At 68.9% G+C, this 114,803-nt stretch carries 100 protein-coding genes and 22 pseudogenes (1 of these 122 only partly in view); 64 read left to right on the top strand and 58 right to left on the bottom strand.

Annotated features, from left to right (window positions below; all coding sequences use genetic code 11):
* The 4 genes from QF035_RS54185 to QF035_RS54175 form a co-directional block, all read left to right on the top strand.
* On the top strand, positions 1-73 hold the 3' end of the coding sequence (locus QF035_RS54185) for an HAD domain-containing protein (RefSeq protein WP_307530520.1). The gene continues 425 nt to the left of window position 1, outside the view; the window shows 73 of its 498 coding nt (coding positions 426-498); its start codon lies beyond the left edge, outside the window; its stop codon occupies positions 71-73.
* Positions 74-132: 59 nt separating this feature from the next.
* On the top strand, positions 133-513 hold the full coding sequence (locus tag QF035_RS54180) for an HNH endonuclease family protein (protein WP_307530518.1): 381 nt from the start codon (positions 133-135) through the stop codon (positions 511-513).
* 334 nt (positions 514-847) lie between these two features.
* Positions 848-1,708, top strand: a complete 861-nt coding sequence (locus QF035_RS56150; protein ID WP_373466906.1) for a hypothetical protein — start codon at positions 848-850, stop codon at positions 1,706-1,708.
* A complete protein-coding gene (locus QF035_RS54175) occupies positions 1,590-2,498 on the top strand; it encodes an alpha/beta hydrolase (RefSeq protein WP_373467041.1) in 909 nt (302 codons plus the stop codon). The genes QF035_RS56150 and QF035_RS54175 overlap by 119 nt, the downstream gene beginning before the upstream one ends.
* 8 nt (positions 2,499-2,506) lie before the next feature.
* Here the strand turns inward: QF035_RS54175 and QF035_RS54170 are convergent, their stop codons facing one another.
* Positions 2,507-6,538: a WD40 repeat domain-containing protein gene (locus tag QF035_RS54170; RefSeq protein WP_307530514.1), complete on the bottom strand. Its 4,032-nt coding sequence runs from the start codon at positions 6,536-6,538 to the stop codon at positions 2,507-2,509.
* Positions 6,539-6,868: 330 nt separating this feature from the next.
* Between QF035_RS54170 and QF035_RS54165 the strand changes: the two genes are divergently transcribed.
* A complete protein-coding gene (locus QF035_RS54165; protein WP_307530512.1) occupies positions 6,869-11,086 on the top strand; it encodes a LamG domain-containing protein in 4,218 nt (1,405 codons plus the stop codon).
* 19 nt (positions 11,087-11,105) lie between these two features.
* Positions 11,106-17,255, top strand: a complete 6,150-nt coding sequence (locus tag QF035_RS54160) for an RHS repeat-associated core domain-containing protein (protein ID WP_307530510.1) — start codon at positions 11,106-11,108, stop codon at positions 17,253-17,255.
* 11 nt (positions 17,256-17,266) lie between these two features.
* Here the strand turns inward: QF035_RS54160 and QF035_RS54155 are convergent, their stop codons facing one another.
* Together QF035_RS54155 and QF035_RS54150 are read right to left on the bottom strand one after the other, a co-directional pair.
* Positions 17,267-17,962: a hypothetical protein gene (locus QF035_RS54155; protein WP_307530508.1), complete on the bottom strand. Its 696-nt coding sequence runs from the start codon at positions 17,960-17,962 to the stop codon at positions 17,267-17,269.
* Positions 17,899-18,246, bottom strand: coding sequence for a hypothetical protein (locus tag QF035_RS54150; RefSeq protein ID WP_212670973.1), 348 nt, complete (start codon positions 18,244-18,246; stop codon positions 17,899-17,901). Before QF035_RS54150 ends, QF035_RS54155 begins: the two co-directional genes overlap by 64 nt.
* A gap of 307 nt (positions 18,247-18,553) precedes the next feature.
* Between QF035_RS54150 and QF035_RS54145 the strand changes: the two are divergent.
* A pseudogene (locus QF035_RS54145) lies at positions 18,554-19,761 on the top strand (IS256 family transposase).
* Between the two features lie 446 nt (positions 19,762-20,207).
* On the top strand, positions 20,208-20,882 hold the full coding sequence (phoU, locus tag QF035_RS54140) for a phosphate signaling complex protein PhoU (protein ID WP_307530504.1): 675 nt from the start codon (positions 20,208-20,210) through the stop codon (positions 20,880-20,882).
* Positions 20,883-20,959: 77 nt separating this feature from the next.
* On the opposite strand, the gene QF035_RS54135 is transcribed toward phoU, so the two are convergent.
* From QF035_RS54135 to QF035_RS54120, 4 genes are all read right to left on the bottom strand, one after another.
* Positions 20,960-21,154 carry a hypothetical protein gene (locus tag QF035_RS54135; RefSeq protein ID WP_307530502.1) on the bottom strand — a complete coding sequence of 65 codons (195 nt, stop codon included), beginning with the start codon at positions 21,152-21,154 and terminating at the stop codon, positions 20,960-20,962.
* 198 nt (positions 21,155-21,352) lie between these two features.
* On the bottom strand, positions 21,353-21,763 hold the full coding sequence (locus QF035_RS54130; protein ID WP_307529724.1) for an STAS domain-containing protein: 411 nt from the start codon (positions 21,761-21,763) through the stop codon (positions 21,353-21,355).
* Positions 21,764-22,005: 242 nt separating this feature from the next.
* Positions 22,006-22,218, bottom strand: coding sequence for a hypothetical protein (locus tag QF035_RS54125; protein WP_307529722.1), 213 nt, complete (start codon positions 22,216-22,218; stop codon positions 22,006-22,008).
* A 229-nt stretch (positions 22,219-22,447) separates the two neighbouring features.
* Positions 22,448-23,317 carry a transposase gene (locus QF035_RS54120; RefSeq protein WP_307530500.1) on the bottom strand — a complete coding sequence of 290 codons (870 nt, stop codon included), beginning with the start codon at positions 23,315-23,317 and terminating at the stop codon, positions 22,448-22,450.
* Positions 23,318-23,581: 264 nt separating this feature from the next.
* On the opposite strand from QF035_RS54120, the pseudogene QF035_RS54115 reads away from it, so the two are divergent.
* Positions 23,582-24,528 (top strand): annotated as a pseudogene (locus QF035_RS54115) (HNH endonuclease); the annotation flags it as partial.
* Between the two features lie 94 nt (positions 24,529-24,622).
* Here QF035_RS54115 and QF035_RS54110 read toward each other — a convergent pair.
* Positions 24,623-24,844: a hypothetical protein gene (locus QF035_RS54110; protein WP_307530498.1), complete on the bottom strand. Its 222-nt coding sequence runs from the start codon at positions 24,842-24,844 to the stop codon at positions 24,623-24,625.
* Between QF035_RS54110 and QF035_RS54105 the strand changes: the two genes are divergently transcribed.
* Positions 24,830-25,519: a transposase gene (locus QF035_RS54105; RefSeq protein ID WP_307530496.1), complete on the top strand. Its 690-nt coding sequence runs from the start codon at positions 24,830-24,832 to the stop codon at positions 25,517-25,519. The two genes, QF035_RS54110 and QF035_RS54105, sit on opposite strands and share 15 nt — an antisense overlap.
* Before the next feature lie 26 nt (positions 25,520-25,545).
* On the opposite strand, the gene pyrE is transcribed toward QF035_RS54105, so the two are convergent.
* Positions 25,546-26,070: an orotate phosphoribosyltransferase gene (gene pyrE / locus QF035_RS54100; RefSeq protein WP_307530494.1), complete on the bottom strand. Its 525-nt coding sequence runs from the start codon at positions 26,068-26,070 to the stop codon at positions 25,546-25,548.
* A gap of 346 nt (positions 26,071-26,416) precedes the next feature.
* Between pyrE and QF035_RS54095 the strand changes: the two are divergent.
* From QF035_RS54095 to QF035_RS54085, 3 genes and pseudogenes are all read left to right on the top strand, one after another.
* A pseudogene (locus QF035_RS54095) lies at positions 26,417-27,515 on the top strand (IS30 family transposase); the annotation flags it as partial.
* A gap of 251 nt (positions 27,516-27,766) precedes the next feature.
* Positions 27,767-28,933, top strand: coding sequence for an IS110 family transposase (locus QF035_RS54090; protein ID WP_307530492.1), 1,167 nt, complete (start codon positions 27,767-27,769; stop codon positions 28,931-28,933).
* Between the two features lie 14 nt (positions 28,934-28,947).
* A pseudogene (locus tag QF035_RS54085) lies at positions 28,948-29,082 on the top strand (IS30 family transposase); the annotation flags it as partial.
* Between the two features lie 510 nt (positions 29,083-29,592).
* Here QF035_RS54085 and QF035_RS54080 read toward each other — a convergent pair.
* Complete coding sequence (locus tag QF035_RS54080) at positions 29,593-30,483, bottom strand: alpha/beta fold hydrolase (protein ID WP_307530490.1); 891 nt, start codon at positions 30,481-30,483, stop codon at positions 29,593-29,595.
* A gap of 87 nt (positions 30,484-30,570) precedes the next feature.
* Here QF035_RS54080 and QF035_RS54075 point away from each other — a divergent pair, with 87 nt between their 5' ends.
* Complete coding sequence (locus QF035_RS54075) at positions 30,571-31,047, top strand: MarR family winged helix-turn-helix transcriptional regulator (RefSeq protein ID WP_033532175.1); 477 nt, start codon at positions 30,571-30,573, stop codon at positions 31,045-31,047.
* A gap of 278 nt (positions 31,048-31,325) precedes the next feature.
* On the opposite strand, the gene QF035_RS54070 is transcribed toward QF035_RS54075, so the two are convergent.
* Positions 31,326-31,457 (bottom strand): hypothetical protein, encoded by a 132-nt coding sequence (locus tag QF035_RS54070; RefSeq protein ID WP_307530486.1) that lies wholly within the window; start codon positions 31,455-31,457, stop codon positions 31,326-31,328.
* Between the two features lie 273 nt (positions 31,458-31,730).
* Entirely contained in the window at positions 31,731-33,020 is a 1,290-nt protein-coding gene (locus tag QF035_RS54065; protein ID WP_307530484.1) for a vanadium-dependent haloperoxidase, read from the bottom strand.
* A gap of 221 nt (positions 33,021-33,241) precedes the next feature.
* Here QF035_RS54065 and QF035_RS54060 point away from each other — a divergent pair.
* The 6 genes and pseudogenes from QF035_RS54060 to QF035_RS54035 form a co-directional block, all read left to right on the top strand.
* Positions 33,242-33,448: pseudogene (locus tag QF035_RS54060) on the top strand (IS1380 family transposase); the annotation flags it as partial.
* A 254-nt stretch (positions 33,449-33,702) separates the two neighbouring features.
* Positions 33,703-34,188: pseudogene (locus tag QF035_RS54055) on the top strand (transposase); the annotation flags it as partial.
* Positions 34,133-35,488 (top strand): annotated as a pseudogene (locus QF035_RS54050) (ISAzo13 family transposase); the annotation flags it as partial. The pseudogenes QF035_RS54055 and QF035_RS54050, both read left to right, overlap by 56 nt.
* Before the next feature lie 114 nt (positions 35,489-35,602).
* Positions 35,603-35,893, top strand: a complete 291-nt coding sequence (locus tag QF035_RS54045; RefSeq protein ID WP_373467048.1) for a hypothetical protein — start codon at positions 35,603-35,605, stop codon at positions 35,891-35,893.
* Between the two features lie 47 nt (positions 35,894-35,940).
* Positions 35,941-36,285, top strand: a pseudogene (locus QF035_RS54040) (ISAzo13 family transposase); the annotation flags it as partial.
* Positions 36,286-37,122, top strand: a pseudogene (locus tag QF035_RS54035) (IS701 family transposase); the annotation flags it as partial.
* 210 nt (positions 37,123-37,332) lie between these two features.
* On the opposite strand, the pseudogene QF035_RS54030 reads toward QF035_RS54035, so the two are convergent.
* A pseudogene (locus QF035_RS54030) lies at positions 37,333-37,629 on the bottom strand (SDR family NAD(P)-dependent oxidoreductase); the annotation flags it as partial.
* Positions 37,630-37,670: 41 nt separating this feature from the next.
* On the opposite strand from QF035_RS54030, the gene QF035_RS54025 reads away from it, so the two are divergent.
* The gene (locus QF035_RS54025) at positions 37,671-38,441 is read left to right on the top strand and encodes a transposase (RefSeq protein WP_307517388.1); all 771 of its coding nucleotides are present in this window, start codon (positions 37,671-37,673) and stop codon (positions 38,439-38,441) included.
* Positions 38,442-38,497: 56 nt separating this feature from the next.
* Here the strand turns inward: QF035_RS54025 and QF035_RS54020 are convergent.
* The 3 genes and pseudogenes from QF035_RS54020 to QF035_RS54010 form a co-directional block, all read right to left on the bottom strand.
* Positions 38,498-38,980: pseudogene (locus QF035_RS54020) on the bottom strand (SDR family NAD(P)-dependent oxidoreductase); the annotation flags it as partial.
* A gap of 149 nt (positions 38,981-39,129) precedes the next feature.
* Positions 39,130-39,888, bottom strand: coding sequence for an SDR family NAD(P)-dependent oxidoreductase (locus QF035_RS54015; RefSeq protein WP_307530481.1), 759 nt, complete (start codon positions 39,886-39,888; stop codon positions 39,130-39,132).
* Between the two features lie 113 nt (positions 39,889-40,001).
* Entirely contained in the window at positions 40,002-40,268 is a 267-nt protein-coding gene (locus QF035_RS54010) for an Atu4866 domain-containing protein (RefSeq protein WP_307530479.1), read from the bottom strand.
* A 139-nt stretch (positions 40,269-40,407) separates the two neighbouring features.
* Between QF035_RS54010 and QF035_RS54005 the strand changes: the two genes are divergently transcribed.
* Positions 40,408-41,256 carry a helix-turn-helix transcriptional regulator gene (locus QF035_RS54005; protein ID WP_307530477.1) on the top strand — a complete coding sequence of 283 codons (849 nt, stop codon included), beginning with the start codon at positions 40,408-40,410 and terminating at the stop codon, positions 41,254-41,256.
* A 322-nt stretch (positions 41,257-41,578) separates the two neighbouring features.
* On the opposite strand, the gene QF035_RS54000 is transcribed toward QF035_RS54005, so the two are convergent.
* Positions 41,579-42,307, bottom strand: a complete 729-nt coding sequence (locus tag QF035_RS54000) for a TetR/AcrR family transcriptional regulator (protein ID WP_307530475.1) — start codon at positions 42,305-42,307, stop codon at positions 41,579-41,581.
* A 240-nt stretch (positions 42,308-42,547) separates the two neighbouring features.
* On the opposite strand from QF035_RS54000, the gene QF035_RS53995 reads away from it, so the two are divergent.
* From QF035_RS53995 to QF035_RS53985, 3 genes are all read left to right on the top strand, one after another.
* Positions 42,548-43,135: a flavodoxin family protein gene (locus QF035_RS53995; RefSeq protein ID WP_307530473.1), complete on the top strand. Its 588-nt coding sequence runs from the start codon at positions 42,548-42,550 to the stop codon at positions 43,133-43,135.
* Positions 43,136-43,184: 49 nt separating this feature from the next.
* Entirely contained in the window at positions 43,185-44,174 is a 990-nt protein-coding gene (locus QF035_RS53990) for an aldo/keto reductase (protein WP_307530471.1), read from the top strand.
* Positions 44,175-44,537: 363 nt separating this feature from the next.
* Positions 44,538-45,371 (top strand): alpha/beta fold hydrolase, encoded by an 834-nt coding sequence (locus QF035_RS53985; RefSeq protein WP_307530469.1) that lies wholly within the window; start codon positions 44,538-44,540, stop codon positions 45,369-45,371.
* Positions 45,372-45,606: 235 nt separating this feature from the next.
* On the opposite strand, the pseudogene QF035_RS53980 reads toward QF035_RS53985, so the two are convergent.
* Positions 45,607-46,163: pseudogene (locus tag QF035_RS53980) on the bottom strand (HNH endonuclease family protein); the annotation flags it as partial.
* Positions 46,164-46,178: 15 nt separating this feature from the next.
* Between QF035_RS53980 and QF035_RS53975 the strand changes: the two are divergent.
* From QF035_RS53975 to QF035_RS53945, 7 genes and pseudogenes are all read left to right on the top strand, one after another.
* Positions 46,179-46,580, top strand: a complete 402-nt coding sequence (locus tag QF035_RS53975) for a dioxygenase family protein (protein ID WP_307532019.1) — start codon at positions 46,179-46,181, stop codon at positions 46,578-46,580.
* Positions 46,577-47,095, top strand: a complete 519-nt coding sequence (locus tag QF035_RS53970) for a DoxX family protein (protein ID WP_307530467.1) — start codon at positions 46,577-46,579, stop codon at positions 47,093-47,095. The genes QF035_RS53975 and QF035_RS53970 overlap by 4 nt, the downstream gene beginning before the upstream one ends.
* A 4-nt stretch (positions 47,096-47,099) precedes the next feature.
* On the top strand, positions 47,100-47,621 hold the full coding sequence (locus QF035_RS53965; RefSeq protein ID WP_307530465.1) for a hypothetical protein: 522 nt from the start codon (positions 47,100-47,102) through the stop codon (positions 47,619-47,621).
* A 57-nt stretch (positions 47,622-47,678) separates the two neighbouring features.
* Positions 47,679-48,221: an amidohydrolase family protein gene (locus QF035_RS53960; protein ID WP_307530463.1), complete on the top strand. Its 543-nt coding sequence runs from the start codon at positions 47,679-47,681 to the stop codon at positions 48,219-48,221.
* On the top strand, positions 48,218-48,574 hold the full coding sequence (locus tag QF035_RS53955) for a hypothetical protein (protein WP_307530460.1): 357 nt from the start codon (positions 48,218-48,220) through the stop codon (positions 48,572-48,574). The genes QF035_RS53960 and QF035_RS53955 overlap by 4 nt, the downstream gene beginning before the upstream one ends.
* Before the next feature lie 3 nt (positions 48,575-48,577).
* Positions 48,578-49,756, top strand: coding sequence for a CaiB/BaiF CoA transferase family protein (locus QF035_RS53950; RefSeq protein ID WP_307530458.1), 1,179 nt, complete (start codon positions 48,578-48,580; stop codon positions 49,754-49,756).
* Positions 49,749-50,467, top strand: a pseudogene (locus QF035_RS53945) (citryl-CoA lyase). The gene QF035_RS53950 and the pseudogene QF035_RS53945 overlap by 8 nt, the downstream one beginning before the upstream one ends.
* On the opposite strand, the gene QF035_RS53935 reads toward QF035_RS53945, so the two are convergent.
* Complete coding sequence (locus QF035_RS53935; RefSeq protein ID WP_307530452.1) at positions 50,468-51,406, bottom strand: AraC family transcriptional regulator; 939 nt, start codon at positions 51,404-51,406, stop codon at positions 50,468-50,470. It lies immediately after the preceding pseudogene.
* 185 nt (positions 51,407-51,591) lie between these two features.
* Here QF035_RS53935 and QF035_RS53930 point away from each other — a divergent pair, with 185 nt between their 5' ends.
* Entirely contained in the window at positions 51,592-52,437 is an 846-nt protein-coding gene (locus QF035_RS53930) for an LLM class F420-dependent oxidoreductase (RefSeq protein WP_307530450.1), read from the top strand.
* Positions 52,438-52,478: 41 nt separating this feature from the next.
* Positions 52,479-53,306 (top strand): SDR family NAD(P)-dependent oxidoreductase, encoded by an 828-nt coding sequence (locus tag QF035_RS53925; RefSeq protein WP_307530448.1) that lies wholly within the window; start codon positions 52,479-52,481, stop codon positions 53,304-53,306.
* A gap of 99 nt (positions 53,307-53,405) precedes the next feature.
* Here QF035_RS53925 and QF035_RS53920 read toward each other — a convergent pair.
* From QF035_RS53920 to QF035_RS53895, 6 genes and pseudogenes are all read right to left on the bottom strand, one after another.
* Positions 53,406-53,603: pseudogene (locus tag QF035_RS53920) on the bottom strand (IS110 family transposase); the annotation flags it as partial.
* A 176-nt stretch (positions 53,604-53,779) separates the two neighbouring features.
* Positions 53,780-55,384, bottom strand: coding sequence for a tripartite tricarboxylate transporter permease (locus tag QF035_RS53915; protein ID WP_307530447.1), 1,605 nt, complete (start codon positions 55,382-55,384; stop codon positions 53,780-53,782).
* A gap of 24 nt (positions 55,385-55,408) precedes the next feature.
* Positions 55,409-55,846: a tripartite tricarboxylate transporter TctB family protein gene (locus QF035_RS53910; RefSeq protein ID WP_266818017.1), complete on the bottom strand. Its 438-nt coding sequence runs from the start codon at positions 55,844-55,846 to the stop codon at positions 55,409-55,411.
* 3 nt (positions 55,847-55,849) lie between these two features.
* Positions 55,850-56,869: a tripartite tricarboxylate transporter substrate binding protein gene (locus QF035_RS53905; protein WP_307530443.1), complete on the bottom strand. Its 1,020-nt coding sequence runs from the start codon at positions 56,867-56,869 to the stop codon at positions 55,850-55,852.
* A gap of 219 nt (positions 56,870-57,088) precedes the next feature.
* A pseudogene (locus tag QF035_RS53900) lies at positions 57,089-57,232 on the bottom strand (glucarate dehydratase); the annotation flags it as partial.
* Between the two features lie 38 nt (positions 57,233-57,270).
* On the bottom strand, positions 57,271-58,224 hold the full coding sequence (locus QF035_RS53895) for a 5-dehydro-4-deoxyglucarate dehydratase (protein WP_307530441.1): 954 nt from the start codon (positions 58,222-58,224) through the stop codon (positions 57,271-57,273).
* 115 nt (positions 58,225-58,339) lie between these two features.
* Here QF035_RS53895 and QF035_RS53890 point away from each other — a divergent pair, with 115 nt between their 5' ends.
* Together QF035_RS53890 and QF035_RS56360 are read left to right on the top strand one after the other, a co-directional pair.
* Positions 58,340-59,131: an IclR family transcriptional regulator gene (locus tag QF035_RS53890; RefSeq protein WP_307530439.1), complete on the top strand. Its 792-nt coding sequence runs from the start codon at positions 58,340-58,342 to the stop codon at positions 59,129-59,131.
* A 271-nt stretch (positions 59,132-59,402) separates the two neighbouring features.
* Positions 59,403-59,805: pseudogene (locus tag QF035_RS56360) on the top strand (ISAzo13 family transposase); the annotation flags it as partial.
* A gap of 329 nt (positions 59,806-60,134) precedes the next feature.
* Here QF035_RS56360 and QF035_RS53880 read toward each other — a convergent pair.
* From QF035_RS53880 to QF035_RS53870, 3 genes are all read right to left on the bottom strand, one after another.
* Entirely contained in the window at positions 60,135-61,811 is a 1,677-nt protein-coding gene (locus tag QF035_RS53880) for a CocE/NonD family hydrolase (protein ID WP_307530436.1), read from the bottom strand.
* A 104-nt stretch (positions 61,812-61,915) separates the two neighbouring features.
* Positions 61,916-62,794, bottom strand: coding sequence for an alpha/beta fold hydrolase (locus QF035_RS53875; RefSeq protein WP_307530434.1), 879 nt, complete (start codon positions 62,792-62,794; stop codon positions 61,916-61,918).
* Positions 62,795-63,220: 426 nt separating this feature from the next.
* Positions 63,221-63,790, bottom strand: a complete 570-nt coding sequence (locus tag QF035_RS53870; RefSeq protein ID WP_307530432.1) for a TetR/AcrR family transcriptional regulator — start codon at positions 63,788-63,790, stop codon at positions 63,221-63,223.
* Positions 63,791-64,282: 492 nt separating this feature from the next.
* Here QF035_RS53870 and QF035_RS53865 point away from each other — a divergent pair, with 492 nt between their 5' ends.
* The 4 genes and pseudogenes from QF035_RS53865 (at position 64,283) to QF035_RS56355 (ending at position 67,244) form a co-directional block, all read left to right on the top strand.
* Positions 64,283-64,852 (top strand): RNA polymerase sigma factor, encoded by a 570-nt coding sequence (locus tag QF035_RS53865; RefSeq protein WP_307532017.1) that lies wholly within the window; start codon positions 64,283-64,285, stop codon positions 64,850-64,852.
* Between the two features lie 255 nt (positions 64,853-65,107).
* Positions 65,108-65,533: an IS5 family transposase gene (locus QF035_RS56145; protein ID WP_373466902.1), complete on the top strand. Its 426-nt coding sequence runs from the start codon at positions 65,108-65,110 to the stop codon at positions 65,531-65,533.
* Positions 65,458-65,958 carry an IS5 family transposase gene (locus QF035_RS56140; protein WP_373467039.1) on the top strand — a complete coding sequence of 167 codons (501 nt, stop codon included), beginning with the start codon at positions 65,458-65,460 and terminating at the stop codon, positions 65,956-65,958. The genes QF035_RS56145 and QF035_RS56140 overlap by 76 nt, the downstream gene beginning before the upstream one ends.
* A gap of 186 nt (positions 65,959-66,144) precedes the next feature.
* Positions 66,145-67,244 (top strand): annotated as a pseudogene (locus QF035_RS56355) (IS110 family transposase).
* Between the two features lie 97 nt (positions 67,245-67,341).
* On the opposite strand, the gene QF035_RS53845 reads toward QF035_RS56355, so the two are convergent.
* Positions 67,342-68,307, bottom strand: a complete 966-nt coding sequence (locus QF035_RS53845; RefSeq protein WP_307530426.1) for an NAD(P)-dependent alcohol dehydrogenase — start codon at positions 68,305-68,307, stop codon at positions 67,342-67,344.
* 108 nt (positions 68,308-68,415) lie between these two features.
* On the opposite strand from QF035_RS53845, the gene QF035_RS53840 reads away from it, so the two are divergent.
* Positions 68,416-69,096 carry a TetR/AcrR family transcriptional regulator gene (locus QF035_RS53840; protein WP_307530424.1) on the top strand — a complete coding sequence of 227 codons (681 nt, stop codon included), beginning with the start codon at positions 68,416-68,418 and terminating at the stop codon, positions 69,094-69,096.
* Between the two features lie 79 nt (positions 69,097-69,175).
* Here the strand turns inward: QF035_RS53840 and QF035_RS53835 are convergent.
* Positions 69,176-70,538: pseudogene (locus tag QF035_RS53835) on the bottom strand (NF041680 family putative transposase).
* Positions 70,539-71,057: 519 nt separating this feature from the next.
* Entirely contained in the window at positions 71,058-71,711 is a 654-nt protein-coding gene (locus QF035_RS53830; protein WP_307021336.1) for a TetR/AcrR family transcriptional regulator, read from the bottom strand.
* 114 nt (positions 71,712-71,825) lie between these two features.
* Here QF035_RS53830 and QF035_RS53825 point away from each other — a divergent pair, with 114 nt between their 5' ends.
* Together QF035_RS53825 and QF035_RS53820 are read left to right on the top strand one after the other, a co-directional pair.
* The gene (locus QF035_RS53825) at positions 71,826-72,281 is read left to right on the top strand and encodes a YybH family protein (RefSeq protein WP_307532015.1); all 456 of its coding nucleotides are present in this window, start codon (positions 71,826-71,828) and stop codon (positions 72,279-72,281) included.
* A gap of 106 nt (positions 72,282-72,387) precedes the next feature.
* Complete coding sequence (locus tag QF035_RS53820) at positions 72,388-74,388, top strand: alpha/beta hydrolase (protein ID WP_307530422.1); 2,001 nt, start codon at positions 72,388-72,390, stop codon at positions 74,386-74,388.
* 577 nt (positions 74,389-74,965) lie between these two features.
* On the opposite strand, the pseudogene QF035_RS53815 reads toward QF035_RS53820, so the two are convergent.
* The 10 genes and pseudogenes from QF035_RS53815 to QF035_RS53770 form a co-directional block, all read right to left on the bottom strand.
* Positions 74,966-75,307: pseudogene (locus QF035_RS53815) on the bottom strand (helix-turn-helix domain-containing protein); the annotation flags it as partial.
* A gap of 65 nt (positions 75,308-75,372) precedes the next feature.
* Positions 75,373-75,956: pseudogene (locus tag QF035_RS53810) on the bottom strand (IS6 family transposase); the annotation flags it as partial.
* A gap of 10 nt (positions 75,957-75,966) precedes the next feature.
* A complete protein-coding gene (locus QF035_RS53805; RefSeq protein WP_307530420.1) occupies positions 75,967-76,521 on the bottom strand; it encodes a transposase in 555 nt (184 codons plus the stop codon).
* Complete coding sequence (locus QF035_RS53800; protein ID WP_307530419.1) at positions 76,518-76,868, bottom strand: helix-turn-helix domain-containing protein; 351 nt, start codon at positions 76,866-76,868, stop codon at positions 76,518-76,520. Before QF035_RS53800 ends, QF035_RS53805 begins: the two co-directional genes overlap by 4 nt.
* A 619-nt stretch (positions 76,869-77,487) precedes the next feature.
* Positions 77,488-77,931 carry a DUF2267 domain-containing protein gene (locus QF035_RS53795; RefSeq protein WP_307530417.1) on the bottom strand — a complete coding sequence of 148 codons (444 nt, stop codon included), beginning with the start codon at positions 77,929-77,931 and terminating at the stop codon, positions 77,488-77,490.
* A 58-nt stretch (positions 77,932-77,989) separates the two neighbouring features.
* Entirely contained in the window at positions 77,990-78,310 is a 321-nt protein-coding gene (locus tag QF035_RS53790; RefSeq protein WP_307530415.1) for a DUF2267 domain-containing protein, read from the bottom strand.
* A 308-nt stretch (positions 78,311-78,618) separates the two neighbouring features.
* The gene (locus QF035_RS53785; protein ID WP_307530413.1) at positions 78,619-79,536 is read right to left on the bottom strand and encodes an AraC family transcriptional regulator; all 918 of its coding nucleotides are present in this window, start codon (positions 79,534-79,536) and stop codon (positions 78,619-78,621) included.
* 70 nt (positions 79,537-79,606) lie between these two features.
* Positions 79,607-80,515: a zinc-binding dehydrogenase gene (locus QF035_RS53780; RefSeq protein ID WP_307530411.1), complete on the bottom strand. Its 909-nt coding sequence runs from the start codon at positions 80,513-80,515 to the stop codon at positions 79,607-79,609.
* A gap of 804 nt (positions 80,516-81,319) precedes the next feature.
* Positions 81,320-81,757 carry a hypothetical protein gene (locus QF035_RS53775; protein WP_307530409.1) on the bottom strand — a complete coding sequence of 146 codons (438 nt, stop codon included), beginning with the start codon at positions 81,755-81,757 and terminating at the stop codon, positions 81,320-81,322.
* Positions 81,754-82,158: a hypothetical protein gene (locus tag QF035_RS53770; RefSeq protein WP_307530407.1), complete on the bottom strand. Its 405-nt coding sequence runs from the start codon at positions 82,156-82,158 to the stop codon at positions 81,754-81,756. The genes QF035_RS53775 and QF035_RS53770 overlap by 4 nt, the downstream gene beginning before the upstream one ends.
* Positions 82,159-82,281: 123 nt before the next feature.
* Here QF035_RS53770 and QF035_RS53765 point away from each other — a divergent pair, with 123 nt between their 5' ends.
* Complete coding sequence (locus QF035_RS53765) at positions 82,282-83,037, top strand: transposase family protein (RefSeq protein WP_307521419.1); 756 nt, start codon at positions 82,282-82,284, stop codon at positions 83,035-83,037.
* Between the two features lie 72 nt (positions 83,038-83,109).
* On the opposite strand, the gene QF035_RS53760 is transcribed toward QF035_RS53765, so the two are convergent.
* Together QF035_RS53760 and QF035_RS53755 are read right to left on the bottom strand one after the other, a co-directional pair.
* Positions 83,110-83,436, bottom strand: a complete 327-nt coding sequence (locus tag QF035_RS53760) for a plasmid stabilization protein (protein WP_307517538.1) — start codon at positions 83,434-83,436, stop codon at positions 83,110-83,112.
* A 107-nt stretch (positions 83,437-83,543) separates the two neighbouring features.
* Entirely contained in the window at positions 83,544-83,897 is a 354-nt protein-coding gene (locus tag QF035_RS53755) for a hypothetical protein (RefSeq protein WP_307530405.1), read from the bottom strand.
* Between the two features lie 341 nt (positions 83,898-84,238).
* Here QF035_RS53755 and QF035_RS53750 point away from each other — a divergent pair, with 341 nt between their 5' ends.
* The 7 genes and pseudogenes from QF035_RS53750 (at position 84,239) to QF035_RS53725 (ending at position 89,641) form a co-directional block, all read left to right on the top strand.
* The gene (locus tag QF035_RS53750) at positions 84,239-84,871 is read left to right on the top strand and encodes a diguanylate cyclase (RefSeq protein ID WP_307517541.1); all 633 of its coding nucleotides are present in this window, start codon (positions 84,239-84,241) and stop codon (positions 84,869-84,871) included.
* Positions 84,868-85,503, top strand: coding sequence for a hypothetical protein (locus tag QF035_RS53745; RefSeq protein ID WP_307530403.1), 636 nt, complete (start codon positions 84,868-84,870; stop codon positions 85,501-85,503). Before QF035_RS53750 ends, QF035_RS53745 begins: the two co-directional genes overlap by 4 nt.
* Before the next feature lie 241 nt (positions 85,504-85,744).
* Entirely contained in the window at positions 85,745-86,605 is an 861-nt protein-coding gene (locus QF035_RS53740) for a DUF72 domain-containing protein (protein WP_307530402.1), read from the top strand.
* Positions 86,606-86,983: 378 nt separating this feature from the next.
* Positions 86,984-87,679 (top strand): HemK2/MTQ2 family protein methyltransferase, encoded by a 696-nt coding sequence (locus QF035_RS53735; RefSeq protein ID WP_307530400.1) that lies wholly within the window; start codon positions 86,984-86,986, stop codon positions 87,677-87,679.
* Positions 87,663-87,833: pseudogene (locus tag QF035_RS56135) on the top strand (CDGSH iron-sulfur domain-containing protein); the annotation flags it as partial. The gene QF035_RS53735 and the pseudogene QF035_RS56135, both read left to right, overlap by 17 nt.
* Positions 87,834-87,902: 69 nt before the next feature.
* Entirely contained in the window at positions 87,903-88,979 is a 1,077-nt protein-coding gene (locus tag QF035_RS53730) for an iron-containing redox enzyme family protein (RefSeq protein ID WP_307532013.1), read from the top strand.
* Positions 88,976-89,641: an HAD family hydrolase gene (locus QF035_RS53725; RefSeq protein WP_307530398.1), complete on the top strand. Its 666-nt coding sequence runs from the start codon at positions 88,976-88,978 to the stop codon at positions 89,639-89,641. The genes QF035_RS53730 and QF035_RS53725 overlap by 4 nt, the downstream gene beginning before the upstream one ends.
* A 148-nt stretch (positions 89,642-89,789) precedes the next feature.
* Here the strand turns inward: QF035_RS53725 and QF035_RS53720 are convergent, their stop codons facing one another.
* The 7 genes from QF035_RS53720 to QF035_RS53690 form a co-directional block, all read right to left on the bottom strand.
* Positions 89,790-89,960: a hypothetical protein gene (locus QF035_RS53720; RefSeq protein ID WP_307530396.1), complete on the bottom strand. Its 171-nt coding sequence runs from the start codon at positions 89,958-89,960 to the stop codon at positions 89,790-89,792.
* Between the two features lie 96 nt (positions 89,961-90,056).
* Complete coding sequence (locus tag QF035_RS53715) at positions 90,057-90,623, bottom strand: type 1 glutamine amidotransferase domain-containing protein (protein ID WP_307530394.1); 567 nt, start codon at positions 90,621-90,623, stop codon at positions 90,057-90,059.
* 70 nt (positions 90,624-90,693) lie between these two features.
* Positions 90,694-91,293, bottom strand: coding sequence for a flavodoxin family protein (locus QF035_RS53710; RefSeq protein WP_307530391.1), 600 nt, complete (start codon positions 91,291-91,293; stop codon positions 90,694-90,696).
* Between the two features lie 186 nt (positions 91,294-91,479).
* Positions 91,480-92,439 (bottom strand): LLM class F420-dependent oxidoreductase, encoded by a 960-nt coding sequence (locus QF035_RS53705; RefSeq protein WP_307530389.1) that lies wholly within the window; start codon positions 92,437-92,439, stop codon positions 91,480-91,482.
* 250 nt (positions 92,440-92,689) lie between these two features.
* Entirely contained in the window at positions 92,690-93,415 is a 726-nt protein-coding gene (locus QF035_RS53700) for a GAF and ANTAR domain-containing protein (RefSeq protein WP_307530387.1), read from the bottom strand.
* Between the two features lie 539 nt (positions 93,416-93,954).
* A complete protein-coding gene (locus QF035_RS53695) occupies positions 93,955-94,692 on the bottom strand; it encodes a phosphotransferase family protein (protein ID WP_307530385.1) in 738 nt (245 codons plus the stop codon).
* Between the two features lie 395 nt (positions 94,693-95,087).
* A complete protein-coding gene (locus tag QF035_RS53690; RefSeq protein WP_307530382.1) occupies positions 95,088-95,798 on the bottom strand; it encodes a tyrosine-protein phosphatase in 711 nt (236 codons plus the stop codon).
* Positions 95,799-96,186: 388 nt separating this feature from the next.
* Between QF035_RS53690 and QF035_RS53685 the strand changes: the two genes are divergently transcribed.
* The 3 genes from QF035_RS53685 to QF035_RS53675 all read left to right on the top strand — a co-directional run bounded on the left by QF035_RS53685 (position 96,187) and on the right by QF035_RS53675 (position 99,313).
* Entirely contained in the window at positions 96,187-97,368 is a 1,182-nt protein-coding gene (locus QF035_RS53685) for an ISAs1 family transposase (protein ID WP_307530380.1), read from the top strand.
* A 660-nt stretch (positions 97,369-98,028) separates the two neighbouring features.
* Positions 98,029-98,322, top strand: a complete 294-nt coding sequence (locus QF035_RS53680; protein ID WP_307530378.1) for a hypothetical protein — start codon at positions 98,029-98,031, stop codon at positions 98,320-98,322.
* Positions 98,323-98,818: 496 nt separating this feature from the next.
* The gene (locus tag QF035_RS53675; RefSeq protein WP_307530376.1) at positions 98,819-99,313 is read left to right on the top strand and encodes a GNAT family N-acetyltransferase; all 495 of its coding nucleotides are present in this window, start codon (positions 98,819-98,821) and stop codon (positions 99,311-99,313) included.
* Positions 99,314-99,360: 47 nt separating this feature from the next.
* Here the strand turns inward: QF035_RS53675 and QF035_RS53670 are convergent, their stop codons facing one another.
* The 6 genes from QF035_RS53670 to QF035_RS53645 form a co-directional block, all read right to left on the bottom strand.
* A complete protein-coding gene (locus tag QF035_RS53670; protein WP_307530374.1) occupies positions 99,361-100,290 on the bottom strand; it encodes an aminoglycoside phosphotransferase family protein in 930 nt (309 codons plus the stop codon).
* Positions 100,291-100,387: 97 nt separating this feature from the next.
* Positions 100,388-101,173 carry an NUDIX domain-containing protein gene (locus QF035_RS53665; RefSeq protein ID WP_307532011.1) on the bottom strand — a complete coding sequence of 262 codons (786 nt, stop codon included), beginning with the start codon at positions 101,171-101,173 and terminating at the stop codon, positions 100,388-100,390.
* A 66-nt stretch (positions 101,174-101,239) separates the two neighbouring features.
* Positions 101,240-101,554 carry a hypothetical protein gene (locus tag QF035_RS53660; protein WP_307530372.1) on the bottom strand — a complete coding sequence of 105 codons (315 nt, stop codon included), beginning with the start codon at positions 101,552-101,554 and terminating at the stop codon, positions 101,240-101,242.
* An 84-nt stretch (positions 101,555-101,638) separates the two neighbouring features.
* Positions 101,639-102,262: a TetR/AcrR family transcriptional regulator gene (locus tag QF035_RS53655; protein WP_151483326.1), complete on the bottom strand. Its 624-nt coding sequence runs from the start codon at positions 102,260-102,262 to the stop codon at positions 101,639-101,641.
* A gap of 4 nt (positions 102,263-102,266) precedes the next feature.
* Positions 102,267-103,394: a hypothetical protein gene (locus QF035_RS53650; protein ID WP_307530369.1), complete on the bottom strand. Its 1,128-nt coding sequence runs from the start codon at positions 103,392-103,394 to the stop codon at positions 102,267-102,269.
* Between the two features lie 15 nt (positions 103,395-103,409).
* On the bottom strand, positions 103,410-104,918 hold the full coding sequence (locus QF035_RS53645) for an FAD-dependent oxidoreductase (protein ID WP_307530367.1): 1,509 nt from the start codon (positions 104,916-104,918) through the stop codon (positions 103,410-103,412).
* 314 nt (positions 104,919-105,232) lie between these two features.
* On the opposite strand from QF035_RS53645, the gene QF035_RS56350 reads away from it, so the two are divergent.
* The 3 genes and pseudogenes from QF035_RS56350 to QF035_RS53625 all read left to right on the top strand — a co-directional run.
* Positions 105,233-106,009, top strand: coding sequence for a transposase (locus QF035_RS56350; protein WP_444968445.1), 777 nt, complete (start codon positions 105,233-105,235; stop codon positions 106,007-106,009).
* A 106-nt stretch (positions 106,010-106,115) separates the two neighbouring features.
* Positions 106,116-106,403: a transposase gene (locus QF035_RS53630; RefSeq protein WP_123471932.1), complete on the top strand. Its 288-nt coding sequence runs from the start codon at positions 106,116-106,118 to the stop codon at positions 106,401-106,403.
* Positions 106,404-106,417: 14 nt separating this feature from the next.
* Positions 106,418-107,317: pseudogene (locus tag QF035_RS53625) on the top strand (IS3 family transposase); the annotation flags it as partial.
* A 170-nt stretch (positions 107,318-107,487) separates the two neighbouring features.
* Here the strand turns inward: QF035_RS53625 and QF035_RS53620 are convergent.
* A complete protein-coding gene (locus QF035_RS53620) occupies positions 107,488-108,084 on the bottom strand; it encodes an NUDIX hydrolase (protein ID WP_307530365.1) in 597 nt (198 codons plus the stop codon).
* Between the two features lie 912 nt (positions 108,085-108,996).
* Between QF035_RS53620 and QF035_RS53615 the strand changes: the two genes are divergently transcribed.
* Genes QF035_RS53615 through QF035_RS53585 form a run of 7 tightly spaced genes read left to right on the top strand, consistent with a single transcriptional unit; the run spans position 108,997 to position 114,247 of the window.
* Positions 108,997-109,890, top strand: a complete 894-nt coding sequence (locus QF035_RS53615; protein ID WP_307530364.1) for a phosphotransferase — start codon at positions 108,997-108,999, stop codon at positions 109,888-109,890.
* On the top strand, positions 109,887-110,150 hold the full coding sequence (locus QF035_RS53610) for an NUDIX hydrolase (protein ID WP_307530362.1): 264 nt from the start codon (positions 109,887-109,889) through the stop codon (positions 110,148-110,150). Before QF035_RS53615 ends, QF035_RS53610 begins: the two co-directional genes overlap by 4 nt.
* Positions 110,147-110,356 (top strand): hypothetical protein, encoded by a 210-nt coding sequence (locus QF035_RS53605; protein WP_307530361.1) that lies wholly within the window; start codon positions 110,147-110,149, stop codon positions 110,354-110,356. Before QF035_RS53610 ends, QF035_RS53605 begins: the two co-directional genes overlap by 4 nt.
* Positions 110,353-111,648 carry an MFS transporter gene (locus QF035_RS53600; protein ID WP_307530359.1) on the top strand — a complete coding sequence of 432 codons (1,296 nt, stop codon included), beginning with the start codon at positions 110,353-110,355 and terminating at the stop codon, positions 111,646-111,648. The genes QF035_RS53605 and QF035_RS53600 overlap by 4 nt, the downstream gene beginning before the upstream one ends.
* Complete coding sequence (locus tag QF035_RS53595; RefSeq protein ID WP_307530357.1) at positions 111,645-112,223, top strand: class I SAM-dependent methyltransferase; 579 nt, start codon at positions 111,645-111,647, stop codon at positions 112,221-112,223. Before QF035_RS53600 ends, QF035_RS53595 begins: the two co-directional genes overlap by 4 nt.
* Positions 112,224-112,255: 32 nt before the next feature.
* Positions 112,256-113,413, top strand: a complete 1,158-nt coding sequence (locus QF035_RS53590; RefSeq protein WP_307530355.1) for a bifunctional class I SAM-dependent methyltransferase/NUDIX hydrolase — start codon at positions 112,256-112,258, stop codon at positions 113,411-113,413.
* Between the two features lie 48 nt (positions 113,414-113,461).
* Positions 113,462-114,247: a PIG-L deacetylase family protein gene (locus QF035_RS53585; protein ID WP_307530353.1), complete on the top strand. Its 786-nt coding sequence runs from the start codon at positions 113,462-113,464 to the stop codon at positions 114,245-114,247.
* On the opposite strand, the gene QF035_RS53580 is transcribed toward QF035_RS53585, so the two are convergent.
* Complete coding sequence (locus QF035_RS53580; protein ID WP_307530351.1) at positions 114,236-114,775, bottom strand: GNAT family N-acetyltransferase; 540 nt, start codon at positions 114,773-114,775, stop codon at positions 114,236-114,238. The genes QF035_RS53585 and QF035_RS53580 overlap by 12 nt on opposite strands.
* Positions 114,776-114,803: the final 28 nt, after the last annotated feature.

Here is a 114,803-nt window from a genome sequence, read left to right as displayed (position 1 = left end):
TCGCGTCGCGTCGTCCCGAGGCCTCACCGACCAGGACTTCGTAGTCCTCGATGAATGGCTACAGCTGGCTTGAGGTTCTCCGCGCTGATCCACAGGATTTGACAGTTACTCCTGCAAAAAACCACCGGAGGAGTGTGGCACTCCTACTACGACGACACCCTCATCGAGGGCTCCGGCCCCGGCAGGATTGACATCGATCACCTGGTCCCGCTCGCCGAGGCCCACGACTCCGGCGCCTACGGCTGGACGACGGAGAAACGCCGCCGCTACGCCAACGATCTCGGAGCCGAAGTCAGCCTGATCGCCGTCAGCGCCCGCTCTAACCGGCAGAAATCGGACCAGGATCCCACCACATGGATGCCGATTCCGTCCGTGCACTGCCGGTACCTCGGCGAGTGGGTGGCGACGAAGAAGCGGTGGGGTCTGGCGGTCGACCCGGCTGAGCGTGAGGCTCTGCTGCGCTTCGCCGCCGACTGCCCGGACACCACCCTCGCCTACGAGCCGGCGCCGTAGCCCGCACACGACTCGCTCGGTCGCTCAGCCGTCCCCGCGATCCTTCTTCGAGACCCGGTTTCCCGGGATGCGGGACTGCTGTGGCTTTCCCCATTCATTCGCTGCTCTGCTGCCTGCCGGTGTATCACCGGCGGGCAGCAGCCGTCTGGCCCCCGGGGCGTGCGGCAAACGGCGCCCAGTGAGCTGCCGCCGGGTTGTCAGCTCAGGCAGAAGGGCTGGCTGATCTTGTCGGCGTCATCCGACTGGATAAGCGTGAGGACGACGGTTACTGCCTTTGAAGGAGGAGTGACCAAAGACGCCTCTTGATGTTCGACGGGCCCCTACAGTCGCGCGGGTGAGTTACGTGAGCCTGCTGCGGCAACGTCCCGTCCTGGTCCTGTGGCTTGCTGAGACGCTGTCCGTCTTCGGCGACCGCTTCTTCACCCTTGCTCTGGCATGGACGGCCTGGCAGCGATCCGGCGCGGTCGCCATGGGCCTGGTCGTGGTGGTCGAGTCGGTGCCTCACCTGCTGATCGGCGTCTTCGGCCGGAAGCTGGTCGCGCGCTTCGCCTCCTTCCGCGCGCTTGCCGCAGTGGAGGCCGTGCAGGTCGTCATCGTGGGCGCGACGGGCACCGCCCTGGACCGGGCCGGGGCCCATTGCACGCGGATCACCGTCCCGCTGGACTACAGCCGCCCGACCGGCCCGACCACCCGGATCGCCCTCTCCCGGCTCCCGGCGTCCGACCGGGCGCACCGGATCGGCACCCTGGTCCTCAACCACGGCGGTCCGGCCGAGCCGACGCTCGGTATGCCACTGGAGACGCGGGCGTACATGGGCAAGGTGGCTGCCCGGTACGACCTGGTCGGGATCGATCCGCGGTTCGTGGGGCGCAGTACGCCGATCGACTGCGGCTGGCCGACCGGTATCTGGATCCGTTCCGCCGGGACCGGCCGGGCCGCGTTCGACCGCCAGGTCGCCTTCCAGCGGGAGCTGGCCGCAGGGTGCGTACGCCGCCACGGTGATGTACTGCCGTACTGCCGTACTGCCGTACGTGACGACCCGCAACACCGCCCGGGACATGGACGTCGTCCGCGCGGTGCTGGGCGAGCGCCGGATCTCCTACCTCGGGTACTCCTACGGCGCGTATCTCGGCGCCGTGTACACGCAGTTGTTCCCGGGGCGCACCGACCGGGTGGTCCTCGACAGCGCCGGTGATCCGCGCCGCTGGAATCCGAGGCCGTGGGTGGGCAACGAGCCTGTGGTGGAGCGGGCGTTGGGCGCATGGGCGTCCTGGACGGCGGCCCGGGACCGGGAGTACGGGCTCGGGGCGAGCCGGGACGCCGTGCTCGCGACCGTCCACCGGATCGTCGGGGCGGCGTCGGAGCGGGCGTTGCGCGTCGGCTCGTACGACATCGACGAGCATCTGGTGTCGTATCTCTTCTGGAACGGTGTCGGCACCGACCGCGCCGCGGGCCGGGCCGCGTTCGCGCGCTCGGTGGCGGTGCTGGAGAAGGCGGCGCGGCGGATCGCCGTCGCGCCGACTCCGGAATTGGAGGGGAGCCTGCGGTTCGTGCTGGACGCCGCCAGTTCACACTACGGCAGCCCGGCCGCCGCGATCCTGTGCGGCGACGCGGCGGCCCCGCGCGACCCGGAGGCGTACTGGCGCGACATCGAACGCGGCCGCGCCCGCCACCCCCTCTTCGGCCCGCTGACGAACAACATCTCCCCGTGCGCCTTCTGGCCCGATCCCCCGCGCGAGTCCCCGACCCGGATCGCCAACGCCTCGTCCGCGCTGATCGTCTCCGCGACCGGCGACACGGCGACCACATACCGGGGCAGCCGCGCGATGCACCGCCTGCTGACGGGTTCCCGGCTGCTCACCCTGGACGGGGTGATCGCCCATGGGGTGTACGGCGAGTACGGCGACGCCTGCGTGGACGGCACGGTGAACGCGTACCTGGCCTCGGGCAGGCTCCCGGCCGGGGACCCGACGTGCCGCAAATGAGGGTGTCGTCAACTGCCGCATGGGGGCCGGTACTTCCACTGCGGGAAGTACTGGCGCCATTCGGCGCGGGTGATCGTCGGGTGGGCGGTGGCGCAGATCCGTTCGGCGACGCGGTCGATGTCGGGGTCCCAGAGGAGGGCGGTCCAGTCCTCGCTGCCGGTGGCGAGGGTGCGGCCGTCGGGGCTGAAGGCGACGGTGTCGACCGGTTTGGTGTGGCCGGTCAGCAGCACCGGCTCCCGGGCCTCACCGCCGCCTGTCAGCCCGTACAGCCGCACCTTCCTGTCGGCGCTCGCAGCGGCCAGGGTACGGCCGTCGGGGGCGAAGGCGACGGACATGACGCCGTCGGTGTAGCCGGTGAGGCGGTCGCGGGCGAGGGGGTGGCGGAGGTCGGTGAGGTTCCAGAGGCGTACGGTGCGGTCCTCGCTGCCGGTGGCCAGGGTGCGGCCGTCGGGCGCGAAGTCGACGGACTTCACGGCGCCGGTGTGCCCGGTGAGGACGGACAGCCGGACGGGGTGGCGCGGGCCGGTGACGTCCCAGAGCGTGGCCTTGCGGTTCCGGCTGGCCACGGCGAGGGTACGGCCGTCGGGCGCGAACGTGACGGAGTCCACGGCACTGCTCCCCGGCAGGGCGGACAGCAGGCGTGGCTCGCTGACATCGGTCGTGCTCCAGAGGCGTACGGCGCCCTGCTCGCCGCCGGTGACGAGGATGCGCCCGTCGGGGCTGAACGCGAGCGTGTTGACGTGCCCGATGCGTGCGGGAACGGTACGCAGCAACCGGGGCCCCTTCCCCACGTCCCACAGCCGCAGCGTGCCGTCGGCGCTGGCGCTGGCCAGGGTGCGGCCGTCGGGGCTGAAGGCGACGGAGTTTACGGGCCCGGTGTGGCCGGTGAGCGGCGGGAGTTGGCGCGGCCGGTCCCGGTCGGCGAGGTCCCACAGGCGCACGGTGCTGTCGTAGCTGGCGGTGGCGAGGGTACGGCCGTCGGGGCTGAAGGCGACGGAGTAGAGCGAGCTGGTGTGGCCGGCGAGGGCTGGCCCGGGGAGATCCCAGAGCCGGGTGCTCTGGTCCTCGCTGCCGCTGGCCAGCGTGCGCCCCCGGGGCCCGAAGGCCAGCGCCCGCACACTGCCGGTGTGCCCGGTGAGCACGGCCGCCTCCCGCACGGAACCGTCACCGTCCACGTCCCACCGGCGTACGGTGCCGTCGGTACCCCCGGTGGCGAGCCGACGCCCGTCCGCGCTGAAGGCGACGGCGTTGACGGCATCGGTGTGCGTGGCGAGCGTCTGCGTCCGACGGGGCCGGTCGGGCCGACCCACGTCCCAGAGCCGCACGGTGAAGTCGGCTCCGCCGGTGGCGAGTTGGCGCCCACCGGGGGCGAACGCCATGGCGTTGACCTGGCCGGAGTGGGCGGTGGGGGTGGCGGGGGCGGTGGGGTCTGTAGCCCCGGTGGGGTCTGGCCGGCTGACCTGGTCGACCAAGCCCGCCTGCCCCGCCTGGTCTACCTGCCCCGCCTGGTCTACCTGCCCCGCCTGCCCCGGCACCGTCGACAGTCGGCGCAGTCGCTCGCCCGACTCCGTCAGTTCCCAGAGCCGTATCGCCCCGTCGCCGTGCCCCGTGGCCAGCGTGCGGCCGTTGCCGTGGAACGCGGTCGCCGTGATGTCCGTGCCCGCGTCCAGCGTGGCGAGGCCGCGGGGGCTGCGGGGGTTCGTCAGCTGCCACACCCGGATGCCCGCGCGGGCGACGATCGCGAGGGTACGTGCGGCAGGGCCGACTCCGAAGCCGAATCCCACGCCGGCCACCGGACCGTCGCCGCCCGGCAGCCGTGCCGCGAGCCGGGGGCGGCGGGCGTCGCCGATGTCCCACACGCCCACCGTTCCGTCCTCGCCCCCGGCGGCCAGCAGCCGCGCGTCGGGGCTGACGGCGACCGTGCGTACGGAGCCGCCGAGGCGGCCCAGCGTGACCGGCCCGTCCGGGCGGTGCGGGTCCGGTACCCGGCGCAATCGCACCGTGCGGTCGGCGTCGCCGGTGACCAGGACGCGGCCGTCGGCTCCGAACGCCACCGCCGTGATGGCGCCAGACTGGCCGGTCAGCTGGGTGGCGTACGGCGTGGCGAAGGTGCTGAGGACGCTGCCGCGCGCCTCCGGGGTGGGTGACAACTTGTACGCGGCCAGGCTGAGTTGGGCGGCCAGGGCCGGGTTGACGCCGCGCAGTGCCGCCGCCCGTTCCGCCGCGCGCTGGGAGCCGACGACGTCGCGCTGCTGGTCGGCCGCCCGCTGGGCCCGTACGGCGAGGGCCGCCGTGGTCGTGGTCAGCACGAGCAGGACGCTCAGCAGCCCCACGCCGAGGCGCCGGAACCGGGCCCGGCGCCGCACCGCCGCGTGTTCCGCCGCCCGGGCGGCCAGACCGGCGTCCAGGAACTCTCGCTCCGGTACGGACATCGTCGTACGGTCGAGCCCGGCGGCGAGGGAGAGAGCGGTGCCCCGGTACAGGGCTCCGGGTTCGCGGCCCAGCGCCTCCCAGGCCTGGGCTGCGTCGGTGAGGCGGTGTGCGGTGCGGGTGGCCTCGCGGTCCTCTGTCAGCCAGCGGTGCAGTCGGGGCCAGCATCGGATCAGCGCCTCATGGGCGAGTTCGACGCGCTCGCGGTCGAGGGTGAGGAGGCGGGCGCCGGCGGCGAGGTCGAGTACGGCACGGATCTCGCCGTTGAGGTCACCGCCGGCACCGACCCCCTCCCCCGTCCCCTCCCCCGTCCCCGGCCCCGTCCCCGGCCCCTTCCCCGGCCCCTTCCCCGCCAGCCCGTCCAGTTCCTCCAGGCGGGCCGGGCGCCGGGTGTCCTCCGTGCCGTCGCCGAGGGCGGTCAGCCGTACGAACACCTGCCGGGCCAGCTGTTGCCGGCCCGGGTCCAGACCCTGGTAGAACTCCTCGGCGGTGCGTGCGAGGGCGCCCTCCAGACCGCCCGCCGCCTCGAAGGCGTCCCGGGTGAGCGCGTTGCCCCGGCGCCGCCGCCAGGTCTGCAGCAGGGCGTGCGACAGCAGCGGGAGTACGCCTGCCTGGCCGTGGGCCTGGGCGATGAGCGTGGCGAGCAGGGCGCCCTCGATGGTGAGTCCGGCGCGCTGGGCGGGCTGTACGACGGCTCGGCGCAGTTCGTCGAGGCTCATCGGCCCGACGGGCACCTGGGCGTCGCGCATGGCCTCGACGAGGGGCGCGTGGTGGGTGCAGTGGGCGTAGAAGTCGGCGCGTGCGCCCAGGGCTACGCGGCATCGGCCGCCGGGGTCCGAGGCGGCGAGGACGAGGGCCTCGATGAAACGGTCGCGTTCGGCGGGGTCCCGGCAGAGCGTGAAGACCTCCTCGAACTGGTCGACCACCAGCACGAGTTCACGGTCACCGGTGTCGTCGTCCCGGGCGTTGATCTGCCGTACGACGCGCCCCAGGTTCTCGGGGTCGTCCCGCAGTTCCCCGTACAGGGCGCCCGGCGCGAGCCCCGCCATCGCCCCGAGCCGCACGGCGCACTCCTCCAACGGCCGGGCCCCGGGCGTCAGTACGAGCACGGTCGCCCCCTCCGCCTCCCGCAGCCGCGGCACCAGCCCGGCCCGTAGGAGCGAGGACTTCCCCGACCCCGAAGCCCCGATCACCACCACGAACCGCTGCCGTTCCAGCCGCCCGGCCAGCTCCTCCAGGAGCCGCTCACGCCCGAAGAACCACTCGGAGTCCTGCTCCCGGAAGGACCGCAGCCCGGCGTACGGCGCAGCCGGCCCGCCGCCCTCGGGCTCCGCCCTCACCTCCCCGAGAGCCCCGGCGACCTCCCGCCACCGCTGCCCCCACTCCTCGGTGTCCCCGTCGCAGGCCCGTACGTACGCCAGCGTCACCGCGAGCGTCGGCAGCCGCTGCCCGGCGGCGGCCGAGGACAGGGTCGAGATCGAATAGTGCGCCTGCTCCGCGAGTCTCCGGTACGGCGGATTCCCCGCCTTCCGCCTCAACTGCCGCAACCCAGCGGCGAATTCGACTAACGGACCGTCCCCCGCGTCCAGCGGTCGCTCCCTGCGCGGCATGGCCGCACCTCCCCGATGGTCCCCGCAGCTCCCCGCGACTCCCCGTTCCCCCGTGTCACAGCTCGCACGGCGGGTCGCATTTTTCAGGAGTTGTTTGTTCGACACCAGGCTTCGAACACGAACAATCACCAACGGGCTACATCTGGGCAGATCCGATCCACAACCCGGGGGAAACAGATGCGGCGCACCGAGATCAGGACATTCCGCCCACACATGGGTGGGCAGTCGCGATCCGCCGATGCCATCCTTCTCCCGATCAGGGGTGCCGGTGGGGCGGGGCGAGGGCGGTGGGTGTTGGCAAGATCGCGGTACCGGGGTGTCGTTGCTGTCATGGTGGGGCTTTCGGTCCTGCTCACGGGGCTGGGCGCGGGTGGCCTGACCAGGGAGAGGACTGCTGACGCGGCAGCGCCGCCGCCCGTCTCGCCCACCAGCTCGGCGCCGACTCCGGCCGAACGCACTGCCCTGACCCGGGCCCGGGAGTCCGGGAAGCGGGTCGAGGTGGTGGCGAAGCGGACCGAGACGATGGAGGTCTACGCCGACCCCAAGGGCCACTTCACCGCAGTGCTGCACCCTGGCCCGGTCCGGGCGCGCCAAGACGGCAAGTGGGTGGCGATCGACACCACCCTGGTGCGGCGGCCGGACGGTTCGGTCGCCCCGCGTGCCGCGGCGGTGTCGCTGGCCTTCTCCAAGGGTGGTCAGGAGCCTTTGGTACGGCTCGGCCAGGGCGGGAAGCAGGTGGCGCTGGGCTGGCCGGACCCGTTGCCGACACCGGTGCTCAAGGGCGACACCGCCACGTATCCGGAAGTGATGCCGGGCGTCGACCTCAAGCTCACCGCGGGGTCGGCGGGCTTCAGCGAGGTGCTGGTCGTCAAGACGCGCGCGGCCGCGAAGAACCCGGAGCTGCGCAAGGTGCGGTTCGGCGTGCAGACGAGCGGGCTCACCCTGAAGGCGGGCAAGGGCGGTGGATCCGAGCTCGTCGACGCCAAGGGGAAGACCGTCTTTTCCTCGCCGGCTCCCGCGATGTGGGACGCGGCCTCGAACGAGGCGGTCGGCCGTTTCGAGATGGCCAAGAACGCGATCACCGTCATCCCGGACCGGAAACTGCTCACGGCCCCGGACACCAAGTTCCCAATGTCGATCGACCCGGACTGGTGGGTCCCCTTCGGCGGATGGGCCAAGGTCTTCTCGGGAAAGCTGGACTCCTCGTTCTGGCACGGCGGCGGGGACGTCGAGCCGCCCGGCAGATTCGGCGGGCAGAACCTCGGCAAGGTCGGCAAATGCTGGCTCGCCAGCGGTACGTGCAACGGCATCGGCGCGGCTCGTACGTTTGTGCAGTTCGACATCAGAGGCCTGCACGGCGCGCAGGTCGTGACCCCGAACGGGTTGTCCGGTGCGGAGTTCAACGCGCACGAGGTGTACGCCCCGGCCTGTGGCGGGGGCAGCAGGAGATTCGGGGTGAGCCTGGTCCATGCCAACCCGTTCGGCTCCGACCTCACCTGGCGTAACTCGCAGAAGGAATTTCCGGCTCCCATCGGCGGGACCCGCAGGGAGATGCACGGCTACGAGCCGGGCGGAGCATGCGGGCCGGCGAATATCGGCTGGGGCGTCGGCGACCAGGTGCGGTATTCCAACGACCAGCGCGCGACCCACGTCGCGTTCGCGCTGATCGCCGAGGATGAGACCGAGGACTACAGCTGGAAGAAGTTCGACGCGTACTCGCTGCTGGTGCACTACAACTGGCCGCCCGACGTGCCGAAGAATTTCAGCTGGTCGGCGGGAACCACGACGCGCCCGTGCAGTACGGACGTGAACAACCCGGACTATGCCAGCAACGCGGCAGCTCCGATCACGCTGCGGGCGACCGGGACCGACCGGGACGGCGACAACCTGTGGATGCGGTTCGAGCGGTGGACCCGGCATGGATCCATGCACGAGCCGCCGAACGCTCCCGGGCCGCTGGTCAACGGTTCGGAGTTCACCGACGTCATCCCGCAGGGGACCTTCCAGCACGGATTCCAGCTCTCATGGCGGGCACGGGCCGGCGACTACTGGGGTCCCAGCCCGTTCGGGCCGCAGACAGGCACCGGGATGTGCCAGCTCGACATCGACAACGAAAAGCCCGGGAGGCCGTCGGCCACGCCGCCCTCCGAGTCGACCGTGGGTGCGCCGGCCGAGTTCACGGTCAAGGCCAATGACCCCGATGTGGTCGAGTTCCGGTACGGCCTGGCACAGGGCGGCAGCCAATGCCGTACGACCCGCAGCGTGCCCGCGGAGGAACTGGGTGGTGAGGCCTCGTTCAAGGTGACGCCGATGAAGGCGGCGGACTGGGACGTCTGGGTGACGGCCGTCGACCGGGCCGGCAATGTGAGCTCGGACTGCGAGCTCCATACGCTGAAAGTGGCGAAGGGCGCGAGCCCGGTGGCGCAGTGGGCGCTGGACGGTCGCTGGACCGATGCCGGCGTGACCGACCCGACGGGTGGTCACAACGGCACGGTCGCCCTCGGGCCCACACGCTGGACCAAGGGCCGGGCTGGGGACGCGCTGCACTTCACCGGCACCAGCGACTCCTATGTCGCGCCCGGCGGTGGTCCCGCGGTGTCCACGAACGGGAGCTTCTCGGTGTCGGCATGGGTGAAGCTGGACCAGGCGAACGGTGTCACCCGTACCGCGGTCTCGCAGGTGGGCGACCGGATGTCCGCGTTCTCGCTGGGGTACATCGGCGAGGTCAACCGCTTCGGCTTCCGGATGGCGACCAAGGCCACCGACGACGCCGAGCTGATCACCGTGACATCGCTCAAGGCCGCCCAAGCCGGAGTGTGGACCCATCTCGCGGGCGTCTACGACGTCCCCACCCAAGCGATGACCCTGTACGTCAACGGTCTACGCCAATACAACGTCACCGCCGTGGTGACTACACCGTGGGAATCCAGCTCGGTCCAGATCGGCCGCGGCAAATCGCGGGGGACCTTCGGGGACAACTGGGCCGGCGACATCGACGAGGTGCAGATCTATGACCGGGCGCTCAGCGACCTGACCTACCTCGATCCGGGGGAGGACACGCCGCGCAGCGAGGTCGATCGCCTGGCCGGGACACCGGTCGAGGAGGCGTACTACCCGCTGGACGAAGGCTCGGGCGGCAGCGCGGGCGACGCCTCGGGGAACTACCGCACCGTCGGCCTGAGCAACGCGAGCTGGGTCACGGGCAAGGTCGGCAGCGGTGCGGTGCGGTTCGCGGACGGGACCGGCGCCGGGCTGACCTCCCAGCCGCTGGTGGCGCGCACCGACACCAGCTTCACGGTCGCCGCGCGGGTCAGACCCGATGTGCTGGACGACACGGCGCGCACCGTGGTGAGCCAGGACGGCGGCCAGCACAGCGGGTTCTTCCTCCAGCGCCGCAAGGTCGGCAGCGACCACAAGTGGTCCTTCCACCTGGTCACCGCACCGGACCAGACCAACCCGACCCCGCTGTCGGTGGACGCTGCCGGGTCCGGGACGGTGCCGGTCCAGGGGGAGTGGGTGGCGATCGCCGCCGTTCATGACGCGCAGACGGGCGAGATCCGCATCTACGTCAACGGGCACCTGGCCGGGACCAAGGCGGTCGGCACGCAGAACTCGAACGTGACGGGCCCGCTGGTCATCGGCCGGGGGAGGTGGAACGGCCAGCCGGCGGGGAACTGGATGGGATCGATCGACGAGGTCCACGTCTATAACGGCGTGCTGGCGGACCGGGAGATCGCCGAGCTCAGCGCCCAGACGGAGCCGCAGCCCCCGTCGGCCTTCGTGGGCGCCTTCGGGCAGTTCGCCGGGCATGACGGCAGGCGCTACACCGGCCCTGGTCCGGTGCCGCCGGGGTACTACTTCGAGGGCACGCGCGGGTTCAGCGCACCGGAGGGCGCGCCGGACACCCGGCCGGTCTACTCCTGCCGCTATGGCGGAGGGTTCTTCCTCGACCACGCGGCCAACTGCGCAGGATATGAGGTTCTCGGCACCGCAGGACGGGTTTACATAAACCCGCCCGAGGGCGTTCCCACATTGCCGGTCTACCGGTGCGTGGTGATTGCAAGCGGGGACCACTACCTGTCCCATAGCGACGCCTGTGAGAGCACGCCGGACAAGGTGCGTACCGAGTTCCTTTTCGGATACGTACGAACGCTCACGCCGCTCATCCGCTATCGCGGGCCGGACGGGGAGCGCTGGACCAGCACGCACGCGCAATTCCTGCCATCCGGCTATAAGACCGAGAAGGTGCTGGGCTACGTGTCGCTACGGAGCATCGAAGGCGGCCCACCGCAGCTGAAGCTGTGTGAGGACAGCCGCTCCGACGTGTTCGACGAGTTCGTGTCCACGGACGTCGCATGCGAAGGCCAGAACGACATGGGTGCCTGGCCCAGCGGCCACCTGTGGTCTGAGCCACCCGACGGCATGGAGAGCCAACAGCTGTACGCATGCCGCAGCGAGGGCGCCGAGTGGTTCGAGTCCCTCGACCCGTTCTGCGAGGGGAGCGCCGACTTCGGCCGCCCGCTCGGCTACGTGATCACCCGCCCCTGACGGACCTGAGGAAGTCGCCATGATCATGCGTCGTTTCATAGCTTCGGGTACCGCAGTGACCCTGGTGGTCGGGCTGGTCGCGGGCATCCAGTCGCCTGCGGGCGCGGACGAGAGCTGGCCGCCGATCAAGCCGGACCGCGCGCACCTGGTGGACACCGCCAAGGTGCCCGTCAAGGCACCGCCGCCCGACAAGGTGGCCGAGGCCGTGGCCAAGTGGAAGCCGACTGCGTCGTGGCCCGCCGCGGGGAAGGCGGAGGTGACGCCACCGGCGGCGGCGACCCAATTCGGGGCGCGGCGGGTCCGGGCCAAGGCGCTACCGGTATGGGTCGGTGCCGCCAGCGAATCGGTCTTGCTGGGCGGTGCCGGGAAGTCGGCCACACCACCCACGGTCCAGGTGGAGATGATCGATCACCCAAGCGCGAAGAGGCGGAGCGTCGACGGGCTCATGCTGAAGCTGAGCCGTACCGACGGGAAGACCGAACCCGGCAAGGTGTCCCTGACCGTCGACTACTCGTCCTTCCGGCACGCCTACGGCGGTGACTGGGCGGCCCGGCTGCGCCTGGTCGAGGTCCCCAACAACGGCTCGGCGGGGAAGGTCCTGACGACGACCAACGACGTCGAGGCCGGGACGGCGACCGCGGACGTGACGGTGGCCAGGGCGGGTTCGACCTTCGCGCTCACCGCCGCCCCGAACGGGGAGACGGGCGACTACAAGGCGACGTCGCTGTCGCCCTCGGGTTCGTGGGCGGTGTCGACGCAGTCCGGCGACTTCACCTACTCGTATCCGCTGAAGGTGCCCGCCGCCCCCGGCGGCCTGGAGCCGGACCTGTCGCTGTCGTACTCCTCCGGGTCCGTGGACGGCCAGACGGCCGCGACGAACAACCAGGCCTCGGCGATGGGCCTGGGCTGGGACATGTGGCCGGGCTCGATCGAGCGCTCCTACATGGGCTGCGCCGACGACATCACCGACCCGCTCAAGAAGACCGGGGACCTGTGCTGGGAGACCGACAACGCGTCGCTGAGCCTTGACGGGCGCTCCTCGCGGCTCGTGTACGCAGGCGGCAACAGGTGGCGGCCGGAGAAGGACGACGGGAGCCGGATCGAGCGGCTGACCGGGGTGGACAACGGCGACAAGGGCGGCAGCGAGGGAGTCGGCGAGCACTGGAAGCTCACCACGACCGATGGCACCCAGTATTTCTTCGGCCAGACCAAGACGTCGGCGTGGACGGTGCCGGTGTTCGGCAACGAGGACGGCGAGCCGTGTAAGCAGGCCACGTTCGACGCGTCGTGGTGCGACCAGGCCTACCGGTGGAACCTGGACAAGGTCATCGACACCCACGGCAACACGATCACGTACTCGTACACGCCGGAGACGAACAACTACGGTCGCAACCTCAGCGGGGCGAAGACGACCCGGTACGTCCGCGGCGGGATCCTGGACCGCATCGAGTACGGCGGAAGGAACGGGGAGCATCCGGCCGCCCAGGTGGTCCTGGACCACGCCGAGCGCGGCGGCCCGGACGTTCCGTCCGACCAGGCGTGCGCAGACGGGCAGAACTGCGGGACGAAGTTCTCCCCGACGTTCTGGTCGACCAAGCGGCTTTCCACCATCACCACGCAGGTGTGGAACGGCAGCGCCTACAAGGACGTCGACCGGTGGACGTTCGAGCACAGCTACCCGCCCAACACCGACAACACCACGCCGTCGCTGTGGCTGCACGGCATCACCCACACCGGGCTCGCGTCCGGGGACAACATCGTCGGCCAGGCCATCGAGCTGCCGAAGGTCACCTTCAGCGGGACTCAGCTGCCGAACCGGCTGAACTCCGACACCGACGGCCTGCTGCCGATGAACAAGTGGCGGATCAACCAGATCAACAACGAGTCCGGCGGCACCGTCTCGGTCTACTACGACGGCACCGACTGCTCGCCGACCTCGCCCCCGGCCGCGCAGGGCAACACCAAGCGCTGCTTCCCCGCGATCTGGACACCGGACGGCGACATCCAGCGCAACGACTGGATGAACAAGTACCGCGTCCAGTCGGTCGCGCTCCAGGACCGGGTCGGCGGGCAGCAGACCGAGACGACCAGCTACGAGTACGTCGGCGGTACCGCCTGGAAGTACGACGACAACCCGCTGGTCCCGGCCGCGCGCCGGACGTGGAGCCAATACCGCGGCTACGAGAAGGTGCGCGTCCTGAGCGGAGACCCGACGAAGGTCACGCAGTCGTCGACGCTGCACCAGTACTTCCGCGGAATGGGCGGCGACCCGATCACCGACTCCCAGGGTGCGACCTGGCCCGACGATGACCAGCTGTCCGGCTTCCAGCGCGAGCAGATCACCTACGAGGGGGCTGGGGGGCCGGTGGTCTCCAGCGTGATCAACGATCCGTTGAAGCGCGATCCGACGGCCATCCACGGCACGCTGAAGTCCCATGTCGTCGAGGTCGAGAAGACGACCACCCGGACGACCCTGAAGCCCGGAGGCCTGCGCACCACCGAGGTCACCACCAAGTACAACGCCGAGCACCTGCCTATCGAGGTGAACGACCTCGGCGATGTCGACGTGGCGACCGACAATCGGTGCGTCACCACCCGCTACGCCCGCAACGAGACGTCGTGGCAGCTCGAGCTGGTGTCGGAGGAGTGGACCGACGCCGTCGCCTGCGGCACCACGCCTTCGTACCCCCGCGACGCCGTTTCCCATAACCGTACGTACTATGACGGCGGCGCCCTCGGAGCGGCACCGACGGCCGGTGACGCGACGAAGGTCGAGGAGCTCAAGGCGTACGTCGACGGCGAGGCCACTTACATCCCCAAGACCAGGTCCACCTTCGACGGCTACGGCCGGGTTCTGGAAGCCGTCGACCCGCTGAACCGCAAGACGACCACCAGCTACTCGCCGCAGACCGGTCTGCCGACGTCCACGACGGCGACCAACCCGATGGACGTGGCCAACCTGTCGGACGACCATGTCACGACGACCACGCTCGACCCTGTGCTGGGCCGGCCGGTGAAGGTCGCCGATCCCAATGGCCGGCGCACGGATCTGACGTACGACGCGCTGGGCCGGCTGGTGGGAGTGTGGAAGCCCGGCCGCAGCAAGGACAGCGGCGACAGCCCGAACACCCGCTACGCCTACGGAGTCCGCCCCGACGGGCCGAGCTGGGTGTCCACGGAGGTCCTCAAGCCGAACGGCAACACCCAGACGGGCTACGAGTTGTTCGACGGCTTCCTGCGCTCTCGCCAGAAGCAGGCGGTGGGACCCGGGCCAGCCGGTCAGGGGCCGTTGCGAGTGCTCACCGACACGCTGTACGACTCCCGCGGGCTGGCTGTCCAGGCCAACGGACCCTACGCCGACACCGGAACACCTGGCACCACGCTCGCAGGCGTTGATGACACCAAGGTGCCCGCTATGACCCGTACGACCTTCGACGGGGCAGAGCGACCCACCGTGACGGCCGTGCACTCCCTCGGCACCGAGCTCCACAAGACGACGACGGCGTACTTCGGCGACCGCACCGAGACGACTCCGCCTGAGGGCGGCACGCCGGTCACCACCTACACCGATGCCAGAGGCCAGCTCAGCGAGCAGCGCCAGTTCTATGCCGCGGCCACTCCGACCGGCGACCACAACAAGACCCGCTACACCTACACCAACACTGGCGAGATCGAAACGATCACGGATGCCGCGGGCAGCACGTGGCGCTACACCTATGACCTGCTCGGCCGGCAGGTGGGCATCTCCGACCCGGACAAGGGCCAGAGCACCAAGACCTACGATGACGCCGGGCAGCTCACCTCGACGAAGGACGCACGTGGCAAAACCCTCGGCTACCGGCACGACGCTCTCGGCCGCAAGATCGAGGAACGCCTTGAGACGGCCAACGGCCCGAAGGTGCTGGCGAACTGGACATACGACACCCTCTTCAAGGGACAGCTCACCTCGTCGACTCGCTATGTCGGCACCGAGAAATACACAACGGCGATCACCGGATATGACGCCGCCTACCGACCCACCGGCAAGACGCTCACCTTGCCCTCCAGCCTGTCCCCGCTGAACATCAGCCTTACCACCAAGTCGACGTACAAGGTCGACGGCAGCCCGGCTACTGTCACCCTGCCCGCATTGCCCGGTGTCGCAGAGGAGACCCTCACCTACGGCTACGACAGCCTTGGCCTTCCCTTCGAGATGAAGGCCAACAGCGGCTTCAAGTACGTGTACGACACCGCCTACTCGGAATTCGGCGAACTGTCCCAGATCCAGTTCGGTGACCTACCGGCATCAGGCCAGACAGCCCAGCAGGTCGCACAGACCTTCTACTACAAGCAGGGCACCCGGTGGCTCGACCGGGCTGTCGTCCAGCGTCAGGGCGGCCAGCCGGGCAGCGTGCAGGATCTGAACTACAGCTACGACAAGGCGGGCAACGTCACCTCGGTCGCCGACCGGCCGGAGATCGGCACCGCCGACGTGCAGTGCTTCACCTACGACGGGCTCCGGCGCCTCAGCGACGCCTGGACCACCACCGCCGCCACCTGTGGCTCGCCGGGCAACAGCGGCGGCGGACCGGCGCCGTACTGGACGAGCTACACCTACGACGCCGTCGGCAACCGGCTCTCCGCGACCCAGCACGGCGTTGGCTCGGGAGCCGCCGCGACGGCCACCACCAGCCGCTACAACTACCCGGACGACGACGAGGAACAGCCCAACACGGTTTCCTCGATCACCGCAGGCGGGACCGCGGTGACCGCCGCGGGCGCCTACGACTACGACGAGACCGGCAACATGACCACCCGGCCCGGGCCATCGGGGACCCAGACCCTGACCTGGAGCCCGCAAGGCAAGCTCGAGACCATCACCTCGGGCTCGGTCACGACCACGAACAGCTACGACGCCGATCAGGGCCTGATCGCCAGCACGGACACCGGCGCCACCACCGTCTATTTCGGCGGCGACGAGATCCGCTACGACAAGACCACCCGCCGATCCGCCAGCACCCGCCACTACACGTTCTCGGGTCGCACGATCGCCGTCCGCGATGCCGGCGGGCTCAAGTGGCTCAGCCCCGACCACCACGGCACGGACGGGGTCATCGTCAACGCCGCCGACTCCGCGACGGCCCTGCGCCGCAGCGACCCCTTCGGCAACCCTCGCGGCACCCAGCCCGCCTGGACGGGCTCCCGCGGCTTCGTCGGCGGCACCGAACTGCCCTCGGGCCTCACCCAGCTCGGCGTCCGCCAATACGACCCGAACCTCGGCCGCTTCCTCTCCGTCGACCCCGTTCTGGATCCCAAGGATCCGCAGCAGCTCAACGCGTACGCCTACGCCATCAACAACCCCACCACCATGACCGACCCGGATGGTCTGAAGTACTTCATCGATCTCGATGGCAGCGATGCCGCACCGAGCCGTTCGGCCGCCAAGACCATGGGCTACTACAACTGGAAGATGGCCATCTACAAGGCCTCGATGAGGGTATGGAAACGACGGTGCCCGCCTTTCGGCAGCTTTGGCTGTATTCTCAACAAGCCCAGGAAGCCGAACCTCTTTGATCCGAGGGACATCAACCCGCGCTACGTCAAGCCCAAGGCGAAGCCCACGTCCAAGCCAGAGTCCAAGTCCAAGCCCGCCGAGCCCGTACAATTCGATCGGCCTATCGTCACGGAGGATTTGAACAACTCCGACGCCAAGGGCTCGACGTCCATCTGTCCATCGGTGGCGATTGCCGCCGGTTACGGTGCCGGGGCCAACGCCTGCCTCTCGATGGACTCCAACGGCTTCACCTTCAACGCCGGTGTGAAGCAATTCGGCACGGAAGGCGCCTTCGCCGCCGCGGACATCGGTCTCATGTACAACAGTGGCTCCGCGGACCAGATCAACGGTGGAAGCGGCACATACGCCCAGGCGTCCCTCGGCGGCCACCTCGGCGGCGGGGGCACCCTGGCGGCAGGTGTGGAGCGCAGCTTCGACGGCGAGCTCGCCTCGTACGCACAGGCTTCCCTAGGTATTGGTCTCGGTGCCGCGGTGGGAGAAGCCGGCGTGACACACGGCGTGAACTCCGGCTATTTCAAGTGGCCGTGGGTCGACCACGTCAACGTCCGCGTCGTCGACCTCCCCTATCGGAACCCGCTCGCCCCGAAGACTTCGGGCTGGGATCGATTCTCGTAGCCGAGCCGCCGTCAGCGGGTCTTGCGGTAGAGGACGGCGTGGGAGATGCCGAAGACGGGGCGGATGGAGGCGGCGATCGTGCCGTGGTCGTTGATGTCGACGACCTCGCCTTCGGTGGTGATGCCCTTGGCGGCGAGGTCGGTCCAGCGGCCTCGCTGCCACAGGGCCGGGTGGACCTGGCCGTTGGCGAGCTGTGACTCGGCCAGGATCTGGTTCCGGTCGTTGATCGCCACGAGCCGGGTGGTCGACCCGCCCAGGGTGCCCAGGTCGGTCAGTTTGCGCTTGCGCCAGAGCGTGCCGCGTTCGGAGCGGTCGGCGGAGAGCGTCCAGCCGAGGGTCCAGCCCCGGTTGTTGATGCCGTAGGTGTTGCTGCGGTCGAACGCCCGGGCGCCCAGGTCGGTGACCTTGCCCTTGTGCCACCGGGCCGCGTGGAACCCGGTGGCGCCGTGCAGCCTGCCGCCGGCGACCTGGCCGCGGTTGTTGATGCCCGAGGCGTCGTCCAGCGGGAGCTTGCGCATGCGTCCCTTGGACCACAGGAAGGCCTTCCTGCGGCCGTCCTTGGTCGTGCTCAGGCCGACGACCTGGCCCCGGTCGTTCATCGCGGTGGGGAAGCTGGACGGGCCGCCCAGTGTGCGGAGGTTGATCAGCTTGCCGGCCCGCCAGAGGTAGGCGGTGTTCTCGCCGTCGACCCTGCCTGCTGGTACCACTCGTTGCCCTCGCGCCGTAGCCGCCGCTCCGTCCGGGTGAGCGACGGGTCCGCCGACGCGGAGTTGATGGTCTCCTGCTCGCGCAGCCCGCCGATCAGGAGCGACCACAGGTTCTCCACCACGTTCTCGGAGAACCCCGCGTCCGTCATCAGCGCGCGGTACACGGACCACTCCGGGTGCGCGGTCGGGTCGTCGGTGTGAGGCCGGTCGGCCGCGTTCGGTCCAGGGAACTTCCGCTGTACGACCGTCCCCCGCGCCCTCGTCCGGCCGATCACTCGGGCCATCGCGGCGTTCCCGGCGGCCCCCTGCAGACTCCGCGCCCATGCCACGGGGGACCCGGACCGGTCGCTCACCTGGGGTTTCGTCACGTGGGCGGTGCCGGTGCGGCCCTCGTCCTCTGTCCGGTGCGGCAGCTCGGGGAGCAATGCTCAGGACTTGTGGATCAGCTCCTCTGGAGGACGCGCGAAGGGCGTACCTTCCCGAGTGAGTGATCGTCAAGTCACCGAGTAGGCCCGCGCTGCGAACGCGGGTCGGGAAGGCACGCCCGTCCTCAGCGTAGTCAATGAAGACGGCACCACCGAGTCCGGTTCTGTGATCGACGAGATCGTCCGCGAGGGTGCTCGGCGGATGCCGGCCGCCGCTCTGGAGGCGGAGGTGGACCAGTACATAGCCGAGCTCGCCGGGCAGCGTGACGAGGCCGGTCGCCGACTGGTGGTCCGCAACGGCCGGCACCGGCCGCGGACCGTGACCACGGCTGCTGGGCCGGTTGAGGTGGCCGCCCCGCGCGTGAACGACAAGCGGGTCGACGAGACGACGGGTGAACGTCAGCGGTTCTCCTCGAAGATCCTGGCGCCGTGGTGCCGGAAGTCCCCGAAGATCAGCGAGGTGCTGCCGCTGCTCTATCTCCACGGCCTGTCGTCGGGCGACTTCGTGCCCGCGATGGAACAGTTCCTGGGCTCCTCGGCCGGGCTGTCGCCGGCCACGGTGACCCGGCTGACGCAGCAGTGGGCCGCCGACCACGCCGAGTTCCAGCGCCGTGACCTGGCCGAATCCGACTACATCTACGTCTGGGCCGACGGCGTCCACCCCAAGGTTCGCCTCGGCCAGGCCCACTCCTGCGTCCTGGTCCTGATGGGCGTGCGCCTGGACGGCACCAAGGAGCTGATCGCGCTGGCCGAGGGCCTGCGGGAGTCGACGGAGTCGTGGGCCGACCTGCTGCGGGACTGCCGCCGCCGGGGCATGCGCGATCCGGCCCTCGTCGTGGGCGACGGTGCGATGGGCCTGTGGAGGGCGCTGGCGGAGGTGTTTCCGCAGGCCAGGCACCAGAGGTGTTGGGTTCACAAAACAAGGAACGTCTCGAACGCGCTGCCGAAGTCCGCGCAGCCCGGCGCGAAGAAGGCTCTGCAGGAGATCTACAACGCCGAGGACCGTGCGCACGCCGAGAAGGCGGTCACCGCGTTCGAGAAGGCGTACGGGGCGAAGTTCCCCAAGGCCGTCAAGAAGATCACCGGCGAGGTCGACGAGCTGCTGGCGTTCTACGACTTCCCCGCCGAGCACTGGGTCCATCTGAGGACGACGAATCCGATCGAGTCGACCTTCTCCACCGTGAAGCTTCGGACCAAGGTCACCCGCGGCGCCGGCAGCCCGGCCGCAGCCCTCGCGATGGCTTCAAACTCGTTGAGTCCGCCCAGGCCCGCTGGCGAGCGGTCACCGCACCGCACCTCGTCGCCCTCGTTCGAGCCGGCGCCCGCTTCGAGAACGGCCTCCTCGTCGAACGAGACGAGACCCTCGCAGCGTGATCCACCTCAACTGATCCACAGGTATTGACAATTACTCGAATCCAACACCACATAGCGGGGGTACGACGTCTCTACTTCAATGACACACCCCACCCGAGGGATGTCGACCCGTCCCTCGATCAGGGCGTGGTGAAATTTCTGCAACAGACTCTCCTCAGGGGATCTCGTCCCCTCGCTCAACGAGTCAGAGAAGGTGCAGTTAACAGGTCGCAAGACCCACAGGTACGGCAGCGGTGGCTCCCCTCTGTGCCAGTGGTGCACGGCGCCGGTGATGTGGCGGTGGGGTCCGACTGCGCGCTACGTCAGCACGCGCGCTTAACGGAGCGCGGCCGCCTGCCGGGTTCCTGTGGCTGAGGACGCTGGTCGGCCGCTGGCCACGTGCGTGAGGTGTGCGAGCCTGGCAACCAGCGGAGGCTGGGGACGGACTCGACACAGGGAGGCGCGCAGTGCGGACTGCGTATCACGAAGAGCTGGAATCGATCACTGACAGCCTGGTGGACATGGCCCACCTGGTCGGCTCGGCCATCGGTCGGGCCACCACTGCTCTCCTCGATGCCGACCTGCAGCTCGCCGAGAGCGTGATCGCAGCCGACGAGAAGGTCGATGATCTGCAACGCGACCTGGAGAACCGGGCGATCGCGCTGCTGGCGCGGCAGCAGCCGGTCGCCACGGACCTGCGGATCGTGGTCACCTCACTGCGGATGAGCGCGGACCTGGAACGCTCGGGAGACCTGGCCCAGCATGTGGCCAAGCTGGCCCGGCGGCGCTACCCCGAGCGGGCAGTACCGCGCGACCTGCGCCGCACCATCCTGGAAATGGGCCAGCTGGCGCAGCGCCTGATGGCGCAGGCCGCCGAGGTACTCATCACCCACGATGTCGAAGCGGCACTCCAGCTGGAACAGGACGACGACCGCATGGACGAACTCCACCGCCTGATCTTCCAGCATCTGCTGGACGACCAGTGGCACCACGGCGTGGAAACGGCCGTGGACACCACGCTGGCCGGCCGCTACTACGAGCGGTTCGCCGACCATGCCGTGTCCGTGGCCCGGCACGTGGTCTACCTCGCCACAGGCGAGCACGCCGACGAGCTGACCACCGACTCACCCGCAACCGTCTGACTTCGACCCGGCGGCCAACGTGACGCTCGGAGGGGCCAACAGCCCGCTCAGCCGCACTTGCCGCCAGTGTCGCCGGGCTACCGCACCGACTGCCGGAACGCCTCGATCGCGGTGCGCACCTCGCGGGCTTGGTCCCACTCCGCGCCGTACTCGCCGGCGGGCGTACGCCAGGACCGCACCAAGCTCTCCGCCATCTCCGCTACCACCTCCGGCACCGCGAACACCCGGCGCAGCGGGACCAGGGGACGGCGCGGAAGCGTGCCGTCGCCCAAGAGGCGGACCAGGGCGCACGACCAGCCGACATCCTCACCCAGCTGCCCCGGGACACGCGGGCCCGTTCGGGTGCACGGATCCGGGCTGAAGGTGCCGGCGTCGTGACCGGAGCCCCACACCACTCGTGCCAGGGCTCCCCGCTGACCTCCGTGCGTTGCCGCGGTGAAGGTGCAGGCGGCTGTGGTAACTCCCGGAGATCACGACGGCCCGTCACTGTGCGGCGGGGGAGGCCAGGCAGGGCGATGCTCAGCGGGCAGCTCCCTGAGCGCTTGGCCGACCGTTGGCCAATCGGGCAATAGCTCAATGCTGCCTGTTTGCACCAGCAGCTCCGTCAAGCGACGCCCCGCCCCGGCCAGAAGGATCTTGCCGTTCCTGCGTTCCAGCAGCCAGCGGACCGCGAGCAGGCAGTTGAGCCCCCGCGAATCACAGAACACGAGAGCCGTCACGTCCAGCACCAGGGAGCGATGCCCGGCGTCGACGCTGGCACCGAGGGTGCGCAGGAAGAACTCCTCGCAGGTGTGGTCGAGTTCGCCACTGACCCGCAGGACCGCGATGTCGTCGCTGCTGGCAAGCTCGGTGATGGTCAGGCGATGGGTCTGCGTGGACATCGCACCTCCATCCGGCCAACGTACGAAAGAGCGTCACGATCGGCCCCTGCGCCTCGGCGCCCCATGCGGACCGACGAGCGCCCGCAGCAGTACTGCTCAAGCCAGCGGCTCCATGCGGCTGCCGTGTGCTCCGGGCACCGTCTGGCCCGATACCCGTATGGGTGCGTGTGCCCCGCGTTCCGCAGGGCAGCGGAACCAGATGAGATTCCTTCTCGGCCTGGAACACACCCTGAAGAGAAGACTCAACGGCCCGACTCGGTAATGCCATCCGCGAGCTGCCCGACCACATCGGCGACTCCCTGCCCGAAGGCCGTCGGAGCAACCAACACGCCGAACACCAACACGATGACAACGGTCAGCTGTTCGTCGGATCGCTTCCGCGCCTCAGTACGGCGACGAAGCCGGACAATGATGATGACCGCCAGGAGAACCGCCACATTGATCGACAGAACCATGAGCCCCCTCCTCCGCACGCGCGCCCTTGGTTCAGGAGTAACGAGCGCGGACAGCAGGGGCAGCTCAGATACGTGCGGATGGCAACAAAGGGCGTACAAACGGCCGGAACCGCGGGGTTGCGACGATGCGGCGAACCATCGCCGGGGCGTCGGTGGAGTCGTTGCCTCAGGGGGTTTGTGGCAACTTCAATTGGGGTCTGGCACAAGTTCCGGATGCTGTTGGTGATCTTCACCGAGCTCGTGAGGTGCTGAACATCAGTTTTCGGCAGAGGAGTTGGAATGGACTGGCGGGTCGAGATGGTCGTGACGGCGCAGCGCCGGGTGGGAAGCAGCCGCTGAGCCTGATGATGTTGGTTCCGGCGGCGGTCAGGACGTGTTGGACATGTGTCTTGGCGATTCCCCGGTAGCGGCAGTTGCGCAGGCCGTGAGCGTGGACGGTCTCGGAGACCGTGGCTTCGCAGCCGGCCCGCATCGCGTATCGCTCACGCCAGGCGCTGGTCTCCTGCTCCTGGCGCGCCTGATTCTGGATCTCCTCCAGGGGGCGGGGAAGGAGCATGACGTGTCGGCCTCTGTTGACCGTGTTGCCGGTGCAGAGTGCGCGGTCGGCGCAGGCCCGGCAGACAGCCGTCGGGAAGCGCACCGAGTACTGCGGACGGCCGTCCAGAAAGGTCTCATTCCAGGGAAAGCTGGTTTCGCCGCGCGGGCAGGTGAGGGTGTGCTGCTCCCAGTTGGGCCGGAAGTGGCGTTTGTCGAAGCCGGGATGCTCTCGATTGCTGGACACCGTGCGAATGGGACCGGTGAGCCTGATTCCGTACCCGGTGATCGCCGTGTGAATGGTGGAGGGGCTGATGTAGCCTCCGTCGACCAGATGCTCCACGGGGCGGAACCCCCGGACCGCCAGGCCCTGATGGATCCGTGGGAGAGCATCGATGTCCTGTTCCGGCGCGGGGGCCGTGACAACCTGGACGATCACGTTCGGGCCGGTGCCGTCGCACGTCTCCGTCTGGTGATCGCGGTAGCCGATCCAAGATCGGGCCCCGGATGAGACGACCTTCCGGCTGAAGCGGGCCTCGGCATCGTGCGGGGTAATGATCTCCACGCTGGCCCATGGCACCCGCGCGACCGCGGGATCCGGCCGGCCCTGGGCCTCCGCGACGCTGGACCGACGTGGAGTCTCCCGCCTGGATCGCCGATCCTGAGTGGACTTCGGCTCGCGCCAGCGCAGTTGCCCCTCTTCATCGAACCAGTACTGCTGTAACCACACCTGCCTCAGGACCTGCACTCCCGGCAGGTTCCGCAGCCGGTGCGGTGCATCATCGCCGTACACGGCACTCAACAGCCGGACGCCGTCTGCACCGACCTCGACCCCGGATACCGGCGACTGAGGTATGTGCGCTATGCCGACGACACGCTACTCGGGTTTGCCGGACCGAAGGCAGAAGCAGAGGAAATCAAACAGCGGCTGGCGCACTTCCTGCGTGAGGAACTCAAGCTGGAAATGTCGCCGGAGAAGACGCTGATCACGCACGCCCGTACCCGGGCAGCGAAGTTCCTCGGCTACGACATCACCGTGCTGCACAACGACCGGAAGGTCTCCGGCAGACGCCGCTCTGTCAATGGGACCATCCGTCTGCGTGTCCCTCGTTCGGTGGTATCTGCCAAGCAGGCCCAGTACATGAAGCGCGGCAAACCCGCGCGTCGGCCCGAGCTGCTGAACCAGGACGACCACGTCATCGTCAGCACCTACGGGTCGGAGTACCGCAGCACCGTCCAGTACTACCTGCTGGCCGGCGACGTCTTCCGGCTCGCCCGGCTGCAATGGGTCATGGAGACCTCGATGCTGATGACGCTCGCCAACAAGCACCGCTCGTCGGTGTCGAAGATGGCCCGCAAGTACGCGGCCACCATCGAGACACCACACGGGCTACGCAAGTGCTTCGAGGCCCGCGTCGAACGCACCGGCAGGAAGCCTCTGGTCGGACGTTTCGGAGGAATCCCGCTGCGACAGGACAAGAAGACGGCCCTCAACGACCGTCAGTTGGCCCCGGTCAACACCAAACGCAAGGAGCTGGTCACCCGGCTCCTTGCCGGGCGTGGGAGTCCTGCGGACGCGTCGATGAGGTGGAAGTTCACCACGTCGCCAAGCTCGCTGATCTCGGACGATCGGGAAACCGGCCACCGTGGGCAGATCTCATGGCCGCGCGGAAGCGCAAGGCCCTTGTGGTCTGCGGTAGTTGTCACGCGGACATCCACGACAGGAGTCCTGTCCCAGCACGCACGGAGCAGTCACTGGAGAGCCGGGTGCGGTGACAAGCCGCATGCCCGGTTCGGGCTGGGGGCCGTTGGAAAAGGACCTGCTCAACAGGTACCTCGCCGACGGCCCACCAGTACCCTCTGGCAGAACCTAGCCACCGCAGTCGAGAAGACCGTCGCTGCCCACCGCACCTGCCTGCACGATATTCCACCGGCCGGCCCAGAACCCGAGCCGGAGTGGGAGACGCCCATCGAAGCAACTTCCGACCAGGACGACGAAGAGGAGGATCCGACCGGCAGGTTCGCCGAGCGAGCCCGCGCCCACCACGCCCTCGTCCATGAACTCCTCGACCAGGACATGGGAATCCGCCACATCGCCCGCCACCTGGGCTGGGGACGCCACACCGTCCAGCGATACGCCCGCGCCGCCCGCTGGCAGGACATGGTAAAAGGCCGCAAGCGCCAACTCCCCAGCAAACTCGACCCGTTCAAGCCCTACCTGACACAACGCTGGGCCGAAACCGACGGAAAAGTGACCATCCTCGACCTCCACCGCGAGATCACCGCCCGCGGCTTCCGCGGCCACGACTCCACCGTCCGCGACTGGGCCCGGCGCGACCTGCCCCGGCAGGAAGGCTTCACACCCGCCCCGCCACCGCCGTCAGTGCGGAAGGTGACCGGCTGGCTCACCCGGCACCCGGCCACCCTCACCGAGGAGGAGAAACTGCACCGCAAGGCCGTACTCCACCACTGCCCCGAGCTGGCGTCCGCAGCCGAGCTGACCGGCTCGTTCGCGGAGATGCTCACGACACTCAGCGGCTCCCGCCTACCCGCATGGATCACCGAGGCCACGGAGGCCAACCTGCCCGGCATCAGCAGCTTCGCTACCGACCTGCACAGCGGCTTCGACGCCGTGACCGCCGGGCTGACCACCGACTGGAACTCCGGCCCGGTCGAAGGAGCAGTCAACCGGATCAAGATGCTCAAGCGCCAGATGTTCGGCCGGGCAGGTTTTGCCCTGCTCCGGAAGCGAGTCCTCCTCGCCTGACGGGCCCTGACGGGCCCACCTCTGCCTCAGGCAGCAGCTCTCAGATCATCCGCAGTCAGGAGTGACAGCAGGTGGATTTGTTCGGCCGCAAGCGCCTCGGTCCCGCCCTGCAGACGGTCGATGACGCAGAGCGCCTCGCGAACGTCCGCACCCAGGGCACGCAACTCGGCGGTAGACAACACGATCTGACCACCGCTAGTGACTACATCCTCTACGACAAGCACTCGGCGCCCGGCGATGTCCGCGCCTTCAGCCAGGCGGCGCGTTCCATACGACTTGGCCTGCTTGCGAACAAAGGCGCAGGGAAGGCCGGTGTGTCGGCCGAGCGCGGTGACGACCGGGATACCACCCATCTCGAGGCCAGCCAGCACCTCCGTGCCCTTCGGCACGAGCGTGGCCATCGCCTGCGCGATGGCATCAAGGAGAACAGGGTCGCCTTCGAAGCGGTACTTGTCGAAGTACTCCGAGGCCCTACGTCCCGAGCGGAGTACGAAATCACCGGTCAGATGGGACGCAGCATGGATCTGTTGAGCAAGGTCTGAAGAAGTCACAGGACCGGAGTATCTCAGCCAACCGAACCTCTGGCCGGTCGGTGAGTCCCTCAGCAAGCGGGAGATCGGCGATCACCGAGCATAGTCAGCTCACGGAACTTGTGTCAGACCCTAGTTCTGGCCCCACTCGGGCAACGTGATTTGGCCCCAGGGCGGGGTGGGTCGGGGACGGTTGTTCCAGGTTCTTTTGGCCCCACCTGGCCGTCGGACCGTCCGTAGCTTTCAGCGAAAAATCAACGCTAGGCAGTTGATCTAGACGGCGTGGGCCGCCTGGGTACGGAGAAGGCCCCGCCCTTCGGATCTTGGGTTCTAGGAGTCGTCGCAACACCCCAGTTCAAGGGGTGCGATGGAGTTCGAGATCCGCAAGGTGCGGACGGTGGCCCAAGGCCGCAAGAAGCTGGTCCGTGAGCGGGAGGAATACTTCCGGCTCATGGATCAGGGCCTGACCAGCTACGAAGCGTGCCGGATCGTCGGGATCAACTACCGCACCGGCAAGCGGTGGCGGAACGGCCGCAACCCGACCAGCAGGACCAAGGGGGCGCCCCCGGCTCAGCGGCCGATGGCGCCCCCGTCGGATCGGTCCCGGTATCTGCGTGAGACCGAACGGATCCACCTAGCCGACCGGCTGCGGGAGAAAGCCACGATCCGTGCGATAGCCGCCGAGCTGGGCCGCAGCCCGTCGACGATCAGCCGGGAAATCCGCCGCAACTGCACGGTCGACCCGCGCGGCCAGAGGCACTACCGCCCGCACGCCGCGCAGGCCCGCGCCGATGCCCGCCGGCCCCGCCCCAAGACCGGGAAGATCCGCCAGAACCCGCAGCTGCGCGACTTCATCCAGCACCACCTGGACCTACGGTGGAGCCCGGAACAAATCTGCCAGGCCCTGCAGGCCCGGTTCCCCGACCGGCCGGAGACGCACGTGGCCCACGAGACGGTTTACCAGGCCCTCTACATCCAGGGCCGAGGTGAACTGCGCCGCGAGCTGGCCAAGGCGCTGCGGACCGGCCGCGTCCGGCGCAAGCCCCGCCGCCAGGCCCAACAGCGCCAGCCGCGCTTCCGCGAGCCGATGGCCATAATCAGCGAACGGCCTGCCGAGGCCGCCGACCGCGCGGTTCCCGGCCACTGGGAAGGTGACCTCATCATCGGTAAGGACGGCGCCTCCGCCATCGGCACCCTCGTCGAACGCTCCACCCGCTACGTGATGCTCCTGCACCTGCCAAACGGCCGGAACACAGAGCTGGTCCGTGACGCCCCCCGTGGAGACCGTCAAGACCCTGCCAGGGCACCTGAAACGCTCCCTGACCTGGGACCAAGGCGTTGAAATGGGCCGCCACCACGAGTTCACCATCACCACCGACATCCCCGTCTACTTCTGTGACCCGGCCAGCCCCTGGCAGCGCGGCTCGAACGAGAACACCAACGGCCTGCTGCGGCAGTACTTCCCGACTTGTATTGGGGGCAGCGGTGTTCGTGATCGGGTTGGCCGCCCGTAACGTGCCGCAGGACGCCGGGCAGGCTGACTCGAGTACTTCCTGCCGCCCGTAAGGGCTGGCTCTCTTTGGGTGTGTCGACCTGCCCGGTATCCGTTCGCGGCTTGACTCAACAGAGGCATGAGCACCGGCCACCCCACGTTTCTCGAAGTCGGGATGTCAGCTGCGGATTCCACCGACCCGACGTTCGAGGAAGAGGACCGCCGATGATGCTGATCGGTATCGATCCGCACAAGTCGACCCACACAGCCACGGCCGTGGATCCAGGCACCAACCGTGATCAGGCATCGATCCGCATCGACGGGACTCTCCAGGAATACCAGCGCATGCTGGACTGGGCCTGCCAGTGGCACCAGCGGCAATGGGCCGTCGAGAACGCCAGGGGCCTGGGACACCACCTGACGTCATGGCTCCTCGCCCGGGGAGAACGGGTCGTCGACGTCCCGCCCACTGCCACTGCCCGTGTCCGTCAACTCTCCCGCGGCGCAGGCCGCAAGACCGACCGCATCGATGCCGCCGCGGCGGCCTGCGTCGCCGCTGTCCAGGGCGACGCGCGACCGGTGCAGCCCGAGAACTCAACGGATGCGCTGGCGCTGCTGGACGAACGACGTAGCAACCTCGCGCAGGCCAGGGTCCGCGCGGTCAACCAGCTCCACGCGCTGCTGCGAGCCCTCCTGCCCGGAGGGGCGCCACGTGATCTGTCCGCGGCCAAAGCCGAGCAGCTGCTGCAGACGGTCGTCCCCGTCGGTCCCGCCGAAACCACCCGCCAGGCCCTCGCCGCCGACCTGATCACCGAGGTCCGCACATGGGACGTGAAGCTGAAAGACAACGCTAAAGCCATGGCGGCACTGGTCGCAGAGTCCGGAAGCCGACTGACCGACACTCCGGGCATCGCAGCCATAACCGCCGCCCGCCTCTTGGGCCGGACCGGAAACCCCACTCGCTTCCCAACTGCCAGTGCCTTCGCCCAGTACGCCGGCACCGCCCCCATCGAGATAGCCAGCGCCGGCCGCGCACACCATCGCCTGTCCAGGCGCGGCGATCGTCAGCTCAACGCGGCACTCCACACTGTGGCCATCACGCAGATCCGCATGCCCGGCACTCGGGGTCACGCCTACTTCCAGGCCAAAGTCGCAGAAGGCAAGACACCCAGGGAAGCACAGCGCTGTCTGAAGCGCCGCCTGGCTGATCACGTCTGGCGCACGATGGTCGGCGACGAACGCCGCCGCACCCGAACGACGGGCCCAGGAGGACAGCCGGGGGCGACTACAGCATCCAGCGCGGTCGGCCCAACCCCGACGGCCGACTCTTCGGACAAGTCACTTCCCGGACCCGCCGAAACCGAGCCTACGCGACTGCACCAGACACCTTGACAAACACAGAGGCACCCAAGGGCACCGACCTTGCGGTCCACAGCCGCGAGCACCTCGACGCCGTCGCTGCCGAACTCAACGGCCGCCCACGCAAAACGCTCGACTGGGAAACCCCAGCCGAGCGCCTGCATAAACTGCTCGCGGCCTGATCAACACGACCACGTGTTGCGACGACCCCTAGAAAGCGCCGGTAGCCGAGGAGCGGGGCCTTCTGTCTTGCTACTTGTCGGAGGGCTCGTCGTCCCCCGAACCGCGCAGGTCATGCCACTCGTCGATGGTGCGGCCGATCTGCCGCATCAGCTCACGTAGCTGCGCGAGAAGTAGAACGAGCAGGCCGAAGAGCGGGTCCGACCGGAGTACGCCGGAAACCTGCCGTAGGGCAGTGATGCATCGCGCTGAGCTGGGGATTTTCCTGTCGCATTGATGTTCGTTGGAGTCGTCGCCGCGCGGGGGCCTTTGTCCGGTTGATGGTCGGGGGGTGGTTTCGTGGCGTCGATCGAGCGGACGGCGTATCCGCGGTTGAAACACGCGGTGTCGGCGCGGGAGTTGCCCACCTCGGCAGCACGAATCCGGGAGGCAACGGCGCTGCCCCGGCTCGAGGCCGCGTCAGCGGCAGGCCGGAGAGGGCACGGAGGGTGGCGGTGCAGGGACTCGGCCGTTCAGCGGCTCCGGTCGACGCGGTCGACGAAGTCGCCGACCGCGGTGGCGAAGGCGGCGGGCGCCTCCTGCGCGACGAAATGCCCGACGTCCGGGATCGTGACCGCGGTGACGTCGCCAGCGACCTGGCGCATCGTCCGCTCGGTGAAGGGGGCGTTGATGCCGTCGACGGCGAGCACGGGAACGGTCAGCGGCCGCGACTCGGCCAGTGCCCGCATCCGGCCGCCGCCGGTCAGGGAGGAACGGTAGAGCCCCTCGGTGCCGCGCCAGCCGCCCGGCCGCGCGTAGGTGCGGGCGAACTCGTCGAGGTCGGCCTCGGTGACCCCGCCCGGCACCATCGTCATCACCGAGACGGCCCAGTCGAGCATCACTCGCTCGCGGCCGGCCAGGAACAGCTCCGGAATTCCCGGGGCGGCCAGGAATCCCACGTGCCAGGAGCCGCCGTTCCTCACGTCGGCCAGCATCTCCCAGCCGTACCCCGGAAGGGTGGTCTCGACGCCGGTGAAGCTGAGGACGTCGCCGGGGTGCGTGGCCGCGAACGCGAAGACCGGCCCGCCGCTGATGTCCTGGCAGGTCACGTGCACGGGCCCGACGCCGAGGTGGGCGACCAGCCGGTGCAGGTCCTCCGCCATGGTGGCCAAGTCGTGGTCGCCGTCGGCGATGCCGGAGTCGCCGAAGCCGCGCAGGTCGACGGCGAACACCCGGTGGGTGGCGGCGAGCAGCGGGATGACGTCGCGGAAGGCCCACCAGGACTCCGGCCACCCGTGCACCAGCAGGATCGGGGAGCCGGTGTCGCCCGCCGAGACGTAGTGCAACGTGGTGCCGTTGACCTCGGCGGTGTGGTGCGTGACGCCCGCCACGGCGGGCGAGGCGGTCACGAAAGAGCTGGTCATGCGATGACTCCCAAGATAGACAACCAGGTTGACTCCAGTGTTGGTCAACCTGGTTGTCCAGGTCAAGGGAAGATCTAGACTGTGGTCATGTCCTCACGATCCGGCGCCGATCTCGCCCTGCTGCTCCTGGGCAGCTATCGCAATCTGGTGGACGAAGTGGTCCGGGAGCTGGCGACCCGGGGATACCCCGACGCCCGGCCGTCGCACGAGTACGCGATCCGGGCCATCCGAGCCGGCGCCGACAGCGCCTCGGACTTGGCCCGCAGACTCGCCATCACCAAGCAGGCCGCGGCGAAGACGATCGCCGCGCTCGTCGAACGCGGGTACGTCACCACCGAGACCGACCCCGCCGACATCCGCCGCAAGAACATCCGGATCACCGATCACGGGATCGGGCTGATCACCGAGAGCACGGCGATCTTCGACGAGGTGCGGGCCCGCTGGGAAGTGCGTCTGGGCGCCGCCGAACTCGCCGAGCTGGAAACGCAGCTCGCCCAGTTCGTCGGCGACTCGCCCATCAACCTCGACGCTCCGGGCTGGGCGGCGGGACAGGAACTGCGCTAGCGGTCAGCCGAGGGTCGTGGTCGGCCGGTCGGTGGCACATCTGTCGCGGAGCCCCGCGAAACGCCCGCCGTCCGCCCGTCCCCGTCGACGGGTTGGACGGTGGCCTCGGACGGCGGCTGCGGCACCTCGCCGACGCCCGGCGCCACTCGACCGACGACGGACCCTGCCCCCGGCCCGCGCAGCAGGACGTACCCGTTGCGCGCTGAGGAGTGGGAGCGTCTGGCAGGGAGCTGTCCGAGGTCAGGGTTCCTGCCCCAACAGCGGCACATCACCGGGAGTCAGATCGCTCCTGACGCGCTCCAGCCGCACGGGGTGGCGCCAGCGGCTGGCCGGTCCAGGGCCGCGTCGACCGCGACCTCCGCGATGACAACCGGCTCGACCAGCCGTACGGCGAGTCGGAGGGAAGCCACACCTGCGCCTTCAACTCATCCCGGGCGTCCTGCCGCTCCCTCTGCAATGCGGCACGTCGGGTGAGGACGCCCTCGCGCTGTGCGTCGCGTTCCCGCGCCCACGTACTGCCCTGCACGTCCTGCTCCACCCTGCCCGCAACAACCACCATGTCCTGGCCGGAAACCAGTCATCCTCTCCGCGGCACGTCCCCGCTGAGCTGCGCTTCGGTCGCCGTCCCGGTGTCGGTGCTGTCCCGAGCTGTCCTCCCGGCGGTGGTGGAAGGGACGGCCGCGTCAGCGCCGCTGGAAGGCGCGGTTCAGGACGTCGAGGGTGACCGCCAGCCCGAGCCGGTGCCCGTGCTCGGAGGCGAAGCGGTAATGCACGCCGGCCCAGATTCGCGCCTCCAGGAGTTCGGCTGTCGCCGCCTGAAGGCTGTCGTAGCGGCGGGTCGTGCCGGAGGCGGGGCTGTACGCGGCGAACGTGAGGTCGTCACGGCCGAAGAACGACCCCAGGGCCGTCATGACCGCCGTGGTGAAACAGGCGTGACCCGACGGGTACTCCGGCGACGGGGCGGTGACCCGCAGCGGCGTCCAGTCCGGGTCGGGATCGGTGGCCGCGTTGCCGTCGGTGCCGGCGAGCGCAATGGCCGTCACCGGGCGCCAGAAGTTCCAGTGCGCCTTGGCCTTGTAGCAGGCGATCAGGGTGTCGGCGGAGGCCACGTACACCATGGCGAGCAGCCGGGCCGTCCGGAGGCTGCTGAGGCGGTGCGCGCCGGCGAGTTGCCGGGTGATCGACCATTCGACCATCCGGGAGTCGTCCCACCAGATCGCCGCCTCGGTCTGGTCCTCGGTGCGGACGGTGCTGGTGGCCGCGCCGAGGCTCTTGACCTCGTTCAGGTCGCGGGCCCAGGCGGCGCCGGTCAGGGCCGGCGGGGGCTTGACCCGGTAGGCGCCGGCGTCGGGGACGACGAACGGCTTCAGGTTCGGCACCCAGGCGCCGACGTTGACGTAGCCGGGCGGGGTGAGCCGGTATTCGCCCGGCTCGGTGCCGACGGTCCACGGCGCGGTGGGGTCGAAGCCGTCGTCACGGCGGCTCTCGGTCATCGCCGCGGCGGCGGCCCGGCCGACGGCCACCCCGCCGTCCTCGGCGCGGCCGTCGGGGATCGCGGCCAGCGCCTCGGCGTACCGGGCGTTCAGCGACTCGGCCTGCCCGGGGAAGAGCCACAGCAGCGTGTCGTGGGCGGCCGCGGCCACCGCCGCGGCGGTGGAGTCCCCGGGGCGGCTGCGGGGCGCGCTGACCAGGGGCTCGTACGGACGGCCGGCGACGGCGTTGACCGCGTCGTACACAGCACCCTGCACGATGGCGAAGCTGCGGGTGCTGGTGGTGGGCGACTGCTTGGCGGTGTCGTAGATGGCGGCCTGGGCGTGGATGTTCCAAGCGATGACGGGATTGCCCGGGGCGGCCTCCACGCCGCTGTGTGCCTCGGCCGTGGTAGCCGTCAGTGGGACGGTCAGGGCGAGTACGGTGAGGACCGCGATACGGCGTAACCCTCTGAATGATCCGGCAAGCGGACGTTGTGTCACGAGACCCCCAGGGGCTTGTCGGTGACAGATTCTCCGAGCCTATCGGCGGGGGTCAGTTTTGTCGTTACATCGACAATCATCGACAATCCGACGGGGTTCACACCCGGATGTCCGTCACCCCGGCGACGAATGCGCGGGCTCCGGCCGGGAGCACTCGGCCGGAGCGCCCTCCGGGCAGGCCGGTCGGCCGTGGTGGCGAGGTCGGTCGCCGGGACGGAGGTGACGGGGCCTGGGTCGCCGAGCTCACCGGCAAGCTCCTGGATGGCTGGCCCAAAAGCATGCGACTGATCGTCCGAAAGGAACGCCCCCATCCCGGCGCTCAGTTGAGGATCACGGACGCGGACGGCATGCGGATCACGTGCTTCGCGACCAACACCCCAGACCGGCCGATCGCCGAGCTCGAGCACCGTCACCGGCTGCGGGCCAAAGCCCTGAAAAATCCCCAGTCTCGCGCTCGTCGCCACTTGGTTGCGGGCTCAACCAGGGAGCGGGCCCGAGTGATCAAGGCCCCGAACTCCCGCCTTGTCCCCAGGGGCAAAGTAGCTGTCAGGGATGCTTAGTACTCCAGTTGCGGTTCTCCATATGCCCTGGTCAGGTGGCTCTTTGGGAGTGTAATTGGCTGACGCCTCGTCAGGGCGGCGGTGGTTCGTGACTCACCCGATCGGGGTGCGTTGAACCGGTTATGGAGCCGGAGATCGATGTCGAAGTAGGCCTGTGGGATGCCGAGTTGAAGTCGCTGCTGCTCCGGGTGGGAGAGCGGTTCGGCCGCGTCGAGCCGCGGCGGCGGATGCGGGACTACGTCCGCGGCCTGTTGGGACCGGTAGGTCGGAAGAACAGCTGGCAGTTGGCCGAGCACGCAGGCAACGCCACTCCCTACGGGTTGCAGCGGCTGCTGTCGTGGTGCCAGTGGGAACCCGACGAGATCCGTGATGACCTGCAGAATTACGTTGCTGAGCGGCTCGGGCAGCCGGACGGTGTGCTGATCGTCGACGACACCGGCTTCCTCAAGAAGGGCACCATCTCCGCCGGAGTACAACGCCAATATTCCGGCACCGCAGGGGCCCGTATTTCAATAAGTGCTCGGCAGAGGGGTGTTGGTGGGAGTCTGAGATATGACCCGGTGTCTGTCAGGCCGCGTTGCCGCTCGTGCTCTGCGAGCCAAGTTCGATCAGATCCTGCCGCACTTCGATGAGCGCCGCCGTCGGTTGTACCTGGCCAGTGAGGCGACGGCCCTCGGTCGCGGCGGGATCGTCCGGGTCGCCGCCGCCTCCGGCACCAGCACTGCCACCATCGCGCGAGGCATGGCCGAGTTGGCCGGTTGCTCCTCACCGACCCTGCGGGTCCGGGCTTCAGGTGCGGGCCGCAAGCGGCTGACAGATACCGACCCTGGTCTACTGCCCGCGCTGGAGTCGTTGATCGAGCCGCACACCCGAGGCGACCCCGTCTCCCCGTTGCGGTGGACCACATTGTCGTTGCGAGCTCTGGCCTCGGTCCTCACCGCACAAAACCACCCGATCAGCGCTTCAACCGTCGGAATCCTGCTGCACACTCTGGGCTACAGCCTGCAGGGAACCGCGAAGACGACGGAGGGCATCAGCCATCCGGACCGCGATGCCCAGTTCGCCCACCTGAATGCCACCGCCGCCGCCTTCCTCAACGACGCCCAGCCGGTGATCAGCGTCGACACCAAGGCCAAGGAATGGCTCGGCAACCGGGACCGGCCCGGCCGCACCTGGCGGCAGGGCAAGAACGCGATCAAGGTGGACTGCCACACGTTCACCACCAACGACCAGCCCATGGCCATCCCCTACGGGATCTACGACATCGCCAACAACAGCGGATGGGTCAACGTCGGCACCGACCACGACACCGCCCAGTTTGCGGTGGAGTCCATCCGACGCTGGTGGCAACACCGCGGACGGGCGGACCACCCGCACGCCACCCGGCTCCTGATCACCGCCGACTCCGGCGGCTCCAACGACCCCCGCCGCTGGACCTGGAAAAGCAACCTGGCCGCCTTCGCACGAGAGAGCGGCCTGGAGATCACGGTCTGTCACCTACCGCCGGGAACTTCGAAGTGGAACAAGATAGAGCACCGGATGTTCTGCCACATCACCGCGAACTGGCGAGGGCGGCCGCTGACCAGCTACCAGGTCGTCCTCGAGACCATCGCCGCCACAACAACCAAGACCGGCCTGACCATCGGGGCCGAACTGGACACAGGCAGTTACGACCTCGGCATCAGCGTCACACCCGCCGAGTTCCACGCCCTTCCGATCACACCCAACACCTTCCACGGTGACTGGAACTACACGCTGTCTCCCGTTCCACCCCGAGCGCCAGACGCGCCGGCAACGACACGCCGGACCGACCCGGCCCTGAGCGCGATGCTCACAGATCCGGCCCTGACCGGCATGTCACGAACCGCCTTCGAGTATTTGGTGACGGCCTCGGAGCCTTTTGTCGGCGTACACAGTTACGTCCCCACCTTCGTACGGATGAATAGGGACAGATGTTGATGCGGTGAACCGTGCGGCTCGGCACTCTGCTGCTGTCGGTATGACGGTGGAGGGTGGCTGACGATGGTCTTGGACCCGCATCGCTGGTTGGAACTGCGGCGCTTCCGTGGGCTGTTGGAGTCCGGGGCATTGAGCCTGTCGGAGATCGCCCGGGAGACGGGGCTGGACCGCAAGACGGTCCGGAAGTACCTCTCGTCGCCGGGCCCGACGACGCCGCCGCGGCGGGCGCCGAACGGGCGGCCCCGGGCGAGGGTGATCGACGAGTTTGCGCCGCTGGTCGTCCCGATCAACGGCCCCAGCTACCGGCTCAAGAACCGCCTCCAGGCCATCGAGCGCGAGACGGACGTGGCCTGACAGTTGGGGACGAAGAAACGTACAGGGCTGGGGACTTAAGTCCGTACGCCGACACCTTTCTGGGATGCCTTGGCCGAGGCAGCATTCCAGCGACGCTTCCACCGCCCGCGCAGCTACCGCCACCCACAGACCAGCAGCGTGGACCACACCCACCGGCTCCTGGCAGCCATCCTCCGCCGCCGCAGAGCGGTGACCATGACGTTCCTGGCGCAACTACTGGGCGTCAACCGCACCAACCTGTCCATCCAGTACCAGGACGCAAAACGGCTCCTGGACCTGCACCGGATCCTCGTCACGCCGATACCCGGATCGCCCGCCCGCACATTGGAACAGCTACACGCCCGAACAACCCCCGCGGAAACCCGTCGCTGACAGTTATTGAAATACGGGCCGCAGGCCGCACGGAAAACTGCCAGATCAGGGTGTTCGCCGCCTGCGCCTCCGCCAAGGGCAGGGCCCTGGTGGACCGCGAGCTCTACCTGCCCAAGTCCTGGACCGGAGATCCGGACCGGTGCCGCGCCGCCCGAATCCCGGAGGGCAGGTCCTTCGCGACCAAGCCGGAACTCGCACGCGCCATGGTCCGGCGGGCGCTGGACTCTGCCCTGCCGATCGCCTGGGTGACCGCCGATGCGGCCTACGGACAGGAGTGGCACTTCCGGCAGATCCTGGAGGAGGCCCGCGTCGGATACGTCCTGGCGGTGCCCAAGTCCCAGCAGGTCAAGACGCCTGCGGGCAGTTGGCGCATCGACCATGTCCTGGCCGGCGCCCCGGCCGAGGCGTGGGAGCGGATCTCCTGCGGGGACGGGGCGAAGGGGCCGCGGGTCTACGACTGGGCCGCGGCCAAGCTGCCCACCATCGACGGTTGCGATCCCACCCACTACCGCTGGGTTCTGGCCCGCCGCAGCCTGGCGCGTCCCGAGGAGATCGCCTACTACCTCGCCTTCGCCCAGGCAGACGTCACGGTAGCCGAACTCGTCCGGGTCGCCGGCGCCCGGTGGGCCATCGAGGAGTGCTTCCAGGCCGCGAAGAACGAATGCGGCCTGGATCAGTACGAAGTCCGCCGCTACGTCGGCTGGTACCGCCACATCACCCTGGCCATGCTCGCGCACGCCTTCCTGGCGGCGATGACCGCCCATGCCCTCGAAAAGGGGGCCGGAGAAACGGTTCGAGCAGCCTCGTTCCCCTCACCGTGGCAGAAATCCGAAGGCTGTTGGACCTTGCCCATTCCTCCGCAGCCCGGCACCACTCACCTCGGCGCCGTCTCCACTGGTCCCGATGGCGACGCCGCCACCAGGCCGTCGCCCGCCACTGCCACTATCAGCACCGCGCGCACCCCGATCGGGTGAGTCACGAACCACCGCCGCCCTGACGAGGCGTCAGCCAATTACACTCCAAAAGAGCCACCTGACCAGGGCATATGGAGAACCGCAACTGGAGTACTAGATCGCGGTGAAACCGCCGTCAGCGGCGACCACGGCTCCCGTGACGAAACTGGAGCGGGGCGAGACGAGGAAGCACAGGACCTCGGCGATCTCCTCGGGCTGCGCCACGCGTCCCAGTGGCTGCGCGGCGGCGAAGGACGTCAGGTAGGCGCGGCTGTCGGGGCGGAGTGTGTCGAGGAAGTCCGTCTCGATGACGCCTGCGGCCACGAGGTTGGCGCGGATGCCCAGCGGGCCGCCCTCGACGGCGAGCACCTTGGTCAGTTGGGCCAGAGCGCCCTTCGACGCACTGTAAGACTTGTCCCGTAACTGCTGGTCATAGGTGAGATGATCTTGGTGTGGCTGGTGTAATCACGGCGTCGGAGCCGTCCTGGATAGCCCCGTTCACCGGGCTGAGCCCGCGTCAGTTCGGCAAGCTGATCACAGCGTTGCGGCGCGAGGGCGCCGACCCGGTGCGCAAGGGCAGGCCGTGGAGCCTGCCGCTGGAGGACCGGGTGCTGCTGGTCGCCGCCTACTGGCGGACCAACCTCACACTGCGCCAACTGGCGCCACTGTTCGGGGTGTCGAAGTCGGCCGCCGACCGCATCATCGACCACCTCGGACCTGCGCTCGCCCTCCAGCCGCGAAGACGGTTCCGCAAGGACGCCGTGCTGATCGTGGACGGCACCCTGATCCCCACCCGCGACCACACCGTCGCCGAGCAGTCGAAGAACTACCGCTACTCCACCAACCACCAGGTCGTCATCGACGCCGACACCCGGCTCGTCGTCGCCGTCGGCCGCCCGTTGCCCGGCAACCGCAACGACTGCAAGGCGTGGGAATTGTCCGGCGTGAAGGCCGCCGTCGGCAAGACAATGGTCATCGCGGACGGCGGCTACCGCGGCACCGGCCTGGTCATCCCGCACCGCCGAGAACGCGGCAAGGCCGAACTCCCCGACTGGAAAGAGGAACACAACGCCTCCCACCGCAAAGTCCGCGCCCGTGTCGAGCACGCCTTCGCCCGCATGAAGACCTGGAAGATCCTCCGCGACTGCCGCCTCAAAGGCGACGGCGTCCACCACGCCATGCTCGGCATCGCCCGCTTGCACAACCTCACCCTCGCCGGGTGACGAAGAAACCCGCAGGCCAGTTGGCATGCCGTAGATCATTTACGGGACAACGCTTAGGCGACGCCTTCGGGCAGGGCGACGGTAGAGGCGTACGAGCCGGTGCTCACGATGGCGCCGCCGGCACGGCTCTTCATGGCCCGGAATGCCTCGCGGGCGCAGAAGAAGGAGCCGCGGGCGTTGACCGCCATCACGGTGTCCCAGTCCTCGGCCGTGGTTTCGGTGACGGGCTTGTTCTGGGTACGCCCGGCATTGTTCACGAGGATGTCCAGCCCGCCGAAGGCGTCCAGGGCCCTTGCCACCGCACGGTGGGCGGTCTCCTCTTGGGTGATGTCACCGTTTGTCGTGACGACGCCGGGAAATTCCTCCGCCAGGTTCGTGACGTCGGGGCGGAGGTCGAGGGCGACGACCCGGGCGCCGCGGGCGTGGAGGAGCGCCACGGTCTCCCGGCCCACCCCTCGCGCGGCTCCAGTGACGAGGGCGATCTTCCCAGCGAACTCGGTGGATTCGGATGTTGCGGCGGATGCAGTTGCAGGTGTCATGGTGCGGTCCCTGGAGAAGGTGACTGTGAGTGCAGGCGTCGGTGCAGGACACCTGAGGTGCTGTGCAGCGGTGCGGTGCGCGGACCGGGTGGGCCGCGCCGTTGACGCATTCACGGCAGGCCCACGTGGACGTCGTACGGCTGGGTTGTTCAGTGCGCGGTGAGCCCGCCGTCGACCACCAGCTCCGCGCCGGTGACGAACGAGGAGTCGTCGCAGGCCAGGAAAAGGATCGCGGGGGCGACCTCGTCGGCGCGGCCGGCTCGGCGCATGGGGGTGCGTTGGATGTCCGGCTGCTGGTCGCCTTGGTCGTCCAGGAGGTCCTGGATCATTGGCGTGGCGATCACCCCAGGATGCACCGAGTTGATCCGTACTCCCTGCCGGGCGTACTCGACCGCGGCGGTCTTGCTCAACAGGCGCACGGCCCCCTTGGACGCCTGGTAGGCCGCAGCCGCACCGCTTCCCACCAGGCCGAGTACTGACGACGTATTGATCACCGACGCGTTGCCGCTCGCACGCAGGAGAGGCATCGCCGCCTTCATGCCGAGCCATGTGCCTTTCTGGTTCACGTCAATGACGCGGTCCCACGCCTCTTCCCGCGTGTCCTCGATACCTGGCCAGTCCAGGATGCCGGCGAGGTTCACGAGCACGTCCAGCGTTCCGAACCGGTCGCGTACGACGGTGATCACTTCGTTCCACTCCCGCGCGGAGGAAACATCGAGGCGGGCAGCGACGACCTCCGCACCGCGTGCCTCGATCCGGTGGGACAGCTCCCGCAGGGGGCCTTCGGCGACATCGGTGATCACCAGCCGGGCGCCTTCGCTGGCGAAGAGCTCGGCGGTCGCTGTGCCGAGGCCGCCAGTCGCGCCTGTGATCAGCGCGACCTTGCCGTCAAGTCGTTGTCCTGTCATGGATGTGGTCCTTGATTCTCGTTGATGTTGACTGACTGCTGTGTCGGGACTTCCTGGTCCGCCGACGGCGGAGTCGCACGGTGGTACCAGGGCGGTCACGGGCCCGGCCTTCTCTATGACTGCCTCTGCTCCCGGTAGAGCACGAGGTGCTCGTGACAGGGCACTCCGTCCCGGATGTCGCCCGTGGCGGCAAAGCCGGTGTCGTCGGCGTAGTCCAGGTGGCTGCCGGCCACCGAGTACCGGCCGGTGTACGCGCTGGCCCGCTCACCGCGGGTTTCGTCGTACCGGCCGTCCGGCAGCAGCTCCTGCCGGATGTGACCACCCGCGGTCACGCACGCCCCGACCACGTCGACCTGGTCGCCCTCAACGGTCCCGGTCATGGCGGACTCCTCTCCTCGCACGATGTGGTCCTTCCCGCTCCACCGAGTCTGGGCAGGCCACAGGCCATCAACCAGGACGTGTGCTGCCTGGGCATGGCACACCCAGGCAGCACACCGAGCCCTCGCCTAGCCTGAACACATGGACGACAACCACCTGGGAGACTTCCTGCGCGCACGCCGCGCCGACCTGCGGCCGGAGGCCGTCGGCATGGCGAGTTACGGGCCCCGCAGAGTCGCCGGACTGCGCCGCGAGGAGGTCGCCGTCCTGGCCGGAATCAACGCCGACTACTACACCCGCCTGGAACAAGGCCGCGAGCGCAACCCCTCACCCCAGGTGATCGACGCACTCAGCCGCGCACTGCACCTCGACACGGAGGCCCGCGTGCACTTGTACCGGCTGGCCGGGGCCACGCCGAACGACCGGCCCTCTGCCCATGCCACCGAGCAGGTGAGCCCAGCGCTGCGACAGCTGATGGACGGCTACCCGAACACTCCAGCGTTCGTCATGAACCGGACCCTGGACCTCCTCGCCGCCAACGCCCTGGCCGATGCCCTCTACGCCCCGTTCGATCCGGCGGACAACCTGGCCCGCATGACCTTCCTCGACCCCGCAGGCCGCAGCTTCTACATGGACTGGGACCGGGCAGCACAGGCCACCGTCGCCAACCTCCGCGAGGCAACCGGATTCGACCCGGACAACCCACGGCTGCGCGAACTCGTCCGCACCCTCACCGAGGACAACGCGGACTTCAACCGTCTCTGGGACGCCCACACCGTGCGTGGCAAGACCCAGGACGCCAAACACTTCCTCCACCCGGACGTCGGCCCCCTCACCCTCACCTACCAGGCATTCGACGTACGCGACGCCCCCGGCCAGCAGCTCGTCATCTACCACGCCGAACCAGGCAGCCCCAGTGCCCAGTCCCTCAATCTGCTCGGCTCCATCAACGCCACCCGCCGCCGGCCCGCCCCTCGGTCCCGCCGCTGATCAGCCGACGGAACATGGAGATCGGTCGGCAATAGTGCCCGGTCGATTTCGCCTCCGCGTGTTTCATAGGTGGTGATCTGTGACGTTCTGTAGCGGACGGAGAGGCAAGGTGGCCCACCGGCGGGCGCGGCCATGATCAGGGCCACGGACGCTGAGTCAGTATTTTGAACTCTGGCCGTGAGGCGCGTACGGCTGGGTGATCTGTTTCGTGGCGAATGGCGGCCAACTGCTGAAGGACCCTGCAGCCGGCCCCTGGGCCGAACGCCCTCCGCGCGGCCGGCGTAACCGACTGAACCCACCGCCCGCGGATCAGGCGGCCGGCTCAGCCTGCCAGCTGCTGCAGCCATTCACGCAGCAGAGCCGTCTCCGTGTCGCGCAGAGGTACCGCGGCGCCCGCTGCCGGTGGCCCGGTGGTGAGCGCGGTTTCCAGTGCGGCATCGAGGGCGAGTGCGCGCGAGGCCAGGTCCGACCCGGATGAGGCGGGCGGGTCCGTGGTGACCGAGGCGATGACGGTGTCCCGCAATCGTGCCGAAATGGTCAGGTCCCGCTCCGAGGGCTCTTCGCCGATCAGCGCCAGCGTGGTACCCGTGGTCGCCGCATGGATGACGCGGGTCGCCTGCGCCACCGGAACCCGAAGACGCCCGGCGTCGGCCGCCCGGCTCAGCAGTCCCACCAGCAGGGCGTGCGCCTCGTCCGCGGCCGGGGGCCGCCGCCCGGGCTGCACCGTGCCGTACATGAGCATGTAGAACGCGGGGTGCTGCACTCCGAAGTCGACGTGCAGGTCCCAGCCGCGGTAGAGGTCGGCCACCGGGTCGTCGGGGGTCAGCGCCAGCGCCTCCCGTTTCTCGGCCAGGTACATCTCGAACCCGTAGGCGGCCAGCTCGGCCAGGAGTCCGTCCTTGTCGTCGAACATCCGGTACAGCGCGGGGCCCGTGATGCCCGCGGCTGCGGCGACAGCGCGCGTGGAGACCGCCTCGCTGCCGCCCTCCTCCAAAAGCTTGGCGGCCACCTGCAGCACCTGGCGCCGCACGGCGCGTCGTCCCTCGTTCATGGAACAACGATATCGCGATTTGCGGATCGTCGCCTTTCCGGTGTTACGGTTTGAAGCGGAACGGCGATCCACGCTGGTGGTGGTCGGCACCGGCCCGCGACACCTGGCATGCGCCGCACCCCGGCCGGGCCCATTGGCCCCTCACGTGGAGCACGCGGCGGGCAGCTCATCGTCCGCCCGCACCACCACCGCACGCGCCGCCACCGAACACGCCCCCATCGCGGCAGGAGAGGAACACCCATGTCCGACATCTCGATCGTCATCGCGTCGCATTCCGGCTACGGCCACACCGCGCAGATCGCCACGGCCGTGGCCGACGGCGCAACCTCCGTCACCGGGACGCACGTCCACCGCCTGGACGTCGCCTCCCTCAGCGACGCCGACTGGGAACTGCTGGACTCCGCGGACGCCATCATCTTCGGCACCCCCACCTACATGGGCACCGCGTCCGGGGCGTTCCACGCCTTCGCCGAGGCCAGCAGCAAGCGGTGGATGACCCGCGCCTGGAGCGACAAGCTCGCGGCGGGATTCACCAACTCCGGCTCCATGAGCGGCGACAAGATGCACACCCTGCAGTACCTGGCGCTCCTGGCGGCCCAGCACGGGATGCTCTGGGTGAGCCTGGGCCTCCTGCCGGGCTGGAACACCACCACATCCAGCCCCCAGGACGACAACCGCCTCGGCTTCTACCTCGGCGCCGGCGCACAGAGCTTCAACGACACGCCCGCGGTCCACGACGCAGACCTGAACACGGCCCGCCACCTCGGCCGGCGCGTCGCCGAGCACACCCGCATCCACCGCGCCGGACTGACCGCCGCAGCGCACTGACACGACGGTCCGCAAAAAACTTTCCAGATTTCTTTCAGAGGAGTGCGTCATGCAGCACCGGACACTCGGAAGCCAAGGCCTTGAGGTCTCGGCGATCGGCTACGGCGCGATGGGCCTGACGATGGCCTACGGAGCCACCGACGAGGAGGCCGGCGTCGCCGCCCTCCACCGCGCCCACGACCTGGGCGTCACCTTCTTCGACACCGCCGAAATGTACGGCTGGGGCACCGGATCCAACGAGATCCTGGTCGGCAAGGCGGTCAGGGACTTCCGCAACGACGTGGTCCTGGCCACCAAGTTCGGTGTCGACATGTCCGTGCCTCCAGAGCAGATCGGCGGCGCCCTCAACAGCCGGCCCGACAACATCCGCAAGGTCGCCGACAACAGCCTGCGCTACCTCGACGTGGATCACATCGACGTCTTCTACCAACACCGCGTCGACCCCCAGGTGCCCATCGAGGAGGTCGCGGGCACCGTCAAGGAGCTGATCGACGCGGGCAAGGTGAAGTACTTCGGCCTCAGTGAGGCCGGACCCGAGACGATCCGCACGGCGCACGCCGTGCAGCCGGTCTCCGTCCTGCAGACCGAGTACTCCCTGTTCGAACGCGACGTCGAGCACATCTTCCCCACCCTGGACGAACTCGGCATCGGCTTCGTCGCCTACTCCCCCCTCGGCCGCGGGTTCATCACCGGCACCGCCAAGCCCGCCGGCCAGTACGAAGCCACCGACATACGCACCGTCGACCCGCGCTGGCAGCCAGGCAACTTCGAGAAAAACGTCGACGCCGTCGACCGGCTCGCCGAGCTCGCGGCGGCCAAGGGTGCCACCGTCTCCCAGCTCGCCCTGGCCTGGCTCCTGACCCGCGGCGAGCACATCGTGCCGATCCCCGGCACCCGCAGCCCGAAGCGCATCGAGGAAAACGCCGGCGCCGCCCACCTCACCCTCACCGACGCCGACCTCAAGGCCATCGACGAGATCCTGCCCCACGGCGGCTTCGGCGCCCGCTACACCGAGGGACACGTGCCCACCTGGACCTGATGATCCACCCCGGGACAGATACCACTCAGGTCGACTCCGGTGAGATCAGCGCGGGGCGCCGGTGAGCTTGCTGTGAAGATTGGGGCGCCGAGCAGGCCGCAAGGCTGCGGTTCAACTCGCCCGCGGGGGGAATGCGCCGCCACACTGAGCGCCCACCTGGAGCAGGCCGCGTCCGGCCTCCAACTGAACCCGGGATCGCCCTCCCCTTGTGTTCGCTTGCCCGATAGCGCTACGGAGCGCCTTACCCGGGGAAAGCGCTCCCCTCTTCGAGGCAAGGGTGATGCCAATGAGCCCGGGACCGCAGGCGCGGGAGCTTCTTGCTGATGAGGCATCGAGGCATGCTCAAAGTGGAAGGTGTTGTTCATGAGGCAGGAGAGGAGGCCAGGTTTGGACTGGACACTTGACGAGGAGTTTGAGACGCCTGAAGGGGTGGTGCGGTGGGGGGCCTTGGGTAGCGGAGACCCGATCGTGCTGGTGCACGGCACGCCGTATTCTTCCTTTCTTTGGCGGGACATCGCTCCGGCGCTCGCCCGTACCCGCAAGGTCTTCTTTTTCGACCATCTCGGCTTCGGCCAGTCGGACCAGCGCGAGGGCCAGGACCTCAGCCTGGCGGCTCACGCGAGGAACTTCGCCCGGCTCCTCGACCACTGGGAGCTGTCCGGGCCCAGCGTGATCGCCCACGACATCGGCGGGGCAGTGGCGCTTCGGACATTGCTCTTGGAGGAGAGGAGCTACCGGGATCTGACCCTCTTCGACGCGGTGAGCGGCGGCGAGTGGGAGCGAGGGCTCTTCCAGCTCTTCCTGGAGCACAGGGAGGTTTTCCAGAAGCTTCCGGGCTACGCGCACGAAGCGCTGGTCGCCAGTCACCTGCGGCACGCCACGCAGGTCGGTTTCCGGCCGGGAGTTCTCGATGCGTTCCTCGCGCCGTGGCGAGGGGACGAAGGGCAGGCCGCGTTCTATCGTCAGTACAGCCAGATCAGGCAGGCGGACACCGTCGCGTACGAGCACCTGCTGGGCGGTATGTCGCTTCCTGTACGGCTCGTCTGGGGCCGTGAGGACCGCATTCTTCCTCCGAAGTACGCCGAGTGGTTGCACGAGCGCGTTCCGCATGCCGAGCTGCACTGGATCGAGGGCGCCGGCCACCTCCTGCAGGAAGACGCCCCGGCCCAGCTGCTGGCCTGCCTGACAGCGGGATAAGCAGATCGACGAACTCCTCTGTCCGCTCGATCCTCCGGACCGAGGCGACCGCCCTCCGCACGCCACCACCTCGTGGCCCCGGCTGGTCTCTCCCGTCCAGCCGGGATCATGCTCTGCCCGCGCCCGGGCGCTACGCTCGTCGGGGTGCCCTATGGGGCTTCAGCCGAACGATCGTCCCCATGGGCTTCTTTGGTGATGCCCGGGTACCTGCCCTCGGTACTGCCCGGCTTGTGGCGGCGGGCTCGTAGGTGACCGTTTCGAACGGACAGCCGGCGGCAACGTCCCGCAGGGCCGCCAGTTCGGCGTCGTCGGCAGTCAGGCCCCAGCGCAGTTTCGTGCCTGCCCATTCCGCGGCGTACTGGCAGCGCACCTCCGTGGAGGCGGGTGGCAGGCAGTCGGCCGGGTCCTTGTCGGACTTGCTGCGGTTGGAGCGGGCCGTGACGGCGACCAGGGACGTCGCTGCACCCTGGTCGTTGGCGTAGGTCTCGCGGCGCTGCGGCGTCCAGGCGGAGGCGCCGCTGTCCCAGGCTTCCGCGAAGGGAACCATGTGGTCGATGTCCAGGCCGGACGCGGAGGTCACCCAGGTCGCGTCGTAGTACGACCACCAGCGGCCGCCCTCCAGCTGGCAGCCCGGGTGGTTCTCCGGCGCTTCGACGGCCTCCCAGATCAGCACCTCCGCACGGGTGTTGCAGCCGTCGGTGGGGTTGATGCCGGCGTTCCAGTGATTGAAGGAGGTGCGTGGTAGCCCTCCCGCGACTCGGTACCCAGGGGCAGGCGGTCGACGCAGACGGCGTCTACGAGGCGCAACTGCAGGAGATCGACGAGGCCCGGCTGCGCGCGCTGTACCGGACGCGAGCGGACGGCACGTACTGCGTGCGCACCATCGCGCCACGCGGCTACGCGATCCCGATGGACGGTCCGGTCGGTGACCTGATCGGCAGGACCGACATCAGTCACTTCCGTCCCGCGCACATCCACTTCCTGATCGACCACCCCGGCCACGAGAAGCTCATCACCCACCTGTTCCGGCAGGGTTCCGAATTCCTCGACACCGATGTCGTGTTCGGCACCAAGGACGAGCTGATCGTGCGCTTCACCGAGGAACCGGCCGGCTCCTCCCCCGACGGCGGCACCATCGACGAGCCGTACCTGCGCGCCGAGTTCGATTTCGTGCTGCAGCCCCGGACGACGGACGAGCCGCAGCCGTGAATCTCGGGCTGCTCCTGCTGCGGCTGCTGCTCGCCGCGCTGCTGTTCGGCCACGGCACCCAGAAACTGTTCGGCTGGTTCGGCGGTGCCGGGCGGGCCGGGACCGCCGCCGTCTTCGACCGGTGGGGCTTCGTGCCCGGCCGGCGGATGGTGCTCGTCGCCGGGGCGGCCGAACTCGCCGGAGCGGTCTCGGTCGCGGCCGGGCTGCTGACTCCCGGCGGCTGCGCGGTGATCGTCGGCACCATGGCGGTCGCGGCGGCGGCGACCGCGCCGAACGGCTTCTGGGCCCAGAAGGGCGGCTGCGAAGTGCCCTTCTCCTACGGCGCGGTGGCCGCGGTCCTCGCCTTCACCGGCCCCGGCGCCTGGTCACTCGACCACGCCCTCGGGCTGACGGAACTCGACGGCTACGCATGGGGATGCGCGGCACTGGCCCTCGGCCTGGCCACCGCGGCCGTACCACTGACCGCCCGCTCCCGTGTTCTGCGGGCCCGGACCACAGACTCCACAACGAGGTGACCACATGACGATCGAACAACCACGCCGGGAAGACTTCACCCCCGGACGCCCCGTCCTGTTCCGCAACGCGACCGTCCTGTCCATGGACCCCGCGATCGGCCTGCTCGACCGCGGCGACGTGCTGGTCCGCGGTGAACGGATCGAACAGGTCGGAAGGGACCTTCAGGCACCCGACGACGCCGTGGTGGTGGACTGCGCCGGCGGCATCCTCATGCCCGGCATGGTCGACACCCACCGGCACATGTGGCAGACCGCGCTGCGCGGCCTCGGAGCCGACTGGCCCCTCTCGCAGTACTTCGTCTTCTACTACCTCAACTGGGGCAAGATCTTCCGCCCCGAGGACATCCACGCCGGCAACCTGCTGTCCGGCATCGAGGCGCTCGACGCGGGTGTGACCACCACGGTGGACTGGTCGCACGGGCTGCAGACGCCCGAGCACGGGGACGCGGCCGTCGAATCGCTGCGCGCGGTGCCGGGCCGCTTCGTGCTGGCCTACGGCAACCTGCTCGGCGCCCCCTGGGAGTGAACCCACTCGAAGGAATTCCGGTCCTTCGTCGACCGCCACTTCTCCGGGCGGGACGACATGCTGGGCCTGCAGCTCGCCTTCGACGTCACCGGCGACGAGGCCTTCCCCGAGAAGGCGGCGTTCGAGGCGGCCCGCGAGCTCGGGCTGCCGGTCACCACCCACGCGGGCGTCTGGGGCGCGACGAACGACAACGGCATACGTCTGATGTGGGACCACGGGTTCATGACGCCCGACGTCACCTATGTCCACGCGGCGACGCTCAGCGAGGACTCGTACCACCGGATCGCCGCCTCGGGCGGCACGGTCTCGGTGTCGGCGGAGAGCGAGCACAACGCCGGCCAGGGTTACCCTCCCACCTGGCGGCTGAGGCGCCATGGCATCCCCGTGTCACTGTCGATGGACACCAGTGTGTGGTTCAGCGCCGATCTGTTCTCGGCGATGCGCGCCACGCTGTCGGCCGACCGGACGCGGGAGCACATGGCAGCCCACGCGGCCGGGGAGACGGTGGTGCACCACAGCCTGCGGGCCCGGGACGTCGTGGAGTGGGCCACGATCGGCGGCGCCGGAGGCACGGGCTCGCCGACAACATCGGCTCGTTGACGCCGGGCAAGAAGGCCGACCTCGTCCTGCTCAAGAACGACCGGTCCCCGGCGATGTACCCGATCCTGCACCCCTACGGGCACGTGGTCTACCAGGCCACCCGCGCCGACGTGCACACCGTGCTGGTCAACGGAACCGTGGTGAAGTACGCGCACGAACTGGTCGGCGTCGACCTGGAACGGGCCCGCACCGCCGTCGCCGCGACCGTGGACTACGCGCGGACCACCATGGGCGAGGACGCGTGGCGCGAGGCCGTGGAGCCGCAGATCCCGACAACCGAGGTGATCTCGAACCCGTACACCTACAGCGAGTACCGCGGCGAGGGCGTCGCCGTGCAGAACGAGGGGGCGTAGCCCATGAGCGGCGGTTCAGGCGGCTCACGCGGACCGCTCGACGGGCTGCTGGTGGCGGACTTCTCCCGCATCCTCGCCGGTCCGTACGCGACGATGCTGCTCGCCGATCTCGGGGCCGACGTGGTGAAGGTCGAGGGCCCCCAGGGGGACGACACCCGCACGTGGACGCCGCCGGTGCGCGACGGTGTGTCGACCTACTACCTCGGGATCAACCGCGGGAAGCGGTCGATCGCGCTCGACTTCCGCGACGAGGCGGACGCGCGGCTGGCCAGGGAGCTCGCTCGGCGCGCGGACGTGGTGATCGAGAACTTCAAGCCGGGCGGACTGGCCCGGTACGGCCTCGACCACGCGTCGGTGAGCACCCAAAACCCGGGCGTGGTCTACGCGTCGATCAGTGGTTTCGGAGCCGGACCCGGCCGAAACGTACCCGGCTACGACCTGATGGTCCAGGCGATCTCCGGGCTGATGAGCCTCACCGGTGATCCGGACGGGCCGCCGTACCGGGCGGGGATCTCCGTCTTCGACGTGATGGCGGGCAACCACGCCGCCCTCGGCATCCTCGCCGCGCTGCGGCACCGCGACGCCACCGGCCGGGGCCAGCTCGTCGAGGTGAACCTGCTCTCGTCGGCACTGACCGGGCTGGTCAACCACAGCTCCTCCTACGTGGCCGGCGACACCGTGCCCTACCGGATGGGCAACGCGCACCCCAGCGTCTTCCCCTACGAACCGCTGCCGACGGCCGACCAGGACCTGATCGTCACCGCGGCCAACGACGGGCAGTTCCGCAAGCTGTGCGAAGTACTCGGGATCCCCGAGACCGCCGACGATCCCCGCTTCCGGCACAACGCCGACCGTACCGAGCGACGGGAGGAACTCCGGCCCCTCCTGCTCGAACGGCTCAAGACGAGGACCGCCCTGGAGTGGTTCGATCTGCTCGTCGACGCCGGGGTCCCCTGCGGACCGATCAACACCATCGACGGCGGCTTCGCGATGGCCGAAAGCTTCGGACTCGACCCGGTCGTCGAGGTCGGCGAGGGAGACCGGGCCGTACCCACGACACGGCACCCGATCCGCTTCTCCGAGACGCCCGCCGCCTACCGCCTGCCCCCGCCCGAACTGGACGAGCACGGGGCCGAACTGCGCAAGTGGCTGCAGGACTTGCTGGAGGACGACGATGCCTGAGTACCCGACCGCGCTCGGCGCGTCCTCCCTGGACAAGATCACCCTGCTCGGCCAGGACCTCGCGGCCGATGTGATGGGCGAGGTGGGCTTCGGCGAGCCGGCGTTCTGGCTCGCCACACAGCGCCGACCCACCCCCGGGGAGACACGGGTGTTCGAGGCCGTGCTCGCCGCCCTGGCCGACCACGGCTTCACCCCGACCGCGATCACGACCAGGCTGACGTACCTGTCGGCGCCCGACTCGGTCCAGGGCGCCCTCGCCGCCGGGCTCCTGGGCGGCGGCTCACGCTTCCTCGGCGTGACCGAGGACTGCGGCAGGTTCCTCCACGACGCCCTGTCGACAGCGCGGGGTGGCCCCCCGACCGACGAGACCCCCGCACACCGAGGCTGTTCCACATCGCCGCCGAGGAAGAGCTGGTCGGTCCGCACCTGTTGCTCTTCGCGGCCATCGGCCGAATCCACCCTCAAGTTCTGGGCAGAACACTGCCGTTGAACGGCGCCGGCGTCCGCGGCGCCGCGCTCGCCGACCTCGGCCTCCCGCTGGAACTGCTGCGTGCCTTCGCCCTGCTCGCCCGCACGGCCGGACTCATCGGCCAGCTCGCCGAGGAGATCCGCAACCCCGTCGCGAACGACATCTTCCTCTCGGTGGACCGGGGCAACCGCGCCGTACCGCCGCACCCTGCCGACGGAGGCGAAGCTTCAGCAAGCGGTTGATCAGGACGGCACTGATGCCGTACGACGGTAGCGGCCGGGCGCGATGCCCTGTTCCCGGGAGAACGCCCGCGAGAAGGCGAACTCGGAGCGGTATCCGACGGCTTGCGCGATGTCGCCGACCGGATTGTCGGTGTCGCGCAGCAGGCGGGCGGCCCGGTCGATCCGCACGCGCGCGAGGTAGGCCAGTGGGGTGTGGCCCACCACCTCCTTGAACTGGCGGGCGAAGGCCGGGCGGGACATCGTGACGGTGCGGGCCAGGCTCTCCACCGTCCAGTCTCGGTGCGGCTCTTCGTGCATCAGTGACAGGGCGGTCCCGATGCGCGGGTCGCGCAGGGCGGTCAGCCAGGACGGTCCCGTCTCGGTGGCGGTATCGGCCCGTTCGATCCAGGCGCGGATCGCGAGCACGAAGAGCACCTCGGTCAGACGGGTGGCCACTGCCCGGGAGCCGGGCTGCCCGCCCGCCGTCTCGGTGGCGAGGATCCGGACGACATCCTGCAGGTGGGGGTCGGCGCTCATGCCGGGCACATGGATGACCTCCGGCAGCGCCGACAGCAGCGGATGCCCGTCGGTATTGCCGGCGTAGTGGAACTTGCCGCACACCACCCGCACGACGGGCCCGGCCCCGCCCAGGTCGACCACGCCCTCCCCGCCCGGCGGGTGAGCGGCCTCCAACTCCGCGTACGGGAGGGCCTCTTCGTCGGGGGCCCCCAGCAGCCGGTGCGGCGTGCCGCGCGGCAACAGCACCACGTCCCCGGACACCAGCTGCACCGGTGGCGCCTCGCCGGTCCGCAGCCAGCAGACGCCCTCGGCGATGACATGGAACCCCGCGGTGCCGAGCCGGTCCACGGCACAGCCCCACCCGGATCCGGACGACCGCAACTGGGCGAGCAGCACGCCCCTGAAGCCCGTGGCGGCGAGTACGTCGGCGAGCACGTCCATGCCCCACACCCTAACGCCGGAATGATGCAGAGGATCGGCGAGTGAGACTCTGAGGCAAATTATTGAGGGCATCCGTCATGGATGCTCTCGGCGCCGATGCCTAGGGTTGCCGACGAAGACGGCGCAGGACGGCCCCGCGCGACCTCCGGAAGAGCGCGCGCCGCCTGCTACCGAGGACGGAAAGCATGAAACTAGGCATTGCCATGTTCCCCGCGGACTTCGCCGTCCGCCCCGACGAACTCGCGCGTGCGGTCGAGGACCGCGGCTTCGAGTCGCTGTTCCTTCCCGAACACACCCACATGCCCGCCACCGAGCGCACGCGCGCCGAGGTGGGGGAGCTGCCCGCGCACTTCTCCCGCACCCACGATCTGTTCGTCGCTCTCACCTATGCCGCGGCCGCCACCCGGTCCCTGCGGGTGGGCGCCGGCATCTGTCTGGTGCCCCAGCGCGACCCGATCGTCACCGCCAAAGCGGTGGCCAGCCTGGACGCCCTGTCGGGCGGACGTGTGCTGTTCGGGGTGGGCGCCGGATGGATCAGCGAGGAGATCGCCCATCACGGCACCGATCCGGGGCGTCGTTGGAGTGTCATGGCCGAGCGGGTGAAGGCGATGCGCCGGATCTGGGAGGACGACGTCGCCGAGTTCCACGGCGAGCACGTGCGCTTCGGACCCCTGTGGTCCTGGCCCAAGCCCCACCGGCCGTCCGGCCCGCCGGTTCTGGTGGGCGGTTCCGGGCCCCTCGTGGCGAGCCGGGTGCTCGACTTCGGCGACGAGTGGATGCCGCACGCCGGCATGCCGGTGGCCGAACTGGCCGAGCGCGTCGCGAAGTTGCGTGCCGCGGGACGTGCGGCCGGACGCGCCGATGACGTGCCGGTGACCGTCTTCGGGGCCGAGCCGGAGCCCGCGCACCTGGCGGAGCTGCGGGACATCGGCGTGAACCGGGCGGTGCTGTACGCGCCCCCGGCCGACGCCGAGGCCGTACACCGCTTCCTGGACCAGGTGGCTCCGCTGACCGCCGCGTTCTCCAACTGACCGAACACCACGAGACACTGAAACCGAAGAGGAAATACCCCATGAGCAAGGTCTGGTTCGTCACCGGCGCCTCCCGCGGCTTCGGCCGCCGCTTCGTCGAAGCCGCTCTGTCCCGCGGCGACAAAGTGGCCGCCACCGCACGCGACACCACCACGCTGACCGACCTCGTCACGGCCCACGGGGAGGCAATCCTTCTCCTGAAGCTGGACGTGACCGACAAGGCCGCGGTCTTCACGAGTGTCGAGCGGGCCCACGATCACTTCGGCCGCCTCGACGTGATCGTCAACAACGCGGGCTACGGCCTGTTCGGCGCCGTCGAGGAACTGCCCGAACGGCAACTGCGCGACCAGATGGAAACGAACTTCTTCGGCGCACTGTGGGTCACCCAGGCGGCGCTGCCCCACCTGCGCGAGCAGGGCTCCGGCCACGTCGTGCAGATCTCCTCCACCGGCGGTGTGGCGGCCTGGCCGCTGCTCGGTGGATACCACGCCTCCAAGTGGGCCCTGGAGGGCCTGACCGAATCGCTCGCCCAGGAGGTCTCCGGCCTCGGCATCAAGGTGACACTGGTCGAGCCCGGCGCCTATGCCACCGACTGGGGCGGTCCCTCCGCCGTTCACGTCTCCGCCCACCCCGCCTACGACGGCGTTCGTGAACAACTCGACGCGTTCGTCCAGGGGCTCGACTTCGGCGACCCCACCGCCGCAAGCGAGGCGCTGCTGGAGATCGTCGACTCCGACAACCCGCCGCTGCGCGTCTTCTTCGGCACCCAGGGCAACCACATGCTCCCGCAGGTCTACGCCGACCGGCTCAAGACCTGGGCCGACTGGGGCGACCTGTCGATCCGGGCGCAGGGCGGACAGGCCGCGTGACCGAGCCGGACCTCTCCGGTCCTCCTTCCCGCACACCAAAAGAATCGGATGCAGCTCCGCTGAGGGAAGATCGCCGTACAGGTCGTGAGGTCGTGGTTGTGCTGGTCGGGAGTTGATCACGAGCACGGTGCCGTGCTCGGCCTGCAGCTTCTCGAAGAGTTCCCGCAGCTGGGGTTCGCTGTTGGGCAGCCGCTTGTCGAAGGCTTTCTTCCCCGCCGGGGTGACGGCGGTGGCGTGGTGTTCGCCCTTGCCGACGTCCAGGCCGGGGAAGACGCCGATGTCACTGGTGTCGATCACGTGGGTACTCCGGTCGTGCGTCCCGGCCTCACCTGCGGCACCAGCTGCCGGCATCCACATGACGAAGAGCCTTCCCGGCCTCCCAAGGGAACGGGGGGCCAGTCATGCCGGGCCCGGAGGCCGGGTATCCCATTGCGGGGCCCGGTGCCCTACAGCAGCCTGGCCCGGTCCAGGGCTCAGCCCGGATGCTGTGGCTCCTCGCTGTGGCCGCCGGGTTCGGCCGCCGTGCGGGGGTGGTCCGGGGTGGTCGTGGTGTCGGGGCGGGGGACGGTCGCGGGGGTGTCGGGAGGTGCGGGCTGCCGGAGCTTCTTGCGGAGGCTGAGGAGGGGTACGGCGACCGTGAAGACGACGACGAAGGCGAGCAGCGTGGCGGAGACGGGGCGGCCCAGGAAGCCGGTCACGTCGCCGTCGAACATCCGCATCGAGCGCCGGAAGTCGGTCTCCAGCAGACTGCCGAGCACGAAGGCGAGGACGAGCGGGCCAGGCGGCAGACCGACCTTCTTCATCAGGTAGCCGACGACGCCCAGTACGACCACGGCGAGCATGTCGAACATGCTGGAGCGGATCGTGTAGACGCCGATCATGGTGATGAGCACGGTCAGCGGCGCCAGGATGCTGGCCCGGACGCGCAGCACGCGGACGAACAGCCCGATCAGCGGCATGCTGAGGATGATCAGGAACAGGTTCCCGATGTACATGGAGTCGATGACGCCCCAGAACACCTCGGGATGTTCGTCGATCATCTGCGGGCCCGGGGTCACGCCCGCCAGCAGCAGGGCGCCGAACATGACGGCCATGGTCGCGTTGGCCGGGATGCCGAGGGTGAGCAGCGGGATGAACGAGGAGGTGGCGGCGGTGTTGTTGGCCGCCTCTGGGCCCGCGACCCCCTCGATCGCGCCCTTGCCGAACTGCTCGGGCGTCCTGGAGGAGCGTTTCTCGACCGTGTACGCGACCATCGAGGCCATCGTGGCGCCGCCGCCGGGAAGGATGCCGAGGAAGAAGCCCACCACTGTCCCCCGGGCGATCGCCCACCTGGACTGCAGGAACTCCGCCCGGCTGGGCCGGGCCCGGCCGACGCGGGGCTTCGGCGGGGCGCCTTGGCGGAGGCGTTCGAGGCTGTGCAGGATCTCGCCGATGCCGAACAGGCCCATGGCGAGGATGACGAAGTCGAGCCCGTCGGCGAGTTGGTCGCTGCCGAAGGTGTAGCGAGCGCTGCCCAGGAGCGGGTCGCGGCCCACGGTGGCGAGCAGCAGCCCGATGCTGCCGGCAAGGAGGCTGCGGCGCAGGGATCCGGTGCTCAGGGTGGAGATCATCAGGATGCCGAGCAGCGCGAGCGCGGCGTACTCCGGCGGGCCGAAGGCCAGAGCCCAGCCCGCCACCAACGGGGCCGCCACGGTCAGTGCGACGATGCCTACGGTGCCGCCGATGAAGGAGGCGATCGCGGCGATGCCGAGCGCGGCTCCGGCCCGGCCCTTTCGGGCCATCTCGTAGCCGTCGATGGCGGTCACCACCGTCGAGGCCTCTCCGGGCAGGCGGAGCAGCACCGAGGTGACCGTACCGCCGTACTGGGCGCCGTAGAAGATGCCGGCGAGCAGGATGATCGCCGAGGCCGGTTCGAGGGTGTACGTGACCGGCAGCAGGATGGCGATGGTGGCGGCCGGGCCGAGGCCGGGCAGCACGCCGACCAGCATGCCGAGGGTCACCCCGATCAGGCAGTACAGCAGGTTCTGCGGCTCGAAGACCACGCCGAAGCCGTCCAGGGCGGGAGCGAGGAAGTCCATCGGGTTCTCACAGGTGTCGAGGGATCAGAACGCGACGAGATGAGGCAGCGAGACGCCCAGTGCGACGATGAAGAGCAGATAGGACGCCGCACACGCGGCCAGCGCCACGGCCAGGCTGAGCCGCCAGCTGTCCCGGCCGAAGCCGCGCATCCACAGCACCAGCAGGAGCACCGTCATGACCTCGAAGCCCACCTGCTCGATGAGCAGGGTGTACGCGACCAGCGACAGGGCTCCCAGGGCCACCACGGCGGTTTGCCGGCTGAACGGTTCCTGCTCGGTGTCCGCGCCGGGATTGAGGAGCAGCGAGGCGGACAGCGTCACCATGGCGAGGCTCACGATCAGGGGCCACAGCCCGGGGCCGGGGTCGGCGGGCGATCCCAGTCCCATAGATACGGCCGCCAGGGCGGCGAGGGCGCCGATACCGAGCGGCACCAGCGCCCCCAGTCGTGCCTGGGTCCTCATGCCTCAGCCCTCGCTCTTCAGGTCCAGATCGAACCTGTCGATGAGCTCGCCGTAGCGCACCTTGGCGGCCTCGACCTGCTTGACGACGGCATCCGGCGAGGCCTCCCAGCGGCCGATGTAGTTGTTCTCCAGGAACTTGCCGTACTCCGGATCCTTGAAGGCCTTCTTCAGCGCCGCTCGCAGCTCGGAGACGACGTTGTCCGGCAGTCCTGCCGGGCCGGCGACCCAGCGGCGCTGGTCCACGACGACGTCGTGGCCGGACTCGACAGCGGTGGGCACGTCGGGCAGGAAGTCGATGCGCTCCTTGGCGAAGACCGCCAGTGGACGCAGCTTTTCGGACGTCAGATGGGGAGCGGCCTCGGCCACATGGACGGCCCCGACGTCCACCTGGCTGCCCAGCAGCGCGGTCACTGTGGGCGCGCCGCCGTCGAACGGGATGCCGCTGGCTTTGACGCCGGCGTCGCCGAAGAGGAGGGCCTGTGCCAGCTCACTGCCGGTGCCGGCACCGGTGGTGCCGTACTTGACCGACTTCTTCGCGAGCAGGTCGTCGAGGGTCTCGACGTCCGACTGCGCCGGGACGACCAGGACGTAGTCCTCCACGGTCAGCCCGGAGATGACGTCCATGTCGGACATCTTGATCGGGTCATCGTCGACGACGGTGTGCGGGCCGATCGACATGAGCGACTGGAAGAGCATGACCAGGCTGTAGCCGTCTGGCTCGCGGCCCAGGATCTCCTTGCCGCCCACGGCGCCGTTGGCGCCGGCCTTGTTCTCCACCACAACGGACCGCCCCAGCGGGTCCTCCAACGCCTTGGCGGCGGCGCGCGATATCAGGTCGGTGCTGCCACCCGGGTCGGAAGGCGCGGTCCACTCCACGGTCTTGGTGGGATAGTTCTCGGCGTCTTCGCCGCTGCCCCCGCCGCCCTGGACCCCTCCGCACGAGGTCAGGGTGAGAAGCGCAGCGGCGCAGACAGCCGCGCCGGCGAGGTGCCGGCCCTGGCGCAGTCGGGCCTGGAACATCATTGTTCTCCTTCATGGGTGGGGTTCTGGCCGGCCGGGGTCACCACCGCGGGAGCGGTGGCTGCGTCCAGTCGGGGTGCTTGCGCCGCATGGCCGCGACGTCGTCGCAGTCGTGGCACTGCGGCGTCCGGTTGAACCGTTCGTGCAGGCGGGCTGGTCGTGCAGGCGGGCTGGCACCAGGGCGTGGACGGCCGCGATCTCCTCGTCGGGGTGGTCGCGGCTGCCGTAGGTCTCACCGATGCCGACGACGCCGTCGGAGGTCTCTGTCTTGACGATGCTGCCGGGTGTGTACGGCTGATGCGCACCAAGGAAGTTGAACAGCGGCGGGTCACTGATGAGGATGGGGGTGACGGTCACCTTGACGATGCGAGGCGCGCTGCTGAGCACGACGTTCCCTCACTTCCTCACCTGTCCGTTGCGAGCGCCAGGCCGGTGTGCAGGAGGGCCTCGAGCTGCCCCAGGTGGTCAGGGGCCGGTTCCATAAGGGGCGCGCGGACCGGGCCGACCGGGGCTCCGCGGAGCCGGGCCGCCGCCTTGACCAGGGACACCGCATAACCCGTGCCCTGGTCGCGCAGTTCGACGAGGGGCAGGTAGAACTCCCTCAGCAGGTGTTCCATTCTTGGGTGGTCTTCGGCCCGGTGCGCCGCGTAGAAGGCGCCCGCGATCTCGGGTGCGAAGGCGTGGACCGCCGAGGAGTAGGCGGGGATGCCGATGCTCGCGTACGCCCGTGCCTGCATCTCGGCGGTGGCCACGCCGTTGAAGAACAGCCAGTCGCCGGGCGCCACCAGCCGCAGCCGCTGCATCTGGTCGAGGTCGCCGTGCCCGTCCTTGAGGCCGATGACGCCGTCGACCGTGGCGAGTTCCCTGGCCGCGGCGGTGCTCAGCTTGACCTGCCCGCGCTGGTAGACGATCAGGGGAAGGGGCGAGCCGCCCGCCACCGCGCGGACATGGTCCACATATCCGCGCTGCGGGGCGGAGATGAGGTAGTGCGGCATGAGCAGCCCGGCGTCCGCGCCGGCCCCCTCCGCGAGCCGGGCGAACTGCAGCCCGAGCGACCAGCCGTACCCGACGCCGGCCACCACCGGGACCTGTCCCGCCGCGACCTCGACGGCGGTGCGTACGACGGCGTGGTACTCCTCGGCGGACAGCGAGAAGAACTCACCGGTTCCGCAGGCGACGAAGACGGCACCCGGTCCGGCGGCGAGCTGCGCAGCCAGGTGGGTGCGGAAGCCGTCGAGGTCGAGGCCGCCTTCGGCGTCGAAGGACGTCAGCGGGAAGGACAGGACACCCTGCGCCATCCCTTTGCGCAGCCGATCCGCCGTCTCGCGGTCACGCTCGATATCCCGACTCGTCTCCATGCGCGCCTGTCTCCGTATGTAGACAGTTGTCTTGTGATGGAGAGCATGGCTACATGGCTGATAACCGTCAAGCATCGGTGCAAGAATTCTTCGAGTGCGTTCGGAAGGGATGGCGATGAGTGAGCCTGAGGCGGTCAGTGGCGTACGGGGCGTGAAGTCGGCAGCCCGTACGGTCGAGTTGCTCGAGCTCCTGGCCGCGCGGCAGAACCGGCCCGCCCGGCTGCGAGAACTCAGCGAGGCCCTCGGCGCCCCGCGCAGCAGCGTCTACGCTCTGCTGCGGACCCTGACGGAGCACGGCTGGGTCCGCACCGATCCCTCCGGCACGCTCTACAGCGTCGGCATCCGCGCCCTCCTCGCGGGGACGACCTACCTGGACGCGGACCCTTATCTGCGCATCGTCCAGCCGCTGATCAACGACCTGAGCGCCAGGCTCGACGAGACCATCCACTACGGGCGACTGGACCGCACGGACATCGTCTATCTCGCGACGCACGAATCCAGCCAGTACCTCCGCCCCTTCAGCCGGGTCGGCCGCCGGCTCCCGGCATTCAGCACGGCACTGGGCAAGGCGCTGCTCGCCGAGCGGCTGGACACCGACCTGGCCGACCATGTCCCCGACACGCTGAAGCCCCTCACACCGAACACCCACGCCGACCACGACGCTCTGATCAAGGACCTACGGGCCACCGCCGAGCGCGGATACGCCATCGACAACGAGGAGAACTTCGTCGGCGTCGTCTGCTACGGATTCTCACTCCGGTTCACCACACCCCCGATCGACGCGATCAGCTGCTCGATCCCCATCGACCGGCTCAACCCCGCGAGGACCGAGGAACTCATCGAGGCCATGCGACTCACCCGGCTGTCGATCGAGCGGATGGCGCCGATCGACCACACGATGCCGTAGGGCGTTCGCCGGACGGGACAGCCACGAGTCGCCCCGATCGACATCGCCGTCACCCCCAGCTCGAAAAGGGGCCGCTTCGATCCATCCGGACCGCCCGTGACCAGCAGGATCGTCCCTCTGGATGACCATCGGGAGGGTGATCAATTGAAAATCCGCCGAATTGGGCAACGTAGTCATCGAGACCTGCTACAACCGCCGGCAGCTGCGGAAGCACCCGACCTGGGACTACCCCACCCCGCTGGAGATCCGGCAGCGCCACGACCAAGTCCGACTGCGAGTACGAGCCGAGCCAGACACCCGCCGCTACCTCACCGGGCAGAACCCGGCCCCCTTGCAGGTCGCCGTTCTTGCGCTGGCCCGCGACAACTTCCACGGCGACTGGAACCACACACTCCACCCGGCCCCGGCCCCGGCCCCGGAGCCACCGCCTGGCCGCCGGATCCGGCCTGACCGGCGTGCCCCGCCGGGAATTGGACTCCCTGATCGACCAGATCGCCGACGACTGGCAGATGGTTGCCGACCGTGACCTGACCCGGCACACCGGACATCCCCGCCTGCGCCCATCAGCTAGCGGAATCGGTCAACTCGAGTACCACCACCGCGTGCCGACCGCATTGCTGCGAGCCCGGCGTGCGGCCACGACGGTCCTGATCACCGAGATCCTCGACTATCACCACAGGCGAGGGATGCGGCCGGGCTGATGCCGATGTCGATCGATCAGCCCTCAGCCCCGCCGCCGGCGTCGCCTGCGGCGGCAGGAAAGAGACGCTGAACGGCAGCGACGACGGCGGCGGCGCGGCGGGCTGCCGGGGAGGGGTCGCGGACCTGGTCGGTCTGCTGACCGAGGAATCTTCACCGCGGCGTTTGCCGAGGGGCAGGCGCCCGTGGGAGGTCATCGCCTCCGCCGCAGGATGCCTGCCGCCCTTCGACCGAGCCGACATGGCTACTTCGGCGCCCTTGCCCACCGGAGCAACGGATCGGCGGGCTCTCCCATCGCTCCCGGTCAGGCTGGAGGCACCACGGGCAGGATGATGCGGGACGGCCGGGCGGGATCGTGGAAGACCTGCTGCCGGGCCACTCGGGCCGTGGTCGCGCTCTCCTCGGGCTCACCCGTGTTGAGGTTGCGGTCCCAGCGGGGGAAGTTGCTGGAGGTGACCTGAACCCGTATCCGGTGACCCGTCCGGAAGACGATGCTGGTCGACCACAGGTCCACGACGTGTTCGGTCGCCTCGCCCGGTGTCGCCGCACGCACCCGCACGATGCCGTCGGCCACATTGCGGGAGACACCGTTCTCGTCGACGTCGCACAGGCGTGCCACCCAGTCGGTCGAGGGTCCGTCCGTGGCGGCGAAGAGCACCGCCCGGACGCGGCCGGTCACCTCGACGTCCTCGGTGAGCGGTTCGGTGGTGAAGACCAGGACGTCCTCGCGTCCCTCCACGGCCGTCTGGTCGAGCGGCCCGGGACGGAACTCGTCGGACATCAGGAGCGCGCCGCCGGTCGTGGGCACCGGGTCCATCGGGTCGTAGGTGAACTCCTCGGCCCGCTCGGCCGCGGACGGCGGCTCCTGCGTCAGGCGTCCGTCGGCGCGTAGGTGGAAGTCCGTGTCCACCGCCCGCGACAGGGGCCATTCCGTCTCCTCGCGCCACTGGTTGGTCCCCATCACGAACAGCAACACCGTGCCCGTGTCCGGCTCCAGCGCCGCCCCCTCGCCGAGCGTGCGCGCGAACCAGTCGAACTGCAGGTCGTGCACGCGTCCCCGCATGCCCATGAACTCGGAGTGCGCAGCGAATCCGAAGTTGACGTCACCCACGACGTGCTGCCAGTTGGTGTGGCTCCACGGGCCCATGATCAGCGTGGCGGAGCGGCCGGCCCGGCGCATGGCGGTGAAGTTGTCGAGCGTGCCCTGGGTGAAGATGTCGTACCAGCCGCCGAGTTGGAAGGTGGGCAGGTCGACCTCGTCGTGGCGGCCCGCGACAGTACAGGACCGCGCCCACTCGGGCTCCCGCCGGGAACGCTCGTAGCCCAGCTCGGGCAGATCGTGCCGGGCGAACGCGGGAAACCGCCCGGCGGGCAGCTCCCCGTAACCGCCGCGCGCCAGACCGTCCAGATCCCGTACGAGTCCGGTGACGCCGCTCACGAGTCCGTCGAGGTCGGTGCGGTGACGGCGCATCAGCGTGTCGGCGCCCTGCAGCAGGGTCCAGGGCGCGGTGATGCCGAGCTCGATCGCGCCGCCGCGCGTCCACAGACCGTCCTCCGGATCGGACCAGGTGATCATCGGCGCGATGGCCTTCAGCTCCGGCGGCTTCGACAGCGCCGCCATCCACTGGGTGTTGCCGAAGTAGCTGCCGCCGATCATGCCGACGGAACCGTTCGAGCCGGGCAGCGCGGCGGCCCACCGCACGGTGTCGTAGCCGTCGCTCCCCTCGTACGTCCACGGCTCCCACTCGCCCTCGGAGGCGAACCGACCCCGGGTGTCCTGGATGACCACCATGAAGCCACGCCTGGCCGCGGCCAGCGGATCGAGTACGACGCCCATCATCGGGGTCTGCTTGCCATACGGCAGCCGGGCCAGCAACGCCGGCCACGGCCCCGTACCTCCGGGCCGGTAGACATCCGCGCGCAGCACCGTGCCGTCACGCATCTCCGCCGGAACATCGAACTCGATCCGTATCTCCGCCACGCGCTGCTCCTTTGCATGCCACGACGCTGTCAGACACATGGTCGAGCGTGGTCCCCGTCCCGCACTACACCCGAACGGGGGTGACTACAGCGCTTTCGGGGCGGTCACGCCACCGCGTTCAGCAGGTCGGCCAGCAGGTCGGGCCGTTCCAATGCGATGAAGTGGCCTGCTCCCGGCACCTGCGTGAAATCGGCGGCCGGCAGCAGCTCCTTGTCGGCTTGCCGGTCCGAGGGCCGCGACCAGTCCTTCTCCCCGTAGACGAGGTGGACGGGTGCCTTGACCTCCGGGTAGCGCGAGCGGGCGGCGATGAGGCTGGGCATGCTCTGGTACACGGCCCGGGCGACGCTCGGGTAGCCGGGGCGGCTGCCCACCTGGAGGAGTTCGTCGAGGTAGTCCTCCCGCAGCGCGGTTTTGTCGACCACGCCGCCCTGCAGGATCCTGCGGACGACGGGCTTGGGCTCCACCCCGGCGACCACCGCGCCCACCCCCGGAGCGAGGACACCGCTGACCACCACACGGGCGAGAAGACTGGACCGGGCGATACCGCCGCGGAAGTCGTACGCGTTCACCGCGACGACGCGCCGGACCCGCTCGGGCAGGTCGGCCGCGGTGGTCAGGGCGAGCACCGCCCCCATGGACTCCCCGACCAGGGTCACGTCGTGGAGGTCGAGTTCGGTCAGGAGCCGCTTGACGCCCGCACGCATGGCCGGCTCGTCGTACGACGCCCCGGGCACGATCTCGGAGTAGCCCATCCCCGGCAGGTCGAGGGCATACACGGTGTACTGGTCCGCGATCAGCGGGATGAGGGAGCGGAAGTGCTCAGCCTGGGTGCGCACGGTGTGCAGCAGGACCACGGGAGCGCCGGTGCCCGCTCTGAGGTAACGCAGGGTCCCCTCGTCGCTGCCGTGTCCTGCGCGCGGGGCGATGGTGTGGCTGGTGGTTCCCGGGATGTGAATCGTGGGACGTGGCTCTGGGCTGGGCATCTCGCTGGCTTCCCTTTGTGTGAACTGCTGCGGACAGGTGATTCGGATAGGGCCCGCCCGAAGGGGGCGTGACCACGGACCAGCCCTTGGACTCATTGAGAAACCGACCGGTTTCCATCACGGTAAACCGATCGGTTTCCGAGCGCAAGGATGAGGTTGCCATCCGCAGCAATAGGGTCGGGAGCGATACGCCGCCGAGGCCAAGGGCGATGCGGCCAAGTGGTCCGGGCTGACTGGATGAGGCCCTGGGGAACCGCGCACCTGCTGTTGGGCGCTGATATCGACGAGACGACGCCCTTCCTGGCGCGCGGCACGCCCGTCAACACCCTTACGGCCACCGGGTTCCCCTCGATTGCGGGGAATCAGGGGCGGGAGCCATGGGCCTGGGGAGGGCACGGTCTCGGCGCCTGCTCGAAAGGGGATGCGTCAGTGCAGGCCTGCCGCATCGAGCAGGGTGGTCACGGTGGGCGTGACGAGCCCTGTCAGATTATCGGCTCCGATGCCCGCGCGGGCGCTGGCGCCGTCGAAGACCAGGCTGAGCTGCCGGGCCAGCAGGTCGGGATGGCTTGCCCCGCCCCGTTCGGCCTCGACACGGAAGAAGGCGGTCAGATTCTCTTTGACCCGGTGGGCCACCTGGCTTGCAGGGTGGCTCTGGTCTTTGAGCTCGATCTGAGCAGCCAGGTACCGACAGCCTTGGAAGTCGGGCGCACCCGCCTGCCCCTCCAACAGGTCGAAGACGTGCAGGATCCGCTCGCGGGGTGACCGGCCGTCGTCCGCCGTCGGCAGGAGCCCGGCCACGAAGGCAGAGGCGCGCTCCCCCAGGCTCGCCGCCAGCAGTTCGTCCTTGCTCTCGAACAGCTGGTACAGGGAACGCTTCGACACCCCCGCCGCCTTGCACAGCGCCTCGACGCCGATGCCGACACCGCCTCGGTAGGTGAGCGTGGCCGCCGCCTCCAGCAGCCGCTCTCTGGTACTTGACTTCACTACGGTGGTCATACCGCGAGGTCAACTCGATGTGGACAAAACGAAAACCGATCGGTTTACGACGCTTTACCGGGGCGCTCTTCGCGCCGCCCACGGGCCGGGCGGGCATGTGAGTACGGTTCCGCTACGCCGGGGCGACGGTCTTCTGAGGCTTCGTCCGGGCGGGGAAGCGGTGCAGCCCCTGGCGGCCGCCCGTCACCCCCGAAGCCGGAGAGTGCGGCCGCGATGAGGCCGACGGTCATCCTCACCCAGCCCCTGGCCAGGCCCGCGCCCACTGGGCGCCGTTGTAGAGGATCTCTGCCGCAGCGGCTTCGAACTCTGGGAGGACGCGCGCGAAGGGTCGTGGCCGACCTGCCCGCGCCGGACCTGGCAGGCCGGGACAGCCGGGATGGGGCCGTCGCCTCGGCCGACGCGACGGACATCCCTCGGGCTCGGGGTAAGTACAGTGCCCGTGGCGATGCAAGGAACAGCCCCCGGCCGGACAGGTGTGGGGGTGTGGAATCCATGCTGGAGCAGGAATTTGCCCGGGCCCGAGAAGCCCGCTTCGAATCGCTGGCGCGCGCGGTGGCAAAGCCGCTGCACCGATATCTGCTGCGCCGGGCGGACGCCGACGCGGTAGATGACATCCTCGCGGAGCCGATGCTCGTGCTCTGGGGCCGCCTCGAGGACGTGCCCGGGCTCGGGAAGGGCCCCGTGACCGACCCCGACAGCGTGCTGCCCTGGTGTTACGGCGTCGCACGCGGCTGCCTGTCCAACGCCCGACGGGCAAACGGGCGCCGGCTCCGGCTCGTGGAACGGCTGACCCGTACCGCACCGCCGCCAAAGTTCGAGGAAGACGAGCACCCCGAACTGCACGCCGCTCTCGGCACACTGGGCGCCCTGGACCGTGAGGTGGTGCTGCTCTGGGCATGGGAGGGGCTGACCCCGCGCGGGATTGCGGAAGTGACCGGACTGACCCCCAATGCCGTCAGCATCCGCCTGCACAGGGCAAAGAAGAAACTCGCCGCTCTGCTTGACCGAAAGAATGGCGACAAGGCCGGACATGAGATGGGTGAAGGAAGGAGCAACCGGTGAACAGTGTTGTCCAGTGCCTGGCCGTCGAAGAAGCGCCGCCACTGTTTGCGCGCAACCTCGCTGCCTGCCTTGATCCCCGCAGCCACCGACGGCAGGGCGACCGCGCGGGCCTGCGGGAAACACTCCAGCAGCCGCTCCAGGCCGAAGTAGTGGTCAGCGTGGGCACGGTATGGATCTCTGCGCTTGCCGGGACCGACGGGCTACGCCCTAGGGCCTGTTGCGAAATTGGATCTTGGTCGTGGATGATCACGCCCCGTGGGGCGTGGTGATCTGACGAATGGACAGTGGGCCCGGCTTGAGCCGTTGTTGCCGCAGGGCATCAAGCCGGGCCGTCCGCCGGTGTGGACGCGACGGCAGCTGATAGACGGCATCCGGTGGCGGACCCGTACCGGTGCTCCCTGGCGTGATGTGCCGGAACGCTACGGGCCCTGGGAACGGGTCTACGACCTGTTCCGGCGCTGGCAGCGCGATGGCACCTGGGCCAGGATCGTCACTCAGCTCCAAGCTCAGGCGGACGCGAAGTGCCTGATCACCTGGGACGTGAATATCGACTCCACCGTCTGCCGGGCCGACCAGCACACCGCCGGGGCCTCGAAAAAGGGGATCTGCAAAAGGAACCGCCCGGCGGCATTGCCGTTGAGCCGGCCGAGCATGGTCTCGGACGTTCCCGAGGCGGCCTGACCACCAAGATCCACCTTGCCGTCGAGCAGGGGCAGAAGCCGCTGAGCGTCGTGATCACAGCCGGCCAGCGGGGTGACTCGCCGCAATTCGAGCCGGTCCTGGAAGCGATCCGGGTACCTCGCCTTGGTCCGGGCAGGCCCCGCAGGCGGCCGGACCGGGTGCGGGCCGACAAAGCGTACGACTCTCGCCGCAACCGGGCCTACCTGCGCAGACGCGGGATCAAGGCGACCATCCCGGTCCCCGCCGACCGCGTCCGCAACCGCCAGAAGCTCGGTGCCCGAGGCGGTCGGCCGCCGAAGTTCGACAAAACCGACTACCGCGAGCGGCATGCCGTCGAGTGCGGGATCAACCGCCTCAAGCGCCACCGGGCCGTGGCCACGAGATATGACTGTGAGGATGGCGGTGCCGTCTCGGCGGTGGCCTGACCCGCGATACGACTGACTGTCTTGTCCTGAGTCTTGATCTGTCGGCCACTGTCCGGGACGGCGCTCGCTGCCGCCAGGCCGGCGGGTGTGTCCCGATAGGGGCCTTCGCGACAGGCACCGTCACAGTCCTGACCACCCTGCCAGCCCGGCGACGGCCACCAGCTCCGGTTCAATGGCAGGAGACCGATGACCAGTGCCAGCATGGCCCAGCCGATCCGTATTCACCATGACTGCCATCGTGAGGTAATCCTGGGTGTTGACACTCACAAGGATGCCCACGTGGCAGCCGTGATCTCGACCACCGGCAAGCTGATCGATTGCCGGAGCTTTCCCACCACGACCGATGGCTACCAGCAGCTGCTGGACTGGGCCCGTTCATCAGGCATGGCCAGCCGCGCTGGAGTCGAGTGCACTGGCTCCTACGGAGCCGCGCTGAGCCGCTTTCTGCGCACCAACGAGCTGACCGTCATCGAGGTGAACCAGCCGGACAAGGCAACACGCCGCCGTCGTGGCAAGACCGACACCATCGACGCCGAGGCAGCAGCCCATGCCGTGCTGTCCGGCCGAGCCACCGCGACGGCCAAGCTCGCTGACGGCCCCGTTGAAGCTCTCCGGCTCTTCAAGTGGCCAAGGTCTCCGCGGTCAAAGCTCGTACCCAGGCCATCAACCAGCTCAGGGCGGTACTCGTGACGGCCAGTCCCGAGCTGCGAGAGTCCCTTGACGGGCTGACCATCCCCAAACTGGTCCGAGCCTGCATGGCACTGCACAGGTCTACGGCCGGCACGGCGACAGCGGCCGCGGTCTTCACCCTGCGGCTGCTCGCCCGTCGAGTCGAAGAACCCGATCATGAGATCGCCGCTCTCAAGCAGCAGATCACCGACGTGATCAGGCAGCACATCCCGCAGCTGCTTGACTGCTACGGCGTGGGTCCGGACACCGCCGCGGCGCTACTCATCGCCACAGGCGACAATCCCGAACGGCTCCACAGCGAGGCTTCGTTTGCCGCGCTCTGCGGAGTGAGCCCGGTCGAAGCATCCTCGGGCAAGACGCAGCGCAGAAGGCTCAACCGGGGCGGTGACCGTCAGGCCAACTCGGCTCTCTACACAATCGTCCTTGCTCGACTCCGCTGGGAGACACGCAGCCGCAGCTACGTCGAGCAACGCATCACCGAAGGCAAGACCCGACGCGAAGCCATCCGCTGCCTGAAACGCTACGTCGCCCGAGAGCTCTACACGATCATCATCCGAGCCCATGCTCGGCCCCGCGAACAGGCCCTGGCAGCTTGACATCCATAGGGGCATCAAACTTGCCGTCCGGTACGAGGCGACCGTGCTGGTCGCAGTCCTCAACGAGTGGCTGTGACCAGCACCTTCCCAACAAACCCTAGTCGACCCTGACCACGTACTTGCCCCGCACCCCGCCCGCCTCCAGCGCCCGGTGTGCGGCCGCTGTCTCTTCCAGCGGGAAGACCGTGTCCACCGCCGGCCGCAGCTTCACCTCTGTCACCTGGCGGGCGAGGTCGTCGAAGAGCGCACGTTCGGGGTTGCCGCTGAAGAAGCGCACCCGGCCGCGTCCGTGGACGGCGCTGGCCGCGATGTAGCCCAGCGAGGCGGCGGGCCGCGTCAGGTCGAAGGCGATGGTGACCATGCGTCCGCCCGGCTTCAGCATCCGCCGTACGGTACGCAGGTCGGTGCCCGCAGTGTCGAGGACCACGTCGAACAGTCCCAGTTCCGCAGGGGACACGGTCCGGTGGTCGACGGCGTGGTGGGCACCGAGCGTACGGACGAAGTCGAGGTTGGCAGCGCGGGCCAGGGCCGTGACCTCGGCACCGTACGCCTGTCCCAGCTGGACGGCGGCGTTGCCGACGCCGCCCGCCGCGCCCCGTACAAGCAGCCGTTCGCCGGGGCGCAGTGCGGCCTTGTCGCGGAGGGCCGTGACGGCCGTGGTGGCCACCGGCAGCGCGGCAGCGGCCACGAGGTCCAGTCCGTCCGGGACCCGGCCGAGCCGCTCGGGCCGTACCGTCACGTACTCGGCGGCGCTGCCGAATCCGGAGCTGCGGCCCAGGACGCCCCACACCTGGTCGCCGACCGCTACGCCGGTCGCGCCGGTGCCGAGTGCGGCGATCTCGCCAGTGAAGTCCAGCCCTATGCGCTGCGGGAACTTCCGGCCGGTGATGAGGCGGGCCCGACCGGAACGGGCCGCCAGTTCGCCGCCGTTCACGCTGAACGCGCGCACGCGCACGAGGACCTCGCCGGGTGCCGGTCCGGGACGTGGCACCTGGCCCACATACAGCACCTCGGGGCCGCCGAAGCGGTCGAACAGTACGGCTTTCATCGTGCGGTCGTCCATCGTTGCGTTCTCACCTTCGCCACCAGTGGCCGTGCGGGGGATCGTGGCGCCGAGCGTAGGCTGGCAAACGGACGAGATCGTCCATTTGACCGGAGGTGGGAGACAGCGGTGGGGGAATCCTCTCGGATCGCGGGGCAGGACAGTCTGCGGGCGGACGCCCGGCGCAACCGGCGGCGCATCCTTTCGGCTGCCCGCGTGGTCTTCGCCGAGCACGGCATCGACGCGCCCATGGCGACCGTGGCCCGGCGGGCGGGGGTCGGCGTGGCGACGCTGTACCGGCGTTTCCCGACGCGGGACGCCCTGGTGCGGGCCGCGTTCGCGCACCAGATGGACACCTGTGCTCGGGCGCTCACCGAGGCGCTGGCGGACCCCGATCCGTGGCAGGGCTTCCAGCGACTGGTCGAGACGGTCTGCGAACTACAACGGGAGGAACGGGGCTTCCCGGCCGCGTTCGTCGCGGCCTTTCCAGACAGCACGCGAGAACACGCGCGGGTACGGGAACAGGCCGAGCGGGACTTCATGACCCTGGTCCGCAGGGCTCAGGCGGCGGGCGTGCTGCGGGCCGACTTCCACCCCTCCGACTTTGCCGTGGTCCTGTTGTCCCACTGCGGTCTGGTCACCGCATTGCCGGGTGACCGTGCGGCGTCCCGGCGTCTGGTGGCGTACTTGCTCCAGTCGTTCCGCGCCGAGGCGGCCCACGGAGCGCTGCCAGCGCCGAGCGCACTGTCGCTGCGCAGTCTTCCGCTCGCGGCCCACGACTCTCAGGGACAGCGGTCCTCCGGAGCCTGATACGAAGCGGCGCCTGCCGCGTGGCCGCCCTTCGGGCGACCGCGCCACTTTCGCAACAGGCCCTTGGCTTGTCTTTTATCTACCAGGATCTGCCAGGTCTGCCGATGGCCTTGAGGGTCTCGAGGCGTTTGACGGTCTTGCCGACGTCGTAGCGGGGTGCCCGGTGTTTGTTCTTGGCGCCGGGTGGCCGTCCGGGGCCGGTGCCTCGGGGTTTGGGAACACGGGTCGGGCAGGCGAGGTGAGCGCGGATGTTCCTGAATCCGCGGCGGACCCGGGTCGGGGTAAGCCGGCCGGGTGCGGCGGGTTTCTCCCAGGGCCGACGGAGGTCCGCGGCGAGCGGCCGGGCCAGTCGGAGTTGGGTGTGGGCGACGATCAGGATCCAGGTCCAGCGGTCCGCCGCCTCGGGGGTACGGAGTTTCGGGGTGGTCCAGCCGAGAGTCTGCTTCGCGAAGCGGAAGGTGTGTTCCAGATCGAAGCGGCGGAGAAATGCCTGCCGGAAGCGGTCCACGTCGTCCGGGGTAGTGCTGGTTTTCGAGGATCACAACCACACCGGCGGGCGTCCCGGTCCTTTGACAGGTGCTCGACCTTCAGCCGATCAACGTGCCCTCGATCAGGGGTAGTTCACCGTCGTGGTGGAGCCAGGAGGAGCGGTGGGTGAGTCGGGGGTGGACCTGGTCCCATGCCTGGGTTTCGGCCTTGCCGTAGTTGGTGGTGTCCGTGACGGTAGTGATCATGGGTTCGGGCCAGGTCTCCGGCTTGGTGAAGCGGAATTCCGGGCCGTGCTTGGGTGGCCGTCCGTTGACGCCGTGCATCCTCGGTGGTTTCGGCAGACGCATCACGCGGTCGGAGCGGACCCGGCCGACCAGCTCGACGGGCAGGTCACGCAGAACCCAGGCCAGGCGGGTGACGTCATAGCCGGCGTCGCTGACGATCACGATATGCGGGTCCCCGGCCTGCCACTGGCCGGCTGTGATGAGTCGCTCGACGACACCCCTCAACTGGGCGGCGGTGACCGCGGTGGCGTCGTCCACCGGTCCCAGCCGCACTGCGTCCAGGACCGCGGTCCAGGACGTGGCGCCCGGCTCCAGCACGGCGACGAAGGAGTAGGGCCAGCCCGGGATGAACTGCGAGGCGGTCTTCGCGCGGCCGTAGACGTGGCAGAACAGCCGATCGGCCGAGCACGGCGCGTCCGAACGAAGCCACGGCGAGACATCAACCGCCAGCACCAGGCGTCCGCCATCGAAACGCGGAAGCGACAACCCGGCCAGGATGGTCCGCAGCCGATCCATGTCGATCCGGCCGTGGTTGAGACCGCCGTACAACGCTCCGTGCCCACGACGATGTTCGGGCAGCAGCGTCAGGTCCACCGGGGACTTCACCGCACCGTCCGCACACAGCACCGCGTCCACCAGCTCGAACAACTCATCGCGCCGAGCGGTCAGACACTCATAGAAGTCACCCCGGGAGCGTGACGCTTACGCGAACGCTTCCCTCCGGACAGCATCAGGCAGCAGACTCACTCTCACGGCCTTCGTCTTGGTCACGTGCACCTTGGTCGGAGCACAGGATCAGGCGAAGGCCGCCTCCACGTCCGGCGAATCCCCGGGCGAGCGACCCAGTTCGAGACGCCATTCGAAGCCGGAAGATAAAAGACAAGCTAAGTGAGTGCGTCGAAACCCGTATGTGCGGGGTGCGGGGCCGCGTCACGGCCGGGCGAATAGACGAACATGCGACGCCCGCGGTGGGGACGGTCCACTCAGCCGAAAAGCTCGTCTACTTGATGCTTCACCACACTGCCGTCCCAACTTCCAGGCTCTCACCCATCAGGTTGGTGTGCTGGGCCTGTTCGAAGGGAGGGGCAGGATCCTCTTGCGCAGCCAGCTGCCGTCGCGGTCCCGGCTCGCGGACCTCACAGCCGCAACCGGATCTCATCCCCCGCCCGTTGACACCCTTTCAGTCGTCTACTGTCGCACCAGGGGCAGGCCGGCTGCAGTGGCCGCCACCATGCGTTTCAGTGTCGGGCGGAACGGCGGGAACGCCCCCGCGATCTCCGGCTCGCGCGCGTACAGTTCACGCAGCGCCTCAGGCGGACGGGTGATGGGAAACAGCTTCGCGACGAAAGCGCTGGCTGTCATCACGAGTGCGGCGCCATCGGCGGGGGTCAGTTCCGGGCAGGCGGCGGAGATGCGCTGGCCGATCGCCCAGTAGGTGTCGATGGCCCACCTCTTGAAGACCTTTAGCACCTCCACGGACACATTGTGCTCGAGCATCGTCTCCGCGTGCGTGGTCAAATCACAGTAGAGCGGCCGGTCCACGAAGGCATCCGCGAGAACGCCGGCGGTTGCCTCGGTCCCACTCACTTCCTGCAACCGGGCACTGACCACGCTCGCCCACTCAGAACCCGCGCTCATCAGCAGATGCAGGTAGATCTCCTCACGCGTGCCGAAGTAGCGCAGCACGTTGGACTTGGCGAGTCCGACCGCGGTGGCGATGTCCTGCAGGCTGACCCTGGCCACGCCGGAGCGCTCGGCGAGCTCCCGAGCGGCGGTGAGGATGGCCTCGCGGCGCTGGTCCTTCTGATCAGGGCGTCGAGCCCGCTGGAATGGCGCTGACATGACCGTTCATCCTAGTCCAGATCTAACAGAACACCCATCTCTTGTTAAGGGACGGGTGTTCTGTTAATGTCCCGGCATCCGACAACCCCATCGCGCTCCCGGGAGTGAAAGACCATCTCCGCCACCTCGACCAACCTCAGTCAGACCATTGACGACTTCGTTGCGGCCTTCAACGAGCCGAGCCCCGATCTCGACAAGGTCATGTCCTTCTTCGCCGACGACGCCGTGTACCTGCCCGGCCACCTTCCGGAGCGACGTGGCATCGCGGCGATCCGCAAAGAGTTCGAGCCGCACTTCGCCGGGCGCTACGGCGCCATGCACTTCGCCGTGTACGACAAGATCGTCGACGAGCCGAACCGGCGCGCCACGATCCGCTGGGCCTGCCGGCTCGACATGAGCGGAGAGTCCGGCCGTCATGTGCCGTTGCCACTGCGCCTGTTCGCCCGTGCGCGCTACGGCGGCCGCATGCAGTGGCACGGTGTGGACGTGTTCCACTTCGACACCGCAGGACGTATCAGCGGCAAGTTCACCTACGCCATGTTCCGGTTGCCGCTGTGGGAGCGAGGCTGACAGGGCTCCCCGACGGTCCGAACCACCCGAGACGACCCCACACGCCAATGCGCGTCGTACCTCCCCTGGGAAAGCTCGGGCCCGCGCGCACTTATACGGAAACGAAATGACACTTCTCAAGTCATGGCGGCCCCTGCTCGCCTTCGTGGTAACCGGCGGACTCCTGGTGTCGCTCTGCTACTTGGCGCTGCGGCCAGAACATCTCCTGTCCGTACCCGAGGGGGCCGCCTCCGGGTCGCTCACCATGCGCCCCTGCGACTACGACACCGAAGCCGGAACCGTCCCCGCCGACTGCGGCACACTCGCCGTCCCGGAGAACCGGCGCGACCCCAAGTCCGAGCTGATAGCACTTCCCGTCACTCGCGTCCGGGCCACTTCCGCAGACCCCGCGGAACCGATCTTCCGACTGGGCGGCGGCCCGGGAAGAACGAACATGGACTTCCCGCAGGCAAGCCGGCTCACCGGCCGACACGATGTGGTCCTGGTCGGTTACCGGGGCATCGATGGATCGCGCCGTCTGGACTGCCCCGAGGTCACCGCGGTCATGCAGTCCGCCGACGGAATCGCGGGATCGAAGACACTGCCAGCTACGACCAAAGCGTTCGAACTGTGTGCGGACCGTCTCACCGACGACGGGATCGACCTCACCGGCTACTCCGCTCTCCAGCGGGTGGGGGACCTGGAAGCGGCCCGTACCGCCCTGGGCTACTCACAGATCAACCTCCTCAGCTCCAGTGCTGGAACACGCACCGCCATGATCTACTCCTGGCGGCACCCGGCGGTGCTGCACCGCTCCGCGATGGTGTCGGTCAATCCGCCCGGGCACTTCTTCTGGGACCCGCGCATCACCGATGCGCAGTTCGCCCAGTACACACGGCTGTGCGACGACGACGACGCCTGCGCCGCGCGTACATCCGACCTCGCCGAATCGATCCGGAAGACCGCGGGCGAGATCCCTGAACGCTGGGGGCCCTTCCGCATCAAGGACACCAACGTCCGGGTTCTGAGCCAGTACGCCATGCATCACAACGGTCCGGCCTCGGCACCGAACAACGCTCCGACCGTCATCGACGCCTATCTCAGCCGGGACACCGGCGCCTTGTGGGCCATGTCTGTCCTCGGTGACCTCACACTGCCGGATTCCATCGTCTGGGGCGAGTTCGCTTCCTTCGCCATGATCGATGGACCAGCAGCTCAGCGCTACTACGACAGCGGTGGCGATCCGGGCTCGACCCTGGGCAACGCCTCAACCGACTTCCTGTGGGCCGGCGAGTCCGGTCTGTCCACGGTATGGCCGGACAGCCCCGACAACGCCAAGTATCGCCAGATGCGGCCCAGTGACGTCGAAACCCTCCTCGTCAGCGGTGAGGTCGACTTCTCCACCCCCGCGCAACTGGCCACCGACGAACTGCTGCCCGCCCTGTCCCGGGGACAGCAGGTGATCCTTCCCGGGCTGGGCCACACCGCCGACTTCTGGGAGCACCGTCCCGAAGCCGGAAAACGTCTACTGACCACCTTCTTCGACACCGGCAAGGCGGACAGGTCCCAGTTCGACAGGAGGCCCGTCAACTTCGAGGCCGTTCCGTGGAGCATGTCCACGGTGGCCAAGATACTGATCGCAGTCACCCTCGCAGGCGCAACCCTCGGCCTCGCTCTGCTTGCCGTGATCGCACGCTGGTCGCGCAGGCGCGGTGGCTTCGGTCCCCGCGCGAGTGTCTGGGTACGAACCGGGACCGTGATCCCGCTCGGCCTTGGCGGATGGCTGCTGGGGGTTCTGCTGATCTGGACAGTAGGTCCCGATGACTTCGTGGCCAGCGCGAGCGTGATCGTGCCCGGGACGGGCCTGATGGTAGGCCTCGGCGCCTATCTGGCCTGGACCCGTAATGAGCGCTCATCCCAGATGCGGCGCGCAGGGTTGGTGGCCGCGGTCTGCGGGGCGTTCCTCGGGGCATGGATCGGCTGTTACGCGCTTTCCGGTCTCCTGGCGCCTGCTGCAGCCATAGTCGGTGCAGGTGCGGCAGCGAATCTTGGGCTGCTGTGCGTCGAGCACTTCCGCAGGTGGCCGGACCGCATTTGGCGCACACCAACGATGCGCAAGAGCTCTTGAGTCCGTAGGAGGAGATTATGGGATGGGCGGGCGCCGCAGGGACCTGCGGCGCCCGCCCACCAAACTGTTTTCTGCGGACCGGCTCCTTGCTCTCACCGCGCCGTCGTCGGCATCGGGACGCCGCGCAACAAACGAGCCACGCCCCGCGCGTGATCGTCCAGACACAGCGCCTGCTGTGAGGTGGCCGGGGACAGCTCTGGATGCGTGCCACGTCACCGCGGAGACGTGGCACGCATCCAGAGCTGTCCCCTGTACAGGCGTCAGGCCAGGTGTGCTCCCAGTCCGGTCAGCCCCGGTGCGACGTCTGGGCGCAGCACGAGATTGTGGTCGTAGTCTCCGCTGTTCTGCCTTCGGTAGGCGATGGGCTCAGCGTCGGGAACGCGAGCAGGCGTTCATGCAGCTCCCTGGCCGTGGCCTCGCCTTCGCTGGGTGTGAACCGGTCGGTACCCGAGATCAGCACCGGCGACAGCACCTCTGCGCCCGCGTAGAAGAGGGTGCCGTGCGTTCCCCGACTCGTCCGTTCTCACTGGAAGATCGAGTCCTGCACCATGTCAGCGATAGTACTGTCGCTGAGGACGGCGACCAGGAAGTCCGCCAGCTTGGCCAGGCTCCAGGTCGAGAACGGCAGGCCGTGCTCGGCCGGCCGGGACTTGGCGAACTTCTTGATCTCACGGCGTTCGGGCAGCGTGAAGGTCCTCGACCGTCCGCCCTTGTATTTCGGATAAAGGGACTCGAAGCCCTCAGCGTCGAAGTTGTGGATCACGTCCCGGACCCGGTCCGCGCTGGTGAACGTCACTTCGGCGATCATTGCCACCGGCATGCCCTGTGCGGACAGCAGCACCATCTGGGCCCGCCGCCACATCACCACTGACCCCGTACCGCGACGGATGATCCGCAACAGCCGTCTGGGCGCTGTCACGTTGTCGGGTGGGTAGGTGTCTGAGGGTGCGTCATGGTGCGGTGGAGCCCGGTTGCGCGCTGCGCTCAGGCCGCGGTGGCGAGGCCGGCGAATCCGGTGATCTGCTCCCAGATTGCGAAGCGGACGGTCATCTCGGCTCGGTAGTCGTGGGCGGGCATCAGATGGCGGCGGGGCCGGAAGTGGGGCGAGATGCCGCTGAACGCGGACAGGAACCGCTGGGCCCCGCCGATACTGTGGAGCCCTTCATAGCGCGTTCACGCTGCATGGTGGGCTGGTGGCTGTTCTCCGCCCGATTGTTCAGGCCCTTGTGCGAGCGATGTTCCACCGAGGGCATGACCTCGCGGTGGGCCGCGCCGTAGGAGCGGAGCTTGTCGGTGACGACCACCCGCGGCACCATTCGGGTCTTCTTCATCAGCTTGCGGAAGAAACGCCTGACCGCGGCCTTGTCCCGGCGGTTCTGCACCAGGATGTCCAGCACGTTGCCGTCCTGGTCGACGGCCCGCCACAGGTACCGCTGCTCGCCGTTGATCTTGATGAAGACTTCGTCCAGGTGCCACTTGTCCCCAGGCCTAGGCTGCCGGCGGCGCAGCGCGCCTGCGTACTCCTGCCCGAACTTCACACACCACCGCCGCACCGACTCATAGCTAATGCCGGGTTCCTCAAACGACGTACACGTATCGGCGCCGTAGTCGGCGGGTTGGCGGTGCGGGTCTGCCCCAGATCCACGGTTTGGCACGGAAGTTGAGCTGGCTGGTTGCAAGGGTGGTGGCGTGTTCGATGTCGTCACGGTTCGCGAATGACCGGCCGGCGAGGGCGGCTTTGCGGAAGATGCGCCACCAGCCTTCCTGCAGGTTGAGCCGGCACGCGCCGACGGGGATGAACGCGTGGTGGATGCGGGGATGGTCCTCGAGCCAGGTCCGGGTGGACAGGCTGTTGTGACTGGACAGGTTGTCGGTGACGATCCAGAGTTCGCCGGTCGGGTTGGCGTCTTCGATCTGTTGCAGGAACTGCTGGTAGAAGACGCTGTTGCGGGAGGAAGCGGCCATGGTGATCTGCTGGCCGTCCCGGATGCGTAAGGCCCCGTAGACCCAGGTTTTCTCGGGTCCGCGGCTGTGGTCGAGTTCCGCTTTGATCCGGTGCCGGTCGGGTGACCAGGCGGGTGCGGGCGGGAAGGTCCGTGGGATCACTGGCCCCAGCTCGTCGGCGCAGATCACCGTCGCGTCGTCGGGCGGGTGAGTGTAGAGGCCGATGATCCTTGTCCTTTTGGGACGAAGTCCGGGTCCTTCGAGCGCGTCCAGGACCGGGTGCGGCACCAGCGCACGCCCTCGGCAAGCAGGATGCGCCGGACCTGTGAGCGGCCCACCTCGATACCCTCGGCCCGCGCTGCCGCGGCCAGAGAATCCGGAGTCCACTCGGGTGGCCCGGACTCGTCGAAGGCCCATAGCTCTCCGACGGGCTCCCACCGCAGCCGTCCCGGTGGCACCGTCTTGACCAGGGCGATGATCCGAGATCGTTCCTCCTCGGTGATCCGTCGCTTGCGGCCCTGCCCACCCCAGATCATCCAGCCCTGGCAGGCCTGAGCGGTTGGAGCGGTGCAACCAGCACCGGACCGTTTTTTGGCTGCAGTCCAGCTCCACGGCGAACGGCGGCCCGTTCGTCCTCGTCACGCCCCGGTCGTGCCCGTAGCACCATGATCCAGCACCCGCCCCCGAGCACCGTCAACTACCCCGCCACCAGGACATATACCCAGCGAAAGAGGAACCCAGCACTAATGTCTACTCCGGCCAACATAGATTTCCGTGCATTCGACGGGGAGGTAATCGACCTCGAACAGCGACGAGGCCTTCGTAGGCAGCCAGGCGTGGTCGGGCGCAGGTTTGTCGCCCGCAACGCCTTCGAGTACCACCGCGAGCAGAAGGCTGCCGGCGTCCCCGGCTAACGGACCGACTGCCGGAACGCGTTGATCGCGGTGCGCACCTCGTGGGCCTGGTCCCACTCCGCGCCGTGCTCACCGGTGGGCGTACGCATACCCGTGGCACCCGATCCGCTCGACCGCACACGCCAGCACGTCGGTATGGGCGGCCGAGCAGGCGGCGGTGGTCACCTCGCGGGCCCCGGGGTGTCGGGTGGACAGCGACGCGGCGGGTTGTTGCGCCTGCCCCGGGCCCGTACCTCGCCGTCTACGCGGCGGGGGTGAGTTCGGCGCGGCCGAACAGCAGGGCGTAGCCGGTGGGGAGCTGTTGCAGGATGCGGGTGATGAGGTCGGGGCCGGCGTGGGTGGCGAGGGCGGAGAAGACGGATCCGGTGTCCCAGCGGGTGGTGGCCAGGGAGGCGCCGGTGCGGGCGGCGAGGTCCTTGACGAAGGCCCAGCCGGTGAGGGGCTGGGTGTCGGGGATCTGCGCGGTGAGGACGCGGGCGGCCTCCAGGGGCAGACGGGCGGCGAGATCGACGCGTTCGTCGCCGGTCAGCTGGCGCCCCAGCCCCGCCAGGACCAGGCGGACGGCTTCGTCGGCCCGCTCACGGGTGGGGTAGGCGCCTTCGTAGCGGACCTTCTCCAACATCTGCTCATACGCCGTCCCGTACGGCTGCTGGTGCTCAAGCGGTACGCGCGCGTCGGAGATCACTGCGGTGCATGCCTTTCGTGGAGTGGGGCGGTGCCCAGGTGGGCACCACTCGTCATGGTCAGGTGGGCTGGGGGCGGCCGAAGAGGAGGTCGTAGCCGGCGGGAAGCTGGAGCAGAATCTGCCCCAGCAGGTCCACGTCGGCTGCGTCGGCGACGGTGGACAGCACGGCGCTGACGTCCCAGGCCGCGGTCTGCCCGGTGGCGCCCTCGATCCAGGCGGCAGCCGCCCGGACGAACCGCTCCGGCGGGAGCGGTTCGGCGCTCTGCAGCGGGTTGAGGAGGATCAGGGCGTAGCCCTCCGGCAGGCGCGCCGCGAGATGGGCGCGGACGTCGCCGACCAGATGCGCGCCGAGGAGGGCGAGCACCACTGTAGGTTCCAAATTGGAATGTCCCATTCCGATGCGCCGACCTGGGAGTTCTCGACCGTCTCGTTCGTGGGCCACGGCACTTCTGTCTCGCGATCTTGTCCTTTCAGGGTTGCCGTCCCGCCGCGGAAACCCGGGTCGGGCTGGCTGGCCTTCGCTCCCTAGCCGTTCATTAGGCAAGTGCGTTGTCGGGCAACGAGGTGTCGGCTGCTTTCGGCCGTGGGACTGGTGGGCTCGCATGTTGAGGTGTCGCGTATTCCTCGTGCCGATGTGGGCACTGGGGGGACGACACCCGACTGGTGCTGACCTCTCCCGAGCCCGGATCACTTGCGAAGCCGAGAACGGTACTCGCCCGGGGCCGTGCCTCGGGCACGTCTGAAGGCACGGCTGAAAGCGTGCGGAGAGCCGTATCCGACCGCGCCGGAGATCGACTCGACCGGCTCATCGGTATCGCGGAGCCGGACGGACGCCAAGTCGATGCGCCACTGCGTCACGTACGCGCCCGGCGTCTGTCCGAGGGCGGACCGGAAACGCCGGGACAGCGTCGCCCGGGAGACGCTCGTCGCGGCGGCCAGGGTCTCCGTGGTCCAGGGGTGTTCCGGTTGGGCGTGGACACATGCCAGAGCGTCGCGCACGACCGGATCACGCATCGCTCCCAGCCATGAGCCGGACGGCTCCTGCGGGTGGCGGGCCAGCCAGGCGCGTACGAACTGGACGAGCAGAAGGTCGACGATGCTGTTGATGGCGGCGGTGGTGCCGATCTGCGGCTGTGCGAGCTCGGCAGCGAGAAGTTCGACGGTCCTTCTGAGCTGCGCGTTCTCCCGGGCTGTGACGTGCATCGGCCGAGCGAGGGAGGTAAGCACCGGTGTGCGCACCTCCGGGTCCTGCTCATAGTGCAGGACGATCACTTCCGTCTGCACCGGCGCCGAGCCCAGCCGCAGGGCCCGGCCATCGCCAAAAGCCCGGGCCGCCGCCTCACGGTCGCAGGAACCCATCGTCACGTTGGCGCCGCCGGCTATCCCGTGTGCGGTGCCCGGCGACACTAGGACGGCGTCTCCGGCCTGCACCTGAAGAGGTTTCTCGCCTGTGACGTGGAGCCACATAGTGCCGCGGGACACTATGTGCAGTGCCGCTCCTGGATAGGAGTCCAGCCACAGGCCCCAGGTTCCTCCGGCCTTCAGCATGACTCCGAGCGCCCCACGCGCACCCGAAACACGCAAGACCTCCGCCAGCACATCCATGGGTCCATTCTCGTCCACCGCCGCGCACCGCCGCCGACGGCCGACGACGCATGTGTCCTCGTCCACAGCGTCAGGCCACGTCAAGAACGACCTTTCCGTGCACCTTCCGCGCGAACAGCGCCTGGACGGCGTCCTCCACGCCCTGCCAGTCGCCTCGCAGTCCGACCGGCGCCGAGAGCCTCCCGGCGGCCATGAGGCCCAGCAGGTCCGTCAGCTCCCCGCCGGTCGGCGTCATGTCGCCGTAGGTGGCGATGCTGCGGGGCTCACCGAAGCCGAACAAGGCCCCTGACGGGAAGGTGGTTTCCTGCCCCGAGGAGTAACCGACCAGGTGGATGGTGCCGCCCTCGGCGAGGGAACTCCATGCCTGGGCCACCAGCGGCCCGCCGACCGTGTCCAGGACGAGGTCGAACCGGTCCCCGGTCTCGGCCAGGTCGGTCAGGACCTTGTCGGCGCCGAGTTCGCGGAGCCCGGCGGCCCGCTCCGGCGAACCGACGAGTGCCGTCACCCGGGCGCCCGCCAGCGCCGCCAGTTGGACGGCGAAGTGCCCCACGCCCCCGCTGGCGCCGGTGATCAGAACGTCGCGCGCCAGCAGGGAACGCTTGCGCAGCACCCGGAATGCGGTGACTCCGGCGATCCCTAGCGCGGCGGCGTCGGCCAGGTCCACGCCCTTGGGGACGGTGCCGAGCGAGGCGGGGCTGACTGCCACCCGCTCCGCCCACGCGTGGGGAGCCATTCCCACGGCGACGCGCGTACCTTCGGGCGGCCCCGAGCCGTCGGATGCGGCGCGCACCACGATGCCGGCCGCGTCATGACCGTGCACAGCGCCGGCTGGCCACTGGTGCACGTAATTCAGCTCTCCGAAGTTGAGACCGATGTGCCGTATCTCCACCAGCGCCTCACCGGTGGACGGTACGGGCTCATCGACATCGGCGAACCGGATGGGTCCGGCCTCACTGTGATCGACCACAAGGGCGCGCATAGGGGGTGTGTTTCCTTCTCTCGTGGATGTGCCTGAACACTCGGCGCGGCAACAGATCGAGTGCGCACATGCCGCACTGCCGCCTTCTTGGAACCCTTTCGCAGGACCGGGACAGCGACCAGCCCCGTGAGAATCAATCAGTTGACGATCTGTGTCAGTGCGACTCGCGGCGCGTCGAGCCCTGCACCCGTCCGGTGGATGACGCTGTGACGGGCAGACATGCCCGGCAATATGATGATCTTGAGGCGTCAGCGCTTCCGCTTCCGTCGGGCGGCGGGGTCACGCTGGGCGACGTGCCGGGCGACCGCGTCGACGCTGGGGCAGGCATACCGCTCCAGGGGGGCGGAGGCGTGGCGGGAGCGGGCCAGGAGCATCGGGGTGGAGGTGCCGCCCCACGTGGGCAGCCGCGCGTTTGGCCAGCGCCTCCGGCAGCGCCGGATCGTCGATGACCGCGATGGGGACGGCAGGGGAGCACAATCGCCGATTCCGCCCCCATGAATCCGGGCAGTCTCCAAGCCCACCTGCGGGAGATCGGCGTCCCGCGACAGCGCGGCAGGACCTCCGCGATCCGCCAACTCGTCCTTCAGGGCCCCGGCCCCCGTCATCGCCAAGGCCCTCGGCTACCACGACAAACCGCCACCCGCCTGGTCACCGAGGTCGGAGGCACCTGGGCCCGCGCCCCCGGCGACCGCACACGGTGACACCAGGCACGGCCTCAACGAGGAATACGCGACACCTCAACATGCGAACCCACCAGTCTCACGGCCGCCATTGCACACGTGCTGGCCCTCCTGGAGAGGACCGTCACCGGGACCGGTTCCGCCGACGCGCGGCGGGAAGACGGGTGACTGTCCCCGACTGTTCGAGTTGCTCCCGGGTGTGCGCGAGCTCCAAGTCGAGCTCGGCCACGATCCGCCGCAGCGCGGCGCTGAGGGCTTGCTCGTTCGCGAGCCTTTTCGTGACGGCCGCCAGCTTCTCTTGCACCTCGCCGTAGCGGTCGGTGAGTTCCTGCATGGCAGCCGGTGTCGCGTTCTGAGCTTTGACGCGGGCCTGGAACTCCTCGATGAGGTCTCTGTGGTCGCCGTAGGCGACGTCTCGCCTCAGGCTGGACTCGCGCAGCAGCTCGGTGGCGGTGAGTTTTCCGGAAGCTGAGCGCAGGGGTGTGCCGGCCAGGAGGCGGTCAGCCGCGGTCCGAAGCGCGGCGCGTTCGGCTTCCAGATCCCGGGGGCGTCGGCTGGTCATGCGATCCTCTCCCCGGCGTCAGGGACGCCTTGTATTTGGTGGCGGTCGATGATCCCCGACAGCTGAGCGGCCTGCGCCGCCGCGCGGTCGCGCCGGGGCCTGGGTGCCAGTGGGTCGACAGCGTCGGCCCGATGCCGCTCGCGTCGGCGCTGCACGTCTTCGATGTCGCGGTCGGTGTAGGCGAGGTTGGCGCACGCGGATCGGCACTCCGACTCGTCCGGTGCGTCGTCGTCCGGCAGCCCGAGTGCGAGCTTGGCCAGGCGGCAGGCGGCCGTGGCCGCGCGCCGTACACAGGTCATGCCCTGCCCGTGATAGATCGCGGGATCCGTCTGCTCCAGAAGCCGTTCTGCGCTGCCGGCGCTTGTCACCACTCGGCCCTCGAACGACGCGGTGCGCTCCACGCGTACCCGGAGCCCTTTTCAAGCTGGCGGCGCTGACCGCGAGTTGGACTGTCCTGCACAACGACGAAGCTCCTGGTAGACGGGTTCTCGACGAAGATCACCCGTGTCCGCCAGGAGCTTCGCGTGCTTGTCTACCCGTCCTCGATTGATCTGTCCAGCCGCACCTTGCGGTTCCTGACCGGGCAACTGACAGCCCGGCGGCAGGAGATCGGAACGCGGTGGCGGCGCCTTCCTGCCGGACGTCAGGCCCTGCTCGCCCTGGCCCACCTGCGGTGCGGTGACACTTACGCCCAGCTCGCCGCCGGGTTCGGCATCGGGATCGCGACCGCGTACCGCTACATACGTGAAGCCGTCGAGGCCCTGGCCGCCCTTGCGCCGTCCCTGGACGAGGCGATGACGACTATCCGGGCGAAGGCGTTCGTCATCCTCGACGGCACCTTGCTGCCGATCGACCGCATCGCCGCCGACGCCCCGTACTACTCAGGGAAACATAAACGCCATGGCATGAACGTCCAGGTCCTCACCGATCCCTTCGGACGACTGCTCTGGGCCTCGCCGGCTCTGCCCGGCTCGACTCACGACCTGACCGCCGCGCGGCAGCACGGGATCATCGAAGCCCTCGCCGATGCGGGGCTCAATTGCTGGGCGGACAAGGCGTATCAAGGCGCCGGCGGATCCGTCCGGGTTCCGTTTCGGGGCCGCCGCCTCAAGCGATGGAAGCGTCGCCACAACACCAGCCACGCCAAGATCCGCTGCCTCGGCGAGCGGGCCATGGCCACCATCAAGGGCTGGCGCCTCCTGCGGAAGCTCCGCTGCAGCACCAACCGAATCACCGACGTGGTGAAGGCCGTCCTCGTCCTTCACCACGCATCAGCGTGAGGTTGGAAAAGGCTCCATGTCAGAGCGCGCAGGCTGACACGCCTCCCGAAATACGTTGCGTGCAGGTGTGGCTCAGCGGCCCACTGCCTTGGCCAGTTCCGCCTTGTTCATCGAGGAGCGGCCCTTGACGTTCTTGCGCTGCGCTTCGGCGTAGAGCTGGTCCTTGGTGCGGCCCTGCGCTCCCTTGTGGGAACGTTCGCCTCCTCGCTCGGAAGCCGACTTGGAGTCCTTGGTGGAGGTGCGGCTGGCCGTACGGGACTCACCGCTGCGGGCCCGCTCCTTGTTCACGGTGCGAGCGGCGATCTCCTCGGCTCGCTTCGTGGACTCCCCGCGCTGCTTCGCGCTCTCCTTGACGTGTTCGTACTGTCGTTCCCTCTTGCGGCTCGCTCCTGCGGGCATGACCGTTCCTCTCGTCGGGCAAAGGCCCCCTTCCAGGGGCTCACATCGTGCGGCATCTCGCCACGTGACTGCCAATACCAGGGAACACCCCGAGTACCCACCGTCGGCTACGTAATCCGATCCGGCGTCGTTGCCCGACACAAGATCCCCCACTCTTCCGCCATATCACCGAGCCAATCGGCTTCACCAACCCATGTGAACAGCGCCATGCCATCCGTGAAGGCCATCTGCGCTTTGGCGCACCGTCCGTCGTTTTCCCGGATACGCCGACGCAGAACGGACCAGCGAGACGCCTCATGACCAGTGAATTCGGTCAGTGCTCCTCGGGCCGACGCATCCAGCATCGCGGCGGCGTCGACAAAGTCGAACTCCGCGTAGAGAAACCGAGAACCGACATGCGAAGCCAGATCCAGGAATCCCTCGCCCGAGACCTCCCCGGCCTCGACACTGCGCAGCGACATCGTGCTGCTGTTCGGGCAGCGAAAGCATGTGCGGGACGAGACGGATTCGCCCACTCTCAGCGAGCGCTGACGCCTGTTCCGTCAGATCATCGAGATCGGTGGAGAAGCTGGCAGGTGCGACTGACGACATTTGCCTCTCGCCTCTCTTCAGACAGGACCGCAATAGCCCGGAATCTTCCGGGTGCCCCGGTCCATGAAGGTAAAGCTCCCGTCTGCGGCTTCTCGCCCAGGCCGCGGTCCTGCCCACCGCTGCCCGTGTCGGACACGTCCCGAGGGGTACCGCGCCGGTGACACCCATTGCGGTGCAGCTCTCGCATTCAAGCCCTCCGGAGGAGGTCCCCATGTCTCTGCGCACGCTTTCCCGCTCGTGGCGTCACTGGCGCCGCGGCGCTGATCTGAGCGTCCCGATGCACGCCACCGACGCCGAGGACACCAACCGCCGGTTTCTGCTCTACGGAGTCCTGCCCCTGTGGGTCGTACCTGCCGTGGCCGACTGGATCATGCACCGCAGGACGCACATCGAGACGACGAGCGGGACCAAGGAATCCGCCGTGCACGCGCTCATGATGACGGAGGCAGGCATCCCGGTCGCCATGGGCCTGCTCGCCCGGATCAACCCGCTCGTCCTCACCGTCATGGGCGGCGCGGCCCTCGCGCATTCGGCCACGGCCCTGTGGGACGTCACCCTCGCAACGGGCGAGCGCGAGGTACGCCCCGTCGAACAGCACATTCACAGCTTTCTCGAGGTGCTGCCCCTGACGGCGATGGCGTTCACCGCATGCCTGCACTCCGAGGAGGTGCGCGCCACCTTGCGCGGCGGCCGCGGGGCCGACGACTGGCGCCTGCTCCCCAAGAGGCATCCGCTGTCCGCCGGATACCTCGCCGCTCTGGCGGCGGTCATCGGCGCCGGCGTGGCCCTGCCCTACGCGGAGGAAATGCTTCGCTGCCTGCGTGCTCGGCCAACTGCCGCGTGACACGGCCCCGGACCGCCCGGGTCGAACCGCGCACACTGGTCGTACGACACCGGATCCTCGCCGGTCGAGGGCCGGAGCACGTCGCGCCGGACGGCCACTGCCGGCTCCTGACCGGGGTCGAGGACGGCCGCGTTCTGCGCGTTGATCCGGCGCCACCACACGCTGTCGAGCAGGTAGCGCACACGGGGGCCGTCCGCTCGGATCGACCGCGCAGACCGACGGCCGCGTTCTCGTCTGTGACGCGGAGCGGGGTCTGCTGCGGCTGTCTCCCGACGGGCTCCTCGATGTGTTGGCCGACCGGATCGGCGGAGAGCCGCTACAGGTGTGCAGCAACGTGGCGGTGGGGGCCGCGAGCCGCCGTGTGCGACGCGGCATGTGCCCACGCCAGCAGTAAGTACGGCCCCATATCCACAGACTCGGTTGGGTCGACGGCGAGGCCCTTCCCACCGGAGTCTTCGTTCTCAGCATCGGCACACGCACCGCACCCGGTCATGAACGAGGTACCGGCGCATCGGGGTCATCCGTCTCGATCTCCGTGTAGTGGCACCCCTGACCCAATGAGGCAACAGAAACCAACACAGTACGTACCAGAAGAGGATGATCCCGACGAGGGCCGGTCGTCTGCGGTTTGATCCGCCGTCCGCTGACCAGCCGGTGAAACGCGGCCGGTCCGATCAGCGCCCCGGTCGAGGCCGAACCGAGCAGGCCGTGATGACGTAGACCGTGCGGTCGGGTCGGACGGACCCGGAAAGCGCGGGGTGAAGACCGTGCGAGGAGCCCTGCTCCCCGCCCGGCAGGAAGCCGAGGTGGAGTCAGGCTGGCACCGCACGGAATCTCACGGGCAGGCTCGTGTCCTGTGGGTACCGGTCTCGTATGGGCGACATCCTCGTGGGCACCTGCTCGTGGACCGATCCGGCACTGGTGCGCAGCGGCTGGTATCCGGCCGGTCAGCGGGATGCGGAAGGACGGCTGCGGTACTACGCCGGGCGGTTTCCGGTCGTCGAGGCCGACGCGTCGTACTACGCCTTGCCTCAAGAACGGGTCAGCCGGATGTGGGTGGAGCGCACGCCGGACGGATTCGCCTTTGGCGTAAAGGCGTTCTCATTGTTGACCGGGCATCCCACCCGCGAGTCGATGATGCCGGAAGGGCTGCCGGCCGATGCGCGGGACGGCGGTGTGCTCGACGAGGTGTGGTCGCGGTTCGCTGAGGGAGTAGGGCCGTTGCGGCGGGCGGGGCGGCTCGGCAGCGTGCTGTTCCAGTTCCCGCCGTGGCTGGGGCCCGGAGCTCGGGCCGAGCGGATCCTGGCGCAGACCGCCCGACGCACGACCGGCTGGCCTGTCGCTGTGGAGTTCCGGCATCCCGACTGGTGGCGTGAAGGGCAGGCCGAGTTGACGTGCGCCCTGCTCACGGACCATGGCATGGCCGCCGTCGCCGTCGACATGGTCCAAGGGCTGCCTTCCTCCCTGCCGCCCGCCACACCCGTCACCAATTCGCGGCTGGCCGTCGTGCGGTTCCATGGACGCAGCGCTTCATGGGGGCGAGGGAGCAAGGAGGGGCGCTTCCGGTACGCGTACTCCGAAGGAGAACTCGCCGAGTGGCTGCCTCGGTTGCATGAGCTGGCCGGGGAGGCGAAGCGGGTCCACGTGCTCTTCAACAACTGCTGCGGTGGCGCCTCGGTGCGGGCCGCGGAGCAGATGGACCGCCTGCTGCGCGTAGGTGACTGGCGTGGGTGATCGACGACAGCTCAGCGGGGCCGTCTCCGTGCCGGTCACCGCGATCACCTCATCCACGGTGAACGCGGAGCCCGGCGTCGGACACCAGGCACACGCATGGCGGAGCTGAACCGTCCGGGATCAGTTCTGACACCCCCTGTCGACACCTTCCGGTGCCCTCTCACCAGCCAATGTCTGGCTGCGAGGGCCGCGATCCGAGCCGCCTTCGCCACGATTCAGCTGTCGTCCTCTGGGCACTCCTAATTGTCGGCGCACACCCGTGCCGTACGTGCACGGTGCGTCACGACGCGCTTCGAGTGGCCGATCGTGGCGCGGCGTCGCAAGGTGAGAGGACGGTCCGGTTCTGATCTCCGTGATCCCCAGTGTGGTGAGCACTGCATGACGACACAGCCCAGGGCGGGGGACGCAGTACAGCTGCCCCGCCGAAGCCGTCTGCTGGCGCCTCGAGGCGTGTACAAGCCCGACGACGACACCGCGCTCCTGCTGCGGGCCCTCGACCACGAACCCGTTGACCCACATACCGCCGTGCTGGACCTGGGCACCGGCTCAGGTGCGCTGGCGCTCGCGGCCGCGCGGTACGGGGCGCGGGTGACCGCGGTCGACATCTCGTGGCGGGCGGTGTGGACGACGCGCCTGAACGCACTGCTCAACGGTGCCGCCGTCACTGTCCGACAGGGCGACCTCGGCGCGGTACCGGGCTTCGGCACATTCGGCCTGGTCCTGAGTAATCCGCCCTATGTGCCCTCCCCGTGGTCTCTGCCGCAGCGCGGCGCGGCGCTGGCGTGGGAGGGCGGGCTTTCCGGTCGTACCGTCGTCGACCGGGTCTGTGCCGCCGCCGCACGGGCCCTGCGCCCCGGCGGCACGCTGCTGATTGTCCACTCCGCGCTGTGTGGCGAGGACGAGAGCCTGGAGCACCTCGACGGACTCGGTATGAAAGCGGCAGTGATCGACCGGGCCTTCGTGCCTTTCGGCCCGGTGATGCGAGCACGCCGGAGCTGGCTCTGCACCCAGGGTCTCCTTTGCAGGGAAGCGACGATGGAAGAGCTGGTGGTCATCCGTGCCGAACTCCTCTGAGCGCCCGCGTCGTATCAGGGTCGACCGCGAGGGCCCCTTGCTCGTGGAGGGGCCGGTCGAGGTGACCGTCGGCGAAGGCGTGGTGCACGAGTCCCACCGCTTTCAGGTCGCGATCTGCACCTGCCGACGCAGCCGTACCTTCCCCTGGTGCGACACCAGCCACCGCCGCAAAGCCACGCAGGAACCCGCCTCGGCGGCCGGACCGCGCCGGAGGAGAGGAGACATGGCCCCTAGGCGCCTGAAGCCCTCGCCTCGACCGCCGGAGTCGCGCATTCGACAGCCCGAACTCCCCGTTCCGCGGGGGGACTTGTCCAGTCGGGTGATCGCGGCGCTAGGCGATGGCGTCCCTCCCGACCTCCTCGCGCAGCAGCGCGGAATCACCGCCGCCAAGCCGTACGGCGAAGACCTCCAGCTCGCCCTGTACGTGCTCTACGAGCTCCACTACCAGGGGTTTCAGGGCGTCGATCCTGAACTGGAGTGGGAGCCGGGTCTGCTGGCTCTGCGTCGTCTGCTCGAGCAACATTTCCTGGCCGAGCTGCGTCTCGACGCGGCGCCTCAGGCGGATGCCGCCCAGGCGCTGGCCGATCTGCAGATCGAGCCTGCCGGTCACCAGGCCGGCAGCGTGAGCCACTACCTTGAACGTGACGGGGACACAGGGCAGTTCAGGGAGTACGCCGCCCTGCGCTCGCTCTACCACCTCAAGGAAGCCGACCCTCACGCCTGGGTCATCCCCCGCCTGCACGGCCGGGCCAAGGCCGCGATGGCGGCCGTCGAGTACGACGAGTTCGGGGCCGGACGGGCCGAGAACATTCATGCCGGTCTGTTCGCGGACCTGATGAGGGGCCTCGGCCTGGAGACCGCGTACGGCCACTACCTCGACGCTGCCCCGGCGGCCGCCCTCGCCACGGTCAACGTCATGTCCCTGTTCGGTCTGCACCGCAGCCTGCGCGGCGCCCTGGTGGGCCATTTCGCGACGGTCGAGATCACTTCGTCGCCGGGCTCGCGACGCCTGGCCAACGCCCTGCGGCGGCTGGACGCGGGCCCGGCGGCCCAACGGTTCTACGACGAACATGTGGAGGCGGACGCGGTGCACGAACAGGTGGTCCGCCACGAGGTCGTAGACGGCCTGCTGCGCGCCGAACCCTTCCTCGACGGAGACGTCGCCTTCGGCGTGAGCGCCACCGGATTCCTTGAAGACCGCCTCGGCGAACAGCTGTTGACCCGATGGCGACAGGGCAGGAGCGCGCTGCTGCGCCCCCTGCCGGACACGGACACACCGCCGCAAGGAGTTACACCGTGAGTACGCACGCTGCCGTCTTCGACGTGGACGGCACCCTCGTGGACACCAATCACCTGCACACGGTGTGCTGGTGGGAGGCGTTGCGCCAGGCAGGCCACCACGTCTCCATGACATCGGTGCACAGCGCCATCGGGCTCGGCTCGACCGACCTGCTGGAGCACCTACTGGGCCAGGACCGGGATCGGGACGAGGACTCCGCCATCAGCGCCGGCCACAAGGCCCTGTACGGCACCTGGCACGAGCGCCTCGCCCCCTTCGACGGTGCCCGCGACCTCCTACGGCGACTGCACGCGGACGGCCGTCCCGTTGTACTCGCCACGTCCGCGAGCGGGCCCGAACTCAAGGCTCTCAGAGCGGCGATCGACGCGGACGAGGCGATCGCCGAGACCGCGAGCGCCGACGACGTGGACGCGGGCAAACCGGCACCCGATCCGGTCCGGCACGCCCTGGAGTTGGTGGGAGCCCAGGCCCGGGGCAGCGTCTTCGTCGGCGACTCGGTCTGGGACATGCGGGCAGGGCGACGCGCTGGCGTCCTCCCCATCGCCGTACTGAGCGGCGGAGTGTGCCGCGCCGAACTGGAGGACGCAGGGGCCGCGGAGGTGTACACGGACACGGCCGACCTGCTGAGGAACCTCAACGGCAGCGCGCTCGGACGGGGCTGAGAGGTCGGGCATCCGGCCGCCGGGGTCCGCCCGTTCAGGCCGCCGGTTCGTCCTCTTCAGGTTTTCGAAGGTCATCGGCCGACACCGCACCCTCCTCCCCGACGCCCGCTCAGAGGCAGTCGCGAGGGACAGACTCGTTCCACGTCCGTCAGACGACGCGCCGCCGTCCCCAGAACGCGTCGAGTGTCGCCGAGACGTGAAACTCCTGCTCGTCGCAGGTGAGTTCCGGGCGGGTGCCGATCTCCGTGTCCCAGTCGCCCCGGTGGAAACGCATCGTCCACGTGGACCCGCGGGTCGTCGACGTGAAGTCGGCGGCCACAGCACCGGCGTAACGCGGGACGATCAGCAACTGTCCCGGCCGGCGGAGGCCCGGTACGGGTCACACGTCGTCCTGCGCTCGTCTGTCCGTTCGCTCTCAGACCTGAGCGAGCCGTTCGCGGATCGCCGTCACGAAGTCGTCCAGGTCCTTCGGGGTGCGGGAAGTGATCAGCGGGTAGCCGCCCTCCGCGTCCACGACAACCGGTTCGTCCACCCACGCCTCGGCGCCGGCGTTGGTGATGTCGGTGCGCAGGGACGGGTACGAGGTGAGGGTCTTGCCCCGCAGCACGTCGGCCTCCACCAGCGCCCACGGGCCGTGGCAGATGGCGGCGACGGGTCGGCCACTCGCGGCGAACGCCTTCACCGTGTCGACGGCGGCCGTCTCCAGGCGCAGGTGGTCTGCGTTGAGCGTGCCGCCGGGGATGAGCAGCAGGTCGTGCGGGGCGGCGCCCAGAGCCTCGTGGGACACGTCCGGGTCCACGCTCTCGCCGGGGTCCTTGTCCCCCTGCAGCGTCTGGACGAGGTCCGTGCTGACCGCAGCGACGGTGACGTCGACGCCGTCCTTGCGCAACTCCCGCAGTGGGACGAGCAGTTCGTCCTGTTCGACGCCGTAGTTGGTGACGAGGGCCAGGACGCTGCGGCCGTCGAGTCGTCGGTCAGTCATGGGGTGAACCTTTCTGCGCGCGGGGTGGGTTGTACGAGTGCCGCTCTGATCCGGACGGGCTCCGGCCCTGTCATCCGGCCGGGTAGGGGTGTTCCTTCAGGAGCTTCGCGAGATGGACGGTGTTGACGGCGAGCGTGTGGGTCGTGTCCGCCACGGCCTCGGGTGTCCCGTCGAGGTCCTTGTAGTCGGTGCCCTGCTGGGCCTCCCCGACCCAGTACGTGACGGCGCCGGGGGCGAGGGAGAAACCGACGTCGTTCAGCGCCTGGAAGACGTCCGCGCTGACCTTGTGCGCGCCGTCCTCGTTGCCGACCACAGCGACCGCGGCGACCTTGTCGTACAGGAGGGGGCGCCCCTGCTCGTCGGTCTGCGACGACTCGGCGTTCAGCCGTTCCAGAACCCGCTGGCAGATGCTGGAGGGGTGGCCCAGCCAGATCGGGGTGGCGATCACGAGGATGTCGGCCTGGTGCACCTTCTCGCGCAGCATTGGCCAGGCGTCGCCCTCCCCCATGTCCACCCCGATGCCGGGACGTACGTCGTGGTCGGCGACACGGACCGTCTCGGTCGGCACACCGAGCTTGTCGAGTTCGGCGGAAATCTGGTCCGAGAGCAGCAGGCTGCTGGAGGGGGCGGGGGAAGAGTTGAGCGTGCAGACCAAGGAAAGGGCGCGCATGGTGAACTTCTCCTTGTACGAGGATGGCGTGGGCGGGATCACCGGATCAGGTGGGCGGCGGGCCCGGCAGCGGGGTGCGCAGCGCACTGTGGTCCTCGCGCCACGCGGTGAGCTGGGCCGCCGCTCGTGCGTCGGCGCATGCCGTTCCGGGCATCGACCGAGCGGGAGCGCGGCGCTGACGCAAGGTCACCGGTCGTCAAGCCGCGGAAGGACTTCGCTGCGGTAGAAGTCGAAGAAGCCCTGCTGGTCGGGCCCGATCTGGCCGACGTACACCTCGTCGAATCCCGCGTCGACGTACGCGGCGACGGCGCGGACGTGCTCGTCCACGTCGTCTCCGCAGACCATGCCATCGGCGACGGCCTCCTCGGTCACGAGCGTCGACGCCTGCTCGAAATGGGCCGGGTCGGGCAGCACCTGACCGAGTTCGCCCGGCAGGAACTGGGTCGGCCACAGCCGGTGGGCCGTCTTGACCGCCTGGCCCGAGTCGGCGCCCCAGCACACCTTCACACCCCCGAGTACGGGCTTCTGGCCGCCTCCCGCGCGCCGGAACTGCCCCACCAGATCGGCATCCGGCGTCATCGTGACGAATCCGTCCCCGATCCGGCCGGCCAGCGCCGCGGCCTTGGGGCCGAACCCGGAGACATAGATGGGCACAGGCTCGTCGGGCACCGTGTACAGGCGGGCGTTCTCCACGGTGTAGTGCTTGCCGCGGTGGGTGACCTCGTCGCCGCTCTGCAAGCTCCGGATGACCTGGACCGCCTCCTCCAGCATCTCCAGGCGTACGTCGACGGCGGGCCAGGCGTCGCCGAGGATGTGCTCGTTGAGGGCCTCACCGCTGCCCACGCCGAACCTGAAGCGGTTGCCGGTGAGCACTCCTGAGGTGGCGACGGCCTGAGCGTTGATCGCCGGGTGCATACGAACGGTGGGGCAGGTGACGAACGTCGTCACGGGCAGTGACGTCGCCTGTGCGAGCGCACCGATCATCGACCACACGAAAGGGCTCTGCCCCTGCTCGCCCGTCCACGGGTGGTAGTGGTCGGAAATGGCCAGGCAGGTGAACCCCGCCTGTTCCGCGGCGCGAGCCTGCTCCAGCAGTTCGGCGGGCGTGAACTCCTCGCTCGCCAGAAAGTATCCGAAACGCGTCATTGCCTGCTCCTCACTGCATCGTCATGCGCCGTCGAAGGCCCGCCGCGTCAGCCCTTTCGCGGGGTCTCACCCGGCTCCCAGTCCGACCCGGCGCGGGCCCGCGGCTTCCTCGGCGCCACCCTGATCAGCCTGCGCGATCCCGGCAAGGGGCACCACACGAAAGGGTTCGAGTGGCCCGTGTACCCAGGGGCCGCAGTCCAAGTCAGGAAAACTCCGGCGAGCCCGAGGCCCGAGGTCCTCGGACGCGGGGTCAGGGACGGGGGCGCAGTTCGGGTGCGGTGGGGGGCCGGCCGGTGAGGTTGGTGATCAGTTCGGTGCACAGGTCGCGGAGTTTGATGTTGCGGTGCTGGGAGGCGGAGCGCAGGATGTCGAAGGCTGCCTCCGCGGTGCATTTGCGTTGACCCATGACCACGCCGAGAGCCTGGTCGATGACGCTGCGATACCTCATGGCCTCTTGGAGCTGGTCGGCGAATTCCTGCGCGTCGGTCATGCGTTGGGCCAGCGCGATGGCGCCCGTGGCCTGGGCGGCCAGGGAGCGCAGAGGGGCGAGATCGTCTTGTTCGAACGCGTCGGGCGGAGCGGCGTACAGGTTGAGCGCGCCGGCGCTCTGGGTGCCGGGCGCGACCGGCAGGGAGAACGAGGACCGGATCCCGCAGGCCGCGGCGTAGGCCGGATAGTCGCCCCACCGGGTCTCCCGGACCATGTCGTGGACGAGCAGTTCCCTGCCGCTGCGCAGGGACTGCAGGCAGGGACCGTCGTCCTGTCCGTACTGCTTCTCATCCAGCTTGGCCGCCGCGGTGCCGGCGCTGACCACGGTCAGCGGCCGGCCGTCGCGCTGCAGCGTCAGGCCGGCACCCACGGCGTGAGACAGGTCGACGGCGGCATCGGCCAGTGTCTGCAGCAGGCCTTCGAGCGAATCGGTTTCCAGCAGCCACTGGGTGATGTGACTGCCGTCGTACCCGTCCTCGGCACGCATCAGAGGTCCCTTCGCAGGGCCCGTGGCATCGCGTCTGCCACCGGGGCTACGGAATCCAACGTCCGAAGGAACACCTCCAGTGTCACCACTGCCTGACGCCGGCGGAATCGCCGACGCAGCGCGGCCTTCTCACTGTCACGGGTAACCATCCGAAGGCCCCCGCTCAGCCGAGCCGCCCGGACTCGGCCACCAGCCCGGTCGTCACCGATGAGACCTTCCTCCCCGCCCGGCGCCGGCTGTTCATGACGGCCACCCCGCGGGTGGACGCGGCCGCCGCGAGCCGTCACGGCTACCTGTCCATGGACGACACCGACCTGTTCGGGCCGGTGCTGTACGACTATCCCTTCGGCCGCGGCATCGCCGAGGGCTATGTCGCCGACTACCGCCTCTACGTGGTCGGCATCCGCGAATCTGAAGCACGGTCCCAGCTCGCCGACACCGGCCGCGAGTATGTCGACGGGCGTGGCGGCCCCAGCCTGCAGACCCTCGTTGCGCAGGCCGCCCTCATCCGCCCTGCCTCGCTGACCAGGCTGTTCGCCTCAGACGAGCGCCGTGTCGAACACGTCCCGGTGGGCGTAGGTGAAGGCGTGCTCCCGCCGACTCCACTCGATCCGGTCACTCAGCACGTCGGGAGCGGCCGGCGCCGTCTCCGGCTGAGCCAGGAACTCGGACCAGAACCGGACGTTGCGCACCTGACGTTCGAGGATGCAGTCGACCAGAGCGTGCCGCTCGGCCTCGCCCAGGCCATAGGCATCGGCGATGAGCCGGACCTGTTCAGCCTGGCGCTCCAGCGGCATGCGCTGCTTCGACGAAATCGTCCAGGTCCAGGATAGGTATCCGAGGTCCTCCAGACGGCTGCCCGGCGCGGCTTCGGACCAGTCGATGATTGCCGCAGGAACCTCGTCCTGGAAGACGAAGTTGTTCGGGCCAGGATCGTGATGACAGACGACGTCGAAGCGGCCGGCGAGTTCACTTCCGCGGGTGGCGTCGTGCGCCTGCCGCAGCAAAACCGCTGCGGCATGCACCTGGGCATCGGACCACGGCTGGAAGCGTGCGGGAACCTCTCCCTCGATAAAGCCGAGAAGGTCTTTCCCATCGACCTGCCCGAGATACCTCGGCGCATTGTCAAAACTCTGCTGCTCGAACAATTTCAGGAGACGAGCCATAAATTCTGATGACTCCGTTGCGGGCTTTCGCACGGTGTCATCGACCCGTACTACGCCCGCCGCCATTCGACCGCCTTCAAGGGCAACCGCACCGGCCAACGCATCACTCATGGCTGCCACTCCTGCGCATTGATCATCAAAACCCACCCGGGCACCACACAGCACTCTTTTACATCGGAGCACGAGAGCCCGTCCTGCAACCCGAGCGATGCTAGCGGAGCCGGAGCCCACAGCGGCGAAAGGATCGCAGAAGTGGGTGCAGGGTGATGAAACTGCGCCGCTTTCAAGATCGAATCTCGCTATCCCCGGACCGCAGATGACGACGCTCGATCGAACTGCCGCTTGGCTTGCCCAGGGCGAATGAAGCACGAGTCGCCTGGTCGCGCACCTCGCCACCGTCGGCTGGCCTCCGCGGAGGATGGCTCAGATTCGCCCCTCGTCCTTAACTGGCGCAACACAGGTGCCCTCGGCGATCACGCCGAGGGCACGCGCCAGCAGGGACCATGTCAGGGCACCAGGAGCGAACGGAGCGCACCGATGTCCTCGGCAGTGACTCCGTGGGCCTCGATGTAGGAGTCCAGGCCGCCATGTGTGCGGTTGATCGCTTCCATGGCGGACTGGAGGAGCCCTTCGGTCACGGGGTGCGAGTACCTGGTGACCCCTTCCTCGTCGGTGAAGGGGGTGGGACCGGCCGTCAGCGTCAGCTCGATGTTCGACTGGACGAAGTGGCCGACGATGTCCTGCCAGGGAGCCCCGAGGAGCGACTGGATCACGGCCACCGCGAGGCCTGTCCGGTCCTTGCCCACAGCGCACTGGACGATCGCGGGCAGAGTGCCCGGGCGGATCAGCCGGTGCACCAGGCGCCCGATCGCCGGCCCCATGTACACCGCCATGAAGGGGTACAGCTGTGCGGGATCGACCGGCCAGGCCTTGCCCTCGAATCCAGAGAAGTCCGTGAAGCCGAGCTCCACCAGCCCCGCCCGGTCGGGGAGCGCAGGAAGGGAGACCCATTCAACACCCGCGTTATGTCTGTTGCCCGGCCATACGGCCGTCTCAGCATTACCGCGTAGGTCGATCACGGTGCGAATGCCGAGCTGGCTGATGCGCTCTGCACCTTCTTCTGTGAGCCGGTTCAGAGATCCTGACCGGTAGAGCCGCCCGGTTCGCAACGGGGATATTGCAGCGTCTCGGAGGTTGCGCACGTTCGGTACGTCCATCGCATGGCTCTGGGGTGGGCGACTTGCCGACTCTTCGGATATTTGTGGGCGCGTCATGCCGCAAGAATAGCGAGCTGAATTTCCCCTGTCGCCAGCGAAGTTCCGCCATTTCTGATTGCTGATTGATCACTGAATGCATTCCAGATCAATAAACCAGCCATCGATGCCATTTCGAAGCACATGGGCGCATGATGGATGCTTCTGTGCGCCCCCACGACCCAGGGTCATTGCGTGTTCGGGATCGGTCCGGTTCGCCGGTCTCGCGCATGACATGACGTCATGTCCCGGTGCGGGGTGGGACGTTCCCGGGAAGCAGCGCTGGTGATCATGTGGTTGTCGAGACCCATGAGAACCGAGCGAGACCGTGCCTGCCCGAACATCATCGCCCATGACCACCGGGCTGGGGCAACTGGCCTTCCCGAACCTCCGCCTCACCCAGCAGGACGCCGCCGACCTGCGTCGCTTCTTGATCTGGGTGCCCGATCCACGCGGCCTGCGGGGGCGGCGGTATCCCCTGCTCCCGCTGCTTTGTGCGGCCGCCGCCGCAGTCCTGACCGGCGCACGCTCCCTCATCGCGATCGGCGAATGGATAACGGACGCCCCGCAGCCCGTCCTGAGGGTCCTCGGCTTCCCGGCCGACCCGCTCACCGGCATCCGGCCGACGCCGCACGCGGCCACGGTCCGCCGCCTGCTCCAACGCGTCGACGGCGACGCCCTCGACGCGGCCATTGGTGCATACCTCCAGGCCAGAACACCACCGTCGCAACTGCCCGAGCCGTCGCCGAAGCCGTCGTTGCGAGCGATCGCGGTCGACGGCAAGACCGTGCGCGGCTCTCGTACGACCACGGCCTCCGCGATCCAACTGCTGGCCGCGATGGACCACCACGGCGTGGTCCTGGCCCAGCGGCAGGTCGCCTCCAAGAGCAACGAAATCCCCGCCTTCCAGCCCCTGTTGGACACCATCGACCTGGAAAGCACCGTGCCGACCACAGACGCCCTGCACACCCAGCACACCCACGGCGCCTATCTCCGCACGCGCGGCGCCCACTACCTGGCCATCGTCAAGAAGAATCATCCCGGTCTGTATGAGCAGGTCAGGAAGCTGCCGTGGGCCGAGATCCCGCTGGAGCACCGCACCCGCGACAAGGCTCACCACCGCGTGGAGATCCGTCGGCTCAAGGCCGCAGCCTTCCGCCACCTCGACTATCCCGGCGCTCGCCAGGCCATCCAAGTCGTCCGATGGCGAAGGGAGTTGAGTACGGGCAAGCTCACCGTCGAGCGGGTCTACGTGATCACCAGCCTGGACATCTACGACGCCACCCCGGCCCAGCTCGCCGCCTGGATCAGAGGCCACTGGGGCATCGAGAACCTCCTGCACCACGTCCGTGACCGCACCTTCCGCGAGGACGACTCCAAGGTCCGCACCGGCCACCTGCCCCGCACCATGGCCGGCCTGCGCAACCTCGCCATCAGCGTCTTCCGCCAGAACGGCGAGACCAACATCGCCGCCGCCCACCGCCACACCAGCCGCGACTACCACCGCCCGCTGTCAGCCCTCGGTCTCACGTGATCAGCCCGGACGATCGCGATCATGCAATGACTCTGATTTGGGAGCCATCGTTTCAGGCCGATTGGGGCCAGGGGTGTCGGTGAGTTGGGGAGCCAGTCAGTGCGATGGTCTGTGACATGCCGCAGTTGACGTAACGGGGTGGGTTGGGCTGCGTAGCCGTTCACGCCAGGTCTTGTTGATCACGCTCATGTCAGGAGAACCGTGCATCCAGGTCGCACGAGTGACTTTTCGAGGAGATCCGGCAGGCCCGGCGAGATGATCCGTCGGCGTTGAGGGAGCCAGTCCTGCGCTCGAGGCCGTGACGGAGGTTCGGAGAACAGTTTCTAATTCGAAATGGTGCACGCTTTATCGTTTCCTCATATTTTCGTCCGCAATCTATGGAAGTACTTGCCGATACTCCGTTAGCGTTGCCCGCAACTGGCCCGCACCATGCGGGGATGGCTCATCTCAGGCATGGACTACAAGGGCGGCAACATGTCCGAGTCTGTGCTTGAGCACACAGCTAATAACAACGGGAACCTGAAAGGGTCGACATTGACCACACCAACAGTGCAGTCATCATCGCTATCTTCACCGCGAGATTCGGCATCACAGTCTTCACCACACGACGTTCAGCGCCTCCGACGCCTTACTCGCCGAGGAGGAATTGTCGGCGCTGTCATGGCTTCAGTAGCGGCGTTGATCCTCAGCGTCTCTCCGCCCGCTTACGCTGGCGGTCCCTATATGTGGGCAAACGGCAACAGCATCGGTAAACGACTGACGGTCTGCGCTCAGGACCTCGGTGTCAGGGGCTCGCCGGGAAGTGGTGCGTTCGCTTACCTGCACCACCCACAGACCTTCACGGTCGAGAACGCCGGCCAGTATGAGTTCGGCGGCGAGTGGGTTTACGGCTTCGCTTGGGGCGACGTCAACCGCCGCGGCTGGGTCCAAAACGGTTGGTTCTGCAACAACTGACGCGTCCCTGACCGGGCTCGCAAGTCCTACCCATGGGAGGGACAGGAACGGGCTCTCGCGATAAAGCGGCGGCGAGACCAGGATTTCCGGTCTCGCCGCCACCTCTGCCGTGTTGTGCGGGCTGTCAAGAAGCAAGGGCCGGACCGTGCCGGGCTTCGACAATCACATGATCACCGGCACCGTGCCTGCACCCCCGTTCCTGGGCAGCGACCCACAAATACCGACATGACGCGCAGTCAAGGATGAACCCGACGAACCTCGTTCATGCAATGCCCCTGCCCCACGACCGACCATTCCAGAGCGGGAAGGCTGACGCAGAGCGGCATCTTCGCCAGGCGACGAGCCTGGACATCCTCGGCCACGTCGCGGCGGGCCACCGCCGTGTGTCGTCACTCAGACTGCCACGGGAACGGCAGCCGCTCACCGTGGCCTCCTCGCAGTCCTTCGGTTCGTGCACAGATCGGCCCCTGTCTGCGTACGGGGCAGGATCGGTGGCATGACGTCGCGCCCCGGGAACCCCGGGCTGTCCTCCGCCTGGTCCATCGCCCCAGCACTCTACGGTTCCCCTGCCGTGCAGCAACTGCTTCGGAACTTCCGGTCATCACAGGTCGCCCTCTACGGGTATGCCGACGACCCGTCCGATACGCCGCCTGGCGAGTTCGTGCCACCACGTGGACTGTTTCTCCTGGCCCGCGATTCAGACGGCGAGCCGTTGGGCTGCGGTGGGTGGCATCTCCTGTGCCCGGGCGCCGGGGAGATCAAGCGGATGTACGTTCGGCCGGAGGCTCGCGGCCGCGCCCTCGGCCGCCAGATCCTCCAGCGCCTGGAGGCCGACGCCCGCGATCAGGGCCTCGACTACATGCAGCTCGAGACCGGCGCTCTCAACGGTGCGGCCCTCGCGCTGTATGCCCGGCACGGCTACTCGTCCATCCCGTCGTACCGGGAGGGCCGCGACCCAGAGATCAACCGTGCGCTGCGCAGGGCTCTCTGACCCGTTTCGAGATCCAGGATGCCGCGGCCGCCGCTTCGTCAGGAACCTCAGCCCTCCGTGAGGACGGCCGCCAGCTCGTCGACCAAGGCGATGAGGCGCTCCAGTTCTGCTCCCTTTCGGGCGCGTCGGTAGCCGCGGCGGCGGCCCCAGAACGCGGCCTGGACCGCGTTGAGCTGTGCCCAGCGCCGCGCGCGTTCACGGTCGAGTCCGGCGGCCTCGGTGAAGACGTCGAGGGTGCGGCGGGTCGACCTGCGCAGGTCGCCTTCCTCGACGAGCACCACAGAGCGGGACTTGATCAGCGTGCCGCAGTCGTAGCCGGGATCGCCGGCCCAGCCTTTCGGATCTACAGCCAGCCAGGGCTCGCGTACAGCCGACAGGATGTTGCGGGGGTTGAGGTCGCCGTGGAGGAGGATGTCCGGCTGGTCCTGCGCCAGGTCGCGGATGGTCGCGAGCGCGGCGTCCACGATCTTCGGTGCCAGCGCGTGGGGCATCTCTGCCGTGTGCTGGCGGAGTTGCTTCTCCCAGGTGTTGGCCTGGTCCTGCAGCCGGGGAAAGTTCGGGGGTGCGGGGATGGCGAGGCGGCGGCTGATCTGTCCGGCGATCGTCGCCACTTCGTCGCCTGTTCCGGTCCGGGCCAAGGTGGTCGTGTGGGCCCGCTCCAGCAGCATCGCGAACTGCTCGTCGTCGCGTTCGTGCAGTAGGACGGCTCCGCGGCCGCCCCACGAGGCGAATGCGTCCGGCTCGTACTGGTTCCCTGGATGAGGGAAGGACACTTTCAGTACGGCGGGCTCGCTCGCCTTGCGGAGCGCGGGGACGACGATGCCGACGCCCCCGTGCATCACTTCGCCGTCCGGCTCGCAGTCCCAGCGCGCGAGCAGCTTATTGACGATGGCGGGCAGTTCGGCGAGCCATTCCGCGCCGCGCTCGCCTTCACGGGCGATGGTGCTCCGTACGAACTCCTCGGGTGGGCAGATCAACCGGTTCGTCCCCTGCGAGTGGCCACTGCGGGACGCAGGCCCGTGCCGTCCGGGAGCTGGCGCGTGCTCACGCGCGAGGTGGCCGGTGCAGGGCGCCTCACGACAGTGGCTCGCGTGAGTCCAGGAACGCCCTCAGTTCCGAGGTGGTGGAAGGCAGATCGTCGGTCCCGCGGACCCACTGGTGGCGGTCGTGCTCGGTCAGGGCGATCGGACCGGGCTTCTCAGGGGTGATCGTGAAGATGTACTGCCGGCTGGTGCCGCCGCGTGCGTTGGTGTAGTCGACGTGGCCCACGTACCGGTCGACCGACCGGACGGCCAGGCCGGTCTCGTCGACGACTGCGCGGAGGAGGCTGTCCAGAACGGACTCGTTCTTCTCTCGCTGTCCGGCGGGGATCTCCCACGTGCCTCCGAGGTAGTCGTCCGGGTTGCGCCGTACAACGAGGAAGGCTCCGTCGTGGACGATGATGCCGGCGGCGACCAGGTCGCGGATTCCGTCCGCCCTGGCCTGCTCCTCGAGGTCGGCGGACAGTCCGCTGAGGGCCGCGTACTGGGCGAGCGGGCTCATCGGCAGACCCCGCATGTCTGTGGGGTCGATGAAGGCGAGCGCGGTGCCTTCGGTGAGGACAAGGGAGGCCGGGTCGCCGTCCCACCGGCCGTGGAAGACGTGGACGGGGTAGCCGTCGGAGTCGACGGAGAACATGCGGGTCAGTTCGATGCCGTGGAGGCCGACTTCCTCATACAGTTCGCGTTCGCCGGTGGCGTGCGGGTCGGCGTCCTGCGGCTCGGCGCCGCCGCCCATGGGCGTCCAGGTACCAGGCGCCCAAATTCCTTCCTTCATGTCTCTCAAATGCATGAGGACCTCGCCGGCCTCGTTCGTGATCACCACCTGTGACGAGGATTTTTAGTTGGCACAGAAGAGGGATAGTTGGCACCAAGCTCACGGGCGTTCTCAGAGGTGACGGCGCATCACCTCGATGCACGTGGCCCGGGCCGCGTTCGATCGGTCCCGGGGGTACGGGATTCCGAGGTTCATGCCGGTGTCGGTGGTGATCGGTGACTGCCGCCAAGCGAGGCTCATCTGTGCGCTGGCTTCCGCGCGGGCCGTGGCCACGAGGGTTGCGTAGGGGCCCGCGACCGTCGTGGCTTCGATATGGAGCCATGCCTGGTGGAAAGCCATGCGTGCCAGCAGACCGCTGACCTCGTCGGTGAGTTGTTGTCGTATGGCGGGCGAGGACTCCGGCCGGCGCCGTATGCGGTACGGCATCTCCAGGTACTCCTCAACCGCCGTCAGGGCCTCTGCGCAGGTCTTGGCCCGGCGTTCCTGCCTCTTACGTCACCGGGTGAGGGTTCAAGAACGTGGGTGCGCGGATGCTGATGTCCGGGACAGCGCCGGGGCCAGCCAGCGGTTGAGGAAGGTGCGGAGCCGGGTTTCGTCCTGCGGTGGCTCGCTGGGGTGCTGCAGCAGCGACGTCAGGAGTCGCATGATGATCTCGGCGAGGCCGTTGAGGTCGTCCTCGTCGATGCCGGCGGCGGCCCAGTCGACGGGGAAGCGCTGCAGCATCTTGGCGCCGTAGGCGATGGTTTCCCTGGTGGTGGCGCCGCGACCGAAGGCGGTGGTGTCTCCGAGTTGCAGCAGAAGGCTCAGGCGTGGCTCGGTGGGGATGGTCCGTACGCAGAAGACCATGCCTTCGACCACGGCTTCGGCCGGGTCGGTGATCCCTTGCAGGTGCGCGATCATCAGGTCGACGAACGACTCGGCGCCCTGGGCCGCCACCTCGCCGATGATGTCGCTGATACGGCCGAAGTGGCGGTAGACGGTCTGGCGGGTGACGCCGAGCTCGCCGGCGACGTCGGACAGGGTCGTCTTTGTGACGCCGTGCCTGTCGATGCAGCGGGCGGTCGCGTCGATGATGCGCTGCCGGGCCTCCGCGTCCGATGCGGGAGGCCGGCCTCCCCAGCCGTGATGCCCCATGGGCTTAGGATCGCACAGGCTCTGCGGTCCGTCGGGACATGGTCGCGCGCAGTACGGCCACGATGAGCCCGGTTGCGGCTGCGGTGCACAGCACGGTGTACCACAGGCTGCCGATCGGCGTGCCCTGCTCGGTGATGCCATTGGCCGCCGCGAAGTAGGCCGGCAATGCGACCAACCAGAGGACGATGTGGACGCCGAGGTACAGCGCCGGATAGATCCGCGCGAACAGCGGCGACGCCACCGGAGCCCGATCTGTTCGCCGCGCGCGCCAGGCGTCCGCGAGAAGGGAGAGGCCGACGATCCAGACCAGGGCGAGCTCGGCACCGAGGATGGCCTGCTGAATCCCAAGCTGGTCCCCACCGCGGAAGACGTTGCTGGGCACGCCGGCGACCGTCATCGCGAGCGGTGTCAGGGCGCCGGCGGCCACGGTGCGCAGGCTGATCTGCCCGCCGGTGAGCGTGCCTCGGCCGTCCTTCGCGCCGACCAGCCGGACGACGAGATAGGTCATCGCGCCGAAGGACACCGAGGCGAACAGGAACATGCTGTTCATCGGAACCGAGGCGAGCGCCGGCTCATTGATCATCTCGTTGCCGGGGTTCCAGGCCCACCACTTCAGCTGAGGTCCGAGCTGATCGAAGATCTCGTAGAACGCCTGGCAGACGAACGCGACCGCCAGCGAACCGAGAAGGAGTCCACGTCGCGCGAAGACACCGAGAACGCGGACCACCTCGTAGGCGAGCTGCGACAGCGCCGGATAGAAGGCCACGATGTAGAGCGGCAGCCGGTCGTACATAAACTGCACGGTGAACACGTTGTGGGAGAAAATGAACCCGACGTGCTCCTCCAGGCCGAACCAGCCCGGGAAGTAGAGCGGCGGCTCGATCACCGCCAGGTAGACGAGCGAGGCGAACCACAGAGAGATGTTGACCGGGTCGCCGTCGCGCCGCCACCGCCGCCACGCATGGACGAGGGCGAACACCGCACCGCCGATGATGAGCAGCTCGAGGAACGGCATGGTGTCGTTCTCGAGACCGAACGGGTTGCGGAAGTCCACGATGGGATCGGCCTCATGGCAGGAGAACCCGAGCCTTCCAGCGAGGCGCTCGGCCGCTGAGTCGCATGAAAAGCTCATTCCCTGCTCCTCGGGTCAGTCATTGACGAGGTCGGTCTCGGCGTACGGCGAGCTGCCGGCGCGGGTCTGGCCGGTGAAGTCGGTGCCGGGCGGATCCTGCTGGTCGTCGAACCCGCCGGGCACGACCGTGCGTCCGAGCCGCTGACGCACCTTGTAGCGCGCGATGCCGAACCAGAACCGCACATCGGTGGTCATCTCCCTCAGTGACATGTCGAGGTTGAAGACCTGGGCGAACGTCCGCTCGACGTAGGCGTCCTCGCGGCTCGTGGCGTTGATGGCGTTGAAGACCGGCCAGCTGAGGCGCGCGGCCAGCTTGCGGCGCCAGGGAGCGACGACCTCACTCCCGGTCGCGAAGTCATATGCCTGGTCACGGGCCATCGCGAGCATCCAGGGCACGTCGAGTGACTTCTTCTGCCGGGCGAGGAACTCGCGGAAGAAGGCGAGGTCGAGGACGTCGTGGCCGTGCAACATCTCGGCGAGGATGAGCGCGGAGCGGGCCGCCGAGCTCATCCCCTGGGCGTAGAACGGGTTGAACGCGCAGATCGAGTCACCGACGCAGATCAGCCCGAGCGGGGGCTGGTCGAGCAGGTCGAAGCGGCGCCACTTGTTGCCGGTCGAGCGAGTGAGGTGCACCCCGGAGGTCGGAGTGCAGGCACGCGTCGCCTGCCCGAAGGACCTGGCCCGCACGCGGTCCACCGCGGCCTCGAAGGTGTCGACCTCGCGCGGCATCCGGATGCCCCACGCCCCCATGCACACGATGGCGCGGTCACCCTCGATCGGGAAGAAGTTGCTGAGGAACTCGTGTTCCTCGGGATGGTCGCCGGTGTCCTGCGTCGGAGTGACGACCAGGTGCTTCCACCACCACGCCGGTGGACGCCGGTCGGCGGGCGGCAGGTCGTACCACCGCGACGTGTAGGTGACCTTGGCGTCAAGGGTCTTCTCCGGCGGCGCCGGCCATCCCGCCGCGCTCAGCCAGTCGGCGACGGAGGAGCCGCGCCCCAGCGCGTCGACGACCAGGTCGGCGGACAGGCGGCCCGAGTCGTCGCCCGCGCGGTACTCGACTCCCTCGACGCGCCCGCGCGCGGTGCCGCCCCCGGTGGAACGAAGTCCGGTGACGGTCACGCCCTCGCGGATCTCGATGGCCGGGAGCTCGCGGACCTTGTCGCGCAGGACCCGCTCGATGAGCACGCGGGAGCTGTAGACCATCGTCATCGACCCAGCCTTGCGCGGGGCCCAGCCGGCGTGCTCGCAGTACGCCGCGTCCATCGACGGCATCAGGCACATCCCGCCCGCGGCGATCAGCGCCTCCTCGAAGCCAGGAAAGATCTCGCCAATCGCGCGACGCCCGGAGTTGAGGAGGAAGTGCGGGTGCTTGCTCTGCGGCACGCCCCGCCGATGCTGCGCGTCCGGCGGGAGCCGGTCCCGCTCCAGGACGATCACCTCGTCGAAATGCCTCGCGAGCACTCCCGCGGCGCACAGCCCCGCCACGCTGCCGCCGAGCACCACGGCCGTCTTTCCCCGCATGCTGCCTCCATTCATACATGTCATGACTGAATGTATGAGCGGAGGGGAAGGTAACAGGTACGGTCTGAACATGCCACCCTTCCCGCGAGACGTCGGGTCCGGCGGAGTGACCTCCCACGGTCCAGCCGGGGCAACGGCCGGCTGGGACGCCCACGTGGCCTTTGGTGTAGGGAGTCCCGCCGCTCCGCTTCCGGTCAATGCCCATGACCGGTGTCAGTTCTCATCGAGCGTGTTTCAACCTGAAGTTGCACTTACTGATCTCTTCGGGGTGTTGTCGGGTGACGCGTGGTGATCCCTGCGGTAGGGCCGGTGGTATGCGGCATGCGCAAGGTGGCGGGCTGACCACGGAGCGGCGGCGGTTTCGGGAGCGGATCCGGTATGAGGCGGGTGAGCGGTTCGCTCGCGGCGAGAAGAACGCGGTGATCGCGAAGGATCTGCGGGTCAGTGACCGGTCGGCGGAGCGCTGGCGGCGGGCCTGGCGGCAGGGCGGGATGGATGCCCTGGCCTCCGCGGGGCCGCCGAAACTGCCGAAGCTGTCGGATGGCCAGTTCGCCGAACTAGAGAAGGAGTTGGCGCTCGGGCCGGCCGAGCACGGCTGGGAAGACCAGCGGTGTACCGTGGCGCGGATCAGAGCGGTGATCGCCTGGAAGTTCCAGGTCGACTGCTCGATGGCGGCGGTGTGGCGGTTGCTGCACCGCCATGACTGGTCCTGGCAGTCTGTGTCGCGCCTGATCTACCGGCTCCGCCGGCACCGCAAGTGCCGGGGCAAGGGGCGCAACAGCTTCGCTTGGAGCGACTACCGCGACCTGGTCGTGCGTGCTCACATACAGCTCAAGGCCCCCATCGTCCTCGTCTGGGGCAATCTCACCACCCACCGGGCCGCCGGGATGCGCGAGTACGCGGTCGAGCATGACGGGCTTACCATCGTGCAACTGCCTTCTTATGCACCGGACTTGAACCCGGTTGAGGGCATCTGGTCGCTGTTACGGCGCGGCCCGCTGGCCAATGTCGCCTTCACCGACGGCGACCGATGGTTGCGGCATGGACCAGGAGTTGGAGCGTGCCGCGCTCGTCGCAGCCGAGGGGGCTAGTTGGATTGGATGCCCAAGTGAGGTTCCCCCTGCCGGTCGGACAGCTTGATACTGGGACGGATGGTCCCGGAGGAAGCAGTCACAGGTAGTGAGCCAGAAGAGCAACATGAGTAAGCGGTACACGGCCGAGTTCAAGCGGGACGCGGTCGCCTTGGCGTTGTCCTCGGAGAAGACGGTCACCGAGGTGGCGAGGGATCTGGGCGTGAGTCCGGAAGGGCTGCGCGGGTGGGTGAAGCAGGCGAAGATCGACCGCGGTGAGGGGCCCGCCGGGGCTTTGACCACTGCGGAGCGTGAGGAGCTGGTCCGGCTGCGGCGGAAGGTCCGCGAGCAGGAGGCCACGATCGAGGTTCTGGGAAAAGCGACCGCCTTCTTCGCTCAGGACAAGATGAGGTAGGCACCGCGGCACGGTGTCACCTCATCGATGCGGAGAAGGCATCGGAGGGGAATCTCGCAGGTCACAGCGTTGCGTTTCTGTGCCGTGTGCTGGGGGTGTCCCGTTCCACCTACTACGCGCACAGGGCGGCAGGGCCGGCCCGGGCGGTGCGGGAGCGGGCCGAGGAGGTGCTGGTGGGCGAGATCCGGGTGCTGCATGCCGGATCTCGCGGTGCCTACGGGGCCCCGCGTGTCCACGCCGCCCTGCGGCGGGCCGGGCGGGCGGTGAACTCCAAGAAGGTCGAGCGGCTGATGCGCAAACACCGGATCGCCGGGATCACCCGCCGCCGGCGTCGGGGCCTGACCCGGCAGGCGAAGCGGGCGGTGTTCGCGCTCGACCTGATCGGCCGGGACTTCACCGCACCCCGGCCCGGGATGCGCTTGGTCGGAGACATGACCGAACTTGTCACGCTGGAAGGCAAGTTGTATCTGGCGACCTGCATCGATCTCGCGACGCGGGAGGTGGTCGGCTGGGCGATGGCCGACCACCACCGCGCCGAGCTGCCGGTCGCTGCCCTGCGGATGGCGGCCGGGCGTGGCGGCCTGGAGTACCGCTGCATCATGCACACGGATCGCGGCAGTGAATACACGAGTGACGAATTCCGCACCGAAATAGGCAAGTTGCGCATGAGGCAGTCGATGGGACGCGTCGGCTCTTGTTACGATAACGCCGCCGCGGAAAGCTGGTTCGCCATCCTGAAAGCGGAGATCGGGACGACCGTGTGGGAGACCCGCGAGGCGGCCCGGGCCGACGTTTTCCGCTACATCGAGGTCGAGTACAACCGCAGCCGACTCCGTCGGCACCCCGACTACGGGTACGTCACCCCGCTCGAAACGAGATCCCTGCTCAGGCAGAACCTCGCCCCGGCAGCGTAAACACCCGCTGTCCAGTTCGCGGGGGGAACTTCAAAGTGCGGCGGCACCCCTTGTGACCTGCGCTGTACCAAAGTGCCAACTATCTCTCTGATTCCGGGCCCCCGGTTGCTGAAGCTAGTTGGCATCAGCACAGGTTGCGAACGTGGCCTAGTGTCAACTACCGATCCTGGTCACACCACCAAGGTGCCGTACGGGTCGTCGTCGGTTGGGCGATCTGGCTGCGGCCGTCCCAGAGCGGTGAGGACGCGGGCCCGCAAGACCGGGTCGCCGAGCTGGGAGGGACCGCACCACTCCGCCCCCGCCACCTCCTCGGCCTGCAGGGTCACCTCGACCGTTCCCCGGGTCCGGAAAAGGAAGCGGATGTCGAAGTGTCTATGCGCCGGCTCGCCCTTGGCGGGACGGGCCTCGATCGTGTGGACATCGATCTGGATCGGGTCGCCGCCGCAGCACGGCTCCAGCTCAGTGACGCCTGTCTCCTCGGCGATCTCACGCCGCACGGCGTCAGACAATGTGCTGTCGGACGGCTCGCAATGACCGCCGGGTTGGATGCGTCGCCCCGAGGCGCGGTGGTGGACCAGCAGCACCTCGTCCGCGTCGTTGACCACGACACCCGAGGTCGTCACGTGACCGCCGAACTCGGTGCGCCGAGTGAGGTCATGGCCAGCGTCGATGCGGACGAGCAGCGGCCGGAGAAGCTCCTGCTCCTCGGGATGCCGACACAGGTAGGCCGCCACAACATCCTGAATGTGCGACGCCGGAATGCCCATGCTGCTCCTTCGTCAACTCCCCGACGCGGCCGGCCGTGCGACGGCCTGAAGGCGCGTCGGGCCCATGAGCACGGATAGCACCGACATCGCCCACGTCAGCGTCCGTTCTCGAAGGTGCTGATGCTAGCCGTCGACGTGCCGATTCAGGGGTCCGCCATCCCGGTCGGCGCCCTGATCGGCACCCGGCTCGGGCACTTCAAGCCATCTTGGCCAGCGCTTAACTTCGCGGTGCAGCAACCTGGTTCGAGAATCCTTTCTTCTGACTTCTTCCCAGGTCATCGGGCCGCAGGGCCACAGTCCGCCCGCCGTCGAACGGCCTCTCGGATTGTCCGGATCACAGCCCCGGACTCCGCCGATTGTCAGTGCCGTACCCGAGGGTTCCTCCCGCGCCCCCACCCACCTTTCACTGCCGTCCGGGACGGCAGCCCCATCCCCCGAGCTCGGCCCCGCAGATCCGGAGGACCCTGTTGACGACCATCGCGGCACCGAAGAGTTCTTGGCGCCCGCGTGCAGGAGGTCGCCACCGGCGCACTGCTGCGGCCGCCCCGTTCGCGGCCGACACAGCAATCGCTCGATCAGGTGACGACCCTCTGAGCGAGTGATCGAACAGCGGATCACTGTTCCATCACCCAGTCCCCGCAAGGGGCGCCCCGCATTCTCGAACTTTTGACCGACACGTCGCCTGCTCTTGCCCGTAACGCCCTTTCCAGCAGCCGAGTTGTCGTGTCGCCAAGCCGCTCACCCTTCCCAGGAGGAACTCATGAATCCCGTCCCCGCCCCCACCGCTGTTCCTCCTGCTGTCGAACAGCGGGTCCGGCTCCCCCTGTCCCCTCGGGCCTACCTCGTGCACGGTGTTGACGCCGTCCGTCCGTTCGCCGCGGATCCGTCACGCCCGGAACCGAGGTGGGGGGCATGAGCGTCGCAAAGCCGATTCCGCCCGCCCTGCTGGGGTGGGCCCAGAGCGTCGTCGGCCCGGTGCACTTGCCCCGCGACGTCTCCCACGACCGCGGCAACTCCCTCGTCTGGAGGTTGAGTTGTGCCTCCGGTGCTGTCTTCGCGAAGGTGGCTCCGAGTCCGCAGGCATTCGCCCGCGACACCCGCGCCCTGCGGGAAGTAGCGCCGGGCATGGAGCTGGGCACGGCGCCCCTGCTGCTGGCGGCCGACCCCCTCCAGCTGGCCCTGTTGCTCTCCCCGGTGTCCGGCCGCATGGTGAAGGCGCTCTCCCTCACCCCCTCCGAGCAGCGCACTCTGCACTGGCAGGCCGGCCGCTGGCTGCGGAGCTTCCACGGCGGTGCCTGCGAGCTGTCGCCCCAGGACCGTGCCGATGCCGCCGCCGAGGTCGCCCGGGCCGCCGCCGGCGGAGAGAAGCACCTGGGCCGGGCCAGGGGCCTGATCGACTCGAAAGCGCGCCGGACCGTACGGTGGCATGCCGCCGCGCTCGGCCGGCTCGGGCCGCTGCCCGCCGGATACATCCATGGTGACTTCCGGGAACACAACTGGCTGCTCGATGCCGGCCCCGCGGCCCGGGTTTTCGGGGCGGTGGATCTGGAGCGTGCCCGTCCGCACGCTGCGGTTGCCGACCTCGTCCCCCTCGCCTGCGGATCCTGGGTCGGCTGCCCCGACCTTCAGGAGGCGTTCGTCGACGGGTACGGCCGCGGGCTCACCGCCCAGGAGCAGTGGGCCCTGCGCTGTCTGTCTGTGCTGGACGCCGCCAGCGCCATCTCGTGGGGAGCCCTCCACGGGGACGATGAGATCGCCGCCCGCGGGCAGGCCACGCTGGCCCGGCTGGAAGTGCAGGCCGCGTGAGTGACAAGCACTTGAGCCCGGCGAACGCCATCGTCCTGCTCCAGCGTGACGACGGGCGGATCCTGGCGGTGCGGCACAACGCCACGTCCGGGACCTGTCCGAACCAGGTCACCGTGATCGGCGGCAAGCTCGAGGACGGCGAGTTCCTCGACGAGGGCGCGGCGCGCGAGCTGTCCGAGGAAGTCGGCATCACATCGGCCCAGACCGCTTGCGGTTCTGCCAGCTGCTCCACTTCCACGCGGCGGACGGTGAGCGGGTGATCGGTGCCGCCTTCACGGTGCGGGAGTGGGAGGGCACCCCGTACAACCGCGAGCCGGGCACGCACACCGAGCTGGTGTGGGTCGACCCGGCCGCTCCGCCGCCCGACTGCCACCCCTTCACCCACGCGGTCCTCACCCACTTCGCCACCGGCCGGCTCTACGCCAACGTGATCGCCCCGGAACTGCTGGGCGGTGAGGCCGGGTGACGACCTCCACCCAGACGGCCAAGGCCGCGACGGTCACCTCCCCGGATCTGCGCCGCTTGGTCGTCAGCGAGTGCGCGAGCCTGTCCGGATCGGCGGTCAGCACCGTCGCCCTCCCCACCCTGGCCGTGCTGGAACTCCACGCCTCCACCACCCAGATCGCCGCGCTCGCCTTCCTTGGCCAACTGCCGAACGCCGTTGTGGCGCTCCCGGCCGGCGCGCTCTCGGACCGGTACGCCAAGCGCCCCCAGATGATCGCCGCGGACCTCACCGCTGCCGCGGGCCTCGCGACCATCCCGGCCGCCGCCTTCGCCGGGGTGCTCGGCATCGGCCAGCTGTACGCGGTCGCCGTCGTGCTGGGCATCACCAAGATCGTGCACGACGCGGCCGCCATCAGCTACCTGCCCGTCCTCGTCGAACCTCACCTGCTGCAGCGCGCGAACTCGAGGCTCGGCGCGGCCTCGTCGGTGGCGGACAGCGCGGGCAGCAACGCGGGCGCCGCGCTGGTCGGCGCCGTCGGCGCCGCCCGCTCCGTCCTCGCCGACGTCCTCTCCTACCTCCTCTCCGCCCTGCTCGTGTGGCGCATCCGCACCCCCGAGCCGGTCGCCATGCCGACCGAGGGCCGCCGGACCCTCGCGCGGGACATCGGTGAGGGCCTGCGCTACGTGGTCGGGCAGCCCACGATCCGCACGGTGATCGCGGCCCTGTCCACGCTCAGTTTCGGGCTGGCGGTCATGAACACGTACTGGGCGTACTACCTCCTCGCCGACCTGCACGTATCCCCGACGGCGTTCGGCGTGATCATGGGTGTCGGCGGCGCGGGCAGCCTGGCCGGGGCGCTCCTCGCCCCGCGCATCGCCTCCCGGATCGGCATCGGACCGACGATCATCATCGGGTTCGCGGTCAGTCCGCTGGCCCAGATCCCCCTCCTGCTCGCCGGACCCGGACTCCGTTGGCAGATCGCGCTCGCCGGGACGCTGGCCGTTCAGCTGTTCTGGGCCACAGCCTCCGGGACGAGCCAGAGGTCCCTCAGGCAGATCCTGTGCGAGCCCCGCTTCCAGGGCCGCATGCAGGCCGCGAGCACCACGGTGACCGCCGGAGCGCGGCCCCTCGCCGCCGCGGCCGCCGGCGCCCTGGTCCTCTTCCTCGGCGTCCGCGGCACCCTCACCGTCGGAGCGGTCCTCCAGGTCGTCCCCGTGATCCTTCTGCTCGTCTCCCTTGTCCGCGCCCTACGGGACATGCCCGTCCCGCCCGCGCGCACCGCTGTGCCGCCTGCTCGTGAAGGAGCATCATGACGACGACCGCGACCGCCGCGTACTGGGAACCGCTCTGGGCAGGCGGTCGTCGCTACCGGCAGCTCGACGGCTCCGAGAACCGGCTGATGGACGAATACCTCGGCTCCGGCCGCGGACGTCCGGCCCTCGACATCGGCAGCGGCGACGGCGCCCTGGCCCGCCGCCTTCACCATGAGCTCGGATACCGCACCACCGGCATCGACATCTCCCCCAGCGCCGTCGCACTCGCCGCCGCCCACGACGAAGGCCCAGCCCCCGGTCCGGCGTGGCGGTGCGCAGACATCACCACCAGCGACCTCACGGCACTGCCGGAGTCCGCGTACGCGGTCATCACCTGCCGCCTGGTCTTCCGATGGATGGACGACAAGGCGGCCTTCCTCAACCGCGTCCGCCACCTCCTTGTCCCCGGCGGGACGTTCTGGGTGGTCACCGAGATCGCCGGACGCCGCGAGGACACCGACCCCCTCCAAGGTCTCGGGATCAGCCCCGCCGAGACCGAAACCCTCACCTCCGGGTGGTCCGCCGTCCAGAGCGCCGACCTCGACGTGCTCCGCTGCTACGCCCTGCACCCCTGACCCCCACTCACCCCTTACCGATGGAGGACTCGGTGACCACCGAGAAGGACACCCTCGAAATCTGGAACACCTACGGCGCCCACCAGCTCACCAGAGGACTTCAGCTGCCCGAACTGGACCGGTGGGACTGGGGAATCCCGGAGACCGGCCCCGGCATCAACGCCCTCGGTGAGGTGGCGGGACTACGCGTCCTCGACCTCGGCAGCGGCCTCGGCCGGCACGCCGCGAACCTGGCCGCCCATGGCGCCAAGGTCACCGCTGTCGACGCCTCACCCGCCCAGCACCAGCGCGCCCTCACCCGCTACCCGGACCACCCCGGCCTGCACCTGGTGTGCGTCGACGCGGTGGACCACCTGCACGCTGCCGACCCGTACGACCTGATCTACTCCGTCTGCTCCGTGCCGTACCTGGACCCCAACCGTCTGCTGCCCGCCCTGGCCAACGGCCTCAAACCGGGCGGCCGCCTGGTCTTCTCCGCGCTGCACACCAACTCCGACGGCGCCGGGCCCTCGAACGAGGTGACCCCCCGCCCCGAGATCCTGCGCCTGCCCAGCACAACCCAGGACCACCCCGTGAACATGTGGGTCCTCAGCGTGCAGCTGTGGGAGGACCTCCTGGTCCAGCACGGCCTCACCCTGGAATCGGTCACAGCGATCGACTCCCCGACGACGGACAACGCGGTCTCCTACCGGCTGTACACGGCGCGCCGTCCGGAACGCGTGCCCAGCCGTCCCCGCACCAACGCACCTCCCCCGCCGAACACCGCGCTCGAGGTCGGTGTGATCGTGTACGGCCCGGACGGCATCCTGCTCGGCCGACACCGGCGCCGTACCTGGGAGCTCGCCGGCGGGACCGTCGAACCGGGCGAGACCTTCGCCGAGGCCGCCGTCCGCGAGCTCCGCGAGGAATCCGGCCTCGTGGCCGAGCCCGACGACGTGGAGGTGCTGGGCACGCTCCTGGACCGGGTGGGTGACGTCGTACGGCTGACGGTGGCCGTCCTGATCACCCGCTGGTCCGGCATTCCCCAGCAACGCGAGGAGGCCATCGGGTCCTGGCGGTTCTGGCCCCTTGCCGCGTTGCCCCATCCGCTGTTCGTGCCCAGCGCCCAGTGCCTGACCGCCTGGAACCCCGCCCTCCCCCTCGATCACCCGCCCGCCCACTTCCAGCCGTACGCCTCCCCCGGCCGGTAGGCCGGCACCGACCACACCCGCTACCGCGTTCGACAGAAAGGGTTACCCGTGCCTCCGGCCTCTTCCGCGTCCCGGCCTTCCCTGCTGGGCGTTTTCGGTCATCCGGACGACGAGTCCCTCCTGGCCGGCGGCGTCCTCGCGCAGCACGCCGCCGCGGGCGCCGCGACCGCCGTGGTCACCGCTACCTGGGCGCCCGACAGCCACCGGGCCGGTGAACTCGCCGACGCCCTGGACATCCTGGGAGCGGGCAGGCCGCGAATGCTGGGATTCGCCGATGCCCGCATCCCCGACTCTGCGCCCGACCGGCCCCGGCTCTGCGACGCCCCGTTGGAGGAGGTGGCGGGGCTGATCGTCGAACACATCCGTGCCGTACGGCCACAGGTCGTCGTCACCCACGACGCCTACGGCCAGCTGACCGGCCATCCGGACCACCTCCGCACCCACCACGGGACCTTGTTGGCGTTCCACGCCGCGGGCCTGGAACACCTCTACCCGCAGGCCGGGGCTCCGTGGCAGCCCGATGCGTTGTACGCCGCGACGCACCCGGATTCGGGGTTGGGCGAACTGGGTGTGCTGTTGACGCGGGTCGGCAAGAAGGTGCTCAGCGTGCCGGACGAGCACGTCACCGAGGCGGTCGACGTGAGCGACTGCTTGGACCAGAAGCTGGCCGCGATCTTGGCGCACCGCAGTGAAGCGGCGCGGGAGCGGCCCCTTCCTGGAATCCTCTCCCGGCTTCCCGCAGCGGAGCGGGAGTCGATCATCGCGACGGAGTGCTTCACCCTCCTTGGCAGGAGGCCGGCGCCGGACGGGGCGGTCCTCCGGCTATCGCGGTGAACTGCTGCCGAGGGGCTTGGTCATGGCCCGGTTGACTCGGGCGTCGCGTCCGGCGACATAGGAGGGGCAGGGCAGGTAACCGGCCCGGTGGTAGAGAGCGAGGGCGGCGGTATTGCGCCGTCCGGTCTCCAGCATGATGCGCGTTGCTCCTCGGCTGGCGGCGTGCCGTTCGAGGTGTTCGAGGAGGTACCGGCCGATTCCGTGGCCGCGGGCGTCACCGGAGACGTACATCCGTTTGATCTCCGCAGTGTGCTCGCCGAGGAGGCGTACTCCTCCGCGCCCAACCGCCTCTTCGCCGGCGTGGGCGATGAGGAACAGCCCGGGCGGGTCGAAGTCCGCCTCGGGGGTGGTGTCCGGGCCATCGGCGAAGCCGTACAGGCCGAGCTGTTCGGCGCGGAGGGCCTGGGAGAGGCGGCGGGCGTCCGGGTGGTCGTAGGGCGCAGCGGTCACGGAAGGCGTCAGGCGTATCGCGGCCGGGGCGTCGGAGGCGGTGGGCACGGAGGCCACCGCCCCAGGTCGGGTCGCCATCGAGCAGACCGGAGAGTTCCTCCAGGTC

Source organism: Streptomyces umbrinus (assembly GCF_030817415.1).
Taxonomy (GTDB): Bacteria; Actinomycetota; Actinomycetes; order Streptomycetales; family Streptomycetaceae; genus Streptomyces; species Streptomyces umbrinus_A.
Note: the sequence above shows the minus strand (reverse complement) of the source record. Positions and strands in the feature narration are given on the sequence as shown.

Coding starts and splice junctions, on each gene's coding strand:
- QF035_RS53730 (WP_307532013.1), top strand. CDS start 87,903: ATGGCCCCTAGGCGCCTGAAGCCCTCGCCTCGACCGCCGGAGTCGCGC.
- QF035_RS53925 (WP_307530448.1), top strand. CDS start 52,479: ATGAGCAAGGTCTGGTTCGTCACCGGCGCCTCCCGCGGCTTCGGCCGC.
- QF035_RS53705 (WP_307530389.1), bottom strand. CDS start 92,439: ATGACGCGTTTCGGATACTTTCTGGCGAGCGAGGAGTTCACGCCCGCC.
- QF035_RS53595 (WP_307530357.1), top strand. CDS start 111,645: ATGACGACGACCGCGACCGCCGCGTACTGGGAACCGCTCTGGGCAGGC.
- QF035_RS53785 (WP_307530413.1), bottom strand. CDS start 79,536: ATGGATGTGCTGGCGGAGGTCTTGCGTGTTTCGGGTGCGCGTGGGGCG.
- QF035_RS54125 (WP_307529722.1), bottom strand. CDS start 22,218: ATGGTTCTGTCGATCAATGTGGCGGTTCTCCTGGCGGTCATCATCATT.
- QF035_RS54160 (WP_307530510.1), top strand. CDS start 11,106: ATGATCATGCGTCGTTTCATAGCTTCGGGTACCGCAGTGACCCTGGTG.
- QF035_RS54090 (WP_307530492.1), top strand. CDS start 27,767: ATGATGCTGATCGGTATCGATCCGCACAAGTCGACCCACACAGCCACG.
- QF035_RS53760 (WP_307517538.1), bottom strand. CDS start 83,436: ATGCCCGCAGGAGCGAGCCGCAAGAGGGAACGACAGTACGAACACGTC.
- QF035_RS53915 (WP_307530447.1), bottom strand. CDS start 55,384: ATGGACTTCCTCGCTCCCGCCCTGGACGGCTTCGGCGTGGTCTTCGAG.
- QF035_RS53995 (WP_307530473.1), top strand. CDS start 42,548: ATGTCCGACATCTCGATCGTCATCGCGTCGCATTCCGGCTACGGCCAC.
- QF035_RS53965 (WP_307530465.1), top strand. CDS start 47,100: ATGACGATCGAACAACCACGCCGGGAAGACTTCACCCCCGGACGCCCC.
- QF035_RS54150 (WP_212670973.1), bottom strand. CDS start 18,246: ATGGCCCGAGTGATCGGCCGGACGAGGGCGCGGGGGACGGTCGTACAG.
- QF035_RS53780 (WP_307530411.1), bottom strand. CDS start 80,515: ATGCGCGCCCTTGTGGTCGATCACAGTGAGGCCGGACCCATCCGGTTC.
- QF035_RS53890 (WP_307530439.1), top strand. CDS start 58,340: ATGAGTGAGCCTGAGGCGGTCAGTGGCGTACGGGGCGTGAAGTCGGCA.
- QF035_RS53870 (WP_307530432.1), bottom strand. CDS start 63,790: ATGACCACCGTAGTGAAGTCAAGTACCAGAGAGCGGCTGCTGGAGGCG.
- QF035_RS53650 (WP_307530369.1), bottom strand. CDS start 103,394: ATGAGCTTTTCATGCGACTCAGCGGCCGAGCGCCTCGCTGGAAGGCTC.
- QF035_RS53660 (WP_307530372.1), bottom strand. CDS start 101,554: ATGCCGTACCGCATACGGCGCCGGCCGGAGTCCTCGCCCGCCATACGA.
- QF035_RS53715 (WP_307530394.1), bottom strand. CDS start 90,623: ATGACTGACCGACGACTCGACGGCCGCAGCGTCCTGGCCCTCGTCACC.
- QF035_RS54130 (WP_307529724.1), bottom strand. CDS start 21,763: ATGTCCACGCAGACCCATCGCCTGACCATCACCGAGCTTGCCAGCAGC.
- QF035_RS53580 (WP_307530351.1), bottom strand. CDS start 114,775: ATGGCGACCCGACCTGGGGCGGTGGCCTCCGTGCCCACCGCCTCCGAC.
- QF035_RS53700 (WP_307530387.1), bottom strand. CDS start 93,415: ATGCGTGCCGAGGACGGGTACGACGGCAGTCACATCACCCAGTGGCTG.
- QF035_RS53985 (WP_307530469.1), top strand. CDS start 44,538: ATGAGGCAGGAGAGGAGGCCAGGTTTGGACTGGACACTTGACGAGGAG.
- QF035_RS53930 (WP_307530450.1), top strand. CDS start 51,592: ATGAAACTAGGCATTGCCATGTTCCCCGCGGACTTCGCCGTCCGCCCC.
- QF035_RS53620 (WP_307530365.1), bottom strand. CDS start 108,084: ATGGGCATTCCGGCGTCGCACATTCAGGATGTTGTGGCGGCCTACCTG.
- QF035_RS53630 (WP_123471932.1), top strand. CDS start 106,116: ATGAGTAAGCGGTACACGGCCGAGTTCAAGCGGGACGCGGTCGCCTTG.
- QF035_RS53735 (WP_307530400.1), top strand. CDS start 86,984: ATGACGACACAGCCCAGGGCGGGGGACGCAGTACAGCTGCCCCGCCGA.
- QF035_RS56350 (WP_444968445.1), top strand. CDS start 105,233: ATGCGGCATGCGCAAGGTGGCGGGCTGACCACGGAGCGGCGGCGGTTT.
- QF035_RS53845 (WP_307530426.1), bottom strand. CDS start 68,307: ATGGACGACCGCACGATGAAAGCCGTACTGTTCGACCGCTTCGGCGGC.
- QF035_RS53830 (WP_307021336.1), bottom strand. CDS start 71,711: ATGTCAGCGCCATTCCAGCGGGCTCGACGCCCTGATCAGAAGGACCAG.
- QF035_RS53695 (WP_307530385.1), bottom strand. CDS start 94,692: ATGAGTGATGCGTTGGCCGGTGCGGTTGCCCTTGAAGGCGGTCGAATG.
- QF035_RS54080 (WP_307530490.1), bottom strand. CDS start 30,483: ATGACCAGCTCTTTCGTGACCGCCTCGCCCGCCGTGGCGGGCGTCACG.
- QF035_RS53690 (WP_307530382.1), bottom strand. CDS start 95,798: ATGGACGTACCGAACGTGCGCAACCTCCGAGACGCTGCAATATCCCCG.
- QF035_RS54045 (WP_373467048.1), top strand. CDS start 35,603: ATGGTCTTGGACCCGCATCGCTGGTTGGAACTGCGGCGCTTCCGTGGG.
- QF035_RS53740 (WP_307530402.1), top strand. CDS start 85,745: ATGGGCGACATCCTCGTGGGCACCTGCTCGTGGACCGATCCGGCACTG.
- QF035_RS53950 (WP_307530458.1), top strand. CDS start 48,578: ATGAGCGGCGGTTCAGGCGGCTCACGCGGACCGCTCGACGGGCTGCTG.
- QF035_RS53750 (WP_307517541.1), top strand. CDS start 84,239: ATGTCTCTGCGCACGCTTTCCCGCTCGTGGCGTCACTGGCGCCGCGGC.
- QF035_RS53615 (WP_307530364.1), top strand. CDS start 108,997: ATGAGCGTCGCAAAGCCGATTCCGCCCGCCCTGCTGGGGTGGGCCCAG.
- QF035_RS54000 (WP_307530475.1), bottom strand. CDS start 42,307: ATGAACGAGGGACGACGCGCCGTGCGGCGCCAGGTGCTGCAGGTGGCC.
- QF035_RS53910 (WP_266818017.1), bottom strand. CDS start 55,846: ATGAGGACCCAGGCACGACTGGGGGCGCTGGTGCCGCTCGGTATCGGC.
- QF035_RS53685 (WP_307530380.1), top strand. CDS start 96,187: ATGACCACCGGGCTGGGGCAACTGGCCTTCCCGAACCTCCGCCTCACC.
- QF035_RS54015 (WP_307530481.1), bottom strand. CDS start 39,888: ATGACAGGACAACGACTTGACGGCAAGGTCGCGCTGATCACAGGCGCG.
- QF035_RS53990 (WP_307530471.1), top strand. CDS start 43,185: ATGCAGCACCGGACACTCGGAAGCCAAGGCCTTGAGGTCTCGGCGATC.
- QF035_RS53680 (WP_307530378.1), top strand. CDS start 98,029: ATGGCTTCAGTAGCGGCGTTGATCCTCAGCGTCTCTCCGCCCGCTTAC.
- QF035_RS54005 (WP_307530477.1), top strand. CDS start 40,408: ATGGACGACAACCACCTGGGAGACTTCCTGCGCGCACGCCGCGCCGAC.
- QF035_RS53755 (WP_307530405.1), bottom strand. CDS start 83,897: ATGTCGCTGCGCAGTGTCGAGGCCGGGGAGGTCTCGGGCGAGGGATTC.
- QF035_RS53820 (WP_307530422.1), top strand. CDS start 72,388: ATGACACTTCTCAAGTCATGGCGGCCCCTGCTCGCCTTCGTGGTAACC.
- QF035_RS54075 (WP_033532175.1), top strand. CDS start 30,571: ATGTCCTCACGATCCGGCGCCGATCTCGCCCTGCTGCTCCTGGGCAGC.
- QF035_RS53645 (WP_307530367.1), bottom strand. CDS start 104,918: ATGCGGGGAAAGACGGCCGTGGTGCTCGGCGGCAGCGTGGCGGGGCTG.
- QF035_RS53800 (WP_307530419.1), bottom strand. CDS start 76,868: ATGATCTGGGGTGGGCAGGGCCGCAAGCGACGGATCACCGAGGAGGAA.
- QF035_RS54165 (WP_307530512.1), top strand. CDS start 6,869: ATGGTGGGGCTTTCGGTCCTGCTCACGGGGCTGGGCGCGGGTGGCCTG.
- QF035_RS54105 (WP_307530496.1), top strand. CDS start 24,830: ATGGGAATCCGCCACATCGCCCGCCACCTGGGCTGGGGACGCCACACC.
- QF035_RS53905 (WP_307530443.1), bottom strand. CDS start 56,869: ATGATGTTCCAGGCCCGACTGCGCCAGGGCCGGCACCTCGCCGGCGCG.
- QF035_RS53655 (WP_151483326.1), bottom strand. CDS start 102,262: ATGGGGCATCACGGCTGGGGAGGCCGGCCTCCCGCATCGGACGCGGAG.
- QF035_RS54010 (WP_307530479.1), bottom strand. CDS start 40,268: ATGACCGGGACCGTTGAGGGCGACCAGGTCGACGTGGTCGGGGCGTGC.
- QF035_RS53865 (WP_307532017.1), top strand. CDS start 64,283: ATGCTGGAGCAGGAATTTGCCCGGGCCCGAGAAGCCCGCTTCGAATCG.
- QF035_RS53935 (WP_307530452.1), bottom strand. CDS start 51,406: ATGGACGTGCTCGCCGACGTACTCGCCGCCACGGGCTTCAGGGGCGTG.
- QF035_RS53895 (WP_307530441.1), bottom strand. CDS start 58,224: ATGGAGACGAGTCGGGATATCGAGCGTGACCGCGAGACGGCGGATCGG.
- QF035_RS53775 (WP_307530409.1), bottom strand. CDS start 81,757: ATGACCAGCCGACGCCCCCGGGATCTGGAAGCCGAACGCGCCGCGCTT.
- QF035_RS53875 (WP_307530434.1), bottom strand. CDS start 62,794: ATGCCCAGCCCAGAGCCACGTCCCACGATTCACATCCCGGGAACCACC.
- QF035_RS53675 (WP_307530376.1), top strand. CDS start 98,819: ATGACGTCGCGCCCCGGGAACCCCGGGCTGTCCTCCGCCTGGTCCATC.
- QF035_RS54170 (WP_307530514.1), bottom strand. CDS start 6,538: ATGCCGCGCAGGGAGCGACCGCTGGACGCGGGGGACGGTCCGTTAGTC.
- QF035_RS53960 (WP_307530463.1), top strand. CDS start 47,679: ATGCTGGGCCTGCAGCTCGCCTTCGACGTCACCGGCGACGAGGCCTTC.
- QF035_RS53710 (WP_307530391.1), bottom strand. CDS start 91,293: ATGCGCGCCCTTTCCTTGGTCTGCACGCTCAACTCTTCCCCCGCCCCC.